Annotated in this window: 107 protein-coding genes and 1 riboswitch; of the genes, 55 read left to right on the plus strand and 52 right to left on the minus strand. The window is 66.4% G+C overall.

The genetic code is table 11. The features are described 5' to 3' along the window. Window positions 1-85: 85 nt before the first annotated feature. From AC1ROX_RS00005 to AC1ROX_RS00015, 3 genes are read right to left on the minus strand one after another with little or no spacing between them, the layout of a single operon-like run. Window positions 86-1,222 (minus strand): C45 family autoproteolytic acyltransferase/hydrolase, encoded by a 1,137-nt coding sequence (locus AC1ROX_RS00005; protein ID WP_493121209.1) that lies wholly within the window; start codon window positions 1,220-1,222, stop codon window positions 86-88. A gap of 9 nt (window positions 1,223-1,231) precedes the next feature. Continuing rightward, a complete protein-coding gene (locus AC1ROX_RS00010; protein WP_493121211.1) occupies window positions 1,232-1,858 on the minus strand; it encodes a thiamine pyrophosphate-dependent enzyme in 627 nt (208 codons plus the stop codon). A 1-nt stretch (window position 1,859) separates the two neighbouring features. Further along, window positions 1,860-2,408 carry a thiamine pyrophosphate-binding protein gene (locus AC1ROX_RS00015; protein WP_493121213.1) on the minus strand — a complete coding sequence of 183 codons (549 nt, stop codon included), beginning with the start codon at window positions 2,406-2,408 and terminating at the stop codon, window positions 1,860-1,862. Between the two features lie 105 nt (window positions 2,409-2,513). Between AC1ROX_RS00015 and AC1ROX_RS00020 the strand changes: the two genes are divergently transcribed. Then, window positions 2,514-3,446 carry a LysR substrate-binding domain-containing protein gene (locus AC1ROX_RS00020; RefSeq protein WP_493121215.1) on the plus strand — a complete coding sequence of 311 codons (933 nt, stop codon included), beginning with the start codon at window positions 2,514-2,516 and terminating at the stop codon, window positions 3,444-3,446. Here the strand turns inward: AC1ROX_RS00020 and hemJ are convergent. From hemJ to hemE, 3 genes are read right to left on the minus strand one after another with little or no spacing between them, the layout of a single operon-like run. Then, window positions 3,433-3,858, minus strand: coding sequence for a protoporphyrinogen oxidase HemJ (gene hemJ, locus AC1ROX_RS00025; protein WP_493121217.1), 426 nt, complete (start codon window positions 3,856-3,858; stop codon window positions 3,433-3,435). The two genes, AC1ROX_RS00020 and hemJ, sit on opposite strands and share 14 nt — an antisense overlap. After that, window positions 3,848-4,786, minus strand: a complete 939-nt coding sequence (gene hemH, locus AC1ROX_RS00030; RefSeq protein WP_493121219.1) for a ferrochelatase — start codon at window positions 4,784-4,786, stop codon at window positions 3,848-3,850. Before hemH ends, hemJ begins: the two co-directional genes overlap by 11 nt. 1 nt (window position 4,787) lies before the next feature. Next, window positions 4,788-5,825, minus strand: a complete 1,038-nt coding sequence (gene hemE, locus AC1ROX_RS00035; RefSeq protein ID WP_493121221.1) for a uroporphyrinogen decarboxylase — start codon at window positions 5,823-5,825, stop codon at window positions 4,788-4,790. A 323-nt stretch (window positions 5,826-6,148) separates the two neighbouring features. Between hemE and AC1ROX_RS00040 the strand changes: the two genes are divergently transcribed. Genes AC1ROX_RS00040 through AC1ROX_RS00050 form a run of 3 tightly spaced genes read left to right on the plus strand, consistent with a single transcriptional unit; the run spans window position 6,149 to window position 8,420 of the window. Further along, window positions 6,149-6,982 carry a pyruvate, water dikinase regulatory protein gene (locus AC1ROX_RS00040; RefSeq protein WP_493121223.1) on the plus strand — a complete coding sequence of 278 codons (834 nt, stop codon included), beginning with the start codon at window positions 6,149-6,151 and terminating at the stop codon, window positions 6,980-6,982. 23 nt (window positions 6,983-7,005) lie between these two features. Beyond that, window positions 7,006-7,428 carry a hypothetical protein gene (locus tag AC1ROX_RS00045; RefSeq protein ID WP_493121224.1) on the plus strand — a complete coding sequence of 141 codons (423 nt, stop codon included), beginning with the start codon at window positions 7,006-7,008 and terminating at the stop codon, window positions 7,426-7,428. 23 nt (window positions 7,429-7,451) lie between these two features. Then, window positions 7,452-8,420 carry a Bug family tripartite tricarboxylate transporter substrate binding protein gene (locus tag AC1ROX_RS00050; RefSeq protein ID WP_493121226.1) on the plus strand — a complete coding sequence of 323 codons (969 nt, stop codon included), beginning with the start codon at window positions 7,452-7,454 and terminating at the stop codon, window positions 8,418-8,420. 61 nt (window positions 8,421-8,481) lie between these two features. Here the strand turns inward: AC1ROX_RS00050 and AC1ROX_RS00055 are convergent, their stop codons facing one another. After that, on the minus strand, window positions 8,482-11,274 hold the full coding sequence (locus tag AC1ROX_RS00055) for a [protein-PII] uridylyltransferase (RefSeq protein ID WP_493121228.1): 2,793 nt from the start codon (window positions 11,272-11,274) through the stop codon (window positions 8,482-8,484). A gap of 44 nt (window positions 11,275-11,318) precedes the next feature. Between AC1ROX_RS00055 and AC1ROX_RS00060 the strand changes: the two genes are divergently transcribed. Genes AC1ROX_RS00060 through mnmE form a run of 3 tightly spaced genes read left to right on the plus strand, consistent with a single transcriptional unit; the run spans window position 11,319 to window position 13,899 of the window. Then, on the plus strand, window positions 11,319-12,212 hold the full coding sequence (locus AC1ROX_RS00060; RefSeq protein ID WP_493121230.1) for a sugar ABC transporter substrate-binding protein: 894 nt from the start codon (window positions 11,319-11,321) through the stop codon (window positions 12,210-12,212). Between the two features lie 11 nt (window positions 12,213-12,223). Next, complete coding sequence (locus AC1ROX_RS00065; protein WP_493121231.1) at window positions 12,224-12,559, plus strand: ComEA family DNA-binding protein; 336 nt, start codon at window positions 12,224-12,226, stop codon at window positions 12,557-12,559. Next, on the plus strand, window positions 12,556-13,899 hold the full coding sequence (gene mnmE / locus AC1ROX_RS00070; protein ID WP_493121233.1) for a tRNA uridine-5-carboxymethylaminomethyl(34) synthesis GTPase MnmE: 1,344 nt from the start codon (window positions 12,556-12,558) through the stop codon (window positions 13,897-13,899). The genes AC1ROX_RS00065 and mnmE overlap by 4 nt, the downstream gene beginning before the upstream one ends. A gap of 4 nt (window positions 13,900-13,903) precedes the next feature. Here the strand turns inward: mnmE and AC1ROX_RS00075 are convergent, their stop codons facing one another. The 3 genes from AC1ROX_RS00075 to AC1ROX_RS00085 are packed head-to-tail and all read right to left on the minus strand — an operon-like array spanning window position 13,904 to window position 17,692. Then, window positions 13,904-16,057, minus strand: coding sequence for a molybdopterin cofactor-binding domain-containing protein (locus tag AC1ROX_RS00075; RefSeq protein WP_493121235.1), 2,154 nt, complete (start codon window positions 16,055-16,057; stop codon window positions 13,904-13,906). 1 nt (window position 16,058) lies between these two features. Next, on the minus strand, window positions 16,059-17,057 hold the full coding sequence (locus tag AC1ROX_RS00080; protein ID WP_493121237.1) for an FAD binding domain-containing protein: 999 nt from the start codon (window positions 17,055-17,057) through the stop codon (window positions 16,059-16,061). Then, a complete protein-coding gene (locus AC1ROX_RS00085; RefSeq protein WP_493121239.1) occupies window positions 17,054-17,692 on the minus strand; it encodes a 2Fe-2S iron-sulfur cluster-binding protein in 639 nt (212 codons plus the stop codon). Before AC1ROX_RS00085 ends, AC1ROX_RS00080 begins: the two co-directional genes overlap by 4 nt. A 130-nt stretch (window positions 17,693-17,822) precedes the next feature. On the opposite strand from AC1ROX_RS00085, the gene ligD reads away from it, so the two are divergent. Both ligD and ku read left to right on the plus strand, forming a co-directional pair. Then, window positions 17,823-20,453, plus strand: coding sequence for a DNA ligase D (gene ligD / locus AC1ROX_RS00090; protein WP_493121241.1), 2,631 nt, complete (start codon window positions 17,823-17,825; stop codon window positions 20,451-20,453). A gap of 103 nt (window positions 20,454-20,556) precedes the next feature. Beyond that, complete coding sequence (gene ku / locus AC1ROX_RS00095; protein WP_493121243.1) at window positions 20,557-21,468, plus strand: non-homologous end joining protein Ku; 912 nt, start codon at window positions 20,557-20,559, stop codon at window positions 21,466-21,468. Window positions 21,469-21,549: 81 nt separating this feature from the next. On the opposite strand, the gene AC1ROX_RS00100 is transcribed toward ku, so the two are convergent. The 5 genes from AC1ROX_RS00100 to AC1ROX_RS00120 form a co-directional block, all read right to left on the minus strand. Next, the gene (locus tag AC1ROX_RS00100) at window positions 21,550-22,335 is read right to left on the minus strand and encodes an ABC transporter ATP-binding protein (protein ID WP_493121245.1); all 786 of its coding nucleotides are present in this window, start codon (window positions 22,333-22,335) and stop codon (window positions 21,550-21,552) included. Beyond that, the gene (locus AC1ROX_RS00105; protein ID WP_493121247.1) at window positions 22,332-23,288 is read right to left on the minus strand and encodes a FecCD family ABC transporter permease; all 957 of its coding nucleotides are present in this window, start codon (window positions 23,286-23,288) and stop codon (window positions 22,332-22,334) included. The genes AC1ROX_RS00100 and AC1ROX_RS00105 overlap by 4 nt, the downstream gene beginning before the upstream one ends. Beyond that, window positions 23,285-24,073 (minus strand): ABC transporter substrate-binding protein, encoded by a 789-nt coding sequence (locus AC1ROX_RS00110; RefSeq protein WP_493121249.1) that lies wholly within the window; start codon window positions 24,071-24,073, stop codon window positions 23,285-23,287. The genes AC1ROX_RS00105 and AC1ROX_RS00110 overlap by 4 nt, the downstream gene beginning before the upstream one ends. Window positions 24,074-24,249: 176 nt before the next feature. Further along, window positions 24,250-25,032, minus strand: coding sequence for a carbon-nitrogen hydrolase family protein (locus tag AC1ROX_RS00115; RefSeq protein WP_493121251.1), 783 nt, complete (start codon window positions 25,030-25,032; stop codon window positions 24,250-24,252). Between the two features lie 71 nt (window positions 25,033-25,103). Next, on the minus strand, window positions 25,104-26,939 hold the full coding sequence (locus tag AC1ROX_RS00120; RefSeq protein WP_493121253.1) for a TonB-dependent receptor plug domain-containing protein: 1,836 nt from the start codon (window positions 26,937-26,939) through the stop codon (window positions 25,104-25,106). A 176-nt stretch (window positions 26,940-27,115) separates the two neighbouring features. Then, window positions 27,116-27,317, minus strand: a riboswitch (cobalamin riboswitch). Window positions 27,318-27,441: 124 nt separating this feature from the next. Between AC1ROX_RS00120 and mnmG the strand changes: the two genes are divergently transcribed. The 7 genes from mnmG (at window position 27,442) to rutD (ending at window position 33,679) form a co-directional block, all read left to right on the plus strand. Continuing rightward, the gene (mnmG, locus tag AC1ROX_RS00125) at window positions 27,442-29,301 is read left to right on the plus strand and encodes a tRNA uridine-5-carboxymethylaminomethyl(34) synthesis enzyme MnmG (protein ID WP_493121255.1); all 1,860 of its coding nucleotides are present in this window, start codon (window positions 27,442-27,444) and stop codon (window positions 29,299-29,301) included. A 1-nt stretch (window position 29,302) separates the two neighbouring features. Further along, window positions 29,303-29,944 (plus strand): 16S rRNA (guanine(527)-N(7))-methyltransferase RsmG, encoded by a 642-nt coding sequence (gene rsmG / locus AC1ROX_RS00130; protein ID WP_493121257.1) that lies wholly within the window; start codon window positions 29,303-29,305, stop codon window positions 29,942-29,944. Next, window positions 29,862-30,701 carry a ParA family protein gene (locus AC1ROX_RS00135; RefSeq protein WP_493121259.1) on the plus strand — a complete coding sequence of 280 codons (840 nt, stop codon included), beginning with the start codon at window positions 29,862-29,864 and terminating at the stop codon, window positions 30,699-30,701. The genes rsmG and AC1ROX_RS00135 overlap by 83 nt, the downstream gene beginning before the upstream one ends. Beyond that, window positions 30,698-31,678, plus strand: coding sequence for a ParB/RepB/Spo0J family partition protein (locus AC1ROX_RS00140; protein WP_493121261.1), 981 nt, complete (start codon window positions 30,698-30,700; stop codon window positions 31,676-31,678). Before AC1ROX_RS00135 ends, AC1ROX_RS00140 begins: the two co-directional genes overlap by 4 nt. A gap of 74 nt (window positions 31,679-31,752) precedes the next feature. Continuing rightward, window positions 31,753-32,496 carry a pyrimidine utilization protein B gene (rutB, locus tag AC1ROX_RS00145; RefSeq protein ID WP_493121263.1) on the plus strand — a complete coding sequence of 248 codons (744 nt, stop codon included), beginning with the start codon at window positions 31,753-31,755 and terminating at the stop codon, window positions 32,494-32,496. Window positions 32,497-32,501: 5 nt separating this feature from the next. Further along, window positions 32,502-32,891 (plus strand): pyrimidine utilization protein C, encoded by a 390-nt coding sequence (rutC, locus tag AC1ROX_RS00150; RefSeq protein ID WP_493121265.1) that lies wholly within the window; start codon window positions 32,502-32,504, stop codon window positions 32,889-32,891. After that, the gene (rutD, locus tag AC1ROX_RS00155; RefSeq protein WP_493121267.1) at window positions 32,888-33,679 is read left to right on the plus strand and encodes a pyrimidine utilization protein D; all 792 of its coding nucleotides are present in this window, start codon (window positions 32,888-32,890) and stop codon (window positions 33,677-33,679) included. Before rutC ends, rutD begins: the two co-directional genes overlap by 4 nt. On the opposite strand, the gene AC1ROX_RS00160 is transcribed toward rutD, so the two are convergent. Then, window positions 33,676-34,146 (minus strand): hypothetical protein, encoded by a 471-nt coding sequence (locus tag AC1ROX_RS00160; protein ID WP_493121269.1) that lies wholly within the window; start codon window positions 34,144-34,146, stop codon window positions 33,676-33,678. The two genes, rutD and AC1ROX_RS00160, sit on opposite strands and share 4 nt — an antisense overlap. 215 nt (window positions 34,147-34,361) lie before the next feature. Here AC1ROX_RS00160 and AC1ROX_RS00165 point away from each other — a divergent pair, with 215 nt between their 5' ends. Then, window positions 34,362-35,060 carry an energy transducer TonB gene (locus AC1ROX_RS00165; protein ID WP_493121271.1) on the plus strand — a complete coding sequence of 233 codons (699 nt, stop codon included), beginning with the start codon at window positions 34,362-34,364 and terminating at the stop codon, window positions 35,058-35,060. Here AC1ROX_RS00165 and AC1ROX_RS00170 read toward each other — a convergent pair whose 3' ends face one another. Continuing rightward, a complete protein-coding gene (locus AC1ROX_RS00170) occupies window positions 35,061-36,584 on the minus strand; it encodes a PepSY-associated TM helix domain-containing protein (protein WP_493121273.1) in 1,524 nt (507 codons plus the stop codon). 185 nt (window positions 36,585-36,769) lie between these two features. On the opposite strand from AC1ROX_RS00170, the gene AC1ROX_RS00175 reads away from it, so the two are divergent. After that, complete coding sequence (locus AC1ROX_RS00175; protein WP_493121275.1) at window positions 36,770-37,153, plus strand: encapsulin-associated ferritin-like protein; 384 nt, start codon at window positions 36,770-36,772, stop codon at window positions 37,151-37,153. A gap of 4 nt (window positions 37,154-37,157) precedes the next feature. After that, window positions 37,158-37,973: a family 1 encapsulin nanocompartment shell protein gene (locus AC1ROX_RS00180; RefSeq protein WP_493121277.1), complete on the plus strand. Its 816-nt coding sequence runs from the start codon at window positions 37,158-37,160 to the stop codon at window positions 37,971-37,973. 4 nt (window positions 37,974-37,977) lie between these two features. Here the strand turns inward: AC1ROX_RS00180 and holA are convergent, their stop codons facing one another. From holA to AC1ROX_RS00200, 4 genes are all read right to left on the minus strand, one after another. After that, on the minus strand, window positions 37,978-39,021 hold the full coding sequence (gene holA, locus AC1ROX_RS00185; protein WP_493121279.1) for a DNA polymerase III subunit delta: 1,044 nt from the start codon (window positions 39,019-39,021) through the stop codon (window positions 37,978-37,980). Further along, window positions 39,018-39,176, minus strand: coding sequence for a hypothetical protein (locus AC1ROX_RS00190; RefSeq protein ID WP_493121281.1), 159 nt, complete (start codon window positions 39,174-39,176; stop codon window positions 39,018-39,020). Before AC1ROX_RS00190 ends, holA begins: the two co-directional genes overlap by 4 nt. Before the next feature lie 31 nt (window positions 39,177-39,207). After that, on the minus strand, window positions 39,208-41,802 hold the full coding sequence (gene leuS, locus AC1ROX_RS00195) for a leucine--tRNA ligase (RefSeq protein ID WP_493121282.1): 2,595 nt from the start codon (window positions 41,800-41,802) through the stop codon (window positions 39,208-39,210). Between the two features lie 102 nt (window positions 41,803-41,904). Continuing rightward, on the minus strand, window positions 41,905-42,381 hold the full coding sequence (locus tag AC1ROX_RS00200) for a DUF3576 domain-containing protein (protein ID WP_493121284.1): 477 nt from the start codon (window positions 42,379-42,381) through the stop codon (window positions 41,905-41,907). Window positions 42,382-42,922: 541 nt separating this feature from the next. On the opposite strand from AC1ROX_RS00200, the gene AC1ROX_RS00205 reads away from it, so the two are divergent. Continuing rightward, the gene (locus tag AC1ROX_RS00205; protein WP_493121286.1) at window positions 42,923-44,290 is read left to right on the plus strand and encodes a porin; all 1,368 of its coding nucleotides are present in this window, start codon (window positions 42,923-42,925) and stop codon (window positions 44,288-44,290) included. Window positions 44,291-44,378: 88 nt separating this feature from the next. On the opposite strand, the gene AC1ROX_RS00210 is transcribed toward AC1ROX_RS00205, so the two are convergent. From AC1ROX_RS00210 to AC1ROX_RS00225, 4 genes are read right to left on the minus strand one after another with little or no spacing between them, the layout of a single operon-like run. Beyond that, on the minus strand, window positions 44,379-45,146 hold the full coding sequence (locus tag AC1ROX_RS00210; RefSeq protein WP_493121288.1) for a methyltransferase domain-containing protein: 768 nt from the start codon (window positions 45,144-45,146) through the stop codon (window positions 44,379-44,381). Then, a complete protein-coding gene (locus tag AC1ROX_RS00215) occupies window positions 45,146-45,820 on the minus strand; it encodes a LutC/YkgG family protein (protein ID WP_493121290.1) in 675 nt (224 codons plus the stop codon). The genes AC1ROX_RS00210 and AC1ROX_RS00215 overlap by 1 nt, the downstream gene beginning before the upstream one ends. Continuing rightward, window positions 45,817-47,235, minus strand: coding sequence for a LutB/LldF family L-lactate oxidation iron-sulfur protein (locus AC1ROX_RS00220; RefSeq protein ID WP_493121292.1), 1,419 nt, complete (start codon window positions 47,233-47,235; stop codon window positions 45,817-45,819). Before AC1ROX_RS00220 ends, AC1ROX_RS00215 begins: the two co-directional genes overlap by 4 nt. Beyond that, window positions 47,235-48,026: a (Fe-S)-binding protein gene (locus tag AC1ROX_RS00225; protein WP_493121294.1), complete on the minus strand. Its 792-nt coding sequence runs from the start codon at window positions 48,024-48,026 to the stop codon at window positions 47,235-47,237. The genes AC1ROX_RS00220 and AC1ROX_RS00225 overlap by 1 nt, the downstream gene beginning before the upstream one ends. A gap of 62 nt (window positions 48,027-48,088) precedes the next feature. On the opposite strand from AC1ROX_RS00225, the gene AC1ROX_RS00230 reads away from it, so the two are divergent. Further along, window positions 48,089-48,880, plus strand: a complete 792-nt coding sequence (locus AC1ROX_RS00230) for a DUF6675 family protein (protein WP_493121296.1) — start codon at window positions 48,089-48,091, stop codon at window positions 48,878-48,880. 6 nt (window positions 48,881-48,886) lie between these two features. On the opposite strand, the gene mltA is transcribed toward AC1ROX_RS00230, so the two are convergent. From mltA to AC1ROX_RS00255, 5 genes are all read right to left on the minus strand, one after another. Beyond that, window positions 48,887-49,987 (minus strand): murein transglycosylase A, encoded by a 1,101-nt coding sequence (mltA, locus tag AC1ROX_RS00235; RefSeq protein WP_493121298.1) that lies wholly within the window; start codon window positions 49,985-49,987, stop codon window positions 48,887-48,889. A gap of 18 nt (window positions 49,988-50,005) precedes the next feature. Continuing rightward, on the minus strand, window positions 50,006-50,731 hold the full coding sequence (locus tag AC1ROX_RS00240; protein ID WP_493121300.1) for a Tim44/TimA family putative adaptor protein: 726 nt from the start codon (window positions 50,729-50,731) through the stop codon (window positions 50,006-50,008). Between the two features lie 90 nt (window positions 50,732-50,821). After that, window positions 50,822-52,174 carry an adenylate/guanylate cyclase domain-containing protein gene (locus AC1ROX_RS00245; protein WP_493121302.1) on the minus strand — a complete coding sequence of 451 codons (1,353 nt, stop codon included), beginning with the start codon at window positions 52,172-52,174 and terminating at the stop codon, window positions 50,822-50,824. Then, the gene (locus AC1ROX_RS00250) at window positions 52,174-53,010 is read right to left on the minus strand and encodes a class I SAM-dependent methyltransferase (RefSeq protein ID WP_493121304.1); all 837 of its coding nucleotides are present in this window, start codon (window positions 53,008-53,010) and stop codon (window positions 52,174-52,176) included. The genes AC1ROX_RS00245 and AC1ROX_RS00250 overlap by 1 nt, the downstream gene beginning before the upstream one ends. Window positions 53,011-53,020: 10 nt before the next feature. Beyond that, complete coding sequence (locus AC1ROX_RS00255; RefSeq protein ID WP_493121306.1) at window positions 53,021-53,836, minus strand: MBL fold metallo-hydrolase; 816 nt, start codon at window positions 53,834-53,836, stop codon at window positions 53,021-53,023. A gap of 232 nt (window positions 53,837-54,068) precedes the next feature. Here AC1ROX_RS00255 and hspQ point away from each other — a divergent pair, with 232 nt between their 5' ends. Continuing rightward, window positions 54,069-54,440 (plus strand): heat shock protein HspQ, encoded by a 372-nt coding sequence (gene hspQ / locus AC1ROX_RS00260; protein WP_493121308.1) that lies wholly within the window; start codon window positions 54,069-54,071, stop codon window positions 54,438-54,440. Window position 54,441: 1 nt separating this feature from the next. On the opposite strand, the gene AC1ROX_RS00265 is transcribed toward hspQ, so the two are convergent. The 6 genes from AC1ROX_RS00265 to AC1ROX_RS00290 all read right to left on the minus strand — a co-directional run bounded on the left by AC1ROX_RS00265 (window position 54,442) and on the right by AC1ROX_RS00290 (window position 60,571). Beyond that, window positions 54,442-55,104, minus strand: coding sequence for a cysteine hydrolase family protein (locus AC1ROX_RS00265; protein ID WP_493121310.1), 663 nt, complete (start codon window positions 55,102-55,104; stop codon window positions 54,442-54,444). Between the two features lie 133 nt (window positions 55,105-55,237). Further along, entirely contained in the window at window positions 55,238-56,695 is a 1,458-nt protein-coding gene (locus AC1ROX_RS00270; RefSeq protein ID WP_493122493.1) for an ABC transporter ATP-binding protein, read from the minus strand. Window positions 56,696-56,742: 47 nt separating this feature from the next. Next, complete coding sequence (gene biuH / locus AC1ROX_RS00275; protein ID WP_493121312.1) at window positions 56,743-57,426, minus strand: biuret amidohydrolase; 684 nt, start codon at window positions 57,424-57,426, stop codon at window positions 56,743-56,745. 8 nt (window positions 57,427-57,434) lie between these two features. Further along, window positions 57,435-58,361 (minus strand): ABC transporter permease, encoded by a 927-nt coding sequence (locus tag AC1ROX_RS00280; RefSeq protein ID WP_493121314.1) that lies wholly within the window; start codon window positions 58,359-58,361, stop codon window positions 57,435-57,437. A 2-nt stretch (window positions 58,362-58,363) separates the two neighbouring features. Further along, window positions 58,364-59,431 (minus strand): ABC transporter permease, encoded by a 1,068-nt coding sequence (locus AC1ROX_RS00285; RefSeq protein ID WP_493121316.1) that lies wholly within the window; start codon window positions 59,429-59,431, stop codon window positions 58,364-58,366. Between the two features lie 27 nt (window positions 59,432-59,458). Beyond that, entirely contained in the window at window positions 59,459-60,571 is a 1,113-nt protein-coding gene (locus tag AC1ROX_RS00290) for a BMP family ABC transporter substrate-binding protein (RefSeq protein ID WP_493121317.1), read from the minus strand. Window positions 60,572-60,785: 214 nt separating this feature from the next. Here AC1ROX_RS00290 and AC1ROX_RS00295 point away from each other — a divergent pair, with 214 nt between their 5' ends. Next, entirely contained in the window at window positions 60,786-61,445 is a 660-nt protein-coding gene (locus AC1ROX_RS00295; protein WP_493121319.1) for a GntR family transcriptional regulator, read from the plus strand. Window positions 61,446-61,517: 72 nt separating this feature from the next. Here the strand turns inward: AC1ROX_RS00295 and AC1ROX_RS00300 are convergent, their stop codons facing one another. Genes AC1ROX_RS00300 through rph form a run of 4 tightly spaced genes read right to left on the minus strand, consistent with a single transcriptional unit; the run spans window position 61,518 to window position 64,850 of the window. Continuing rightward, a complete protein-coding gene (locus tag AC1ROX_RS00300) occupies window positions 61,518-62,369 on the minus strand; it encodes a transporter substrate-binding domain-containing protein (protein WP_493121321.1) in 852 nt (283 codons plus the stop codon). Continuing rightward, entirely contained in the window at window positions 62,366-63,520 is a 1,155-nt protein-coding gene (gene hemW / locus AC1ROX_RS00305) for a radical SAM family heme chaperone HemW (RefSeq protein ID WP_493121323.1), read from the minus strand. The genes AC1ROX_RS00300 and hemW overlap by 4 nt, the downstream gene beginning before the upstream one ends. Next, window positions 63,517-64,131 (minus strand): RdgB/HAM1 family non-canonical purine NTP pyrophosphatase, encoded by a 615-nt coding sequence (gene rdgB, locus AC1ROX_RS00310; RefSeq protein WP_493121325.1) that lies wholly within the window; start codon window positions 64,129-64,131, stop codon window positions 63,517-63,519. Before rdgB ends, hemW begins: the two co-directional genes overlap by 4 nt. Then, window positions 64,131-64,850, minus strand: a complete 720-nt coding sequence (gene rph, locus AC1ROX_RS00315) for a ribonuclease PH (protein WP_493121327.1) — start codon at window positions 64,848-64,850, stop codon at window positions 64,131-64,133. Before rph ends, rdgB begins: the two co-directional genes overlap by 1 nt. Before the next feature lie 124 nt (window positions 64,851-64,974). Here rph and hrcA point away from each other — a divergent pair, with 124 nt between their 5' ends. Beyond that, window positions 64,975-66,078 carry a heat-inducible transcriptional repressor HrcA gene (hrcA, locus tag AC1ROX_RS00320; protein ID WP_493121329.1) on the plus strand — a complete coding sequence of 368 codons (1,104 nt, stop codon included), beginning with the start codon at window positions 64,975-64,977 and terminating at the stop codon, window positions 66,076-66,078. Between the two features lie 109 nt (window positions 66,079-66,187). Here hrcA and AC1ROX_RS00325 read toward each other — a convergent pair whose 3' ends face one another. Genes AC1ROX_RS00325 through AC1ROX_RS00355 form a run of 7 tightly spaced genes read right to left on the minus strand, consistent with a single transcriptional unit; the run spans window position 66,188 to window position 72,743 of the window. After that, entirely contained in the window at window positions 66,188-66,799 is a 612-nt protein-coding gene (locus AC1ROX_RS00325) for a L,D-transpeptidase family protein (RefSeq protein ID WP_493121331.1), read from the minus strand. Window positions 66,800-66,855: 56 nt separating this feature from the next. After that, entirely contained in the window at window positions 66,856-67,701 is an 846-nt protein-coding gene (locus tag AC1ROX_RS00330) for an ABC transporter permease (RefSeq protein ID WP_493121332.1), read from the minus strand. A gap of 16 nt (window positions 67,702-67,717) precedes the next feature. Then, window positions 67,718-68,689, minus strand: a complete 972-nt coding sequence (locus AC1ROX_RS00335) for an ABC transporter permease (protein ID WP_493121334.1) — start codon at window positions 68,687-68,689, stop codon at window positions 67,718-67,720. Window positions 68,690-68,692: 3 nt separating this feature from the next. After that, the gene (locus AC1ROX_RS00340) at window positions 68,693-70,312 is read right to left on the minus strand and encodes an ABC transporter substrate-binding protein (RefSeq protein WP_493121336.1); all 1,620 of its coding nucleotides are present in this window, start codon (window positions 70,310-70,312) and stop codon (window positions 68,693-68,695) included. A gap of 34 nt (window positions 70,313-70,346) precedes the next feature. Continuing rightward, a complete protein-coding gene (locus AC1ROX_RS00345) occupies window positions 70,347-71,351 on the minus strand; it encodes an ABC transporter ATP-binding protein (protein WP_493121338.1) in 1,005 nt (334 codons plus the stop codon). Continuing rightward, a complete protein-coding gene (locus AC1ROX_RS00350) occupies window positions 71,341-72,321 on the minus strand; it encodes an ABC transporter ATP-binding protein (protein WP_493121340.1) in 981 nt (326 codons plus the stop codon). Before AC1ROX_RS00350 ends, AC1ROX_RS00345 begins: the two co-directional genes overlap by 11 nt. A gap of 32 nt (window positions 72,322-72,353) precedes the next feature. Beyond that, window positions 72,354-72,743: a VOC family protein gene (locus AC1ROX_RS00355; protein ID WP_493121342.1), complete on the minus strand. Its 390-nt coding sequence runs from the start codon at window positions 72,741-72,743 to the stop codon at window positions 72,354-72,356. 85 nt (window positions 72,744-72,828) lie between these two features. Here AC1ROX_RS00355 and AC1ROX_RS00360 point away from each other — a divergent pair, with 85 nt between their 5' ends. Together AC1ROX_RS00360 and AC1ROX_RS00365 are read left to right on the plus strand one after the other, a co-directional pair. Next, entirely contained in the window at window positions 72,829-73,533 is a 705-nt protein-coding gene (locus tag AC1ROX_RS00360) for a GntR family transcriptional regulator (RefSeq protein ID WP_493121344.1), read from the plus strand. Window positions 73,534-73,582: 49 nt separating this feature from the next. Then, window positions 73,583-74,284: a fumarylacetoacetate hydrolase family protein gene (locus AC1ROX_RS00365; protein ID WP_493121347.1), complete on the plus strand. Its 702-nt coding sequence runs from the start codon at window positions 73,583-73,585 to the stop codon at window positions 74,282-74,284. Window positions 74,285-74,419: 135 nt separating this feature from the next. Here AC1ROX_RS00365 and ypfJ read toward each other — a convergent pair whose 3' ends face one another. Further along, window positions 74,420-75,367 carry a KPN_02809 family neutral zinc metallopeptidase gene (gene ypfJ / locus AC1ROX_RS00370; RefSeq protein ID WP_493121349.1) on the minus strand — a complete coding sequence of 316 codons (948 nt, stop codon included), beginning with the start codon at window positions 75,365-75,367 and terminating at the stop codon, window positions 74,420-74,422. 65 nt (window positions 75,368-75,432) lie between these two features. On the opposite strand from ypfJ, the gene AC1ROX_RS00375 reads away from it, so the two are divergent. Further along, window positions 75,433-76,254 carry an exodeoxyribonuclease III gene (locus AC1ROX_RS00375; RefSeq protein ID WP_493121351.1) on the plus strand — a complete coding sequence of 274 codons (822 nt, stop codon included), beginning with the start codon at window positions 75,433-75,435 and terminating at the stop codon, window positions 76,252-76,254. Between the two features lie 12 nt (window positions 76,255-76,266). Then, window positions 76,267-76,509 (plus strand): GlsB/YeaQ/YmgE family stress response membrane protein, encoded by a 243-nt coding sequence (locus AC1ROX_RS00380; RefSeq protein ID WP_493121353.1) that lies wholly within the window; start codon window positions 76,267-76,269, stop codon window positions 76,507-76,509. Here AC1ROX_RS00380 and AC1ROX_RS00385 read toward each other — a convergent pair. From AC1ROX_RS00385 to AC1ROX_RS00395, 3 genes are read right to left on the minus strand one after another with little or no spacing between them, the layout of a single operon-like run. After that, window positions 76,506-76,994, minus strand: coding sequence for a class I SAM-dependent methyltransferase (locus tag AC1ROX_RS00385; RefSeq protein WP_493121355.1), 489 nt, complete (start codon window positions 76,992-76,994; stop codon window positions 76,506-76,508). The two genes, AC1ROX_RS00380 and AC1ROX_RS00385, sit on opposite strands and share 4 nt — an antisense overlap. Window positions 76,995-77,034: 40 nt before the next feature. Continuing rightward, a complete protein-coding gene (locus AC1ROX_RS00390; RefSeq protein WP_493121357.1) occupies window positions 77,035-77,484 on the minus strand; it encodes a cyclic nucleotide-binding domain-containing protein in 450 nt (149 codons plus the stop codon). Between the two features lie 18 nt (window positions 77,485-77,502). After that, window positions 77,503-80,223, minus strand: a complete 2,721-nt coding sequence (locus tag AC1ROX_RS00395; protein WP_493121359.1) for an ABC transporter transmembrane domain-containing protein — start codon at window positions 80,221-80,223, stop codon at window positions 77,503-77,505. A gap of 179 nt (window positions 80,224-80,402) precedes the next feature. Between AC1ROX_RS00395 and AC1ROX_RS00400 the strand changes: the two genes are divergently transcribed. From AC1ROX_RS00400 to AC1ROX_RS00530, 27 genes are all read left to right on the plus strand, one after another. Continuing rightward, on the plus strand, window positions 80,403-81,680 hold the full coding sequence (locus tag AC1ROX_RS00400) for a glycosyltransferase family protein (RefSeq protein ID WP_493121361.1): 1,278 nt from the start codon (window positions 80,403-80,405) through the stop codon (window positions 81,678-81,680). 13 nt (window positions 81,681-81,693) lie between these two features. Beyond that, window positions 81,694-82,968 (plus strand): glycosyltransferase, encoded by a 1,275-nt coding sequence (locus AC1ROX_RS00405; protein ID WP_493121363.1) that lies wholly within the window; start codon window positions 81,694-81,696, stop codon window positions 82,966-82,968. A 2-nt stretch (window positions 82,969-82,970) separates the two neighbouring features. Next, complete coding sequence (locus AC1ROX_RS00410) at window positions 82,971-84,086, plus strand: glycosyltransferase family 4 protein (protein WP_493121365.1); 1,116 nt, start codon at window positions 82,971-82,973, stop codon at window positions 84,084-84,086. Then, window positions 84,083-84,670 carry a histidine phosphatase family protein gene (locus AC1ROX_RS00415; protein ID WP_493121367.1) on the plus strand — a complete coding sequence of 196 codons (588 nt, stop codon included), beginning with the start codon at window positions 84,083-84,085 and terminating at the stop codon, window positions 84,668-84,670. The genes AC1ROX_RS00410 and AC1ROX_RS00415 overlap by 4 nt, the downstream gene beginning before the upstream one ends. After that, on the plus strand, window positions 84,667-85,812 hold the full coding sequence (locus AC1ROX_RS00420; RefSeq protein ID WP_493121369.1) for a glycosyltransferase family protein: 1,146 nt from the start codon (window positions 84,667-84,669) through the stop codon (window positions 85,810-85,812). Before AC1ROX_RS00415 ends, AC1ROX_RS00420 begins: the two co-directional genes overlap by 4 nt. Further along, window positions 85,809-86,576 carry a polysaccharide deacetylase family protein gene (locus AC1ROX_RS00425; protein WP_493121371.1) on the plus strand — a complete coding sequence of 256 codons (768 nt, stop codon included), beginning with the start codon at window positions 85,809-85,811 and terminating at the stop codon, window positions 86,574-86,576. Before AC1ROX_RS00420 ends, AC1ROX_RS00425 begins: the two co-directional genes overlap by 4 nt. Before the next feature lie 12 nt (window positions 86,577-86,588). Further along, window positions 86,589-87,095: a hypothetical protein gene (locus AC1ROX_RS00430; protein ID WP_493121373.1), complete on the plus strand. Its 507-nt coding sequence runs from the start codon at window positions 86,589-86,591 to the stop codon at window positions 87,093-87,095. Next, on the plus strand, window positions 87,092-89,059 hold the full coding sequence (locus AC1ROX_RS00435) for an ABC transporter ATP-binding protein (RefSeq protein WP_493121375.1): 1,968 nt from the start codon (window positions 87,092-87,094) through the stop codon (window positions 89,057-89,059). The genes AC1ROX_RS00430 and AC1ROX_RS00435 overlap by 4 nt, the downstream gene beginning before the upstream one ends. A gap of 1 nt (window position 89,060) precedes the next feature. Further along, entirely contained in the window at window positions 89,061-90,056 is a 996-nt protein-coding gene (locus AC1ROX_RS00440; RefSeq protein WP_493121377.1) for an ABC transporter permease, read from the plus strand. Window positions 90,057-90,063: 7 nt separating this feature from the next. Next, on the plus strand, window positions 90,064-91,254 hold the full coding sequence (locus tag AC1ROX_RS00445) for an ABC transporter permease (RefSeq protein WP_493121379.1): 1,191 nt from the start codon (window positions 90,064-90,066) through the stop codon (window positions 91,252-91,254). A gap of 438 nt (window positions 91,255-91,692) precedes the next feature. Further along, a complete protein-coding gene (gene ccmA, locus AC1ROX_RS00450; protein WP_493121381.1) occupies window positions 91,693-92,334 on the plus strand; it encodes a heme ABC exporter ATP-binding protein CcmA in 642 nt (213 codons plus the stop codon). After that, window positions 92,331-92,996 (plus strand): heme exporter protein CcmB, encoded by a 666-nt coding sequence (ccmB, locus tag AC1ROX_RS00455; protein ID WP_493121383.1) that lies wholly within the window; start codon window positions 92,331-92,333, stop codon window positions 92,994-92,996. Before ccmA ends, ccmB begins: the two co-directional genes overlap by 4 nt. A 5-nt stretch (window positions 92,997-93,001) precedes the next feature. Further along, window positions 93,002-93,730, plus strand: a complete 729-nt coding sequence (locus tag AC1ROX_RS00460; RefSeq protein WP_493121385.1) for a heme ABC transporter permease — start codon at window positions 93,002-93,004, stop codon at window positions 93,728-93,730. Continuing rightward, window positions 93,727-93,867 carry a heme exporter protein CcmD gene (gene ccmD, locus AC1ROX_RS00465; protein ID WP_493121387.1) on the plus strand — a complete coding sequence of 47 codons (141 nt, stop codon included), beginning with the start codon at window positions 93,727-93,729 and terminating at the stop codon, window positions 93,865-93,867. Before AC1ROX_RS00460 ends, ccmD begins: the two co-directional genes overlap by 4 nt. Beyond that, window positions 93,864-94,298 (plus strand): cytochrome c maturation protein CcmE, encoded by a 435-nt coding sequence (gene ccmE, locus AC1ROX_RS00470; protein WP_493121389.1) that lies wholly within the window; start codon window positions 93,864-93,866, stop codon window positions 94,296-94,298. The genes ccmD and ccmE overlap by 4 nt, the downstream gene beginning before the upstream one ends. Before the next feature lie 157 nt (window positions 94,299-94,455). Continuing rightward, window positions 94,456-96,417 carry a heme lyase CcmF/NrfE family subunit gene (locus AC1ROX_RS00475; protein WP_493121391.1) on the plus strand — a complete coding sequence of 654 codons (1,962 nt, stop codon included), beginning with the start codon at window positions 94,456-94,458 and terminating at the stop codon, window positions 96,415-96,417. Between the two features lies 1 nt (window position 96,418). Beyond that, the gene (locus AC1ROX_RS00480) at window positions 96,419-96,958 is read left to right on the plus strand and encodes a DsbE family thiol:disulfide interchange protein (RefSeq protein WP_493121393.1); all 540 of its coding nucleotides are present in this window, start codon (window positions 96,419-96,421) and stop codon (window positions 96,956-96,958) included. An 86-nt stretch (window positions 96,959-97,044) separates the two neighbouring features. After that, complete coding sequence (locus AC1ROX_RS00485) at window positions 97,045-97,509, plus strand: cytochrome c-type biogenesis protein (protein WP_493122495.1); 465 nt, start codon at window positions 97,045-97,047, stop codon at window positions 97,507-97,509. 5 nt (window positions 97,510-97,514) lie between these two features. Then, window positions 97,515-98,792 (plus strand): c-type cytochrome biogenesis protein CcmI, encoded by a 1,278-nt coding sequence (gene ccmI / locus AC1ROX_RS00490; protein ID WP_493121395.1) that lies wholly within the window; start codon window positions 97,515-97,517, stop codon window positions 98,790-98,792. A 114-nt stretch (window positions 98,793-98,906) separates the two neighbouring features. Beyond that, on the plus strand, window positions 98,907-99,152 hold the full coding sequence (locus AC1ROX_RS00495) for a hypothetical protein (RefSeq protein WP_493121396.1): 246 nt from the start codon (window positions 98,907-98,909) through the stop codon (window positions 99,150-99,152). A 17-nt stretch (window positions 99,153-99,169) separates the two neighbouring features. Then, window positions 99,170-100,936, plus strand: coding sequence for an N-6 DNA methylase (locus AC1ROX_RS00500; RefSeq protein WP_493121398.1), 1,767 nt, complete (start codon window positions 99,170-99,172; stop codon window positions 100,934-100,936). Next, on the plus strand, window positions 100,926-103,028 hold the full coding sequence (locus tag AC1ROX_RS00505) for a type I restriction-modification system subunit M (protein ID WP_493121400.1): 2,103 nt from the start codon (window positions 100,926-100,928) through the stop codon (window positions 103,026-103,028). The genes AC1ROX_RS00500 and AC1ROX_RS00505 overlap by 11 nt, the downstream gene beginning before the upstream one ends. Further along, on the plus strand, window positions 103,025-104,158 hold the full coding sequence (locus AC1ROX_RS00510) for a restriction endonuclease subunit S (RefSeq protein WP_493121402.1): 1,134 nt from the start codon (window positions 103,025-103,027) through the stop codon (window positions 104,156-104,158). Before AC1ROX_RS00505 ends, AC1ROX_RS00510 begins: the two co-directional genes overlap by 4 nt. A gap of 24 nt (window positions 104,159-104,182) precedes the next feature. Next, complete coding sequence (locus AC1ROX_RS00515) at window positions 104,183-107,611, plus strand: type I restriction endonuclease subunit R (protein ID WP_493121403.1); 3,429 nt, start codon at window positions 104,183-104,185, stop codon at window positions 107,609-107,611. An 89-nt stretch (window positions 107,612-107,700) separates the two neighbouring features. Further along, the gene (locus tag AC1ROX_RS00520; protein WP_493121405.1) at window positions 107,701-108,123 is read left to right on the plus strand and encodes a nuclear transport factor 2 family protein; all 423 of its coding nucleotides are present in this window, start codon (window positions 107,701-107,703) and stop codon (window positions 108,121-108,123) included. Between the two features lie 80 nt (window positions 108,124-108,203). Beyond that, a complete protein-coding gene (locus AC1ROX_RS00525) occupies window positions 108,204-108,482 on the plus strand; it encodes a DUF4160 domain-containing protein (RefSeq protein WP_493121406.1) in 279 nt (92 codons plus the stop codon). Window positions 108,483-108,493: 11 nt separating this feature from the next. After that, the gene (locus AC1ROX_RS00530; protein WP_493121408.1) at window positions 108,494-108,922 is read left to right on the plus strand and encodes a DUF2442 domain-containing protein; all 429 of its coding nucleotides are present in this window, start codon (window positions 108,494-108,496) and stop codon (window positions 108,920-108,922) included. 223 nt (window positions 108,923-109,145) lie between these two features. Here AC1ROX_RS00530 and ahpF read toward each other — a convergent pair whose 3' ends face one another. Next, on the minus strand, window positions 109,146-110,726 hold the full coding sequence (ahpF, locus tag AC1ROX_RS00535) for an alkyl hydroperoxide reductase subunit F (protein ID WP_493121410.1): 1,581 nt from the start codon (window positions 110,724-110,726) through the stop codon (window positions 109,146-109,148). Window positions 110,727-110,811 lie beyond the last annotated feature (85 nt).

Here is a 110,811-nt window from a genome sequence, read left to right on the forward strand (position 1 = left end):
CCGGATGGCCATCCGGGCCCACACGCTTCTTGCGAAGCGCTCAAAACCTACCGGATTTTGCTAAGACGAGGATGACAGGTGTTGATTACTCAGCCGCCTGCTTCTGCGCGAGGCGGTCCGGCGTCAGCGTGTAGGTCGTGAACTGGCGGTTCAGCGCCGGCATCGGGCAGGCTTCGAGATGGCCCTCGGCCGGGCGCATCAGGATCATTGCCGTGGTCGCCGTCATGACGCCGCGCGTGTTCATCCGCGGCGGGCGGCAGACCGAATGGGGCGTGCCCCAATCGTCGAAGAAGGCCTTCCGGAAATCCTCCAGGGTGAGGCTGCCGCGTTTGAGCGAGAGCTGGTCGCGCACCCTCTTGTCGCGATAGATCGAGTCCGGCGTCTCGGCGAGGCCGGTATCCTTCACCTTGGCGCGCGCCGAGTCGGCGATCCAGTGATTGGCATGGACGTAGAGGCCGCGGTCGGGCGCGATCCAGAAGGTCTCGTCGGGCGCGCATTCGAAGCCGAAGGCCTCGCCATCGCAGTGGCTGACGGCCATGTGGTTGGAGCCGGGCTTGGGCGTCGAGACGATGGTCTGCACCGCCAGAGCGAGATGGGACGCCTCCAGCACCTTTCGGCGGATGAACGGCAGCGGCACGCCCTGCCCGCGCTGGTAGTCGCGGTCGCATTCCAGCGCATTGGCCGTGAGACCGATGCCGGCCGAGTTGAGGCCCGAACGGGCAAGCCCGCCCGCTTCGGTGAAGGTCAGGATGTCGGGCCCATCATCGCGGCGAATGCGCAGCACCACGCCGGTCTCGGCGCATTCGGCGCGCCAGTCCCAGTTCTGGCCGTGCAGCAACACGCCGTCGGCGCTGGCATCGGGCAGCGCGAGCGCGGCCGTGCAGCCGTCAGGGAAATGCCGGGAGGCCTGCTGCTTGCGCGCCGCCACCACCATCTCGGTACGGGCGTTCATCAGCACGACGGCGGCGAAGGGCTCGTTCGCGCCCTCGGCGATGCCGCGCATCTCCTCGGTGTAGGTCGGATCGAACTTGTCGATCAGCGGCACCATCGCTTCGGCGCGCTGCTCAAGCTCCTTCCAGTCGACGCCCGACTTGAGCAGCGACTCGGCGTACATCCTGGCGCCGCGCTTCAAGCGATCCGCGGCCGCCTTGCCATGGATCCGACCGCGCTCCCGGGGACCGCCGGACAGATCGATCAGCGGGAAGGGAGCGTAGTCGGTCATGGGAGCCTCTTAAGGGTGACCCAGCAGGGCCTGACGGAAGCGGTCCTTGAGATGCGCGCCGTCCTGCGGCGGCATCACGAACTCCAGCTTTTCTACCATGACCTTCACGAGCCGGAACACCGGACCCTTCTTGGTCCGGACGTCCTTCACGAGGTCTGCGACCTCGCTCGACTCGCGCACCGTCGTGGCGTCGGCGATGCCGCAGCCGCGCGCGATCATGGCGAGGTCGGTGCCGGCGCCGGACTCGGTCGGGCCGTTGTTGCGCGGGCTGGTGTGCGTGGCCTGGTTGCCGGTCTCGCCGAACTTCTCGTTGTCGAGCACGACGATCGCCAGGTTCTCCGGCATCTGCGTCGCCACGGTGGCGAGCGAACCGAGGCTCATCAGCATGTCGCCGTCGCCGGTGATGACCAGCACGCGCTTGGTGGGCTGCGCCATGGCGAGGCCCAGGCCCATGCCGACCGGCGCGCCCATCGAGCCCCAGAGCGGCATGTTGAGCGGACGGTCGCCGGCGGCGGTGATGTCCCAGTTCGACGAGCCGAGGCCTGCGATGACCAGCAGGTCGTCGCCGGCATTCTCGAGGAGTTGCTTGACCAGCGGGCGGCGCTGGAGAGTTGCGCCTGACTTGTTGGGGCTCATCCTACTTCTTCCCGAAATTCTTGATGCCGATCAGCTTCTGGCGCAGCAGCACGGCGACGGCCTGGCCGCCGTTGAAGGCCGAGCGCGCGGCGGCGTCGACGGTGGTCTTCACCTCATCGGCCGTCTCGACCGAATAGAGCAGCACGCCCATCGCCTCGAGCACCTTCGGCGTGCCCTGGCCCATCGGATACTGCCAGGAATTGAACTCGCCCCAGTCGCCGCGCATCGTGATCAGGGTCAGGAATGGGAAGCGCAGCGTCTTGGGCATGCCCATCAGGTTGATGGTGTTGCCGACGCCCGAGCTCTGCATCAGCAGCACCGAGCGCTGGCCGCCCAGCCACGCCCCGGCGGCGAGCGGGATGCCCTCCTCCTCGGTCGTGAGCGCCAGGGTGCGGATCGAGTTCGACTTCTGGCAGGCCTCGATCAGCCGTCCATGGCCGGCGTCGGGCACGTGATAAACCTGCTTCACGTCATGGTCCTGCAGGACCTCGAAAATCTGGTCGCGCCAATCAACTTTGGTCGAGGCAGGCTGCGTCGGTGCGGCGGTCATGTTTCTCCCAATCCGGCTCAAGGTCGGCCGGCACATTAGCTATAACGCCAGCGAAACTGGACGACTGTTGGGAATGAACAGATATAACGATATTGTATGGCTTCCATGGAGCTGTCCCAACTTCGCACCCTGATCCACGTCGCCGATCTCGGCAGCCTGAGCAAGGCGGCCGACCGGATAGGCATCGCCCAGCCCGCCCTCAGCCGCCAGATCCGGATGCTGGAGGAAGAGCTGTCAGTCCGCCTCTTCACCCGCCATGGCCGCGGCATGGTCCTCACCGACAAGGGTCGGGAGATCCTCGAGCACGCGACGAGGGTCATGGCCGAGCTGGAGGAGATCCGCGCCACCGCCGCCGACCTCGACGCGCCGTTGAAGGGCCGAATCGCCATCGGCTTTCCGCCGACGGTGGCCGACATCCTCTCGCTGCCCCTGGTCGCCGCCTTCGGAAAGACCCACCCGCAGGTCGAGCTGCGGCTCGTCGGCGCCTATACCGGCCACCTGATCGACTGGCTGCACCGCGGCGAGATCGACGTTGCCATCCTCTACGATCCGCACGTCGCTCGATCGCTGCGCACCGAGCCGTTGCTGCTCGAGGAGCTGTTCCTGATCGGACCGCCCGGGTCGGGCCTTTCCGGCGAACACCCGATCCCGTTCAGAGACCTCGATGGCAAGCGCGTCCTGCTGCCCAGCACGCGCCACGGCCTCAGGACGATCGTCGAACAGTGCGCTCTTGAGGCCGGCATCGCGCTGCACATCGCCGTCGAAGCCGATTCCTACGCGACCCTGAAAGACCTGGTCCGTCACGGCCACGGCTGGACGATCCTGCCGCTCTCGCCCATCCACGACGACATCGCGACAGGCCGGCTAGTGGCGGCGCCGCTCACGGACCCGGCGCCGGTCAGGCAACTGGTCCTGTCCTATCCGGCCGACCGGCCGGTCTCGCGCCTCACGCGCTTTGCCGGCGACACGATCGCCGACATCGTCGCCGACCAGGTCGAGCGGAAGATATGGCCGGGACAATTGCTCAGAAAGGCTTGAGCACCACGAGGACGACGATGGCGATCATCAGCAGGGTCGGGACCTCGTTCCACCAGCGATAATAGTTGGCCGGCCGGATGTTCTGGTCGGCCGCGAACTCCTTGCGCCAGCGTCCGTACAGGTGGTGAACCACGGTGAGGACGCAGACCAGCGCGAACTTCGCGTGCCACCAGCCGGCGTGCCACCACTCGCCCTGCCAGGCGAGCAGAAGGCCGAAGACCCAGGTCCCGATCATCGCCGGGTTCATGATGCCGCGCAGCAGGCGGCGTTCCATGGTCTTGAAGGTCTCGCTCTGCACCGACCCCTTCTCGGCATCGGCGTGATAGACGAACAGGCGCGGCAGGTAGAGCAGCCCCGCCATCCAGGAAATGACCGAGATGATGTGCAGTGCCTTCAGGCTCTCATAGAGCATCGCGCACCAGCCGGGCGAGGCCCTCGATGAACTTCGGATGCGTGCCGACGGTCGGCACGCGAATGTAGGCCGGCACGCCCGCTTCCTTTGCCAGCTCGCGATAGTCGATGTCGAGCTCGACCAAGGTTTCGGAATGTTCCGACACGAAGCTCAGCGGATAGAGCACGATCGCTTTCCTGTCCGTCGCCGCGCGCTTGATCTCTTCCTCGGTCGGCGGACCGATCCATTTCAAAGGGCCGACGCGGCTCTGGTAACACACGGTCCAGTCGACGGCGCCGAGCCTGTCGGCGATGGCTTTCGCCGTCTGCTCGACATGCCGCTGGTAGGGATCGCCCTTCTTCACGATCTTCTCGGGCAGACCGTGCGCGGAGAACAGCACACGCACCGGCTGGTTGCCGGCTTCGGCCAATCCCTGCCTGACCAGGTCGACCGAGGCCTCGATGAAGCCCGGCTCGACAGGATATTCCTTCACCTCGACCGTCGGCACATTGAACGGCGCGGCTTTCTTCCAAGCCTCGAACGACGAGCCGGTCGTCGTGGTCGAGAATTGCGGATAGAGCGGCAGGAGCACGATGCGGTCGGGCTTGAAGCGGGCAACCGAAGCCACGACGGCCTCCGTCATCGGATGCCAATAGCGCATGCAGACATAGCCGCGCCATTCGTCCTGGTTGCCCTTGCCGAGCTCTTCCTCGAGCGCCCGCGCCTGCGCCTCGGTCTGGCCGAGGATGGGCGAGCCGCCGCCGATCTTCTCGTAGATGCCCCGGGCCTTCGGCGTCCGCCGATGGGCGATGAACCGTGCCAGCGGCAGCCGCAGCCACGACGGCAAACCAATGATCGCGGGATCGCTGAACAGGTTGCGCAGGAACGGCTGCACCGCCTCGAGCGAATCGGGTCCGCCGAGATTGAACAGGATGATGGCGACTTTCACGTCAGCTCGGCTTCCAATTGCGCACGATCTCGACGAGCCGAGCGACATGGTCGGGCGGGGTCTGCGGCACCACGCCATGGCCGAGATTGAACACGTAGGAGCCGTGGCCGAGCTTGTCGAGGATGCGCGTCGCCTCGCGTTCCATCGCCTCGCCGCCGGCCACCAGCATGATCGGGTCGAGATTGCCCTGCACGCAGATATGCGGCTGCACTTCCTTCGCGGCCCAGTGCGCGCCGATGCCGGTATCCAGCGACAAAGCGCTGAACGTCTCGGGCAGGCGATACATCAGCGCCGCCGGACCGACGGCGCGCGGAAAGGCGATGATCGGCACATGCGGATGACGCTCGCGCAGGCCCTTGGCGATGCGCACCATCGGATCGAGCGACCAGTGGAAGAGCTGTTCTTCCGGCAGCACGCCCGCCCAGGAATCGAAGAGCTGCACGGCATCGACGCCGGCATCGACCTGGTGGCCGAGATGATCGACCACCGCCTCGATGAGGAGATCGATCAGCAGCTTGAAGGATTCGGGATGGGCGTAGGCCCATTTCTTCACCTTGGCGAAATCCCTGCTGCCGCTGCCTTCGATCATGTAGCAGGCGAGCGTGAAAGGCGCGCCGGCGAAGCCCAGCAGCGCGGTGTCCTTCGGCAGCTCGGCGCGTGTCCGCCGGATCGCTTCGTAGACCGGCGCCAGATGCTCCTGCAGGCGAGCCCGCGACAGGCGGCCGAACTGCGAGGGATCGGTCAGCGCTTCGAGCTTCGGTCCCTCGCCTTCTGCGAACCAGACCTTCTGCCCGAGCGCATCGGGCACCACGAGGATGTCCGAGAAGATGATTGCGGCATCGAGCCCGAACCGCCGGATCGGCTGCAACGTCACTTCGACGGCCTTGTCGGGCGTGTAGCAGAATTCGAGGAACGACTTGGTCGTCGCCCGCACGGCGCGATACTCCGGCAGGTAACGTCCGGCCTGGCGCATCAGCCAGACCGGTGGCGTCGGATGCCTCGTTCCGGCCAGTGTCTCCAGGAATTTTCCGCCGCTCACACTCTGTCCCTCATGCTTCCTTCTACTCTATTCATAATAGGTAGTAGCAGTAGTAGAGCCTGTGGCATGTGGGGATGCGCCCTATTGGCCATCGGTCCCCAGGGGCCTGTGGATCGGAAAACAGCGATTCCACGCGGCTGCCGGACCTGATTCCCGACTCGCAGGTCATTCGTCCCGACCTGTCCGCAGGGGAAGATAAATTGGACGGGCCGGGCGAGTCGTGACCCGAATCCGCGGCCATTGGATCGATGCTCCGCTTGTCCCCGAAATCCCCGCCGTAATCCCGCGTTTCTCCCGGCACCCCTGTGGGGTAATAATGATTCGTGGCCAACCGGAATTTTCACGTCCATCTCGTGTCCGATTCGACCGGCGAGACCGTGTCGAGCGTGGCGCGCGCCTGTCTCGTCCAGTACGAGGGCATCTTCGTCCAGGAGCATGTCTGGTCGCTGGTGCGGTCGCCGGCACAGATGGAAAAAGTGATGCAGGCGGTCGAGCGCGACCGCGGTCCCGTCCTCTATACGCTGGTCGATCCCGAGCTGCGCGACGTGGTGCGCGATCATTGCCGGCGCCTGCAGTTGCCTTGCGTCGGCGTGCTCGACCAGGCGATGAGCGTGCTGGCGGTGCATTTCCATTCCAAGAGCGAGCAGTGGCCGGGCCGCCAGCATCAGCTCGACGAGGGTTATTTCGACCGTATCGACGCCATGCATTATACGCTGGCGCACGATGACGGGCAGTCGATGCACGATCTCGACGATGCCGACGTGATCCTGGTCGGGCCGTCGCGCACCTCGAAGACACCGACCTGTGTATATTTGGCCAATCGCGGCGTTCGCGCGGCCAACGTGCCCCTGGTGCCGCAGGTGCCGACGCCTACTGAGCTCGAGGAGGCCAAGCGGCCGCTGATCGTCGGGCTGATCACCGATCCCGAGCGGCTGGTCCAGATCCGGGTCAACCGGCTCCGGCTCATGCAGCAGGACACCGAGACCGAATATACCGACATGGATACGGTGCAGAGCGAGATCCAGGAAGCGCGCCGCCTCTATGCCCGCCGCAAGTGGGCGACCATCGACGTGACCCGCCGCTCGATCGAGGAAACCGCGGCGGCGATCCTGCAGATGCTGGCCACGCGCCGCGAGCAGAGACTTCAGACGACCTAGGAACACTGAAGCAGGAGGCGACCATGAAGGCAGCCTTTGGTGCGTTGAGTTTGGTTCTTTCGGGTACGGCGGCGGTCGTGCTGCCGGCGTTGGCCGCCAACGGCATCGACGTGACGCGCGGCAGCGATTCCAACGTCTATGGCAATTGCGTGCCGAGCCTGGTCGTCGAGAACAAGTCGGGCGAGACGATCGACTATCTCCAGGTCGATGTCGTCCTGGCGCTGCGTGACGGCCGCCAGCGCACGGTCGAGCTGCAATCGGCCTATCGCGAGGGCGCCCCGGCTCCCATCGCGCCGGGTGCCAGCGCGACGCTGCGCCAGCATCTGGACACGTCCCGGGCCCTGGGGGTGCCGTGTGGGGAGGTAGCCGAAAGGCGGGTTTCCCGGACGATTTGTGAGACGGCTCATGGCATGGCGTGTGCATCTTCGGTTAGTGTGCAACCTTAGGCATTCTCTCCGAGGCAATTTCCATGAATCTCCGTCGTAGGACCGTGCTGGGCGCCGTGGGCGCATCGCTTATTGCTGCGCCGGCCCTCGCTCAGGACTATCCGAACAAGCCGCTGAAGATGATCGTGCCCTACCCGCCGGGCGGCGGCACGGACGGGCTCGGCCGCATCACGGCGCAATTCCTGTCGGAGAAGCTCGGCCAGCAGATCGTCATCCAGAATATCGGCGGCGCCTCCAGCACCATCGGCTCCGACACGGTCCGCCGTGCCGAGCCCGACGGCTACACGATCCTGTTCAACGCCAGCCTGTTCGTGCTGGGCAAGACGGTGGTCCCCTCCTGCCCCTACGACCCGCAGACGGATTTCCGCGCCATCGCCCAGGCGGGCGAGGCACCGCTGGTGCTGCTCGCCAACAACAACGTGCCGGGCAACGATTACGCGGCGGTCATGGCGGCCGTGAAAGCGGATCCCAAGAAGTTCTTCGTGGCGATCTCCTCCGGCGGTTCGGCGGGACACATCGCGACGCTGGCCTGGCTGAAGCGCATCGGGATCCCGCTGGACCAGATCCTCTACAAGGGCACCGCGCCGGCCAACACCGACCTGATGTCGGGCAGCGTCCAGTTCTTCATGGATCCCTGGACGGCGCTGCTGCCGCTCGCCACATCCGGCCGCGCCAAGGGCCTGTTCGTGACCTCGAAGGAGCGCACGGCGCTCGCGCCCAACATCCCGACGAGCGACGAGGTCGGTCTGAAGGATTTCAACCTGAGCTCCTGGTACGGCGTCTGGGCGCCCAAGGACACGCCCGACGCGGTCGTGAACAAGCTCGCCGCCGGCATGGCCGAGGTCTCGAAGGACAAGGGCTTCATCGAGAAGACCACCTCCCTCGGCATCGTGCCCACGGCGCGCGGCCCCAAGGACTTCGCGGCCTTCATCAAGCAGGAGATCGAGACCAACACGGCCCTGCTGAAGGAAGCCAACTTCAAGCCGGAGTGAGGCTGGGGGCGCGCCACTCCAGTGGCGCGTCTTTCTTATTCCAAGACGATGATCGCGCCACTCATTCAGCCGCCTTCGGCACCGGGTCGAAGCGGGAGTCGAAGTCGCGGATGGCGGCTTCGACGGTCGACGCGATCTGCTTCAGCTTGTCGGCGTGCACGACCTTCAGGCCGAACAGGTCCTTCACGTAAAAGACGTCGACCGCGCGCTCGCCGTAGGTCGTGACGTGCGCGGTGGCGATCTGCAGGTTGAGGCGCGTCAGTGCGCGCGTGACGACGTGCAGGAAGCCCGGCCGGTCGCGACCGTTGACCTCGATCACGGTAAAGGTGTCGGACGCGTTGTTGTCGATCAACACCCGCGGCTCGACCCTGAAGACGCGGTCGCGCTTGGGCCATGCGGCTCGCTGGCTGTCGAGTTCGCGCTGGATGTCGAGACGATTGGACAGCGAAAGCTCGACCCGGGCGGCCAGGCGTGCCAGCCGCTGCGGCCCGTCGAATGGCTTGCCCTCGAGGTCCTGGATCCAGAACGTATCGAGCGCCATGCCGTTGGCCAGGGTGAAGATCTTGGCGTCGACGATGTTGGCGCCGCTGATCGCCATGGCGCCGGCGAGACGCGCGAACAGGCCGTGCGTGTCGAGCGTGTAGATCGTGACCTCGGTGACCGAGCGCTCCTCGTCGACCCGATGCTCTATGGCGAGCGGTTGCTTGCCGCGCTCGGCACCGCGCACCAGCTCGGCCTGGCGCACCAGCGTCTCGATCGGAAAGGACAGCCAGTAGGAGGCGTAGCCGCGCGCGAAATGCGCCTCCTTGTCAGCCTCGCTCCAGCCCGGCAGGCGCTTCGCGATCTCGCTTTGGATATGCTTGATGCGCTCGGCGCGGCCGCCCATCAGCGTGCCGCCCGACAGGACCTGCTCCGTCGCATTGTAGAGCTGGCGCAGAAGGGCTGCCTTCCAGTTGTTCCAGACGTTCGGTCCGACCGCGCGGATGTCGCAAACGGTGAGGACAAGCAGCAGGCGCAGCCGCTCGGGCGACTGGATCAGCGCGGCGAACGTCTCGATGGTCTTGGGATCCATCAGGTCGCGCTGGAACGACGTAGCCGACATGGCGAGGTGATAGCGCACCAGCCACGCCACGGTTTCCGTCTCGGCGGCGCTCAGCCCGAGACGCGGTCCGAGCTGCATCGCCACGTCCGCACCCAGGATGGAATGATCGCCGCCGCGGCCCTTGGCGATGTCGTGCAGCAGCACCGCGAGATAGAGCACCGGCCGCGACACGATCTTGTGCACCACGTCGGCCGACATCGGATGGTCTTCCTTGAGCACGCCCGACTCGATCTTCGAGAGGATGCCGATGGCGCGGATCGTGTGCTCGTCGACCGTGTAGGTGTGATACATGTCGTGCTGCGTCTGCGCGACGACCCTGCCGAAATCCGGCACGAAGCGGCCGAACACGCCGGCCTCGTTGAGACGCCGCAATGTCGTCTCCGGATCGTGACGCGACGTCAGCATCTCCATGAACAGGCGATTGGCTTCCGCGTCGTTGCGAAGCTTGTCGACCAGCCGGATGTTCTGCGTGATCAGCCGCAGGGTCGCGGGATGGATGTCGAGGTCGTTCTCCTGCGCCACGTGGAAGAGACGCAGGATCGCCACCGGATCCTTGGTGAAGGAGTCGGGCGAGGCAACGGCCAGGCGTTCACCGTCGAGGCGGAAGCCTTCCAGCTCGCGCGGCCGCAGGCTCTGCCACAGCGCGGCGAGCTTGGGCTTGCGCCGCCGGCTGTCCTCGAGGGCGGCCACGAAGATGCGCGTCAGGTCGCCCACTGTCTTGGCGTGGAGATAATAGTGCTTGGTGAAGCGCTCGACGCCGCGGCTGCCCGGGCGGTCCTGGTAGCCGAGACGCGCCGCGATCTCGCGCTGAAGATCGAACGACAGGCGATCGTCGGCGCGGCCGGTCAGGTAGTGGATGTGGCAGCGCACGGTGGAGAAGAAGCGTTCGGCCCGCTCGAAATGCCGCGCCTCCTCTTTCGTCAACACGCCCTTGGCGACCAGCTCACCGGGCTCGCTCACGCGATAGAGATACTTGGCGATCCAGAACAGCAGGTGCAGGTCGCGCAACCCGCCCTTGCCTTCCTTGACGTTGGGCTCGACGACGTAGCGCGAATCGCCCATGCGCTGGTGGCGCTGGTCGCGCTCCGCCAGCTTGGCGTCGACGAAGTCGCGGCCGTCGCCGGTATAGAATTTCTGCGCGAAGCCGCGCTGCAGCTCGTCGAACAGCGCGCGGTCGCCCCACAGGTAGCGCGCTTCCAGCAGCGCCGTGCGGATGGTCTGGTCGCGCTCGGCGTAGCGCAGGCTCTCCTCGACGGTGCGGGTCGCGTGGCCGACCTTGAGGCCCAGGTCCCACAGGAGATAGAGCATGAACTCGACGATCTGCTCGCCGCGCGGCGTCTGTTTGTAGGGACGCAGGAACAGGAGATCGATGTCGGACAGCGGCGCCAGCTCGCCGCGGCCATAGCCGCCGGTCGCGACCACACCCAGACGCTCGGCGGCGCTGGGATTGCCCGCCGGATAGGCATGCTGGTCGGCGAAGTCGAACAGGACCCGGATGATCTGGTCCATCAGATAGGAGGTCGCGATCAGCACCGCCGGCCCGTCATTCTTGAGCGGACCCGGCTCCTCGAAGCGGCGGCGGATCTCGGCCCGGCCCTTGGTCAGCGCATCGCGCAGCAGGGCGAGCACCGGCGGGCGCGGTGGCTCGCCACCCTCCGGCAGGTCCTCGACCAGGCGGGCGAAGGCTTCCTCGAGGGTGCGGCGGCGCACGATGGCGCGGCGGTCGGGGATCTCGTCGTAGGGTTGGGCCATGGCGGGCGCATACTACAGGGCGTCGATGGCCTAAAGTAGGGTCCATGGCCCCGTCTTTCACCCTCGCCGTTTTCACAAAGAACCGGGTAAATCCCGCCTATGACGCGGCCCGGCTGGCCGTCGACCGGGTCGCGGCCGAGGCCGGCGCCCGCACCGTGCACTATGTGCCCGCGACGCCCGATCATGTCGGCGAGCAGAAGGCGCTGGTGGCCGAGGCACTGTCGGCCCGTCCCGATGCCGTCCTGTTCAATCCGACCGACGATGTCGCGATGGAGGCGGACGTGGCACGCATCGCCGCGGCCGGCATCCCGGTGGCGGTGTTCATCAACCGGATGACGGTCCCGGTCCTGACCTTCGTCGGCTCCGACGATGTCCGGGTAGGCGAGACGATCGCCCGTGCCCTGTTCCAGGGGCTGGGCGGCAGCGGAAAGGTCGTGGCGCTGGACGGCACGCCGGGCGCCCGCACCGCGCGCGACCGGACCGAGGGGCTGCAGCGGGCGCTGGCGGCCTATCCGGGCATCGAACGGCTGGGCTCCAGGGTCGGCTATCTCCAGGAAGCGCCGGCACGGACCGCGATGGAAGAGCTGCTGGAGGTCCATCCACAGATCGACGGTGTCTGGACGGCCAACGACGTCATGGCCTTCGGGGCGCTGAAGGCGCTGAAGGAGGCCGGTCGGACCGCGACCGTGGTCGGCATCAACGGCCTGCCGGCCGCGATCGGGCACATCGAGCACGGCACCATGCTGGCCAGCGTCGATTTCAGCGCTTTCAACATCGCGGCCATTGCGGCCCAGGCCGTGCTGCGGCACCTCGCGGGTCAGCCCGTGCCATCCGAGATCATGGTGCCGGCCGAACTGATCGACCGCTCGAACTGCCATCGCTGGAAGGTGCCGTTCGACCAGCGTCCCATCCCGGCCTGGGACGATTTCGTGCGATAGTAATCACCATCATGTCGTTCAAAGCATTCCTCGCGACAATGGCGATTCTGCTGAGCGCCGGCGCGGTCCATGCCCAGGGCGCGCGCCCCGCGCCGGCAGCGCCTGCTTCCAGCCTGATCGATCTCAACAGCGCCAGCCGCGACGATCTCATGTCGCTCGACGGGATCGGCGAGGTGCGGGCCGACGCGATCATCCGGGCGCGGCCCTTCAAGGCCAAGACCGAGCTGGTCGAGCGCCGCCTGATTCCCGAAGCGCTCTACGAGAAGATCGCCGACAAGGTGATGGCCCGTCCGCCGCCGGCCGCCCCGCCGGCGCGTCCTGCCCAGCCCGCACCGAAGCGGACGTGAACGAAGCGACCATCTATGCGCTGGGCACGCCGACGCCCACGCGCGCCCATCCCGGCGCGCTCGCGGTCGTCCGGCTGAGCGGTCCGCGCGCGGGCGACGTTTTGGTGGCGCTTACTCGAAAGCCGTTGCCAACGCCGCGCCGCATGGCCTTGCGCACCCTGTTCGATCCCGCGACCGGCGAAGCCTTCGACAAGGGCCTGGTCGTGTGGTTCGCGGCACCCAACACCGAGACCGGCGAGCCGATGGTGGAGTTGCACCTGCATGGCGGGCGCGCCGTCGTCGGGGCGGCGCTCGAAGCCATCGCCCATCTGGGCTTCTGCCGCCTGGCCGAACCCGGCGAATTCACGCGACGCGCCTTCGAGCACGGCAAGCTCGACCTCACCGAAGCCGAGGGCATTGCCGACCTCGTGGCGGCCGAGACGGCAGCGCAGCGCCGGCAGGCGCTGCAGCAGATGGAGGGCGGGCTTCACCGGCTGTACGAGGACTGGCGCGGCAAGGGTCTGCGGGCGCTCGCTCACCTTGAAGCAGCGATTGATTTTCCCGACGAGGATCTGCCCGAGGGATTGGCCGACGAGGTGCGCCTCGCCATCGCCGGGCTGCGGGCCGGGATCGCGGCCCATCTAAAGGATCGCCGCGGCGAGCGACTGCGCGATGGATTGTCGATTGCCATCATCGGGCCACCCAATGCGGGCAAGTCCTCGCTGCTCAATCTCCTCGCCCGGCGCGAGGCGGCGATCGTGTCGGAAACCGCCGGCACGACGCGCGACGTGATCGAGGTCCATCTCGATCTCGGCGGCTGGCCTGTCGTGCTGGCCGACACGGCAGGCCTGCGCGAATCGCGCGATGCAATCGAACAGGAAGGCGTGCGCCGCGCACGAGCACGAGCGGCGGCGGCCGACCTGCGTGTGCTGGTGCTCGATGCGTCGGGTGATTGGCGCGCGGAAATGCAAGCGATCACCGGTGCGACCGAGCGGTGGGACAGCGCACGTGACATCGTCGTGGTGAACAAGACGGATCTCGCTTCCGTCGACGATCGGGAAGTCGTTTCTCTGTCGACCAAAGGCGGTGTTGGCCTGCCTGAATTACTGAGGCGCCTGGAGCTGTCGGCAGAGGCATCGATGGACGAAGGCGCCGGCGCGCCGCCGCTGACACGGGCACGACATCGCGAGGCGCTGATGGAGTGTCAAGCCTCGCTCGAACGAGCGCTTGTCGCTCCGGAAGTCGCGCTGGCGGCCGAAGACCTTCGTCTTGCAATGCGCGCCATCGGCCGCATCACCGGCACCGTGCGCCTCGACGAACTGCTCGACGTCATCTTCCGCGACTTCTGCATCGGCAAGTGACCGCCTAGCCGCCGCGCTTCGTTCCACCCGGCAGTTGCGCTTCCGAGGCGGCGACGCGCGGGAGGCCGGGCAGGATCTTGTCGACGGTGATCGGATAGTCGCGCACCCGCACGCCGCAGGCATTGTAGACGGCGTTGGCCACGGACGCACCGGCGCCGCAGATGCCCAACTCGCCGACGCCCTTGGCGCCGAGGGCGTTGGCCTTGTCGTCGTACTCTTCGAGGATCACCGCTTCGACGTCCGGCACGTCGGCATGGACGGGCAGGTGATAGTGCACGAGGTCGTTGGTGACGAAGGCGCCGTAGCGCAGGTCGAGCACCGCGTCCTCGTGCAGTGCCGAGGAGACGCCCCAGATCATGCCGCCGATCAGCTGCGAGCGCGCCGTCTTGGCGTTGAGGATGCGGCCGGCGGTGAACACGCCCAGCATCCGCCGCAACCGGATTTCACCGGTGACGCTGTCGACGCCGACCTCGGCAAAGTGGGCGCCGTAGGAGTACTGAGAGTATTTCTTGTACTCCTCGCCCGGCTTCACGCTGCCGGTGGCGCTCAGCCCCTGCGCGCCCTCGCCGGCATCGAGCCTGGCCTTGAGCTTGCGGCAGGCATCGAGCAGCGCCGCGCCGCAGCTCGCCGCGCCGAACGAGCCGCCGGAGCCCGGCGTGTCGGGGAAGGAGCTGTGGCCCAGGCGGACATCGACCCTGGAGACCGGGATGCCCAGCGTCTCGGCCGCTATCTGCGCGAAGATCGTGTAGGAGCCGGTGCCGATATCGGTCATGTCCATTTCGACGACGGCGCGATCGGCGCTTTCCATAGTAATCCGCGCTTCGGCCGGCCGGAGATAGTTGGCCCGCATCGCCGAGGCCATGCCCATGCCGACCAGCCATCTGCCGTCGCGCACGCGGCCGGGCTGCGCCTGCCGCTTGTCCCAGCCGAAACGCCTGGCGCCTTCCTGCAGGCAGGGTACAAGCTGGCGCGTCGAGAAGGGCACCTTCTTCTCGGGATCCTCCTTCGGCTCGTTCCGGATGCGCAACTCGACCGGATCGATCTTCAGCCGCTCGGCCAGCTCGTCCATCGCCTGTTCGAGCGCCAGCATGCCGATCGCCTCGCCGGGCGCGCGCATCGCATGAGCTGACGGCAGGTCGAGCGCGGCGATGCGCTGGGACGTGAAGCGGTTCGGGGCGGCATAGAGCGCGCGGGTCGTCATCACGATCGGCTCGGAATACTCGTCCGAGCGCGCACTCTGCGCGTGCGATTCGTGGGCGATGGCGGTCAGCGTACCATCCTGCTCGGCGCCCAGCCGGACCTTCTGGATCGAGGCCGGACGATGCGGCGTCGCATGGAACATCTGCTGGCGGGTCAGCACGATGCTGACGGGTCGCTTGAGCTCGCGCGCCGCCAGGGCGGACAGGACGATCTCGGGTGTCAGGGTCAGCTTGCCGCCGAAGCCGCCACCGATGTACTCGGCGATCACCTCGACCTTTTCCTTCGGCACGCGCAGGGTCGCCGCCAGCGACTTGTGCGCATTGTCCACGAGCTGCACGGCGCAATGGATGGTGAGCTTGTCGCCGGTCCACTCCGCCACGGCGGCATGTGGCTCGATCATGCTGTGCGACTGGTAGGGCGTCGTGTAGGTCGCCTCGATTTTTACCGGGGCGCGCGCGAAGGCTGCATTCGCGTCGCCCAACTTGCTGTCGCTCGACTCGGGCCCCTTGCCCTTCTTCGGATCGTAGGCCTGCGGACGCGCCGCCTCGAGGTCGTAAGTGCCAGCCTCGCGCTTGTAGGAGACGAGGATCGCCTCGCCCGCCGCACGCGCCGCCTCGCGGGTGCGGGCCACGACCAGCGCGATCGGCTGGCCGAAATTGCGGATCTTCGCGTCGCTGAGCTGCGGGCTTATCCGCGCAGTTCGGTCCTCGCTCTTGGCCGGCGGCATCGGTGCCTGCTTCGGCGCGTTCTCGTGCGTCATCACCAGCAGCACGCCCGGCATCTTGCGCGCGGCGACGGAATCGATGGTGGCGATCTCGCCGCGACCGATGGTGGCGGGCACGATGTAGCCGTAGGCGAGACGATCAGCGCCGTGGTCGGCGCTGTAGACCGCGGCGCCCGTGACCTTGGCGCGGCCATCGATACGGTCGATCGGCTGGCCGATGATATTGTCCGGCATGTCAGCCTCCCGCCTTTGCCAGTTCGCCCAATGCGCCGGCGACGGTGCGCCGCGCGAGGTCGATCTTGAACTCGTTGTGCTTGCGGCCGATCGCGCCCTTTACCGAGGCCGCCGCCGCCGCATCGAAAGCTTCATCGCCCGCCGTTGCGCCGACCAGCGTCGTCTCCGCTTCGCGCGCAGGCCACGGCTTGTGCGCGACGCCGCCCAGCACCAGCCGGGCTTCGCGCACCTTGCCGTCGGCAATGTCGAGGACCGCCGCCACCGACACGAGCGCAAAGGCGAAGGACGCGCGGTCACGCACCTTGCGATAGAGCTGACGACCCTGCGGCGGCGGGGGAAGAACGATCGAGGTGATGAGCTCGCCGGCACCGAGCGTCGTGTCGTTCTCCGGCGATGTGCCCGGCAGTCGGTGCAGGTCGGAGACTGGCACCTTGCGTGTCGCGCCTTCGGCCGTCTTGACCTCGACCTCGGCATGGAGTGCCGTCATGGCGACGGCCATGTCGGAGGGATGGACGGCGATGCACGATTCCTTGCCATCCTCGGCGACGCCCAGCACCGCGTGCATGCGGTTGTAGCCCAGAAGGGCGGAGCAACCGCTGCCCGGCGCGCGTTTGTTGCAGGGCTTCGAGACGTCGTAGAAATACGGGCAGCGCGTGCGCTGCAGGAGATTGCCGGCCGTGGTCGCCTGGTTGCGCAACTGGGCCGAGGCGCCGTTCAGCAGGGCAAACGACAGCATTGGATAGCGCTGCCGTACACGACCATCCGCTGCGAGCGTGGCGTTGCTCACCAGCGCACCGATAGCGAGGCCGCCCTCCGGCGTCTCGGTCACGCTGTTCAAGGGCAGACGCGATACGTCGACCAGATGACGCGGGCGCTCGACATCGACCTTCATCAGATCGAGCAGATTGGTACCACCGGCGATGAAGCGCGCACCCTGCTCGCCGGCGGCGCGGACCGCAGCCGCAACATCGTCCGGCCGCTCGTAAGTGAAGGCCCTCATGTCGAGCCTCCTTTCGCTTCCATGATCGCCGCCACAATGTTGGGATAGGCCGAGCAGCGGCAGATATTGCCGCTCATGCGCTCGCGAACCTCGTCGGACGTGACGTCCGATGCGGCGGTGATGTCGGCGCTCACGGCCGACGGCATGCCGTCCTTGAACTCGGCCAGCATGCCGACCGCCGAGCAGATCTGGCCCGGCGTGCAGTAGCCGCACTGGAAGCCATCATGTTTCACGAAGGCGGCCTGCATGGGGTGCAGCTCCTGGCCGCGTGCCAGCCCCTCGATGGTGACGATACGGTCGCCGTCGCGCTGCGCCGCCAGGGACATGCACGCGTTCATGCGCATGCCGTTCACCAGCACGGTGCAGGCGCCGCACTGGCCGTGGTCACAGCCCTTCTTGGTGCCGGTCAATTCGAGATGGTCGCGCAACGCGTCGAGCAGGGTCGTGCGCGGATCGACCGAAAGTTCGCGGGGCTGGTCGTTGACCGTCAACCGCACCTTCAGGGTGGCGCCTGAAGGCGGGGTGGTGTCGCGAGCCCCGGCGGGCTGGGCGGCGAGGTCGCGACCGAGCGTGGCGGTGAGGATGGTGGCCATGCCCAGCACGCGGCGGCTGATGTGGGGAGGGATATCGGTCATGCCGAGTCGAACGGCGATCCGGCCCAAGGCGTTGCAACGACTCGAATAAAGCCACGTTCAGGTCACGGTATAGTTTGTGAAATTATAGAGGCGTACCGTGCGGAAACCCTCGCGCGCGCCAAGGTGATTCATGCGGAAGGACAGCCTCGCTCCCTATCGCGCAAAACGCGACTTCAGCCTGACGGAGGAGCCGTCGGGCAAGGCCTCCGTCCCCAAATCCCAGCAGTTGCGGTTCGTCATCCAGCGCCACGACGCGACTCGGCTGCATTACGATTTCCGGCTCGAGCTCGACGGCACCTTCAAGTCGTGGGCCGTGACCAAGGGCCCCTCGCTCGATCCCACGGTCAAGCGCCTGGCCGTCGAGGTCGAGGACCATCCGCTCGATTACGGCGATTTCGAAGGCATTATTCCCGAAGGGCAGTATGGCGGCGGCACGGTCCAGCTCTGGGACCGCGGCTACTGGATACCCGAAGGCGATCCCCATGACGGGCTGAAACGCGGCGACCTCAAGTTCACCCTGGTGGGTGAACGGCTGGAGGGAAGCTGGGTGCTGGTCCGCATGAAGTGGGACCGGCGGGGCGGTGGCGGCAAACGCACCAACTGGCTGCTGATCAAGCATCGCGACGCGGCCGCGCACGAGGGCGATGACGACAAGATCCTGAAGGATCCCAAGTCGATCGCCTCGGGTCGCACCCTGAAGGAGATCGCGCTCGGTACCGGCAAGGCGCCCAAGCCCTTCATGACCGGCAAGAAGCGCGGTGCCGATGCCGTCTGGCAGAGCAACCGCAAGGATGGTGGTGAAGACGCTGCGCCCAAGAAGAGCAAAGCCAAGGCGAAGAAAGTCTCTTCGATGCCGAAGTTCGTCGAGCCGCAGCTCGCCAAGCTGGTCGAGCGCGCCCCGGCAGCCGAGGGCTGGGCGCACGAGGTGAAGTTCGACGGCTACCGCCTGCAGCTGCGCGTCGAGGACGGCGACGCCCGTCTGCGCACGCGCAAGGGTCTCGACTGGACGGAGAAGTTCGCGGCGATCGCAAAGCAGGCGAAGAAGCTGCCGGACTGCATCCTCGACGGCGAGGCGGTGGCGCTCGACAAGCACGGCGCGCCAGACTTCGCGGCGCTGCAGGCGGCGCTCTCCGAGGGCCAATCGGAGAAACTGATCTTCTTCGCCTTCGATCTTCTGTTCCTGGAGGGCGAGGATCTGCGGCCGTTGCCGCTGTCGGAACGCAAGGAGCGTCTCAAGGGATTGCTTGAGGAATTTCCGGAGAAGGCCGGCCTGCGTTACGTCGATCATTTCGTGACGGCGGGCGATGCCGTGCTGCAATCGGCCTGCCGCATGCATCTCGAAGGCATCGTCTCCAAGGAACTCAATGCGCCCTACAAGTCGGGACGCGGGGGAAGCTGGACCAAGGCCAAGTGCCGCGCCGGGCACGAGGTGATCATCGGCGGCTGGACCAGCGAGGGCCGCCGCCTGCGCTCGCTGCTGGCCGGTGTCCATCGCGGCGAGGGCAAGAGCCGGAAGCTCGTCTATGTCGGGCGGGTCGGCACCGGTTTCGGCGAGAGCGTGATGCGCTCCCTGGTGCCGAAGCTGCGCGCGGTCGAGAGCAAGACCAGCCCGTTTGCCGCCGGCGCGAGCCCGCCCAAGGAAGCCAACATGCATTGGGCCAAGCCCGACCTGGTGGCCGAGATCGAGTTCGCCGGCTGGACCGGCGCGGGCAATGTGCGTCAGGCTGCCTTCAAGGGATTGCGCGGCGACAAGCCGGCCGAGGAGGTCGTGGCGGAAGTGGCCGCGAAGCCGGAGAAGGTCGAGATGACGAAGCCCACGCCGCGCAAGACCACGAAGAGCAAGGCGGCGTCGACACCGTCGGGGCCGGCGATCGTGATGGGCGTATCGATCTCCCATCCCGACAAGCCGCTGTGGCCCGACGAGAAGCCGCCCGTCACCAAGATCGAGCTGGCGCAATACTACGAGGCGATCGGCGACTGGATGATCGACCACATCGCCGGACGCCCCTGCTCCATCGTGCGCACGCCCGACGGGATTGACGGCAAGCAGAAATTCTTCCAGCGGCATGCCATGGCGGGGTCGTCACACCTTCTCTCCGAGGTGAAGGTCGATGGCGACAAGAAGCCTTACTTGCAGATCGATCGTGTCGAGGGGCTGGCTGCCGTGGCGCAGATGGGCGCGACCGAGGTGCATCCGTGGAACTGCCAGCCCGGCAATCCCGAGCTGCCGGGCCGGCTGGTCTTCGATCTCGATCCCGCGCCCGACGTGAAGTTCGCGGCGGTGATCGCCGGCGCCAAGGAGATCGCCGCGCGCGTGAAGAAGCTCGGCCTCGTGCCCTTCTGTAAGACCACCGGCGGCAAGGGCCTGCATGTCGTGGTGCCGCTGACCGACGACAGGAAGAGCCCGGACTGGGATACGGCGAAAACCTTCGCCCGAGAGATTTGCCGACGGGTCGCCGAGGACGAGCCCGATCGCTATGTGATCAACATGGCGAAGAAGGAACGGACCGGCCGCATCTTCCTCGATTACCTGCGCAACGACCGCACCGCGACCGCGGTCGCGCCTTTGTCCTCGCGCGCGCGTCCCGGCGCCACCGTGTCGATGCCGATCGAATGGACGCAGGTGAAGGCGGGCCTCGATCCGATGAAATACACCGTGCGTACCGCGCCGGCGCTGCTGAAGCGCAGCAAGCCGTGGAAGGACTATGCGAAGTCCGCCCGTCCGCTGCGCGCCGCCATCGAGAAACTCGTTAAATCCTGAAACCCCACCCGTGTCATCCCGAGCGCAGCGAGGGATCCTTCCTCTTCGATCGCTTAAGGATCCCTCGCTGCGCTCGGGATGACAACACCGCCGGAGCAACAACATGGCCAAGCAGAAAGCGATGCGACCGACCTGGGAGGGCCATCTGCGCCTGTCGCTGGTGACGTGCCCGGTGTCGCTCTACACGGCGACGGAGCGGACCGCCGACATTCATTTCAACATGATCAACCCCAAGACCAACAACCGCATCCGCATGCAGACGGTCGATGCCGGTACCGGCAAGCCGGTGGATCGCGCCGATCTGGTGCGAGGCTTCGAAGTCTCGAAGAACAAGTATGTGTTGCTGGAGAAAGAAGAGCTCGATGCGGTGCGACTGGAGTCGACGCGCATCCTCGACATCGAGGAGTTCGTCGATGCTTCCGAGATCGATCGCATCTACTGGGATGAGCCCTATTACCTCGCGCCGTCGGGCAAGACCGGCATCGAAGCCTATGCAGTGATTCGCGCCGCCATGGAGAAGCAGAAGAAGGTCGCTCTCGGTCGCGTCGTCATGCACCAGCGCGAACGCATCTGCGCCCTGGAGCCGCGTGACAAGGGCATCCTGCTGACCACCCTGCGCACCCACGACGAGATACGCGCGACGTCGGAAGTGTTCGACCGCAGCCTTCCCAAGCCCAACGCGCAGATGCTGCAGATCGCCGAGAAGATCATCGAGCAGCAGGACGCGAAGTTCGATCCGACGCGGTTCAAGGATCGTTACGAGGACGCGTTGCGCGAATTGATCGCGAAGAAGAAGAAGGGCCAGCCTGTCGTCTCCGAAGCGCCCGAGGCAGACGATGAAAAGGTCGTCGATCTCATGGAGGCGCTGAAGAAGAGCCTGAAAGGTGGCGGAGGTCTCTCACGCGACAAGGCCGACCGCTTCCTCGAAGCGCATGGGCGGAGCAAGGCGAAGCCCAAGGCAAAAGCCAAGACGAAGACCCGCCGCAAGACCGCATCACGCAAGCGCGCGGCTTGAGTCATTGGAGCGCGCAACTCCAGTTGCGCTCATATTTTTTTCGACAACCCATGAGCGCAACTGGAGTTGCGCGCTCCATTGCTACCGCTGTTTCTCCCACGCCACCGGCTGCGGCACGCCGTCGACTGTGATGTGGCGGAAGGTGACGCCGTAGGCGGCGTCGATCACCCCGGCCGCGAGAGCCATTTCAGGCGGACCGTCGGCGGCGACCTTGTGGTTGGAGAGCACCACGATGCGATCGGCGAAGCGGGCGGCCAATCCGAGATCGTGCAGGATCACGATCACGCAGGCGCCGCGGGCGGCTTCGGCGCGCAGGATCGTCATGGTCTCCAGCGCATAGGCTGGGTCGAGGCTGGCGACCGGTTCGTCGGCGAGGAAGATTGGCGCTTCGGTCGCGAGCGCGCGCGCCATCATCATGCGGGCCCGCTCGCCCTGGGACATGGTGTCGATGGGCCGGTCGGCCAGGCGCAGCCCGTCGACCCGCTTGAGCGCGCGCTGCACGGCTTCGGCATCCGAGGTCTTCATCGGCCGGCTGAGATCGGCGCCGTGCGGCAGGCGGCCGAGGGCGACCAAGTCACGCGCGCGCAACGGCCAGTAGGCCGAGGCGGCCTGCGGCAGGTAGGCGATGCTCCAGGCGCGGATGGCGGGGCCGAGCGAGGCGAGCGCCTGGCCGCGCAATTCGACCTGCCCGGCGGTGGGCGTATCGAGGCCCGCGAGATGGCGCAGGAGCGTCGTCTTGCCCGCCCCGTTGGGTCCGACGATGGCGGTGACCTGATGGGCCTCGAAGGCGAGATCGATGCCGTCGAGGATAACGGCATGGTCGCGGCGGCTCACGAGACCGCGGACGGCGATGGCGGTCCTGCTCATGTGGCGAGCCAGGCGGCGTGCGCCTTGCGCACCGCGCGCACTAGGAACGGCGCGCCGACCAGCGAGGTGAAGACGCCGAGCTGCAGTTCGGACGCCGTCGGCAGCAGGCGCACGACGATGTCGGCGCCCAGCACCAGCGCGGCGCCGACCAGCATCGAGGGGAGCAGCGTGCCGCCGGGACGGAAGCCGACGCGTGCGCGAACGAGATGCGGGGCGATCAGGCCGACGAAGCCGATGACACCCGCGACCGACGTGGCCGCGCCCACCATCAGGCCGACGCCGAGGGTAAGACGCAGGCCGAGCGACCTCGTGTCGGCGCCCAGGCTGCGCGCCGTGTCCTCACCCAGCGACAATGCATCGAGCCAGCGGCCGGCGCCCAGGACAATGACCGCGCCCAGGATCATGAAGGGCGCGGCGATGGCGAGGTAGCGCAGGTCTCGGTCGACGATCGAGCCGGCCAGCCAGAGCGAGATCTCCTGGTAGGCGAAGGGGTTGGGCGACAGCGCGAGGACGAGAGAAATCAACGCCGCGGCGATGGCGTTGATCGCCACGCCCATCAGCAGCAGCGACACGGTCCCCGTGCCCGACCGCACCGCGCCCATCAGCAGGGCGACGGCAATCGCGGCCCCGGCAATGCCCGCCAGCGGCAGGGCCAGCGCGAACATGGCTGCGAGCCCGCTGTAGAACGCACAGACGGCGGCAAAGCCGGCGCAGGCCGACACGCCGATCACGCCGGGCTCGGCCAGCGGATTGCGCAGCCAGCCCTGCAGCACCCCGCCGCTGAGGCCCAGCACGCCGCCGATCAGCACGCCCAGGGTGGCGCGCGGCACGCGCAGCTCCCACACGATGGCCCAGCCGACATCGTTGCCCAGCCGCCACGGCCACCAGGCCGGACCGACCGCCAGCGACAGGAGATAGAGCGCCGCGACCAGCAGGAGGAGCCAGCGGTTCATCGCCTTGCCTCTGCGAGGCGTCGCATCACCTCGAAATTGTCCGGCCCGGCGCAGATCGAATATTTGGTCGGCACCGACGCGAGCTTCGCCTTGCCCGCCAGCGCGAGCAGCGCGTGATGGCCGACGAATTCGGTGGCGCGCGCGGGATTGTCGTTGGCGGTGCCGTCGAACACCAGCAGGTCGGGCTCGCCCGCGAGCACGGCTTCGAGCGACAGGCGGCCGAAGGAGCCGATGCCGAGATCGGCGGCGAGGTTGCGATAGCCGGAGAGACGCAGCAGCTCGTCCATCAGGCTGTCCTTCCCCGAGGTGCCGTGATTGGCCTCGAGATAGACCGCGGTGCCCAGCGGCGCGCCCGTCCAGGCGAGCTGGCGGCGCTGCTCGCGCATGCCGGCGACCAGGGTGCGGCCGACTTCCTCGCGACCGAGTGCGGCCGACATCTGTTCGATGACGGTCTCGGCCTGCTCGATCGACGTGGCCCAGGGCAGTTCAAGAACGCGCACCTCGGCGCCGCGCAGCAGGCGCTTGAGGGTGGCATGCGAGCCCTGGCCGAGGATCACGAGATCGGGCCGCAGGGTCAGGATGGATTCGAAGGAGTCGCGCACCGATGGGAGGGCGGCGGCGCGGTCGGCCAGCGCGGAGAGGCGCCGGTCCTGCGACAGGTAGCTCACGCCCACGAGCTGGCCCGGTGCCGCAAGGCGTATCGCCATCTGGTCGAGGCAGAGATTGAGCGTGACCACGCGGTGTGGCGCCTGCGCGGCTGCGGGGACCGTTGAGAGCAGGAGCATGAACCACATGAGAGTGCGTACGAGACTTCTAAACCCCCCGTCGTCTCGACCGGAGCGCGCAGCGCGGAGTGGAGAGACCTTCTCTCGACGATTTGCCGGCATTTTGTTGAGAGAAGGTCTCTCCACTCCGCACCTTCGGTGCTCCGGTCGAGACGACGGGTTCATTTTAACAGGCATCATCTCACGACGCGCCAGTTGGTGAGGCGACGCGTGCCGGCCGTCCACTCGACGAGCGCGATCCCCGGCTCGGGTGACGCATGCGAGAAGGCGATTGCACCGTCGACGGCGGCGACCGACTGGGCCGCGTCGAAGTCGAGGACGTCCTTGCCGGTGCGATTGCAGACAAGGACGGGCCGGCCGGTCGTCGCGGAGGTGCGCTCCCATTCGCCGTTTGGTCCGTGATGGCCCGGCGCCCAGGCGGCCGAGGACAGGAGCAGGTCGACGCCTTGGGCCGCGGTCTCGTCGACCAGGCGGGTCGAATACATGTCGGCGCAGACGAAGAAGCCGACCCGGCCAATGCCGTCGACCGCCAGCACCGTGGGTCGATCGCCGGGCGTCGACCAGGATTCCGAACCCATCCGCAGCGCGTTGATCTTGCGGTGCTGACCGGCGACCGATCCGCCCGGCGCGAACAGGACCATGCTGTTGAACAGCGCGCCCTTCTCCGGCACGGCCTCCGGGGTGCCGAGCACAAGCGATGCCCCGGTCTCCCTTGCGAGCGCGCCGGCCCAGGCGAACAGCGCGGGCTGCCCGCGCTCGATCCAGTCGGTGCCCACGAGGTCGCGAAAGCCGTAGCCGCTCACGGCAAGCTCCGGCGTCACGATCAGCCGCGCACCGTTCGCTGCGGCTTGGCGCACGGCTTGTTCGAGGGCACGCTTGTTGGCCTCGATCTTCCCGGGCCGGGGTGCGAGGTGAAGCAGGGCAATCGTGGCAGTCGAGGCGGCGGTCGCGGAGGTCACGGTAGCGAAAGCTACGCCACCGGCGAAGACTTGCAGCAAGTTTCGCCGGTGGTGCTGATGGGTCGTGCGCCTCAGAAGCGGGCCTTCACGCCGAAGAAGGCCTGGAAGTACGGCGCCTGGAAGCCTTCGGGCTCCTCGTACACGCGGTTCAGGACATTCTCGGCACGGGCGAAGAGCTGGACCGACTTGATCACGTCGTACTGGGCCGTGATGCGGACCAGGGTATAGGGCGACGGGTTCATGATCGCGCCGGTGATGGCGTTGGCGTCGTTGCGGCTGCTGACCTGCAGCACGCCGATGCCGAACAGGGTGTTCTCCCACGGCCGGAACTCGGCGCGGACGTTGAAGACGTCGCCGGGGCGGCGCAGCAGCGGCTGGTTGGCGTCGACGTTGCGCGCGATCAGGTAGGTGTAGTCGAAGTAGAAGTCGAACCACTTCACCGGGCTGATCTGCACCGACATCTCGAAGCCCTCGGTCTGGGCGTTCTGGACGTTCTGCATCAGGGCAAAGGTCGGCGGCGCGCACTGGATGAGGTTCGAGTAGGTGTTGAAGAAGTAGGTGATGCCGGCCTTCACCTTGCGGTCGAACAGGCCCTGCTCCACGCCGACTTCATAGCCGCGGCTGTATTCCGGCTGGAGTTGGGGGTTGCCGCCGCAGAAGGGTCCCGGACCGAACATTTCGATCAGCGCCGGTGCCTTGAAGGCCGTGCCGTACGACGCCTTGATCTTGGTGTCGGTCGGCGCCCACAGGTAGGACGCGCCGGCCCGCCAGGTGCCGACGGTGCCGAACATGTCGTTCATGTCGACACGGCCGCCGACGTTGAGGTTGAAACCCTCGAACGGGTTGAGTCGCAGCTGGCCGTAGATGCCGGTCTGGGACATCGTTCCCCAGCTCTGCGTGAACGGCGTGAACGGACCAATCGTATTCGTGTAGGACCACTGCCGGTCGTAATCGATACCGCCGATGACCTCGACCTGGTCGATGATCTTCACCAGGTTCTTGAAATCGGCCTGCAGGCGGCGGCCGTTGAACCAGCTGTCGGTGTTGAACGGGAACGGGTTCTGCAGGCTGGCATAGTCGAGATCGTGCCGCGTGATGGTGCTGTAGTTCACGCCGATGACGGGCTTCCAGCGCCCGTCGAAATACGAGCCTTCGAGCTCGGCGCGCGTGTAGAACTGCGAGGTGTAGGTGTTGGCGTTGGGATCTTCCTGTCCGACCTGGTCGTAGTTCACCTTGGCGTCGATGTAGCGGCCGTACCAGTTGAACTGGGTGTTCTCGTTGATCTCGTAGCCGAGGCGCGCGGCGAGCGTGATGTTGCGATAGGGATCGATATCGACGAAGCCGCCGTTCGGCGTGAACCGGGCCGGCACCGGCGTATCGTTCGGGCTGAACGTGCTGGCGAAGGTCAGGTTGTAATTGAATTTACCTTCGCTACCGCGGACATAGGCGCCGCTGTTGCTTGTCAGCCGCGTGCCGAGTTCGGTGAAGGCCGCGCCGTTCATCGGACCCTTGCCGGCCTTGGTCACCATGTTGATGACGCCGCCCATCGCCTGGCTGCCGTACATCGTGCTCATCGGGCCGCGCACGACTTCGATGCGGTCGAGGTTCTCGGTGAGGAAGTTGCCGAAGTCGACCGCGCCGTTGCCGCTCGAGGGATCGCTGACGTTGACGCCGTCGATCAGCACCAGAACGTGATTGGAATTGGAGCCGCGCACGAAGACCGAGGTCTGTGTGCCGACGCCGCCGGACTGCTGCACGGAGACGCCGGGGATGGTCCTCAGCACCTCGGCGGCATTGCGAAGCTGCCGGCGCTGCATCTCTTCCTGCATGACGACGGTGTAGCTGGCTGTGACTTTGTTCGGGTCGGTCGGGAAGCGATCGGCCGTCACGACCGTCGTGGGCATCATGGCGTCCGGTTCGGTCTGGGCGTGGGCCGCCAGGGGCGCCAAGGCAGACGATAGCAAGAAAAGGCCAGACAGGATTCTCTGGATCGGCGTCATCGACGGATCTCCCCAAAACAGAACACGCACAAGGCGCGTCACCGCTCGGTTGACCGTCCCGTTGGATTGTCCCGTCCATCGGAAGAGCGACGCTATCGCCGGCAGGTCTTCTGGCTCGCGGGTCGCAGCTCCTGCCCGTCTTCCCAGACTCATTGGTCCAGTGACGCTGGGGCAGTCGCTCGCCGCTTACAGCTGCGGGTACAGCTGCCGATTAGCCCCCGAAGGAGCGACACGGCATTCCCTGTTAGCCTCCGGTTAAGGAGGACCGTCGATGCACACTCGTTAGGCAACGGGGCGCCGTCCGTCAAGAATTTGGCGATCCTGTGGCTGCGATGGGCGGGCCCTGTGGCAGGCGTGCTACAGCGGAGCGGACTCGACCGGCGCAGGCTGGAAGCGTAAATGGCCCGCCATGCGGGCTTCTTCATATGATGTCATCGTGGTCGGTGGCGGCCATGCCGGCTGCGAAGCCGCAGCCGCGTCAGCGCGCCTTGGTGCGCGCACCCTGCTTTTAACCCACCGGGTCGAGACGATTGGCGAGATGTCGTGCAATCCGGCGATCGGCGGGCTCGGCAAGGGCCATCTGGTCCGCGAGATCGACGCGCTGGACGGGATCATGGGCCGGGCGATCGACCGCGGCGGCATCCAGTTCCGGACACTCAACCTCTCCAAGGGCCCGGCGGTACGCGGACCGCGCGCTCAGGCCGACCGGAAGCTTTACCGTCAGGCCATCCAGGCGTTGCTGGCGGAACAGGCGAATCTTGAGATCCGCGCCGACGCGGTTGCAGATATTATTATTGATACAACTGGCACGTGTGCGGGCGTTGTCACCGAGTCGGGCGCCGAGATCGGTGCCGGCCGTGTGATTCTGACCACGGGCACGTTCCTGCGCGGCCTGATTCATATGGGTGAGACAAAGATCCCGGCCGGCCGTGTGCGCGGCGATGGGGTCGAGGAGCCGTCGACGGCTCTTGCGCAAACGTTGAACCGGCTCGGGTTCAAGCTCGGCCGTCTCAAGACCGGGACGCCGGCGCGGCTCGACGGCCGCACGATCGACTATGCCGCGCTTGAGCAGCAGGACGGCGATGATCCGCCCCGCCCGTTCTCGTACCTGACGGACCGTATCACCACGCCGCAGGTCCCTTGTCACATCACGACGACCACAGCGGCGACGCACGAGATCATTCGCGCCAACCTTCACCGGGCGCCGATGTACTCGGGCCAGATCGAGAGTGTCGGGCCGCGCTACTGCCCCTCGATCGAGGACAAGGTCGTCCGGTTCGGCCAGCGCGACCGGCATCAGATCTTTCTGGAGCCCGAGGGGTTGGACGATTTCACCGTCTATCCCAACGGCATCTCGACCTCGCTCCCGAAGGACGTTCAGCTGGCGATGCTTCAGACCATTCCGGGGCTGGAGCGGACCGAGATGCTGCGGCCGGGTTACGCCATCGAGTACGACCATATCGATCCGCGGGAGCTGAACGCGACCCTGGAGACGCGCCGTGTGCCGGGTCTTTATATGGCCGGGCAGATCAACGGCACGACGGGGTACGAGGAAGCGGCCGCACAGGGTCTGATCGCCGGACTGAATGCAGCGCTGGCAAAGCCGTTCGTGGTCGACCGTGCCGATGGATACATCGGTGTCCTGATCGACGACCTCGTCTCCCTTGGGGTGACCGAGCCCTACCGGATGTTCACGTCGCGCGCGGAGTATCGGCTCTGGCTCCGCGCCGACAATGCCGACCAGCGTCTGACGCCGCGGGGCGTGGAGATCGGTTGCGTCGGGGCCGAGCGGATGGCGATGTTTCACGTGAAACATCAGTCGCTGGAAGCGGCTCGGGTTCTGGCCGCTGGTTTGAAGATCAGTCCTTCTGCCTTGGCCAAGCGTGGCATTGCCATCAATCAGGACGGTGTCGCCCGGTCGGCCCTGGATCTCTTGGCCTACCCCGAGATCGATTGGACCCGGCTCACCGGCCTCTGGCCGGAACTCGGAACCGTATCGGCCGAGGTCGCGGAACAGTTGACCATCGATTCCCGGTACGAGGGGTACCTCAGCCGCCAGCGGGGCGACATCGCCGCCTATCGCCGGGACGAGGCTTTGGCCCTACCTGGCGATCTGGACTACGGCGCCATCGGTAGCCTCTCGACGGAGGTCCGGCAGAAACTTGAGGCCAACCGGCCGGCCACCTTAGGTCAGGCCGCGAGAATCTCGGGAGTCACGCCGGCCGCATTGGTGGCCCTCCTGAAACACGTCCGACGTCGGGCGGCCTGATATGGCAGACCTGCTGGACGATGTTTCACGTGAAACACGCCGTCAGTTGGAAATCCTCGTCGAGACCCTGGAGAAATGGCAGAAGGCCATCAATCTGGTGGGAAAGACGACTTTGGACGGGGCGTGGAAGCGGCACATCCTCGATTCGGCCCAAGTGGTTCCCCTTATACCTGCCGAGGCGAAAGCGCTGGCCGATCTGGGAAGTGGCGGCGGATTCCCGGGGCTCGTCATCGCGGCGATGCGGCCAGATCTCGATGTTACCCTGATCGAATCCGATGCCCGGAAAGCGGCCTTCCTGGGGGAAGCCGGCCGCAAGATGGGGCTGGCGAAACAGCCGAAGCTTGTCATCAAGCGGATCGAGATGGCGCCCCCGGCAAATGCCGAGGTCGTCACCGCCCGGGCGCTGGCACCGCTAGCCCAGTTGCTGGAATGGTCCGACCGCCACAGGATGGATACCGCTATTTGTCTTTTCCACAAGGGGAAGGACTGGCAGGCCGAGGTGGACGAGGCCAAGAAGAAGTGGGACTTTTCCCCGGAAGCATTTGCGAGCGTAACCGACCGTGACGCCGTCCTCCTCAGAATCGGCCCCTATTCCGCCGCCGCAGATCTTCGCGATCGCCAACCAGAAGGGCGGCGTCGGTAAGACGACGACGGCGATCAACCTTGCCACGGCCCTGGCGGCCGTCGGCGAGAAGGTCCTTTTGATAGACCTTGATCCCCAAGGGAATGCCTCGACGGGCCTGGGCGTAGGCAGGAATGAGCGCTCACCCGGTTCGTACGAATTCCTGTTGGGCCTCAACCCGATGGATGCGTCGGTGCGTGCCACCCAGATCCCCGGCCTGGACATCATGCCGGCGGCGGGCCAGCTGGCCGGCGCCGAGATCGAGCTGATCGACCTGGAGCGCCGCGAGCATCGGCTGACCGATTCTCTGGCCGCTCCCGGCAATGACGCCCGCCAGCGCTGGACGATCGTCCTGATCGATTGCCCGCCCTCGCTCGGTCTCGTCACCCTGAACGCGCTGGTTGCGGTCGACGCCGTGCTGGTCCCGCTGCAAGCGGAGTTCCTGGCGCTCGAGGGCATTGGCGCGCTGGGCAACACGATCGAGCGGGTCAAGAAGAGACTCAACCCCAAGTTGCGCATCTTCGGAGTGGTCCTGACCATGGTCGACCGCCGCATGACCTTGAGCCAGCAGGTCGTGGCCGACGTGCGTGCGCATTACGGCGAGCTGGTCTTTGGCACAACCATCCCGCGCAACGTCCGCATCGCTGAAGCGCCCTCGCACGGCATGCCCGTGCTGATCTACGACAATGCCTGCGCCGGATCGCAGGCCTACATCCTGCTGGCGAGCGAGTTCATCCGCCGCCGGCGCACCGCCGCAGAACAGGCAGTTGTCCCATGAGCCAAGCACCCAAGCCGCGCGGCCTCGGCCGCGGCCTCTCCGCCCTGCTGGGGGACGACGAAGTCGCCTCGGCCGTGACGTCCGCCGCACCCGCTGCGTCGCCGCTACCGCCGGCGGTTGTACAGGCCGCGCCGACCGAAACTGAAAGCGCGCGTCCCTCGCCCGGCAAGCTGCCGCCGCTCACCCTGCCGATCGGCCAGCTCAGGCCCGGCAAGATGCAGCCGCGCACCAGCTTCGAGGGCATCGAGATGCTGGTCGAGTCGGTCAAGGAATACGGTCTTCTGCAACCCATCCTTGTACGTCCCCTGCGCGATGCCGCCGACAGCTACGAGATCATCGCCGGCGAACGGCGCTGGCGGGCGGCGCAAAAGGCCCAACTTCACGACGTACCCGTCGTCATCCGCACCATCGACGACCAGGATGCCCTGCAGATCGGCCTGGTCGAGAACCTGCAGCGTTCCGACCTCACGCCTATCGACGAGGCGCAGGGCTACCGGCGCCTGATCGACGAATACAGCCACACCCAAGAGGAGATCGCGCGCATGATGGGCCGAAGCCGGCCCCATGTCGCCAATACGATCCGCCTGCTCGACCTGCCGGCGGCGGTCCAGGACATGGTCCGCGAGGGCGAGCTCTCTGCGGGTCAGGCCCGTACACTGATCGGTGTACCTGACCCGCTCGCGATGGCGAAACGCGCCGTGTCCGAGAAGCTGACGGTGCGCGATCTCGAACGCCTCGCCGGCGATACGAAGAAGCCATCCAAGGTAGCTGGTGGCGCCAAGGCGAAGAGCGGGGCCGCGAGCGGCGGCGGACCGAAGAGCGCCGATACGCGGGCGTTGGAGAAGCGCCTCGAGGAGGCGCTCGGACTCAAGGTCGACCTCGCCCTGCGCGGCCTTGGCGAGCAGAGCGTCCTCACGCTCGAGATTCGCGACTTCGACCAGCTCGACACGGTCGTCGACAAGCTCACGCGGCGCTAGCACCCGCCCGATCTGGTCAGGTTCTTGCTGGCCTCTCCCGGAGCGGCCCCACGGCACCGGGAGATTTTGAGAGCATGACAAAGCCCGTCAGTTACTTTTCGCCCGACGATCCCGACGCACGCCTGCTCGAGGCGCGGCCGGAGCCGATGCTGATCAAGCCGTCGGAAACCGCGCTGATCATCGTCGACATGCAGAACGCCTATGCCTCGCCCGGCGGCTATCTCGACCTCGCGGGCTTCGACATTTCGGGCGCTGCGCCCGCCATCGAGAAGATCCGCGAGGCCGCCGCGGCGGCGCGCGCCGCCGGCATTCCCGTGATCTATTTCCAGAACGGCTGGGATCCCGACTATGTCGAAGCGGGCGGGCCGGGCTCGCCCAACTGGCACAAGTCGAATGCGATGAAGACGATGCGCGCCAAGCCGGAGCTGTACGGCAAGCTGCTGGCCAAGGGCGGCTGGGACTACGAGCTGGTCGAGGCGCTGCCGCCGCAAAAGGGCGACATCGTCATCTCCAAGCCGCGCTACAGCGCCTTCTACAACACCAACCTCGACAGTGTGCTGCGCGCCCGCGGCATACGCTCGCTGGTCTTTACCGGCGTCGCCACCAATGTCTGCGTGGAGTCGACTCTGCGCGACGGTTTCTTCCTCGAATATTTCGGCATCGTCCTGCACGACGCGACGCATCATGCCGGGCCCGACTACATCCAGAAGGCGTCGCTGTTCAACATCGAGAGCTTCTTCGGCTGGGTGTCATCGGTCGATGCGTTCCGCACCGCTCTGCAGGCCAATGCGTCTCCTGCTCTCAAGACGGAAGGATAAGACCGATGCCCATGAAGCCCGTGATCCCGCCCGGCACCGGCAAGACCCTGGCACCTTATTCGCCGGGCGTCGTGGCCGACGGCATCGTCTACGTTTCCGGCACGCTGCCGCTCGATGCCGAGACGAACGTCGTGCACGTCGGCGATCCGACGGCGCAGACGCATCATGTGCTGGAGACCATTCAGTCGGTGATCGAAGCCGCCGGCGGGACGATGGCCGACGTCACCTTCAACTCGATCTTCCTCACCGACTGGGCGCACTACGCCGCGATCAACGCGGTCTATGCGCAGTATTTCCCGGGCGACAAGCCGGCGCGCTACTGCATCCAGTGCGGCCTGGTTAAGAAGGACGCGCTGATCGAGATCGCCACCGTCGCGCATATCGGCAAGACGTGACCTTCGACGTTCACGCTTGCGAGCGGCCGGATGCCGAGACCGTATTGCTCTCGTCAGGCCTTGGCGGTGCGGCCGGCTACTGGGCGCCTCAACTCGCGGTCCTTACGACGCGCTATCGCGTCATCACCTACGATCAGCGCGGCACCGGACGCGCCCGCGCGACCCAGCTTCCAGCGGGCTATGCCATCTCCGACATGGCCGACGAGGTCCTAGAGATTCTCGATGCGACATCGACGAAGAGCTGTCACTTCGTCGGCCACGCGCTGGGCGGTCTCGCCGGCATCGACCTCGCTCTGCGCCATCCGGATCGCGTGCGTTCGCTGACTGTCATCAACGGATGGGCGACGGCCGATGCTCATACGCGGCGCTGCTTCGAGATTCGCGTCGCGTTGCTGAAGGGCGCCGGGCCCGAAGCCTATGTCCGCGCCCAGCCGATCTTCCTCTATCCCGCAACCTGGCTGGCGGCGAATGCCGAGCGCATGGTGGCGGAGGACGCCCATGCGCTGTCGGGCTTTCAAGGGAGCAACAACCTGCTGCGCCGCATCGAGGCGCTGTTGCGCTTCGACGCGACGCCGCATCTCGACGCGCTGCGATTGCCCATTCTCCTGTCGGCCGCGCGCGACGATATCCTGGTGCCCTGCAGCCAGTCCGAGGCGTTGGCCGCACGACTGTCCGACGCCACACTCGACGTGGCGCCCTATGGCGGCCACGGACTCAACGTCACCGAGCCCGCCGCCTTCAACGCCCTGTTGCTGGGATTTCTCGATCGACAGTCCGCGTCGACCTAGCTGCCCGATGCGATGGCGCGATTGCCGCCGGTGACGCCGGCGCGGCCCTGATCGGCCGACACCTCGGTCGCCTTGCAGCGCGGATTGAGCGGCAGCCCAGGCCACACATCGACTTCGAGATAGCGCGTCTCGCCCGGCGCCAGGTTGACGACGGCCGCCTGGGCCGGCGTCTGCGTCATCGGTGCGTAGCTGGGTGCGCTGCAGGTGATCACGTGCTGGCCGGGCGCGACCTCCACACGTATCCAGGTCTTGTCCGCCAGCGAGCCGATCGGCTGCTGATTGTCGGCAAGCGAGAAGGCGACCTCGGATCCCAGCAGGGAGCTTCGGTAAAGATAGAGAACGGCTTGACCCGGCGCCGGCGGATCGAAGCGCTTGCCCTCGGCGTCCGCCGCGGGACCGGCCATCGGCACGGAGGCGCATCCGGCGAGCAGGATCGAGGCGGTCAGCAGGTAACCCAGAGCGCGCACTTTTTCCTCCGTCGGATGTTCGGGGTAACAGGAACGCTTCGGGAAACCCGTCGTTGCGCCCGGATCGCTACTCGCACGCTGAGCTCACACTTCAGTTATTGATAATTATTCTCAATTAACCTAGCGTCGCAGACCTGAATGCGGAAGCCGCCGCCCGTTGAACGAGGGCGTGTGCGTTGGCTTTCAACGAAATCCTCCGTTGGTCCGGAAGTTTCGTGCTGGTGCTTTCGGCGCACTCGGCTTTGTTTGCGCTCGCTGTCGAGCCGCCGCCGCCCTCCCCGCCGACCCCGAGCGCCGAGCCGCCGGCTGCCATCCTGCTGGAACTGTCCCCGCTTGCGCCGGTGGCGGAGCCCGATGCCCTTCCCGTTCCCGACCTCAGCGAGATGATCCCCGAGCCGGAGCCACCGCCGCCCGTCGAGCTGCTGCCGCCTGCCCTGGCGTCGGTGACGGTACACCAACCCTCGCCCACGACGTCGACACGCCCTCAAACCCAGAAGAAGCCGCCCGACAAAAAGCCGGAGAAGCCACCACGCGAAGCGAAAGCCGCGCCGTCGCCCTCCTCCGATGAGGTTCCTGCCACCGCCGCGCCCACCTTGGGCATGTCCATGGACCGGCAGTCGGCTGCGCTCCCGACCTGGAAGTCCCAGCTCCTTCGCCATCTCGAAAAGCACAAGCGCTATCCACCGGACGAGCAACGCCATCGGCGAGAGGGCGTCACCTACGTTCTCTTCACGATGACCCGCGATGGAAGGATCCTGAACGCCCGCATCGAGCGCAGCGCCGGCAACGCCGCTCTCGACCGTGAGGGCCTGGAACTGCTGACGCGTGCCGAACCTCTGCCGCCTTTGCCGCAGGATCAGCCCGGCGAGACGCTGAGACTGGTCATACCGGTCCAGTTCTCGATGCGTCGGTGATCAGGTCAGCCTGATCCGCACGCCGCTTCCGCCACCGGATATGACCCGGCGCCGGAGCCGATGAGCGGCAAGCGCCGCCAATCCTGCGCCGAGCAATAACAGCAGATCCATGCCGGCGATGGCGTGCAGATGCGGCTGGGCAAGGCTGCGGCCGAGATGGTGCCCCGTCGTCAACCAGTTGAGCGCGACGGCGGAGACCGCAAACGCGGCGATCGCCCAGCATTGTTCGAGCCAGGCCCTGCCCGGCCGCAGCCAGGCATGGGCGAAGGTCGCGAGCCAGACGAGATAGAAGGTCCAGACCTCGAGGGCGGCACGCTCCTGCCCGAGCCATGTCGCATCGAGCGGCAGCAACCTGTTCGCGATGAAGAAGGCGAGCGTCGCGATGACGATGCCGGTCACCGAGCCAATGGCGAGGCCCTCGACCACGCGCACACCGCGCAGTCCCAACTGAGCGTGCTTCCTGCGTCGCGATTCCAGCCAGAACAGATAGCCCGTCGCGATCAGCAGGCAGCCCGTCAACCCCAGCCCGAAGTAGACCCAGCGCAAGGTCCAGTGGCGGAACTGGATGAAATGCAGGCCGGAGATGAAGCGCTGCGCGGTCAGGACCGGCGCGATCGAGGAGGCATACAGGAGTTCGCCGGTTGCGGAGTCGAAGAACAGGGCGTCGAGGATCATCGTGACCTGGTCGTCGAAAGCCCGGCGTATCTCGACGTAGGAATTGGCATCGCCCGGATGCCAGACCCGCAGGAAATAAGGCCTCCCGCCATCCCATCGGCGCGAGGCCTCCGCCAGCAGGCCATCCAGCGATACCGGCGCGGCAGCGGGTGCATTCGCTTTCGGGCGGCTGAAGTTTCCGAACGCTTCCTGGTTGAAGGCCCGCCGGTCGCCGCCATAGGCGAAATCCGTCGTCGCGGGAAAGTAGATGGAGAAGAAGATGATCAGGCCCGACAGGGTGATCATGAAATGAAAGGGCAGACCCAGGACACCGGCGACATTGTGGAGATCGAGCAGGAGCCGGCGCGGCTTCTTGTTGGCGCGGAACGTGAAGAATTCCGCGAAGATCTTGCGGTGGATCACCACGCCCGACACGCAAAGCGCCATCATGAACATCGCCGCGAGCCCGACGATCCAGTAGCCCAGCGACCAGAGGCTGATGTGGAGACTGTAGTGGAACGGGAAGATGAACCTGGTGCCGGCCAGCGTCCCGTCCTCGGGGAGCAGCGCCATGGTCGCCGGATCGGCGTTGCGCCGCATGAACGGTCCGCGGGCGCTGCGATAGCCGATTCGAATCATCGGCTCCCGCTCGGTCGGGAAGAAGATGAACCACTGAACCGCGCCGCCGACGAGGGGCTGCAGTTCGCGTGCAAGGCCATCGGCTGCGACGGGCCGGGACCCGTCCACGCGCGCCATCGGCTTCATCCAGAGGTCGATCTCGCGATCGAAGACCGACAAGGTGCCCATCCAGAAGATGGCGAACAACAGCCCGCCCAGGATCACGCCTGCCCATGTGTGCAGCCAGTTCATGGACGCTCGAAACGTCGGCTCCATGTCAGCTTACCGCCCAATATGCACACGTCCGCAAAGACCGCTCCCGGCACCGTCCTAGATAAGACGATTGGCAGGGCCGGTTTTCTCTACCCGCAGGCGGTTTTTTCGCTCGGTCCCCTAACCCGGAGGAACTTCCGCGTGCGCCATGCGTTGTCGCGCGCATGTCCAGTGAAACGCTACACGAAGACCCGGCCAAGCTTGGCCCCGAGGTCATCGATCGCCATCGCGCGATCGTCTCGCTCATGGAAGAGCTGGAGGCCGTCGACTGGTACGACCAGCGCGCCAAGGCCACCGCCAACACCGAATTGCGATCCATCCTCGAGCACAATCGCGACGAGGAGAAGGAACACGCCGCGATGGCCCTCGAATGGTTGCGGCGCAACGATCCGAAACTCGACGAGCATCTCCGGACGTTCCTGTTCAAGGAAGGCCCGATCACCGAGATCGAGGCCACCATGATCAAGGGCGGCGGTGAAGCCGAGTCGGCCTCTGAATCGGACGGCAGCCTCGGGATCGGCAGCCTGCGCAAGAAGTCGAGCCGGTGACACTATGAAGAACCATTTGTTTCGCGACCGCGCACCCATCACCGAAGCCGGCTGGGAAGAGATCGAGAAGGAAGCCAAGCGCACGCTGAGCGCGCTGCTGGCCGCGCGTCGTGTCGTCGATTTCCGGGGGCCTCTGGGTTGGGGCGCGTCCGATGTCGAGCTGGGCCGCGCCGATCCGATCGCATCGCCCCCCGGTGGCAGCAACGTGCGGGCGCTCCTGCGCCGCATTCAGCCGCTGGTCGAATTGCGCATTCCCTTCGAGGTGACCCGCGCCGAGCTCGACGCGATCGATCGCGGCGCGCGCGATCCCGACCTCGATTCGGTGACGGCAGCGGCGCGCGAGATCGCCATCGCCGAGGACCGCGCCATCTTCCACGGCTACAAGGCCGCCCAGATTACCGGCATCTGCGAGGCGCAGAAAGGTCAGTCGGTGGCGCTGGGCACCAGCCACGCCGACTATCCCGATGCCGTCGCCGCGGCGCTGAAGAAGCTGCGCGACGAAGGTGTCGACGGCCCGTTCGCCGTCGTGCTGAGTGAGCAGCTCTACAAGGATCTCCAGGCGCGCACCGACGGCGGCTATCCGATCCTGAGCCACGTGCAGCGCCTGATCGACGGCGACGTCTATGCCGCGCCCGGCCTCGACGGCGGCCTTGTGATCTCATTGCGCGGCGGCGACTTCGAGCTGACGGTCGGCCAGGATTTCTCGATCGGCTATCTCGAACACGACACCGAACGCGTGCGCCTCTACATCGAGGAAAGCTTCACCTTCCTCGTCCTGTCGCCACAGGCGGCCATTCCGCTCGTTCCGACCGGCAAGTAGAAGCCTAACGCCGCGCCTTTGACGAACGCGCGGCCTGGCTCAGGCGGAGACAGAGGCGACGCGCAATCGCCTCGTCAGGCAAGCCGGTGCGCTTGCATTCGATCTCGGCTTCCAGGATCGTCGATAATGCCGCGCTGAGGCGCGGCAACGGCCACGTCCGCAGATGCCGCTCGAAGCGCTGGCGCACCGGACCGCCGCGCGGCAGGCCGCGCGCCTTGAACATCGCCCCTTCGAGATTGCCGCCCTTGGCGGCGTGTCCAGATACGAGATGAAGCTGGTCGGCATGGCGCTGCAGCGAGCGCACGAGCTGCACCGGATTGCCGCCCTCGGCGAAGACGCGGTCGAGCGCGCGATCGAGCGCCACCAGCTCACCGTCGAAGGTCGCGGCGATCACGTCGTCGATGCCGATCGAGGCCGTGTCGCCCAGCACGGCCATCGCATCTTCCAGGGTGATGGTCTTGCCGGCGTCGGTGCCCTTGTAGAGCAGCAGCTTGTCGATCTCGCCGCGTGTCTGGCCGCGATCGCCGCCCAGCCGTTCGACGATCCATTCCAGCGCGTCCGGGTCGACGTTCATGCCCTGGGCGCGCGCCGAACTCTCGACGAGGCCTTCGAGTGCCGCCTCGTTGTCCATGTAGCAGGGCATGGCGGCCAGCGTCGCCTCGGTTTCGGCGAGGGTGCGGAGGTTGGAGCGCGGCGTCAGGTTGCCGGCCTCGACGATGATCAGCGCATCGCCGGCGACCGCCTCGACCAGGTTCTCGAGCGCGGCGACGGATTCCTCGCCGGCCGGCCGTACGCGGATCACGCGGCGGCCGCCCATCATCGACAGGGCGCCGAACTCGTCGGCCAGCCGCGCCGGATCCTGCTTCAGCGCGTCGCCCGAGATGTCGACGACGCGGAACGGATCCTTGAGGTCCTCGCAGATCGACTTGGCGAGCGCCACGGCACGCTCGGCGACCAGCCCGTCGTCATTGCCGTAGATGACCACGGCCCGGACCTTGGGGTCCGGCTTCTTCAGGAAGGCTTCGACCTGGCGGGCCTCGATCTTCACGCAGGCTTGCTCTCGTCCTCGGGCGTTTCACCGCCCTCGCTCAGCTTGGCGCGCTCGCGGGCAACACGCTTGGCTTCGGCCTTCTCGGCGACCTTGATGGCCTTGAGACGTTCGCGTTCGCGGCGTTCGAAGTCGTAGTTCGGCTTGCGTGCCATGTTGTCCGGCCTTCCTGGGTTTTGGGGAACCCTAAACCACGACGTTGACGATACGGTTCGGCACGACGATTACCCGCTTGGGCGTCTTGCCGTCGAGGCCGCGCACGAGTTCGGGCAGCGCCAGGGCCGCGGCTTCCGCCGCGTCCTTGGGTGCGTCCTTGGCGAGCGCGATGGTGCCGCGCAGCTTGCCGTTCAACTGCACCGCGACGGTGACCGTGTCGTCGACCAGCAGCGCGTCCTCGGGAAGCGGCCACGGCGCGTCGGCCAGCAGGCTCTTGTGGCCGAGCGAATGCCAGAGTTCTTCCGCGAGATGCGGCGTCATCGGGCCGATCAGGCGCACGAAGATCTCCAGCGCCTCGCGCAGTGCCCAGCGCGTCGAGTCGTCCTTGGCCTCGACCGAATCGATCGTGTTGGCCAACTCGTAGAGACGAGCGACGGCCTTGTTGAAGTGGAAGGCCTCGATGTCGGCCGAGAGGCCGGCGATCGACTTGTGCGCGGCGCGGCGCAGCGCGACGGCCGCGTCCGAGAAGGTCGCGGGCTTCGGCGTGCCGATCGCCGGCAGCACCTCGATCGCCTCCGAGGCGATGCGGAACAGGCGCTGCTGGAAACGCCAGGCGCCGGTGACGCCGGCCTCGGTCCATTCGAGGTCGCGCTCGGGCGGACTGTCGGACAGCATGAACCAGCGCGCGGTGTCGGCGCCGTAGTCGCGGATGATCTCGTCCGGGTCGACGACATTCTTCTTCGACTTGGACATCTTCTCCGAGCGGCCGACCTCGACCGGGCTCTTGTCGGAGAGGCGGACGACCTTGCCGCCGTCGCGCGCAATTTCCTCGGGCGTCAGCCAGGTCCCGTCGCTCGCGCGATAGGTCTCATGGCAGACCATGCCCTGGGTGAAGAGACCGTCGAACGGCTCGTCGCGGCTGGTCATCTGCACTTCTCGCATCGCGCGCGTCCAGAAGCGCGAATAGAGCAGGTGCAGGATCGCGTGCTCGACGCCGCCGATATATTGATCGACCGGCATCCAGTACTGGTTCTCCTCGCGATCGAACGGCGCCGTCTCGAGCTGCGGCGACGTAAAGCGATCGAAGTACCAGCTCGAATCGATGAAGGTGTCGAACGTGTCGGTCTCGCGCCGTCCCTTGCCGCCGCAGGTCGGGCAATCGACATGCTTCCAGGTCGGGTGGCGGTCGAGCGGATTGCCGGGACGATCGAACGTCACGTCATCCGGCAGCTTCACCGGCAGGTCCTTCTCCGGCACCGGCACGACGCCGCACTTTTCGCAATGGATCGCCGGGATCGGGCAGCCCCAATAGCGCTGGCGCGAGACCAGCCAGTCGCGCAGGCGATACTGCGTCGTGCCCTTGCCGACGCCCATCTCCTCCAGGCGCGCGATCACCTTGGCCTTCGCGTCCTCGACGCCCAGCCCATCGAGGAACTCGGAGTTCACGATGACGCCGTCCTCGACATAGGGCGCGGCGGCGATGTCGAGCGTCTTGCCATCGGCCGGCGCCACGACCTGGAGGATCGGCAGGCCGTACTTGGTCGCGAACTCATGGTCGCGCTCGTCGTGGCCCGGACAGCCGAAGATCGCGCCCGTGCCGTATTCCATCAGCACGAAGTTGGCGGCGAAGACCGGCACGGTCTTGCCCGGCATCAGCGGATGCTTCGCCAGCAGCGGCAGCTTGTAGCCCTGCTTCTCGGCGGTCTCGACCTCGGCGGCCGCGGTGCCGGTCTTGCGGCATTCGGCAACGAAGTGCTGCAGGCCGGGATCGCTCGCGGCGAGGCCCTGGACCAGCGGATGCTCGGCCGACAGCGCCATGAACGAGGCGCCGAACAGCGTGTCGGGACGCGTCGTGAAGATCTCGAGCTTGCCGTGATCGGCGCCCGAAGCGTCGGTCAGTTCCCAGAAGACGCGCGCGCCGCGGCTCTTGCCGATCCAGTTCGCCTGCATCAGGCGCACCTTCTCGGGCCAGCGGTCGAGCGTGTCGAGGCGGCTCAGCAGCTCGTCGGCGAAGTGCGTGATCTTGAGGTTCCACTGGGTGAGCTTGCGGCGCTCGACCGGCGCGCCGGTGCGCCAGCCCTTGCCCTCGATCACCTGCTCGTTGGCGAGCACCGTGTTGTCGACGGGATCCCAGTTGACCCAGGCCTCCTTGCGGTAGGCGAGACCGGCCTTCCAGAAGTCGAGGAACATCTTCTGCTGGTGGCGGTAGTAGGTCGGGTCGCAGGTCGCCAGCTCGCGGCTCCAGTCGAGGGACAGGCCCATCGACTTCAGCTGCTTCTTCATCGTGGCGATGTTCTCGTAGGTCCACTTCTTGGGATGGACCTTCTTCTCCATGGCGGCGTTCTCGGCCGGCAGGCCGAACGCGTCCCAGCCCATCGGATGCAGGACGTTGAAGCCCTTGGCGCGCTTGTAGCGGGCGATCACGTCGCCCTGCGTGTAGTTGCGCACGTGGCCCATGTGGATGCGCCCCGATGGATAGGGGAACATCTCGAGCACATAGTATTTCGGCCGCGCTCTATCCATCGCGGCCTTGAAGGTCTGGCGATCTTCCCAGACCTTCTGCCACTTGCTCTCGGTTTCGGTGAAATTGTAGCGCACGGTGGGTGCGGCTTGCGTCGACGACACGGAGATCTTCCCGAAAAAGGGTGTTCCCAGAAAAGACTGAGGCCGCAGCGGATGCCCGCTGCGGCCTCTCACGTCAAGCTTTTGACAGAGAGGAGAGCCGTCTCAGGACCCGCCGGCGATGCGAAGCTGGCGGGCGCGCGTGAGGATCGCGTTCTCGATGTCGATGTTGGTGCGCGGGTCGACCTGGGCGTCGACCCAGTTGCCGCCCTTGGGGCTGGTCTGTTGTTTGAAGACCGAGACACGCACGCCGTCGGCCCGCAGTTCGCGGTCGAGGATGGTGACCTGCACCTTCATGCGCTCGTTGGGCGTCTCCGACGGGGTGTACCAGTCGGTGATGATGACGCCGCCGAACGGATCGGCCGAGACCAGCGGGATGAAATTGATGGTGTCGAGCGACGCCCGCCACAGATAGGCGTTCACCGCCACGCCGGTGCCGGTGTCGTCCTTCTTGTCGCTCTTGGAGCCGAACAGGCCGCCGGGCCCGAACAGGCTGCCGGTCTCCTGGGTGCGGCCGCCGATGCCCTGGTTGAGGTCGCGCTTGCTGCGGTCGCCCGAGGGACCGCTCGCCGTCTCCCTCACGCCCGTACCCCCTTCGCTGCAGCCCGCAAGGGCAAGGCCAAAGGCAATGAAACCGGCAAGAAGGATGCGAGGGCGGATCAAATCTACAATCTTGTCCATGTCGGCGACCCTATTACACGGCGCGCGTGCCGTCGCAAATTTGGTTGGACTGCTCGTCGCCTTTCAAGCAGCTCCGGAAGCGGCGAAACCATATTCGGCACCTGGATTGATTACAAGAGTCTCGCGAGCAGGGGCACAAAGTCCTTAACAGAAACTATTATATCTTTATGAAAGTATCTCTTAAAGACTGATTAGGCTGAATCCCGCCGGATAATGTCGCGCGGGCCAAGAATGAATTGTGAATATGGGGTGCCAAATTGTGACAAAGGCGCCACACGTACGCAGAGAATGCAGCGGCGGGGCGACCATTTCTTGACCCTTCTTTTGGCGATGTGGTCTATTCCCATCGTCGAATTGGTGCGCCGTGAAAGCATTCTGGCGCACCTAATCGAGCAGGCCTTTGTCTAGGTTACGTACCAGTCTCTGAGCAATGAGAGGGAGAATGATGAAAAAGCTTCTATTGGGCTCGACCGCCTTGGTCGTCGGTGGGCTCGTGGCCGCTCCGGCCATGGCCGCTGACCCGATCAAGATCGGTGTGGGCGGTTACTACACCTTCTACGCGATCGCCGGTGGCATCGACTCGACCTACGCGACCAACGGCACTTGGACGCAGTACAAGGGTCTGAACCTGATCCAGGAAGGCGAAATCCACTTCATCGGTCAGACGAAGCTCGACAACGGCACGTCCGTCGGCGTGCACGTCGAACTCGAAGCCTGGAACGCCGCGCAGACCACGCCGAACGCCGCTGGTGCGGTGACCAACGGCGCCGCCTCTCAGTGGATCGACGAAGCCTTCCTGTTCGCCTTCGGCGACTGGGGCCGCATCGAACTGGGTTCGCGCGACCCCGCCACCTACCGCATGTACTATGGTATGCCGTCCGCCCTGATCGGCTTCGGCGCCATTCAGCACAACACCAACTTCACGTGGGCCAACGCCTCGGTCATCGCCAACAACAAGGCCTTCTTCAAGGTCACGGCGCAGACCAACGCAGCCCAGGTGCAGGACGGCAACCGTATCAACTACTTCACGCCCCGCTTCCAGGGCCTGCAGATCGGTATCGGTTACGCTCCGAAGTGGACCCCGGCCGGTACCGGCCCCGCGACGCTGGGCGCTGGCTTCTGCGGCTATAACAACGCCACGTCCGTCAACAACTGCCCGACCGCCGACTACTCCTACCAGGATCTGATCGACGTCGGCGCCAACTACCTGAACAAGTTCGGTGACGTCACCGTCGCTCTGTACGGCGCGTTCTTCTACGCCTCGTTCGTGCCCGGTAACCAGCCGTTCGCCGCTGCTGCCAACATGACGACCGGTGCCAACCTGACGTCGTGGAAGAACTGGGTTGTCGGCGCGCAGTTGGGCTTCAAGGGCTTCACGCTCGGCGGCTCGATCGGTATCGACAACAACGGTCTCGGCTCGAACTACTACACCGGCGGCAACAACGACACCCGCTACTACTCGGCAGGCCTCATGTACGAGACCGGCCCGTGGCAGCTGTCGGCTGGCTGGATGGGCGCCCGCAACAACAACGGCAACGGCTCTCAGACCGTTGGCGCGATTGCTCCGGGTACGAACCTGCAGACCCTGAACACCCCGGCCAGCACGTCCGCGGCGTTCTCGCAGAACCAGACCGGCGCCCTGCGCTTCGGTCAGGAGTCGGTCGACAAGTTCGAGATCGGCATCAACTACGCGCTTGGGCCGGGCGTGAAGGTCACCGGCGGTGGTCTGTATTACAACGCTACGGGTCCGAGCAATGCCGTCGCTGGCAACAGCTGGGGTCTGCTGCTCGGTATGGATCTGCGCTTCTAGTCGCAGGACAAACCGGAAATCGGAGAGAGCGGGCGAAAGCCCGCTCTTTTCTTTTGTGCGCCTGTTTTGTGCGTAGGGTTGCGTGTCGCTACTTGGAAGCGCGACGGCCCACCAGGTTGACGAACAGGCCGGGCAGGTAGGTCCGCGACACCGGCAGGCGCTCGGTCGCCTGGCGCGCCAGCACGGCGCGATTGTCCTCGTGGTCGAGGACGAGCTGGAAGAGGCCCTGTTCCACGGCGCCGGCGCGCGGATCGAGTTCAGGCTTGCCATCGCGCTCGACGCGATAGGCGACGTCGAGGCCGACATCGCCGCCGCTGTAGAACGACGAGGCGATCTCGAGCTGCCCGAACAGCAGCATCAGCCCGCGTGCCGAGAAGCGCCAGTAATCGTCGGGTGCGGCATGGAAGGCCTGCGACCAGGCGGCCGCCACATAGGCCAGCCCGCCGGGCCGCAGCGCCCGCTCGATGTTGCGCGCCGCGCGCGCGGGATGGCGCGTATGCTCCAGTACGTGGCAGCAGATCGCGAGGTCGAACGGCTCCTCGCCGAGCTTGCCTTTCAGCGTTCGCGGATCGCTGCAGATGTCGGCGACGCAGTCGACATTGCTGCCCTCGACGAGGTCGAGGCCGACGAAGCGCGCCTTGGTGCCGAAGCGCCTGGCGACGAGCTTGCGCCAGTTGCGTACGTTGCGGTCGGCCACGAGGGTACGCGATCCCACCTGCAGGACGCGGGGCGAGCGCTTGCCGACAGTCTGGGCCACCCGGTCCAGCAGCAGTTCGATTTCACGCGTCACGCTCGTGCCGACAACACGGAGTTCACCGGGGCGCAGCTCACCGGGGGTGGCTCCGCCGGCAGCCATCAGTCGTGCACCACCAGGATGTGCATGCGGCGCGGCCCGTGGGCGCCCAGTTCCATCGCCTGCTCGATGTCGCCGGTGCGCGACGGGCCGGTGATGGTGTTGACGGTGCGCGGCATCAGGTTTTTGCCGTAGCGTGCGCGCAGGCGGCCCCAGACATCCTCGTAGCCGCCCACGATGTCGCTCTCGCGCAGCACCACCACATGGGTGTCCGGCAACAGATTCAGCGACACCGGATGGTCGGGTCCGGACGCCATCACGACCGTGCCGGTCTCGGCGATGCCGGCAAAGGCGCCGGTGACCGAAACCTGGTCGCTGCCTTCGCCGCGGCCGCGCCGGATCGAAAGCATCTTCTGGCTCGCCCAGTCATAGCCTTCGAGGAGCGGCGAGGGCGCCATCGCGACGGTCGCCGGCAGGTTGTTGCGCGCGAGATATGAAGTCACTTCACCCGGCACGTCCGCTGCGTCCACCCTCGCCACGGTGGCGTTGAGGGTCTCGGCCCACTGGCAGAACAGCGCGACCTTCTCGGGCTGCGGCAACTGTGCGCGCGCCACCGAAGGTCCGCGCGGCGGCGCGGCGAGACGTGCATCGACGGCGTCACGGGCCTCGCCGGTCAGCTCACCACGGCGCAGAGAGCGGCGGATGTTGCCAAGAATCTGAGTGCGCGCGTCGCTCATGCCTTCCTCTTGGCCCAACGTGCGTGGAAGGTGCCGCCGGGCTGCGGTGCGGGGAAGTCGCGGAAGCGCGTCCAGCCACCGGCCAGCGGCAACGCTTGGTAGCGACCGTCGGCGCGGCCGAACAGCGCCAGCACGCGGTTGGCGATGCCGGTCAACCGCCGGTAGAGCGCGGGCCGGCGGGCGACGAAGCTCCACAAAGCGAGGCCCTGGCGGACGGCCTTGGGTGTCAGGTGCTTCTCGAACTCGCGTTCGCGCCAGTGGCGCATCAGCTTCGGCAGTGGGATGCGTACCGGGCAGACGCTCTCGCAGCGGCCGCAGAAGGTCGACGCATTGGGCAGGTTGCTTGCTTCCTCGACGCCCACGAGCTGCGGCGTCAGCACCGCGCCCATCGGACCGGGATAGACCCAGCCATAGGCGTGACCGCCGACGGCGCCGTAGACCGGGCAATGGTTCATGCAGGCGCCGCAGCGGATGCAGCGCAGGATGTCCTGCATCTCGGTGCCGAGCACCGAAGAGCGACCGTTGTCGAGCAGCACCACATGATACTGCTCGGGCCCGTCGAGATCCTCGCGCTTCTTCGGTCCGGTGTTCAAGGTCGTATAGGCCGAGGATTCCTGGCCGGTCGCCGAGCGTGCCAGCACGCGCAGCAGCACCGCCGCGTCCTCCAGCGTGGGGATCACCTTCTCGATGCTGGCCAGCACGATGTGCATCCTGGGCAGCGTGTTGGAGAGGTCGGCATTGCCTTCGTTGGTCACCAGCATCGACGAGCCGGTCTCGGCCACCAGGAAGTTGGCGCCGGTCAGCCCGACATCGGCATCGAGGAACTTTTGCCGGAGCACGTAGCGCGCCTCGGCGACGAGATCGTTACGCTCGGTCAGCCGCTTGTTGAAACCGAGCTTGGCGTGATGCTCCAGGAAGGTGTCGGCGACCTGGTCCTTGGTGAGATGGACGGCCGGCGCGATAATGTGGCTGGGCGGCTCGTTGCGCAGCTGGATGATGTACTCGCCGAGATCGGTCTCGATCGGCGCGATGCCCAGCGCCTCGAGATGCTCGTTGAGCGCGATCTCCTCGGCCACCATCGACTTCGATTTGGCGACGGTCTTAGCGTTCACGCTCTGGCAGAGCTCGGCGATGATGCGGCGCGCGTCGGCGGCCGTCGGCGCCCAATGCACCTTGCCGCCCAGCCCGACCACCTTGCGCTCGAATTCCTCGAGATAGAAATCGAGATGGGCCAGCGTGTGGTTCTTGATATCGCGCGCGCGGTCGCGCAGCGCCTCGAACTCGGGCAGGCGTTCGGCCGCCTGCCGGCGGCGCTCGGAGAAGCCGACCTTCAGCATGGCCAGCGAATCCTGCAGGTTGGGATCGGCCAGTGCGTGGCCGACATTCTCCTTGAAGGCGTGAGCGGTCGATTCCATCAGCCGCGCTCCGGTTCGCCGATCGCCGGCAGGTCGCCCATCCCGGCCAGCACTTCCGCGACGTGGCGCACCCGAACGGGGCTGCCTTCGCGTTGCAGCTTGCCCGCCATGTTCATCAGGCAGCCGAGATCGCCGGCCAGCAGCGTGTCCGCGCCGGTGGTGGCGATGTCGGCCGACTTCTCGCCGACCATGGCATTGGAGATTTCGGGATACTTCACGCAGAACGTGCCGCCGAAGCCGCAACAGATTTCAGGGGTCTTCATCTCGCGGATCTTCAGTCCCTGCACGGTGCCCAGAAGACCGCGCGGCTGTTCCTTGACGCCGAGTTCGCGCAGGCCCGAACAGGAATCGTGATAGGTGACGGCGCCGTCGTAGCGCGCGGCGACTTTCTTCACGCCCAGCACGTCGACCAAGAACGACATGAGCTCGAAGCTGCGGCCCGCGAGATTCTCCGCGCGCGCCTTCATGGCGGGATCGTCGTCGAACAGTCCGGGATAATGATGCGACAGCATCCCGCCGCAGGAGCCCGAGGGCGCCACGACCGCGTCGTAGCCCTCGAAGGCGTCGATGACCTGGGCCGCGATGGCGCGGGTCGTGGCGCGGTCGCCGGAATTGTAGGCCGGCTGGCCGCAACAGACCTGGAGCGGCGGCACGTCGACGGTGCAGCCGGCCTCCTCGAGGAGCTTCACCGCCGCGAAGCCGACCAACGGCCGGAACAGGTCGACGAGACAGGTGACGAAGAGCGCGACGCGGCGCGGGCGGGTGGCGGGAATGGCTGGCGAGCTGGACACGCAGCGACCATGGCAGCGGCTAAATTGGCGTGCAAGATGGTCGGGCAACGATTGCACCGGCCATGCCGTTGCCGGGCATGTTCCGCCGCTCGCTTCTTCTGTCGGCCCTTTCCGGATCGGTGCTGATCCCGGCGCCTGGCCGCGCCGCGGCACCCTCCCTGGTGCCGCCCTGCGGAGGCGCCCCATCGCCCGCCTATCCCGCCCCAGGGCAGCCGCCAGTCGCCCAAGTCTGGACGGAGGCCGACCTCAAGAGCCTTGGTTGGCAGCCGCCGGGCTGCCTGCCTTGGGCGCCCGTCCGGACACGGCTGGTCGCCGCCCTGGCTGGTCAGGTCCAGTCGGCCGTTTCCGCTGACCAACTCGCAGCCCGGCTGACCCGGATGTCGGCTCTGCCGTCGATCCGATACTGGTCGACCACCGACAAGGCGTGGAAGCCGCTGGCCTCACAGGCGGGGATGCTGGCGGGCGTCGACGGAGGACCCGCGCCCGATCCCACGCCCAGCGATCTGCAGGCCGGCCGCACCTTCCATTATTTCGAGACAGGCCGGGCCGGTCGGACGGTCCATCGTCTCTCCGTGGTCGAGCGTCGCCCCGACCGCATCGTGCTGGCGACGGAAAACGTGACAGCGATGAAGATCGCCATCGTCACCGCCTTCGAACCCGGCGCGCTGCAGTCCGCCTTCTTCCTGGAGCGACAGAGCGGCGGCGGCTGGGGCTATTACCAGGTGATGCGCGCGACCGAGGGCGCCAGCAGCCTGGCGCTGGGCAAGGACGCGTCCTACCTCAACCGTCTGGCGGCGCTCTATCGGCACACGGCCGGCATTCCGACCGACCAGGAACCGCCGCTGGCGCGCTGAGTCCGCTCAGCTCTTGTTGGGAACGAGAACGATGGCGCGGCCTTCGCTGTTCATGCGGCCGGCCCAGTCGGCGGCCTGCGCGCCGCCCCCGTAGAACACGTCGCCGCGCGCCGGGCCCTTGATGGCCGCACCCGTATCCTGCCCGATCATCAGGCGGCGATAGGACTCGGTGGCGCCGGGCTTGCGGTAGACGGGGCGGCGCGTGTCGATCCAGACCGGCGTGCCGTAAGGCGTGAACGTCGGGTCGACCGCCATGCTGCGCTGGGCCGTGAGCGGCACGCCCTGGGCGCCGATCGGCGCGGAGGTCTTGGTGTCCTTGAAGAAGATGTAGCGCTCGTTCTTGCGCATCACGTCGCGCGCCTGCTGCGGATTGCGCTTCAGCCAGTCACGGATCGCGGGCCAGGTCGCGTCTTCCTTCTTCATCACGCCCATCTCGACCAGCACGGCGCCGATGGCCGTGTAGGGACGGTTGTTGGACCCGTCGAAACCCAGGGTCATCGTTCCGCCCTCGGCGAGCTGGATGCGACCGCTGCCCTGGACCTGCACCTCGAACAGGCCGACCGGATCCTGCACGTAGGCGATCTCGAGGCCCTTGCCCTTCAACGCACCTGCTTCGATCTCGGCGCGCGTGAAATAGGGCTGGTCGGTGAGATCGGTTGGCTTGCGGTAGACCGGCACGGTGAACAGGCGCGACGGCACCTTGCTGCCGCGCAGCTCGGGCTCGAAATAGCCGGTGAACTTGCCCTGCACCTGGACGATCAGGGGGCGGAAATTCGATTCGAAGAAATTGCGCGCGCCGCGGGCGTCGCCGGCTTTCACTGCGGCGGCCGCCTCACAGATGCGGGCCCATTCGCCGGTGGTGATGGTCTTCTCGCCGCCGTCGGTCGCGATCTTGACGTCGGGGCCGGCGGTCAGCCTGGGACAGGAGCGGCGGAAGGCCGTGAGCGCCTCGGCGTGGCGATCCTCGGCCCAGCCGGCGATCTCGTTGTAGGAGGTCGGCTCCATCGAAACGCGCTGTTGGGGCGCGGAGCCGGGCGTCGAGGCGCAAGCAGAGAGGAGACCGGCGGCCAGCAAGGCCAGGCCACCGGCAAGGAGGCTCCGTCGCATTCCCGCAAACGCCTCCCTTTAGCCTTCGCTCTCGGTCTTCACGAGTTGCCAGTTGGGATCGCCCGACGTCGTGTCGCGCCGGAAGGTCCAAAGGTCGACGACCTTCTGCACTTCGTTGGGATTGCCATCGATGATCTGGCTGTCGGCATTGCGCACGACGTTGATCTGCTCGCTGACGAACCGCACCGTGACCGCGGCGTTCGTGCCCTGCATTTCGGCGGCGGCGATGTCGGACGCCTCGAAGCCGATCAGCGTGGTCTCGGCCTTCTCGTTGCGCTCGATGCGGCCGCGGATGGCAGCCTCGAAGCTTGTGTAGGTCGCGCTGTCGAGCAGCGGCTTCAGCGTTGCGGTGTCGCCCCGCGCGAAGGCCTCGACGATGGCGGTGAAGGCGGCACGCGCGCCGCCGGTGAAACCGATCGGCTCGAAGCTGGAATCTGCGGCGCGAATGGCCGCGACGCCCGCCGTGGCCGTCGGCATGACGGTCGCGCGAATGCCGCCGGGGCCGCTGGTCGGCGAGGATTGGCGCGGCGCCGGCGCATTGGCCGTCGGCAGCGGCACGACATTGTCGTTGCCTTGGGAGGAGTCACCCACGCGCGGTGTTGCCGGCGGAGGGGCGGGCGGCGTGAAAGGATCGCGGGCCGGCGGCTGTTCGTTGCCGGTGCGTTTGCCCAGCACAGACCGCAGCCGCAGGATCAAGAAGACCGCGACCAACCCGATCAGGATGATGTCGTAGTTATTTCCCACGATGGCGCTCCACTGTCCCAAATTACATAGGCCCCGAATGGGGAAAGGGCAAGGCAACCGCCTGCCCACCCCTCAGGCAGACCAGACCACTCAGGCAGACAAGACCACAATGTCGACGGATTCGGTGACGCCGGCGACCTTCCGGTCCTGACGGCGCTCGCGGACCATGGGCGCGCGATAGCCCTGGCGTTCGGCGAGGGCATAGGTGCCGCCATCGGTGAGGGCGCGGGTCCGCTCCTCCTTGTTGTGCTTCTCCAGCTTCGCCGCGAAATTTACCGCGTCACCGATCACCGTGAATTCGAGCCGCTCGCCGTCGCCCACGGCGCCGAACACGACGCGGCCCGACGCAACCGCCAGGCCGATCTCGAGTGGGGCCGCGCCTGCGGCCCGGCGTTCTGCCGCCCAGGAAACTGCAGCCTCTATCACCGCATCGGCGGCGCGGAGCGCGTCCGCCGCGGCCGTTGCGGAAGGCATCACCGCGCCGAACGAGGCCAGGATGCCGTCGCCCAGGAACTTGTCGATGCTGCCGCCGGCCGCCGCGATCAGTGGGCAGATGCGGCCCTGGTAATCCTGCAGGAGCTTCATCACCTCGGCAGGCGGCAGTTCCATCGACAGGCGCGTGAAGCCGCGCAGGTCGACGGTGAGGATGGCCACGTCGCGCAGTTCGCCTTCGCCCGCCTTGACCGACATCGCCGCCCCGCGGATGCGGGCGGCTACGCCGGGATCGAAGAAGCGCGACAGGTCCTGCGCCGCCGTGCTTTCGCTCACCGCCTGCACCAGCAGGTGTCGTGCCCGGGATATGGCGAGCGCCAGCACGAGCGTGGTCAGAAGGATGGCGATGATCTTGTCGACCTCGGCGTGAACCAGCAGCGCATTCGAGGTCATGTACTCGACGAAGTCGTCGGTCGGATTGGCCGGCCCGCCGCGACCGCCCACGGCGTAGAGGATGAGGCCGATCCAGCCGGCGATCGCCGTCAGGCCGGTGAAGATCACGAAGCGCGCCTCGAAGCGCAGTGCCCTGAGCGCGATGAACAGGAACACATAGAGGAGCGTCGGCACCTTCAGATAGAAGACGGCCGGCTGGGCGTACTTGTAATGGAACGAGTAGATCAGCCCCATCAGCAGGAGCATGTCGGCGATCACCGACAGATAGAGCATCCAGGGCCGCAGCAGGCGCGCATAGCCAAGGCCCAGGCGCACCAGGCAGAAGACGCCGTAGATGACCAGCACATCGAGCTCGAAGGAATAATCCTCCTGCACCACGCCGCCCGGCATGGAGCTCGATTCGTAGACCGTGGCGACCAGCACGACGATGACGAGCTGTACCCAGCCGATCAGGATCTCGCTCTGCTCCTGCTGGCGTTCGATCGCCGCGCGCACGCGCTCGGGAAGTTGGGCCGCCTCGCCGCCGCCGAACAACCAGTGGCGCAGGCGGCCGAGCATCAGCGCTTTTCCAGCCAGAGGCTGGCAGGCAGCGCATCCGGCGGTCGCGGCAGGCGCGAGATCACCGAGGCGGCCAGCCGGTCGGCCATCCGCCGCTCCGCCCAGACGCTGGAGAAGAGCGGCTTGAATGCGCCGCTGGTGAGCAGCGGCACCACGCCCTGCTGCTCGTTGTAGGCGCGCCAGCCCCAGATCGCGGGATAGTCGAACGGCAGGAAGATGTCGTGGATATGGACCAGCGCGCCCGACGGCAGCCGCGGCAGCACCCGGTTCAGCAGGATGTCGACGTCGCTGCCGGGCATCAGGATGTGGCTGGAATCGATGAACAGCATGTCGTGCTGCATCAGCCCGTCGAACACCGTGGCCGGCGCCGCCTGCAGGGTCGACGACTTCACGCGCACGCCCGGCAGGTCGGCGATGTCGGCGCGCGGCGCCGGGTCGATGGCCAGGATCTCGCCGACGCCGCCCACCGCCTTCGACAGGACGCGCGTCGAATGGCCGGAGCCGACCTCGATGATGTGGCGCGGCTTGCGCTCGCGCACCAGCGCGTAGGCGACGGCGGCGTCGAGCGAGGGGAACCATGACTGCTCGAACAGCGCCTTGCATTGTTCAAGAGCCTCGGCGCGTGCATCGACGGCATCGAGCACGGAAGCGAACTGCCCGGTATGCTCCTCGAACAGCCGCTCGATCGCGGGATAGGGCGGCTGCGCGCCGGGCGGCGGCAGCAGCGGCGCATAACGGTGCGGGATGAACCAGCCGCGCGGCTTCAGGCCGAGCACGGTCGGTAATCCCAAAGCGAACCGCCGCCAGCGGCCGCGCAGGGTGGACCTGGCACTCATCGGGACATGCTCACGGTGTCAGGGTCAGGCCTTCATGGGCGACGAGGGCGCGCGGCAATCCGCCTGCCGCGATGCCCGGCCGTGCGATGGCCGCGGCCCGCGCCACGCCGTCCATGAAGGCGTCGTCATGGCTGGGATCGTGATGGAAGATGACGAGCGTGCCGACGTCGGCTGCGTTGGCAACCCGGACGCCTTCCTGCCAGGTCGAATGACCCCAGCCGCGATAGCGGGCGTATTCCTCGTCGGTGTAGCTCGAATCGTAGATCATCACGTCGGCGCCGCGGCAGAGCTCGACGATCCTTGCATCGAGCTGGCCTTCGCGATGCTCGGTGTCGGTGATGTAGCAGATCGACTTGCCGAGATGGTTGATGCGGTAACCGGTGGCGCCGTTGGGATGGTTGAGCGGCGCCGTCTGCACGGCGACCGCGCCGCAAGACAGGTCCTCGCCGGCCTTGAATTCGGTGAACGCCACGCTTGCCTGGAAGATGTCGAGCGACACCGGATAGAGCGGCGGCTGCATCAGATGGCCGACGACCTTCTTCAGCGTATAGGGCTCCTCGAGATGACCGGCCCACATGCGCACGGAATTGCGCCGGTCGAACAGCGGCGCAAAGAAGGTGAGGCCGGAAATGTGATCGAGGTGCGTGTGCGTGAAATAGATGTCGATGTCGAGCGGCGCCTGGCGTGCGAGTTCTACGCCCAGCGTGCGAATACCCGTGCCGGCGTCGAAGATCAGCCGGCGGCCGCCGGCGGTGACTTCCAGGCACGACGTGTTGCCGCCATAGCGTGCGTATTCTGCGCCCGGGCACGAGATGGATCCCCGCACGCCCCAGAATCGGACTTTAAGACCGTCGACCAACAAACCCTTCCCGGTAAGTATGGCGCCAGAGTCCACAGGCGGGTGCGTCCCGTCAACCGACGCGCGAGGCTCCATCGTTCTGGCCACGTTCTTGCGTAGCGATCCGGACGGCTGTTTTTCACGTATTCTTGCAGTCGGCGGTCTAGTCCGGCGTCCCGACTGCGTTGCCTGCCGGCCCGTTCGGAGCAATACTTTGCCTATGGACCCTGTCAACCAAGCTTCTGCCCCGGCGCTCGCCGCGCCGCCCCTGCGTTGCGCCAAGTTCGCCATCGGCCAGGTGGTGAAGCACCGCGTCTACCCCTTTCGTGGCGTGATCTTCGACGTCGACCCGGTGTTCGCGAACACCGAGGAGTGGCTGTCGTCGATCCCGGAAGAGGTGCGGCCGCGGCGCGACCAGCCGTTCTACCACCTGCTCGCCGAGAACGCGCAGACCACCTACGTGGCCTATGTGTCGGAGCAGAACCTGCTGGCCGACGATACCGGCAAGCCGGTGTCGCACCCGCAGGTGCCGCAGTTCTTCAAGGAGCTGAAGCGCGGCCACTACGTCTCGCGCGAGCGCGCGCTGCACTAATTCAGCGGAGCGCGGCCGCCACCTGGTCGACGGTGGCGGTCCAGCCGACGATCGCGCCCTGGGCGCGGATCATGTCGAGCGCCGCCTTCTTGAATTCCGGGAAATAGCTTTCGGTCGCATCCTCGGCCAGCAGGCATTCGAAGCCGCGGTCGTTGGCTTCGCGCATGGTCGTCTGCACGCACACTTCGGTGGTGACGCCGGCGAACACGAGATGCGTGATCTTCTTTTCGGCCAGGATGTCGCCGAGCGGCGTCGCGTAGAACGCGCCCTTGCCCGGCTTGTCGAGCACGATCTCGCCGGGCTTCGCCGCCAGCTCCGGCACGATGTCGGCGCCGGGTTCTCCGGCGATCAGGATGCGGCCCATCGTGCCCGGATCGCCGATGCGCATCGACGGCTTGCCGCGCAGCCGCTTGGCCGGCGGGCAATCCGACAGGTCGGGCCTGTGGCATTCGCGGGTATGGATGATCGGAAGCCCAGCGCTACGGAAGGTGTCGAGCAGCCGGCCGACCGTCGGCACGATCGCCGAGAGCAGGCTGACATCGTTGCCCAGGGTCGCGCCGAACCCGCCCGGCTCGATGAAATCGCGCTGCATGTCGATCACGATCAGCGCCAGATGCGCGGGATCGAAGGTGAAGTCGAACGGCTGGGCGGCGATGGTTTTCACGGGCGCACCGTTTGAAATACGAAAGGGGTGTCATCCCGAGCGCAGCGAGGGATCCTTGCGCGGCAGAAGTTAAGGATCCCTCGCTGCGCTCGGGATGACACGAATGCTCGGGTCGGCATCTCGTGCCAATTCATCAATGCCCCGCCATGGCGCGGCCGATCGCGCCGACGTCGGCGGTGGCGGCATCGGTCTGCAGGGCCAGCTTGCCGTCGAACATGACGACGATGCGGTCGGAGAGCTGCAGGATCTCGTCGAGGTCTTCGCTGACCAGCAGCACGGCGGCACCGCGGTTGCGGGCCTGCACGATGCGGGCGCGGATTTCGGCGACGGCGGCGAAGTCGAGGCCGAAGCAGGGATTGGCCACGATCAGCAGGTCGCCCTCGCTCGACAGTTCGCGCGCCAGCACCGCGCGCTGCACGTTGCCGCCCGACAGGCCGCGGATGGCGGCGTCCGGTCCCGGCGTCTTCACCTTGTAGGCCTCGATCAGCTTGCGCGCCGTCTCGCGCATCGGGCTGCGCTTGAGCCAGATGCCGTTGGACGACGAGGGCGGCCGGTCGAAGGAGCGCAGCGCGATGTTCTCGGCCACCGACATGTCGGCGACGCAGGCGTTGCGCAGCGGCTCTTCCGGCAGGCAGGCGACCTTGTGGCGGACCATCTCGGGCCGGGTCGCGGTGTAGACCTCGCCATGCACCAGCATCTTGCCCGCTTCGACATCGCGCTGGCCCGCCAGGGCCTCGACGAGTTCGCGCTGGCCGTTGCCCGACACGCCGGCGACACCCACGATCTCGCCGGCGCGGATGTCGAGCGCCAGTTCCTCGACCGCGAGCTGGCCGACATTGTCGGCGACGCTCAGGCCTTCGAGCCTCAGCACCGCCTTGCCCGGCGCGCGGGCCTCGCGCTCCACGACGGTGCGCGTCTCGCGCCGGCCGACCATCATCTCGGCCATCATGTCGTTGTCGAGTTCGCTCGTCGGCCTGGTGCCGATGAGTTGGCCGCGGCGCAGCACCGTGACGGCGTCGCAATAGGTGTTCACCTCACGGAACTTGTGCGTGATGGTGACGATGGTGATCACCCGATCGTTGGTCAGCTTCTTAAGGGTGGTCAGCACCTCGTCGGCCTCATCCGGCGTCAGCACCGAGGTCGGCTCGTCGAGGATCAGCAGGTTGCGCTTCAGGTAGAGCTGGCGAAGGATCTCGCCCTTCTGCTTCTGCCCGGCCGCGAGGTCGGCGACGGGGGTGTCGATCGGCACCGTGAACGGCGTCGTCTCGAAGAACGATTTCAGCGCGCGACGCTCCGAGGCCCAATCGATCACCGCCGGCAGGTCGCCGCGCGACAGCACGAAGTTCTCCAGCACCGTCATGTTCGGCACCAGCGTGAAGTGCTGGTAGACCATGCCGAGGCCGAGATCGTGGGCCTGGCGCGGATGGGCGATTTCCACCTCGCGCCCGTTCAGCAGGATCTGGCCCTGGTCGGCGGCGTAATAGCCCATGGCGCACTTCACCAGGGTGCTCTTGCCGGCGCCATTCTCGCCCAGCAGCGCATGGAAGGCACCGGCCTCGATCTTCACCGAGACGTCGTCGAGCGCGGCCATTGCGCCGAAGCGCTTGGTGAAGCCGATCAGCTCGAGGGACGGCGCGGTCACGCGATCGCCTTCAGGATCGCGGCCGAGTGGGCGACGGCGCCGAACACGCCGCCCTGCATCTCGACCATCTTCAAGGCCGCGGCGTGATTGCCGAGGTCGGTGGCGCCGGTGCAATCCTCGAGGATCAGGCATTCGAAGCCGCGATCGTTGGCCTCGCGCATCGTGGTGTGGACGCAGACATCGGTGGTGATGCCGGTCAGCACCAGATTGTCGATGGCGCGCGTGCGCAGCATCAGCTCGAGGTCGGTGGCGCAGAACGAGCCCTTGCCGGGCTTATCGATGACCGGTTCGCCGGCGATCGGCGCGAGATCGGGAATGATCTCCCAGCCCGGCTCGCCGCGCACCAGGATGCGGCCGCAGGGACCGGGGTCGCCGATGCCGGCGCCGATCTGCTGTGAGCGCCAGCGCTTGTTGGGCGGCAGGTCGGAGAGATCGGGCCGATGGCCCTCGCGCGTATGGATCACCGTCCAGCCGGCCTTGCGCGCCGCGGCGAGCAGCGCCTTGATCGGCTCGATGGGCGCGCGCGTCAGCGACAGGTCGTAGCCCATCTTGTCGACATAGCCGCCGACGCCGCAGAAGTCGGTCTGCATGTCGATGATGACCAGGGCGGTATTGTCGGCGCGCAGCGCGCCGTTCCATGGCCAGGCATAGGGGCGGGAGTCGATATGGGTCTTGCTCATAGCGGCTCCTACTTGACGGCGCCCAGCTCGCCCGGCGCGCCGCGCAGGCTGCGCGCGGGCGAGCAGGTGGCGATCATCAGGGCGAGGGTGAGGACGTAGGGCGCGGCGCTGAACAGGTAGTAGCCCTGCGTGACGCCGACCGACTGCAAGGCCGGGCTGATCGCGCCGGCCGCACCGAACAGCAGCGAGGCCCACAGGCAGCGGATCGGGTCCCAGCGCGCGAAGATCACCAGCGCCACGGCCATCAGGCCCTGGCCGCTCGAAAGGCCCTCGTTCCAGCTTCCGGGATAGTAGAGCGACAGGAAGGCGCCGCCGATGCCGGCGAAGGCGCCGCCGACCGCCGTCGCCACCAGCCGCACTTGACCCACCGAGGCGCCGATGGCCAATGCGGCGTCGACGCTCTCGCCCGCGAGCCGCACGATCAGGCCCCAGCGCGTGTTCTTCAGCGCCCAGGCCAGCGCGAAGGCGAGCAAAATGCCGACGATGAACAGCGGATTGACCTGCAGCGCCTGCTGCACCTGTGGGATGCTGCTCCACGCCCCGAGGTCCAGCGCGCCGAGATTGGGCGCCTTGGGCTGGATGTAGGGCTTGCCCAGGAAGAAGGCGAGGCCGGTGCCGAACAGCATCAGGCCGATGCCGGTCGCGATGTCGTTGACCTTGGGGAGCTGGCAGAGCCCGGCATGCAGCGCACCCAAGAGGAGGCCGACGCCGGCCGCGACCAGCACGCCGAGCCACGGCGAGCCGCTCAGAAGCGCCGTGCCGTAGGCGCTCATCGCGCCCATCATCAGGGTGCCTTCGAGGCCCAGGTTGATGCGGCCGCTGCGCTCGGTCAGGCATTCGCCGAGGCTCACGAAGATGAAGGGCGTGCTGACGCGGATGGCGCCGGCCAGCATGGCCAGCGGCACGCCCCAGAGTCCGAGATCGCTGCCGTCCATGTTCAGCGTCCCTCCGTGTGCCTGAAGCGCCACAGCCAGTTCCACGAGCGGCCGTACAGCGTTTCGCTCGCCAGGATGCAGACGAAGATGATGCCCTGCAGTACGACCACCGCCGCGTCCGGCAGGTCGAGCCGGCGTTGCAAGAGCCCGCCGCTGGCGCCGATGCCGCCCAGCAGGATGGCGACGGGAATGATCGCCAGCGGATGATGGCGCGCAAGGAAGGAGACCAGGATGCCGGTGAAGCCGTAGCCGACGGCCAGCGACGCGTTGGCTTTGCCGTGCACCGCCGCGACCTCGACCATGCCGGCGAGGCCCGCCGCCGCGCCGCCGGCGGCGCAGGCGATCAGCACGTAGCGGCCGACATTGAGGCCCATCATGCGCGCGGTCTTCGGGTTGCCGCCGATCACCTGCATGGCGAAGCCGAAGGTCGTGAAGCGCTGCACGACGTAGCAGAGCAGGCAGGCCACGATGCCGAAGGCGAGGCCCCAATGCACGTCGCTGCCGCCGATCGTGCCCAGCATGTTGGCGTCGCCGATCGGCGGGGTCGACGGCTTGTTGAGGCTCGTCGGGTCGCGCAGCGGGCCCTCCACGAAATGGTTCATCAGGGCGATTGCGATATAGGTCAGCAGCAGGCTGGAGATCGTCTCGTTGACGCCGCGATACTGGCGCAGGCCGCCGGCCAGCGCGATCCAGGCGCCGCCCACGATCATCGCCGCCGCCGCCATGGTGAGGTGCACGATCAGCGGTCCGGAGCCTGAGAATGCGACGCCGGCCGCCGCCGCGGCGACGCCGCCCAGGACCAGCGCGCCCTCGTTGCCGATGATGATCAGCCCGAGCCGTGCCGGCAGCGCCGTGCACAGCGCCGTCAGGATCAGCGGCGCCGCGCGGGTCAGCGTGTTCTGGAAGGAGAACCAGCTGCCGAACGCGCCCTGGTACATGAGCGCATAGGCCTCGAACGGATCGACGCCGGCATAGAGGATCAGCAGCAGGCCGAAGATCACCGCCGACGCCAGCAGGGCCAGCGCCGAGACGGCGATTCGTTCGAGGGCGGTGCCTATGCCCGTACTCACACTGGGCTCCCAGTACGCGCGGCGCCCTTAGGACGTCGCGCCCAGAACGCCTTCGACCAGGTAGTTCATGCCCTCGAGCTTGGGCTCGGTCTGGGTGTAGGCCGTGCCGCCGTCGATGACGGTGTTGCCCTTGTTGTCCTTCAGCGGGCCCTTGAAGATCGCGAAGCTGCCGTCGATGATTCCCTTCTTCGCTTCCTCGACCTTGGCCTTGGCCGCGTCCGACACGGCCGGACCGAAGGGCGAGTTCTTGACGTAGCCTGCCTTGAGGCCGCCGCGCACGAAGTTGCCCGGAACGCCGCCCTTCTTCATCGTCTCGACGAAGTCGACGTAGATCTTCTCCCATTGCCACTCGGCGCCGGTGAGATAGCCCTTGGGCGCGAGCTTGGCCTGGTTGGTGTGATAGCCACAGGTGTAGATGCCGGCGCGCTCGGCGGTCTCGATCACCACCTTCGGGCTGTCGACATGGCAGGTCACGACATCGACGCCCTGCGCGATCATCGAGTTGGTCGCCTCGGCTTCCTTGACGGGCATCGACCAGTCGCCGGTGAAGATCGCCTGGCAGGTGACCTTGGGATTGACCGAACGCGCACCCAGGGTGAAGGCGTTGATGTTGCGCAGCACCTGGGGGATCGGCTTGGCGGCGACGAAGCCGATCTTGCCGCTCTTGGTGGTCGAGCCGGCGGCGATGCCGCTGAGATACTGGGCCTCGTCGATGTAGCCGAAGTAGCTGCCGGTGTTCATCGGGTTCTTGGCCTGGTTCCACAGGCCGCCGCAGTGGCGGAACTGGACCTTCGGGTACTTGGCGGCCATGCGCAGCATGTGCGGGTCGAAGTAGCCGAACGAGGTCGGGAACAGCAGCGTGGCGCCGTCCATGTTGATCATGCTCTCCATCGATTTCTCGACGGCGACGGTCTCGGGCACCTTCTCTTCCTCGACGACCTTCACGCCGGCCATCTTCTTCAGGACGGCCGCACCCTCGGCATGGGCCTGGTTGTAGCCGTAGTCGTCGCGCGGGCCGACATAGATGAAGCCGACCACCAAGGGCTTCTGCGCCATCGCGCCGCCCGCGAGACCGAGCGCCGCTGCGCTGGCTGCACCACCGAGAAGTGCCCGTCGGCCGATATTGAACTTGTCGATCATGGAACGTCCCCCTTGCTCGCGTGTCCGGGCGTCGCGGCCCGAAGGGAGAACAGCAAGCGGTGTGCCACGCCTCGGAGGCCCTAAAAGCGCGTGAATCCGCGCAGAAATCGCAGTTCGTCAGGTCAAATTGTATGCAATTTTAGTCAAATGCATTCTTTTTGATCATGATTGAGTGCACGATCTGCTTTGGCATCCATCTTGTATGCAAACCGGCATGAGCACCGACACCAACCCGACTCTGGCCGACAAGCTCGCCGCGGCGATCGCCGACGGCATCCTCAACGGCACCTTGCCGCCCGGCGAACGGCTCGATGAGGTGGGCCTGGCCGAACAGCATGGCGTCTCGCGCACCCCGGTCCGCGAGGCGCTGCGCCAGCTTGCGTTGAGCGGCCTGATCGACATGCGCCCGCGCAAGGGCGCGATCGTCTCCAAGGCGACACCCGAGGAGATCGAGAGCCTGTTCGTGGCGATGGCCGAGATCGAGGCGACCTGCGCCCGGCTCGCCGCCATGAGCATGACGCCGATCGAGCGGCGGCGGCTGCAGGCGCGGCACGAATCGATGATGGCGCTGGCCGCGGCGGGCGAGACCGAGGCCTATTCGGATGCCAACGTCGCCTTCCATTCGGCGATCTATGCCGGCGCGCACAATGCGCCGCTGGCCGACTATGCGATGAGCCTGCGCCGCCGCGTCGGCCCGTTCCGCCGCGCCCAGTTCCGCATGGACGGCCGCCTGCTGCGCTCCAACCAGGAACACGACGCCGTCGTCCGCGCCATCCTCTCCGGCGACGCCGCCGGCGCCCACGCCGCGATGATCCACCATGTCAGCCTGGTCGAGGACGCCTTCGAGGCTTTTGCTGCGATCAATGCGGCTTAGTCATTGCAGCGCGCCACTCCAGTGGCGCCTCATGAATCATGATTGCGCCACTGGAGTGGCGCGCTCCATTGATCAGTTCAGTGCGAACGGGAAATACTTCTCGTTGAGCTTCTTGTAGGTGCCGTCGGTCATCATCTCGCCGAAGGCCTTGTTGAGCGCCTCGCGCAGCTTGATGTCTTCCTTGCGCAGGCCCGCGGCGACGCCGACGCCGAGGGTCTGCGTGTCCTTGATGTCCTGGCCGACCAGTTCGCAGCATTTGCCTTCGGGTTTCTGGCTCCACAGCCAGAGCTGCGCCTTGTCGCCGAACACTGCGTCGAGCTCGTCGTTGGCGAGCGCGGTCATCGCTTGCTGGATCGTGTCGTAGCGCTTCAGCTGGGCGGAGCGGCGGAAGCTCTTGTCGGCCCAGTCGGCATGCATGGAATCGCGCTGGATGCCGATGCGCTTGTTGCGCAGCAGAGACGGCGGCCCGTCGAACGGCGCGCCCTTGGCGGCGATGAAAGCGCCGGGCGAGAGATAGTAGCGGCGCGACAGGCCCATGCGCTTGCGCCGCTCGCTGGTCACTTCCATCGACGACATGATGATGTCGAACTTCTTGTCGATCAGGCCGGGGATCAGCTCGTCCCACTTCAGCGCGACGAACTCGCACTCCGCCTTGATGCGCTGGCAGGCCTCCTGCGCCAGCTCCATCTCGAAGCCGGCGGGCATGCCCTTGCGGTCGAGATAGTTGAAGGGCGGGAAAGCCGCCTCGGTGGCGATGGTGATCTTGAAGGCGGGCGGCGTGAACGGCGACTTGGGTCCCGGCTTGGCGGCGGCCGGTGCCGCGGCGGGCTTGGCCGGCGGTTTCTGCGGTTGCGGCTGTGGCTGCTGCGCCGACGCGACGCCCGTCATGGCCAGCAGCGTGAGGAGACCGACCAGCAGCCTCATGCGACCAGCCGCTCCAGCAGGGCGTTGAGCCGCTGGCGTCCTTCGGAGGTGGCGCGCAGATGCGTGGCGTCGATCTCCAGGAAACCCGCGCGGACCAGTGGCGCGAGCCGTGCCTCGTCGAGCGCTTCCACCGGATCGACACCGGCGACGGACGCAAAGGTGGCGCGGTCGATGCCGTCGGCCAGCCTCAGTCCCATCATCAGCGCCTCCTCCACCAGGTCCTGCCCCTCGACCGTCGACGTCTCCGCCGTACCGTGGCCCGTCCGCTCGACCGCTTCCAGCCAGGCTTCCGGACCACTCGACCGCCGGGTTGCCCGCTTGGCAGCTCCCTCGGCGAAGCGGCCGTGCGCGCCCGGTCCGATGCCGACGTAATCCTGATACCGCCAATAGATCAAATTATGGCGGCAAGCAGCTCCCGGCCGCGCGTGGTTGGAAATCTCGTAGGCCGGCAGGCCGGCTTGTTCGAGCCGCGCCTGCGTCTGCTCGAACATGGCGGCCGACGCTTCCTCGTCGGGCAGCACGAAGTTCCCGCGCGCGTGATCGGTGAAGAAGCGCGTCCCGCGCTCGATGGTGAGCTGGTAGAGCGACAGATGCTCGCCGGCCAGAGCGAGCGCCCGCTCCAGCTCCTCGGCCCAGGCCTCCGGCGTCTGGCCGGGCCGCGCGTAGATCAGGTCGAAGGAATAACGCGAGAAGTGGCGGCGTGCGGTGGCCAGTGCCTCAAGCGCCTCGTCGCGCGAATGTTCGCGGCCGAGGAAATTCAAGGAGGCCGCGTCGAGCGCCTGCACGCCCAGCGACACGCGGTTGACGCCGGCTTCGGCCAAAGCGGCGAAGCGGCTGGCCTCGACCGAGGTCGGATTGGCCTCCAGGGTGATTTCGATCTCAGGCGCGCTGTCCCAGAGCTGCTTCGTGCGCGCGATCAACGCGGCGACGGTCTCGGGCTCCATCAGCGAGGGCGTGCCGCCGCCGAAGAACATCGTCTCGACGCGGCGTCCCGGCGCTTCGCGCGCGGCATGTTCCAGCTCGCGCAGCAGCGCCGCCCGCCACCGCGCCTGCTCGACGCCCTCGCGGACATGGCTGTTGAAATCGCAGTAGGGGCACTTCGACTTGCAGAAGGGCCAGTGGACATAGACGCCCAGGGGCGCCGCGCTCATCCGAAACAGGCCTCGACCATCATCCGGAAGGCCCGCCCGCGATGGCTGATGACGTTCTTCTCGGTGTCCGACATCTCCGCCGTCGTGCGCGTGTCACCGACGGGTTGAAAGCAGGGATCGTAGCCGTGACCGCCCGTCCCGCGCGGCGGCCAGACGATCGCGCCGTCGAGCGTGCCGTGGAACAGCTCGACATGCTCGTCGGGCCAGGCCAGCGCCAGCACGCAATGGAAGGTCGCAACGCGCGCCGCGTCGGTCTGCGGCACGCTGCGCGCGGCCAGCTCGTCCTGGATGCGGCGCATGCCGACCATGGCGTCGCGCGTCGGCCCTTCCCAGTCGGCGGTGTAGACGCCGGGCTGGTGACCCAGCGCGTGCACGCTGAGGCCGGAATCGTCGGCCAGCGCCGGCAGGCCGCAGCCGCGCGTCGCCGCCAGCGCCTTCAGCTTGGCGTTGTCCTCGAAGGTCGTGCCGGTCTCGTCGGGCGCCGGCAGGCCGAGATCGGCCGCCGAGACGATCTCGACGCCGAACGGCGCCAGCATGCTGCGGATCTCGCCCGCCTTGCCGCGATTGTGGGTCGCCACAACGAGCTTCGGCAGGACGAAGCGGCGCGCCATCAGTCGAGTCCGACCGCGGCGCGCTGCAGCTTGGTCAGCTCGCCGATGCCCGTCTTGGCGAGCTTCAGCAGGTCGAGGAACTGCGCCTCCGAGAACGGATCCTGCTCGGCCGTGCCCTGGATCTCGACGATGCCGCCGGTCCCCGTCAGCACGAAATTGGCGTCGGCGTCGGCCTTGGAATCCTCCGGATAGTCGAGGTCGAGCACGGGGGTGCCCTGCCAAAGTCCGCATGACACCGCCGCGACCGTGCCCGACAGCGGGCTGGCCGCCAGCTTGCCGTCCTTGACCAGGCGCTCATAGGCGAAATGCAGCGCCACCCAGGCACCGGTGATGCTGGCGGTGCGCGTGCCGCCATCGGCCTGCAGCACGTCGCAGTCGATGTTGATCTGGCGCTCGCCCATGGCCTGCAGGTTCACGACGGCGCGCAGCGAGCGGCCGATCAGGCGCTGGATTTCCTGCGTACGTCCCGACTGCTTGCCGCGCGCGGCCTCACGGTCCGTGCGGGTATGGGTCGAGCGCGGCAGCATGCCGTATTCGGCGGTCACCCAGCCCTTGCCGCTGTTGCGCATCCACGGCGGCACCTTTTCGTCCACCGAGGCCGTGCAGAGCACGTGCGTGTCGCCGAACTTCACCAGGCACGACCCCTCGGCGTGACGGGAAAAGCCGGGTTCGAGCGAAACCGGGCGAAGCTGGTCGGGGGCGCGGCCTGATGGGCGCATTTAAATTACTCCTGAGGGGCGGGCGGGCGGTGTGTACCGCTGGGAAGGGGGCGAATCCAGCCGCCATCCCGCATTCCAGACGGCGTTCATTGACCCTGCGGTCCGCACTACCTACATTTTTTCCATGGCGATCCACCGCATCGGCATGCCCGGGGGCGCCCTTGCCGATACCCCGACAGGACGACAGGCCGCCTCCGTGGCGGAACTGAACGAGCGCGCGCGCGAGGTGCTGCGCCATGTCGTGGAGGGCTATGTCGAGACCGGCGAGCCCGTGGGCTCGCGCGCGCTGACCCGCAAGCTCACCGAGACCCTGTCGCCGGCCACCATCCGCAACATCATGGCAGACCTGCAGGATGCCGGCCTGCTCTATGCGCCGCACACCTCTGCGGGCCGCCTGCCGACCGATGCCGGGCTGAAGCTGTTCGTGAACGGCCTGCTCGAGGTCGGCAATGTCTCCGAGGAGGAGCGCGAATCGATCGAGGCGCGCTGCGCTCCGTCGGGCCGCAGCGTTACCGAGGCGCTGGAGCAGGCGACCGCGATGCTGTCGGGCCTGTCGCGCTGCGCCGGCCTGGTGATGGCGCCCAAGACCGAGCAGCCATTGAAGCATATCGAGTTCGTCAATCTCGGCCCCGGCCGCGCGCTGGTCGTCACGGTGACGCAGTCGGGCCATGTCGAGAACCGCGTGATCGACACGCCCATCGGCATGCCGCCCTCGGCGTTGACCGAGGCGACCAACTATCTCAACGCACGGCTGAGTGGCCGCACCTTCGACGAGGCGCGGCGGCTGATCCTGGAAGACATCAAGCTGAAGCGCGCCGAGCTGAACGACCTCACCGCACGCGTGATCGAATCGGGACTGGCGACCTGGTCCGGCGAGCCGGGCGGCGGCGCGCTGATCGTGCGCGGCCAGGCGCGCCTGCTCGAGGACATCACGGCGATCGAGGACCTGGAGCGGGTGCGGATCCTGTTCGACGCGCTGGAGCGCGGCGAGAGCTTCGTGCGCCTGCTCGAACTCGCCAACACCGCGTCGGGCGTTCAGATCTTCATCGGCGCCGACAATCCGCTGTTCGCCAACACCGGCTGCTCGATGGTGGTCGCCCCGTTCCGCGATTCGCAGGAGCGCATCCTGGGCGCGATCGGCGTGATCGGCCCCACGCGACTCAACTACGCGCGGATCATTCCGCTGGTCGACTACACCGCGCGAGCGATTGGGCGGGTGGTTGGTTAAGGCATCATTGTCATCCCGAGCGTAAGCGAGGGACCTTTGCGCTGAAGCAGTTAAAGGTCCCTCGCTTACGCTCGGGATGACAAATTTGCCTGCAATTGCAGTCAGCGCTTCACCAATCCTTTTCGTCGAAATCCTCGAACTGTTTCAGACGCTCGTCTTCCTCCGAGCGCGGTTGCGCCTCTTCGTTGGCGGCGTGTGAGAGCACGCGCAGGCGGGTGTCGCGGGTGATGAGCGGCAGCAGTTCCAGAAGATCCTCGCGTGAGAAGGCGACGCAACCTTGCGTGCCGGCGTAATCGTCGCGCGCGATGTGGAGGAAGATGGCGCTGCCCCATTCGCCTTCCGGCGGATCGTCGTTGTAGCCGACCACGACGACGAGATCGTAGAGCCCGTCCTCGCGCCACATCTTCTCGGCGCTCCACTCGTTGGGGATGTTGACCAGGCGATTGTAGGTCGGCGAGCGCGGGTCGTCGCACCAGCCGTCATGCTCGCTGATCGGCCGCGCTGGCAGGGCGACCTTGGGCAGGACCACCAGGTCGTTGCGATAATAGATGCGGCGCAGCGGAAACTCGCCGACCGGCGTCGCCGAATCGCCCTCGACCTTGTCTTCGCGCACGCCGCCTGCGCCCACGCAGCAGCGCCAGCGTCGCTCGCCCAGGGTGGCCCAGCCCAGCGCGGTATCGGCCGAATCGGCCTGCACGATCAGCACATTTTCGTCGGTCATGTTCTGGAACTCCGGCGGCCTTCATAGAGGGTTGGACGCCGGGGCGAAAGCGAGGGTCAGGTCCGAAGCCGCGGATTGAGCGCGTCGTTCAGCCCGTCGCCGGTCAGGTTGAGGGCCAGGGTGGTCGCGAACAGAGCGAGGCCCGGAAAGGCCGCCATCCACCAGGCGCGATTGAAGTATTCCTGTGCGTTGTGGAGCATGATGCCCCAGCTCATGGCGTCGGGATCGCCGAGGCCCAGGAAGCTGAGACTGGCCTCGAGCAGGATGGCGCCCGAGATCTGCAGGCTGGCATTGACGATGATCGGCGGCAGCGCGTTGGGCAGGATCTCACGCACGATCAGGTCGAAGTCCGACATGCCGAGCGCCCGGGCGGCATCGACGAACTCGCGCTTGCGCAGGGAGAGGAACTCCGCGCGCAGCAACCGTGCCGTCACCGGCCAGGTCAGGATGCCGATCACGAACACGATGTTCCAGATGCTCGACCCGAACAGCGCGACGACGATAATGGCCAGGAAGAACTGCGGCAGGATCTGGAACATCTCGGTGACGCGCATCAGGATATTGTCGGTGCGGCCGCCGAAATAGCCGGCGATGGCGCCGACCGTGAGGCCGATGGCGTTCGACGTGAGGACGGCGCAGAGGCCCACGATGAGCGACGTGCGCGTGCCCAGGATCATGTTGCTCAGCACGTCGCTGCCCAGGCTGTCGGTGCCGAGAATGTGCCCCGCGCTGGGGGGCTGGAACGCCGGGCCCATGTCCATCATGCCGTAGGGCGCCAGCAGCGGCGCGAAGACCGCGATGGCGACGAACAGCGCCGCGCCGGCCAGCCCGAACAGTGCCGTCTTCTTGCGCCGGAAGCGCATCCAGACCTGGTACGACGGGCGGACTCGTGCGGGCACCATGGCGGCCGGCGCTTCCCTATTGGTAGCGGATGCGGGGATCGAGGAGGGCATAGAGCAGGTCGGTCACGAGGTTGCCGATCGCCACCAGCAGGGAGATGAAGATGAACATCCCCATGAGCAGCGGATAGTCGCGCGCATTGATCGCGTCGAAGGTGAGCCGCCCGAGGCCCGGCCAGGCGAAGACGGTCTCGGTCAGCACGGCGCCGGCGATCAGCGCGCGGAACTCGAGGCCGATCACGGTGACGACCGGCAGCAGCGCGTTGCGCAGCGCGTGCCGGATCATCACCCTGTTCTCGGAGAGGCCCTTGGAACGCGCGACCTTGATGTATTCCTGGCCGACCACCTCGAGCAGGCTGCCGCGCGTCAGGCGCAGGATCAGCGCGAGATTGTAGAGGGTGAGGGTCAGCACCGGCAGGATCATGTGGTGGGCGACGTCGAGCACGTGGTCGAAGCCCGTGTAGCCGGCACGCAGGTTGACCATGCCCTGGATGGGCAGCCAGTCGAGGTAGTAGCCGAAACCCAGGATCAGCAGCTGGCCCAGCCAGAAGACCGGGATGGCGAAGCTCGCCAGCGAGAAGACGGTGATCGTGTTGTCGAGCAGCGAGTTGGGCCGCCGCGCCGACAGGACACCCAGCGTGATGCCGAGCGAGATCGAGAAGACGAGCTGGCTGCCCATCAGCAGCAGGGTCGCCGGCAGCCGGTCGAGGATCAGTTCGAGCACCGGCGTGTTCGACGCGAACGAATAGCCGAGATTGCCGCTCGCGACCTGGCCGAGATAGCGCAGGAGCTGGATGTAGAGCGGCCGGTCGAGCCCCATCTCGGCCGTCATGCGCGCGATCATCTCCTTGTCGGCGCCGGATTCGCCGATGATGTAATCGACCGGATTGCCCGGCGCGAGATGCACGAGCACGAAGACGATGGTCACCGCGCCCAGCAGCAGCGGGACCGTGTAGAGCAGCCTCTGCAGCAGATAGAAGCCGACGGTCATGCGCTACTTGATCCAGCGCGTCTGGTCGAACGGACCGTAGCCTGTCGGATCGCCCGGCAGGCCGGTGAGGTTGGCGTTGAAGGCCACCGGATAATAGCGATCCCACAGCCAGAAATGCGGCAGGTCCTCGGTCAGGATCTTCGTCGCTTCATGGTAGAGCGTGACGCGCTTCTTCTCGTCGAGCTCCTGTCCCGCGGCGGCGAACAATTCGTCGACCTTGGGATTGCAGTAGCCCGAGGCGTTGCGGCCGGGGATCTTCTCGATGCGCTTGCAGATATAGAAAGTCTCCGCGCCGATCGCCGGATCAGGCCCCGTCGCGTAGGTGCCCATGGTGAGATCGAAGTCCCAGTTGCGGAACGCCGAATCGCGCCAGGCCGCCGGGTCCATGCCCATGACCTTGAGGTCGACGCCGATCTTGGCGAAATAGGTGCGCATCAGGCGCGCCACGTTGTTCAGCGGTCCCTCGGATTGCGAGAAGCTGACGCGGAGCGAGAAGCGGTTGCCGTTCGCGCCGCGCGGAAAGCCGGCCTCGTCCAGCATCTTCTCGGCGCGCGCCGGATCGTAGGGATAGGGCCGGCCGTCTGCCGTGTAGAAGATCGGCTGTTCCGACGAGATCGGCCCGGCCGACACCTTGCCGAAGCCGAAGCCCGCCTTGGCCAGCATCTCGTCGCGGTTCATCGCGTAGAACAGCGCCTGGCGCACTTCCTTCTTGTTCAGCGGGGCGTTGCGCGTGTTGATGAAGGCCATGTACTCGCCGGCGATCTGGCGCTTGGCGATGGCAATCTTGATCTTCGGGTTGCCCTTCAGGCGTTCCACCTCGGCGAGCGACATCGAGTAGTAGGGGATGAAATCGATGTCGCCCTTCTCCAGCGCCAGCGCCCGCGCGGCCTCATTGGGAATGACCTGGAACACCAGCCGGTCGAGCAAGGGGCGGTTCTCGAGGTGGAACTTCGGATTGCGCAGGAAGGTGACGTGGCTGCCCTTGCGGTATTCCTGGAAGATGAACGGGCCGGTGCCCACCGGCCTGAGGTTCGCCGGATTCTTCCGCGGGTCCTCGCCGGTGTCGAAGATGTGCTTGGGAATGATCGTCGAGCTGTTGAAGTAGGCCAGCCCGCGCAGCAGCGGCGGATAGGGATACTTCAGCTTGAACACGGCGGTGAGCTTGTCGGTCGCCGTCATCGATTCGACCGCCTCGAACAGGCCCGAGGCGGGGCCGTTGTACTTGCGGTTGACGTTCCAGAGACCCCAGGTCACGTCCTCCGCGGTGAACGGCTTGCCGTCGTGCCAGGTGATGTTGTCGAAGAAGCGGAACGTGTAGGTCAGGCCGTCGGGCGAGATTTCCCACTGCTTCGCGAGATAGGGCTGCACGTTGCCATCGTCATCGAGGCGGACGACCGTGCTGTAGACCTGCCCGCACATGTTGCTCGACGCGATGTCGGTCGTGATCGAGGAGTTGATGACCTCGACGTCGCCGGGAAGTGCCACGACCATGGTGCCGCCCTTCTTGCCGGCCTGCGCATGGGCGCGCGGGACGATGGCCGATGTTGCGCCGGCGCCCACGGCGGCAAGGCCGAACATCGCGAGGATCTGGCGTCTCGAGGCGGGCAGGCGGTGCGACGGCATCGTCATCTCCTCAGATGGGGCAGGACACGGCAGGTCAGTGCGCTGCGGCGGGCGTTGCCGCCGCGAGGGTGAGCGGGAAGTGGCAGGCGACCGCGCGTTCCGGCGCGATCTCCTGCAGCGGTGGCGTTTCGCGGGAGCAGACGTCCTGGCGGTGCGGGCAGCGCGGATGGAAGGCGCAGCCCGACGGTGGACGCAGCGGCGACGGCGGATCGCCCGCGAGGATGATGCGCTTGCTGGCGGCCCCGACGCTGGGTCGCGGCACGGCCGACAGCAGGGCCTCGGTGTAGGGATGCGCGGGGGCGGCAAACAGCTCTGCGGTCGGCGCCAGCTCGACGATGCGGCCGAGATACATCACGCCGACCCGGTCGCTGACGTGACGGACGACGCCCAGATTGTGCGAGATGAAGATGTAGGTGAGGCCGAGGCGCCGCTGCAGCGACACCAGCAGATTGAGGATCTGCGCCTGGATCGAGACGTCGAGCGCCGACACGGCTTCATCGGCCACGATGAACTTGGGATCGAGAGCCAGGGCGCGCGCGATGCCGATGCGCTGGCGCTGGCCGCCGCTGAACTCGTGCGGGAAGCGGTCGTAATGCTCGGGCCGCAGCCCGACCAGCGACAGCAGCTCCTCGACCTTGCGCCGTCGCTCCGCACCCTTGTGCAGGCCATGCACGCGGAAGGCATCGCCGATGATCGCGCCCACGGCCTTGCGCGGATTGAGCGAGGAATAGGGATCCTGGAAGATGATCTGCATGTCGCGGCGCAGGCGGCGCATCGCCGGCTTGCCGAGGGTCAGCAGATCCTGCCCGTCGAACACGATCCGGCCGCCCGTCGGCTCCTCGAGCCGGAGCAGGCAGCGGCCGAGCGTGCTCTTGCCGCAACCTGATTCGCCCACCAGGCCCAAGGTCTCGCCCTTGCGCACGCTGAGGCTCACGCCGTCGACGGCCTTGACCGAATCGTTGGAGCGGTTGAACAGCCGCCCGCGCACGGGAAAGTGCTTCTTCAGCCCTTCGATCGTGAGCAGCGCGTCAGGCGACATGGAGCCAGCACCTCACATCGTGCGTGGTCCCGACGGGGCTGAGCGGCGGCTCTTCGAGGCGGCAGCGCTCATGGACCTTGGGGCAACGATCCTGGAAGGCGCAGCCCACGGGGAGGTCGTGGATGTTCGGCACCATGCCGGCGATGGCCGGCAGCATCCGGTCCGGCGACGGCGGCTCGTCCATGCGCGGGATCGAGGCCATCAGCCCTTCGGTGTAGGGATGCAGCGGCTGTTCGAACAGTGACGCCACGTCGGCATGCTCGACGATCTGGCCGGCGTACATGACCGCCACGCGCTGGGCCATTTCCGCCACGACGCCGAGATCGTGGGTGATCAGCAGGATCGAGATGCCCGAATCGCGCTGCAGGCCGCGCATCAGTTCGAGGATCTGCGCCTGGATGGTGACGTCGAGCGCCGTCGTGGGCTCGTCGGCGATCAGCATGCGCGGCCCGCAGGCGAGCGCGATGGCGATCATCACCCTCTGGCGCATGCCGCCGGAAAGTTCGTGAGGAAACTGGGAGATGCGCCGGCCCGGCTCGGCGATCCCGACCTTCGCCAGCATGTCCGTCGCATAGGCCAGCGCCTCGCGCGGCGGCAGGCCACGATGCAGGCGGACGACCTCGGCAATCTGTTCGCCGATCCGGAGGACGGGATTGAGCGAGGTCATCGGCTCCTGAAAGATCATGGAGATGCGGTTGCCGCGAATGCGGCGCATCTCCTCTTCCCCGGCCGAGGCAAGATCCGTTCCCTCGAAGACGATCCGGCCCTGCACGATGCGGCCGGCCGGCTGCTGGATCAGGCGCAGGATCGACTGCGCCGTCACGCTCTTGCCCGATCCCGATTCGCCGACGAGGCCCAGCGTCTCGCCCCTGCCGATCGACAGGTCCACGCCCCTGACCGACTTCGCGACCTTGTCGTCGACGAAGAAGTAGGTGTGCAGATCCTCGATGTTCAGCAGGACGTCGCTCACGGGCGTCTCGTCGGTCGGATTTACGGGCCGTCCTAGCTGCGGCCGGGTTCGGGCTCGCCGCGCTCGGAGTCGCTCAGCTGCAGGCGCCAGCCGTCGGGATCGCGCAGCAGGGCGTTCTTGCGGCCGGTGGCGCGCGACGGGTGGACGTCCTTGTGGAATTTGATGCCCTTGGAGACGAGGTCGGCGTGGGTCTTGTCGATGTCGATGACCTTGAAGGAGATGTGATTGATGCCGGGATTCTCCTCGGTCATGCACGAGTGAATCTCGAAGATCGGCGAATTCTCGCCCGGCATCTGCAGCTCGGCCGAGCCGCCATGATGGTCGGTCCAGGTCAGAAGCTTGAAGCCAAGCTTTTGATAAAACTCAACAAATTCCTTCACGTCGTTCACGACGAGTTCGATGTGGTCGATGCCGACAATCATGCGTTACTCCCTCGATGTGCGATTGCGCATTGTCGACAATCTATAATTTACCAATTGGTGTCAATCGACTAGTGTGCCGCCCGAAATGACTGCGTTGAAAATCGCCAAGCGGCCTTCCCTCGTCTCGCTCGTCTTCGACGAACTCGAGCGCATGATCATGGACGGCACCCTGAAGCCGGGTGATCCGATCAACGAAAAGGCCCTCAGCGACACCAATGGCCTGAGCCGCGCGCCGATCCGCGAGGCCTGCCGGCGGCTGGAGCAGGCCGGGCTGGTGGAGATCATCACCAACCGCGGCGTCTTCGTGCGCAAGATCTCGCGGCGTTCGGCGGAGGAGCTGTGCGAGATCAAGCTCGTGCTGAACCGCCACATCAACAGGCTGATCCTGGAGCGCATCAAGCCGGCGCAGGTCACGGCGTTGCGTGCGCTCGTGGACAAGATCGAGCAGCAGGCGAGGGTCGGAAACCTGTCGCGCTACTACGCGCTGAACGAGGAATTCCATCACAGCCTGATCGACATCGCGGGCAACGAACGCCTGTCGGAAATCTACAAGGGCCTGAACAAGGAGCTGAACCTGTTCCGCTGGCGCGCCTTCCGCGAGGCGCCGGCGCTGGAGGATTCCATGTCGGCGCACCAGGAGATCATCAACGCGCTGGCCGCCGGCGACGAGGAGACCTTCTGCCGTGTGGTCGAAGAGCATCTCGTCGCGACCAACCGGCGGATCCTGTCGCGGGATCTCGCCGACGATGTGCCGGATACCGCGCCGCGGCGTATCGCGGCCAGCGGCTGACGCGTTCCACGAGTTTCCGGTCCACGCATTTCAATGGGAGAGTGAAGAAATGGCTTATGTCGTTACGCCGCCGGCCACGGTCGGCGTGCCGGTCCACGGTACCGGCGACCTGTTCCCGGTGCGCCGCATCTTCTGCGTCGGCCGCAACTACGCCGCCCACGCGCGCGAGATGGGACACGATCCCGATCGCGAGCCGCCCTTCTTCTTCACCAAGCCGGCCGACGCGATCGTGATCTGCGCCGATCCGAAGAACCCGACCAAGGTCGCCTATCCGCCGGCCACCAAGAACCTGCACCACGAGATGGAGCTGGTCGTTGCGATGAAGTCGGGCGGCGCGAACATCCCGGTCGAGAAGGCGCTGGAGCACGTCTATGGCTACGGCGTCGGCCTCGACATGACGCGCCGTGACCTGCAGAACCAAGCCAAGGACATGGGCCGCCCCTGGGACATGGGCAAGGGCTTCGACCAGTCCGCGCCGATCGGCGAGATCTATCCCGCCGCCACGATCGGCCATCCCGCCAAGGGCACCATCCAGCTCGACGTGAACGGCAAGACCCGCCAGAAGTCGGACCTCAACGCGCTCATCTGGAGCGTCCCCGAGACGATCTCCTACCTGTCGGGCCTCGTCGAACTGGCCACCGGCGACCTGATCTACACCGGCACGCCCGACGGCGTGGCCGCGGTGGTGAAGGGCGACACGCTGTCCGGCTTCGTCGACGGCTGCGGCACGGTGACGTGCGTTTTGGTCTAGTGCTGGGGGCGCGCCACTGCGAGCGGAGTAACCTCCGCTCTTAAGTGGCGCGTTCTTGTCTTTTCTGCACGGCGCGGGCTCTCGCGCTTATGAAAGCGCTGCCGCCCGCCAACAGCTTTAGCTTCGCTAAAGCTGTTAGAGCTGCTGCGCGCGAAAAGTATCGCACTGACGCGGATCGCCGCTGTCCAACCCCTTCCGGAACCAGCGCGCGCGCTGCGCACTGGTGCCGTGCGTAAAGCTATCGGGCACCACACGGCCCTGGCTCTGCTTCTGCAGCGCGTCGTCGCCGATCGCGGTGGCGGCGGCCAGCGCCTGGTCGACGTCCTTGTCGTCGATCATCTTGCCGCCGCGCTGCTTGTCGGCGCGGTTGGCCCAGACGCCGGCGAAGCAGTCGGCCTGCAGCTCGACGCGCACCGACAGCGCGTTGGCGTCGCGCTTGCTCATGCTCTGCTGCATCTGCTGCGCCTTGGCCGAGATGCCGAGCTGGTTCTGCACGTGATGGCCGACCTCGTGGGCGATCACATAGGCCTGCGGGAACTGGCCGGGCGCGCGGAAGCGGCGCGCCAGCTCGTCGAAGAAGCCGAGGTCGAGATAGACCCGCTGGTCGGCCGGGCAATAGAACGGCCCCATCGCCGCCTGGCCGACGCCGCATTGGGTGCGCGTGGCGTCGCGGAACAGCACCAGCTTGGGGTCCTGATACTGGCGGCCCATGCCCTGGAAGATCTCGTGCCAGACATCCTCGGTGCTCTTCAGCACGCGCGAGACGAACTGGGTCTCGGCGTCGCCGGCAGGCGCCTGCGTGCCGGGCGAGCGGCTGGCTGAAGAGGACGGGGGCGCCGGCGTATAGCTCGACGTGCCGCCGCCGCCACCCGCTATGTCGCTCAGGATGGCGCCGGGGTCGGCGCCCATGATCATGGCGATGACGACGAAGGCCACCAAGCCGAAGCCGCCCTTGAACAGGCCGCCGCCGCCGCCGCCCATCGGGATGGGAAAGCCGCCACCACCGAATCCACCCCCGCCGAAGCCGCCGCCGTCGCTGCGGCGATCCTCGATGTTGCTGCTCTGGTCGCCATCCATCTGCATGGCTCGGTCTCCTTGTCGAGATGTCCCCGGCGAGATCGTCTCCGGATCGTCTATACTGCCCGACGATGAGTCTCACCATTGCGACCTGGAACATAAACTCGGTCCGGCTGCGGATCGGAAACGTCGAACGGTACCTGAAGTTGCGCCAGCCCGATGTGCTGTGCCTCCAGGAGACCAAGTGCCCGGACGAGTTCTTCCCGCACGAGGCCTTCGAGCGCATGGGCTACACCCACCGCTTCGTGCAGGGCATGAAGGCCTATAACGGCGTGGCGATCCTGTCGAAGGTGCCGTTCGCCGCCGGGAACATCCACCACCGTTGCGGCAAGGAGGATTGCCGTCACGTCGAGGTCGCGCTCGATGTCGGGGGCGATCCGATCCTGCTCGACAATCTCTACATCCCGGCTGGTGGCGACATTCCCGACCCCGACCTCAACGTGAAGTTCGCGCACAAGCTCGATTTCTATCGCGAGATGGCGGACTGGTATGCCGCGCGCAAGCCCGGCCCGCGCGCGCGCAAGGGCCTGCGCCGCATCACCGTGGGCGACCTCAACGTGGCGCCGCTGGAGCACGATGTGTGGAGCCACAAGCAGCTCCTCAAGATCGTCTCGCACACGCCGGTCGAGGTGGAGCTGTTCGGCAAGCTGCAGGCCTCGCTCGACTGGATCGACGTGCCGCGCAAGTTCGTGCCCGAGAGCGAGAAGCTCTATTCGTGGTGGAGCTACCGCAACAACGACTGGCGCGTCTCCAACCGCGGCCGCCGGCTCGACCATATCCTGGCGAGCCCCGCCCTTGCCGGTGCGATTCGCAGCCACCACATCGACGTCGACCTGCGCGATTGGGAAAAGGCATCGGATCATGTGCCGGTGTCGGCGACGTTCGAGGTCTAGGGGAGAACGGCAATGACGATTTTGTGGATCCTGTTCATCGGCCTGGTGGTCGGTCTGATCGCGCGCTTCCTGACGCCGGGCCCCAACCCGCGCGGCATCATCGTCACCATCGTGATCGGCATCGTGGGCGCCGTGATCGCGACCTATGGCGGCCAGGCCCTCGGCCTCTATCAGGTCGGCGAAGCGGCTGGCTTCTTCGGGTCCGTCCTCGGCGCCGTCGTGCTGCTGGTGCTGTTGCGGCTGATCGGCCGCTAGCTCACGCGATAAAGAAAATACCGGTCCTTCGGCACGCCCGAAGGCTCCGGCAGGCGCTGCCAGCGTGCGACCTCGAGCGGCTGGTTGGCCAGCACATAGCCGCCTGACGCGGCCAGCCGGTCGAGCGCCGGGCCGAGCCATTTGCCCATCGCCATGTTCGCTTCGTGATCGCCGGTGCCGAGATCGGTGTGGATCAGCGCGGCCGTCGGCCCAAGCTTTCGCGCGGCCTCGATGATCGTCTTGTCGGCATCGCCGAGGAACAGCCGGTCGTCGGGCGGCACGCAGTCGGGATGGGCCGCGACCTGGCGTTCGAACACATAGATGTCGCGGCCGGGAAACAGCTCGCGCAGATGATCGTAGGTGCGGCCGTTGCCCAGGCCGACCTCGAGGATCGGACCCGGGACGGCCGCGAGGGCGGGCTTCAGGAAATTCAGGCAGTCGCGCTGCGCCTGCATGCGCGCGATGAAACTGTCGAGACGGCTCATGATGATGCGATTGACTCTTGGGGGCGACTCTACAAACCGCTCAGGCGGCCTTGGTGGCGGCGCGCAGCTTCTGGTTGGTGTCCTCGAGGCGGTGCGCCAGCTCGCGCATGATCTCGATCGCCATCTCCGGGAACTCCGCGACCAGGCGATAGAACATGTCCTTGGTGATCTTGAGCGTGGCGAGCGGCTCCTTGGCCTTGATGGTCGCGGTGCGCGGCACGTCGCACAGGATGGCGATCTCGCCGAAGAAGCTGTTGCGTTTCATCTCGGCGACGGCGATCTGGCCGCTCGGCGTGTCGATCAGCACGTCGGCCGTGCCGCCCAGGATGACGTACATCGTGTCGCCGGGATCGCCCTGGTGGCAGACCTCCTGGCCGATGCCGAAGTTCACCCGCTCGCTGGTGAAGGCCAGCAGCTTCAGCCTCGCCTGCTCGACCTTCGCGAAGATCGGCACGCCCTTCAGAAGCTCTACTTCTTCGTTGAGGTTCATCGTGTCCTCCTCGGTGCGCTAAACCGACGCCATCAGCTCGGTGTAGAGCCCGCCTCTTGCCGCCAGGTCCGACGGCGATCCCTGGGCGACCACGCGGCCACCCTTCATAACGACGATCTGTTCGAACGGCTGCGCCTGGCTCGGCCGGTTGGCGATCCATACGACGCCGCGACTGCCCTCGGATACCTCCGCCAGGATATTGTCGCGAATGCGGTCCTGGGTACGGCCATCGAACATGGCGACCGCCTCGTTGACGACGATGAGCTGCGGCCGCTTCATCAGCGCGCGCGCGATGCCGAGTTTCTGGCGCTGCGTCGCGGGCAGTCGCTTGCCCCCGACGCCGACATTGTACTCCAGGCCGACCTCGATCACCGAATCGCGCAGGCCGAGCTCGTCGAACACCTGGGCGATCAGCGCGCCGATGCGTTCGCCGGCCTGTGCCTGGCCGTAGACCAGGCGGCCGAACAGGACATTGTCCTGCAGGGTGGCGGCGCTGTTGTAGCGCTCGAAATCGTAGAACTCGACGGCGTCGCGCAGGCTGTCCGGCAGGCCGTCGGCGAAGGCGCGGCGGGCGGCGAGGATGCGTTCCTCCATGTCCGTATCGATCAGCCCGAGGCGATGGCGCGCCTCGATGTAACGGAACGGCAGTGTCATCAGCCGGATGCGGTCGGCCTCGGGCACGGCCTCGATGCCCTTGCCGCCGAGGCGCTGCAGCAGCAGGCGGACGTTGGGCAGCTCGTCGGCGGAGATGAAGCTGTACTGCTCGAACAGCGGATTGTCGGGCGACAGGCCGGAGAACAGTTCCACCATCGTTTCGGCGATGGTGAGGCCCATGCGCTGCAGGTCGCGGTCGAGGCCGGTCTTCTGCAGCACCGACATCACGTAGGGATCGGCCGCGAGATTGTCGCCGTCGAACTGCTTGCCGAGCGCGGTGCCGAACAGCAGGTTTTCGGCGACCGAGAGGTTCTGGTTGTAGTGGTCCTTGTTGAAGGGCTCGACTAGGCCGGCATAGCTCGCGTCCTGCAGGTGCTGGTGCAGCGAATGACGGGCCTTCAGGATCTTCTCGGCGAGATCGGGCCGCAGCGCCGCGTCGAGGGTGCCTTGCAAGCCCAGAGAATAGATGTCCTCGTCGAGATCGACCTGCTTCAGCACGCGCACCATGCAGGGCAGCAGATCGGCCGGGCCGGTGGCGCCGGCCAGCTCGTAGTCGACCCAGTCGGCATTGGGGTCGAAGGCCGGATTGCCGGCGCGCTCCGATTCCTGCCAGAAGGTCTCGCGCACGGCCTTTGTCGCCTCGTCGTAGGTCGCCGGCGCCACGGGGCGCAGCTTCAGGCCGAACAGCAGGTTGTCACGCACCGACAGCGGGAAGAGGTAGGTGTCCTGCCCGACATAGGCCAGCCGCGCGCCGATGACGTATTCCGGCAACTGGAAGAAATCCTTGCCGTCGATGCGGACCGAGCCGCTGGCCGGCAGCACCTGGCGCGCCAGCACCTGGCCCAGCACTTCCTTGCCCGAGCCCGAGCCGCCGATCACCGCCACCCGGCCGGTGGTCGGCAGGGTGAGCGAGAGGCTGTCGAGTTGTTTCACGCGACCGTCCTCGGTCACGACGACGCCCGCGATCATCAGCTCCTTGCCGAGCGGCGGCGGCGGCCCGTCGGGGATGGCCTGCAGCTCCGGCGGCATCATGCCCTCGGGCTGGAACTGGTCGATCACCTGCTCGTACTTGATCTGCACGTCCTGGCGCTGCTGGTCCCAGTCGATCAGCTCCTTGATCGGCGACGGCAGGTCCTTGTAGGCGAGCAGCACGCCGACCACCGCGCCGACGTCCATATGGCCCTTGATCGCGAAGTAGCCGCCGATGAGATAGATGGCGAACGGCGTCGCCTGCGACAGGATGTTGTTCCAGAACTTGGCGACGAACTTCTTCTGGTAGAGGTCGAAGCGGATCTTGAAGATGCGGCCGAGCCGCTCGGAAATGTCGGCGCGCTCGTAGTTGGCGGCGCCGTGAATGTGTATCTCGTGGACGCCGTCGGCGGTCTCGGCGATGCGGCCGGCCAGCTGGCGGGCCGAGATCTGGCGCAGGCGGCCCAGCACCAGCACCGGCTTCCGCAAGCGCGGGATGATGGCCATCTGTGCCGCCAGCAGCACGACCACGATGATCCCGAGCAGCCAGTTCTGCATCATGATGAAGATGATGGCCGTGAGCGCCTGGCCGCCCAGGAACATCGGCTGGACGAAGGCGTCGCCGATGAAGCCGCCCAGCGGTTCGACTTCGTCCTTCACCATGGTGGCCAGCTCGGCCTGCTTCACCTTGCGGAAGTGGGCCGGCGGGAAGCGCAGGATGCGGTCGTAGAGCTCGTAGCGCAGGCGGCGCAGCATGCGCTCGCCCATGCGACCCTTCTGGGTGTTGATCGTCTTCTTGAACAGGCCGTTCACGATGACGGCGGCCAGGAAGACGAAGCTCATGACCACGAGGTACTGGAGCTGGTCGACCTGGAAGCCGTCGAAGAAGCGGATGACCCTGCCCGGAAAGACGGCCGAGAGGTCCAATTCCCAGACCAGGAACGGGATGGTCTTGGTGTCCTTGAACGCGTTGCCCTGGATGCCGTTGTTGATGACCGATTTCGGCACCGTCAGCGACATGAAGTAGAAAACCTGGGCCAGGACCACCAGCAGTAGGATCACGATCTGCTCGGGCCGGCTATGCCGCCAGATATAGGAGAAGAGGTTGCGTTCCATGAATCCTGCGTTACCGCAATCCCGCCTCTCCCTATAGGCGATCAGTGCCTTGATTACATTCGATATTTTCCAGATCGCCCTACTGGGGGTGGGGGGTTCGCGGAACCATCGGTCTGTGGCATAGTCCCGGCGTCGTTCACCGGTCGGGGCAGTAGCCGCTTCGGCGAGGGAGAGGCCAAATGCCTGCCAGCACCCGGTCCAAGCGTGTGCTTCTCTACAGCCACGACTCGTTCGGCCTCGGCCATGTGAGCCGCTGCCGCACGATCGCCAACGCCATCGTCGAGGCCGACCATTCGGTGTCGGTGCTGATCATTTCCGGCTCGCCGGTCGTCGGCTCCTACGAGTTCCGCTCCGGCGTCGACTTCGTGCGTATCCCCGGCGTCGTGAAGAGCGACACCGGCGACTACGACTCGGCCAACCTGCGCATGAATGTCGAGCACACGCTCGAGATGCGCACCCGCATCATCCGCGACACCGCCGACATCTTCCGGCCCGACCTTTTCATCGTCGACAAGGAGCCGCTCGGCCTGCGCGGCGAAGTCGGTCCCGCCCTGCGGCTCCTGAAGGAGCGCGGCACGCCCCTGGTCCTCGGCCTGCGTGACGTGATGGACGATCCCGCCCAGCTCGCCAAGGAATGGGAGCGCAAGAATGTCGTGCCGGCGCTGCGTGACCTCTACGACGAGATCTGGGTCTATGGCCTGCCGCAGGTCAACAAGCCGCTGACCGGCATCGATGTGCCGCCCTCGGTGCGCCACAAGATGGTCTACACCGGCTACCTGCGGCGCGAACTGCCGCTGCATGGCGACGTGCCGCACGAGATGGAGGAGATCGACGGTCCCTTCATCCTGGTCACGCCGGGCGGCGGCGGCGACGGCGTCGAGCTGGTCGACTGGGTGCTGAGCGCCTACGAAACCGACTCGAATATCCCTTATGGGGCGGTCATCGTGTTCGGTCCGTTCATGCCGGCCACGGCGCGCGAGGCCTTCAAGGAACGCGCCGCGAAGTTCCCCAACATCCGCACGCTCACCTTCACGAACAATCTCGGCGCCTTGATGCACAAGGCCGCCGGCGTCGTCGCCATGGGCGGCTACAACACGTTCTGCGAAATCCTGTCGTTCGACAAACGGGCGATCATCGTGCCGCGCACCCATCCGCGCCTCGAACAGTTCATCCGCGCCCGCGCCGCCCGCAACATCGGCCTGATCGAGATGCTCGATCCGAACCGCGGCTACGACCCGCAGATGATGGCCACGGCGCTGCGCCAGCTGCCGCAACAGGGCCTGCCGAGCGACGTCGTCGTGCCGGGCCTGCTCGACGGTCTCGGCAGCGTGTGGCGGCTCGTTTCCAAGCAGCTCTCCCATCCGCATCGCGGCCCGGCCTCGCTCGAGGTCGCGGATGCGGGCGGCGAGCTTGCCTCGGCGGACCCGGTGACGTTGCCGGGACGCGTCCGCACCTGATTTCAGTTCGCTGATGCTGCGGAACGACGGGGCAAAAGTCGCGGTCATCCTGAAGGGCTGGCCGCGCCTTTCCGAGACCTTCATCGCCCAGGAGATCGCCGGCCTCGAGGCGCGCGGGGTCTCGCTGGAACTGTGGTCGATGCGCCATCCGACCGACAAGGCGCGCCATCCCGTCCACGATCGCGTCGCGGCCAGGGTCGTCTATCTGCCCGAGTATCTTGAGGACGACCGACGCCGCGTACTATCGGCCTGGCTGAAGGCCCGCCATTTGCCCGGCTACGCCGCGGCGCGCGCCAAGTTCCTCGCCGACTACCGGCGCGATCGCACGGCCAATCGCCTACGGCGCTGGGGCCAGGCGCTGGTGCTGGCGGTCGAATTGCCGGACTCGATCGAGCGGCTCTACGCGCATTTCCTGCACACGCCCGCCTCGGTGACGCGCTATGCCGCGACGATGCGCGGCCTGCCCTGGAGCGTGTCGGCGCACGCCAAGGATATCTGGACCAGCGAGCCCTGGGACGTCAGCGAAAAGCTGGCGGACTGCGCCTGGCTGGTGACCTGCACTAGTGTCGGCCTGCAGCGGCTGAAGGAGCTGGCACCGGACCCAGGCAAGCTGCGCCTCGTCTATCATGGCCTCGACTTCGCTCATCTGCCGCCGCCGCCGCCCGCGCGGCCGCCGCGCGATGGATCTGATCCGGCCGATCCGGTCGTGATCCTCTCGGTCGGCCGCAAGGTCGAGAAGAAGGGTTACGACGACCTGCTGGAGGCGCTGGCGTCGCTGCCGGCCGATCTGCACTGGCGCTTCGAGCATGTCGGTGATGGCGACCTGTCCGATGCGCTGAAGGCGCAGGCCGCGTCGCTCGGCATCGCCGACCGCTGCGTCTGGTGGGGCGGCCAACCACAGAAGGCGGTGTTCGCGGCCCTCGCCAGCGCCGATCTGTTCGTGCTGGCGAGCAAGAGAGCCGCCGACGGCGACCAGGATGGATTGCCCAACGTGCTGATGGAAGCCGCGCACCAGGGGCTGCCGCTGGTGTCGACGCAGGCGGCGGCCATCGGCGAGTTCGTCGAGGATGGGGTGAGCGGCCTGCTCGTGCCGCCGGCCGCGCCGCGTGAGCTGGGCGTCGCGCTCGGCCGCATGATCGCCGATCCGGCGCTGCGGGAGAGGCTGGCGCGCCGCGCCGGCGAGGTCGTGCGCACGCGCTTTTCCTACGAGGCCGGCGTCGAATGGATCGCCTCGGCGCTGCAGGGCCGGCATCGCGAAAGCACCGTCATCGCGCGCGCCGCGGAGTAAGCATGCGCGTGCTGCTGCACACGCCGTTGAAGGCGCCCGACAGTCCTGTGCCTTCGGGCGATCGCGAGATGGCGCGCGGCCTGGTGCGCCTGCTCGACCGTCTCGGCCACAAGGTCCTGATGCCGGCAGCGACCCGCGTCGCGCCGGGCGTGCCGCCGATGGATACCCATCTCGCCCTGGAGCGGCGTGCGCGGGCCCAGGCGGCGCGGCTGATCGCGCGCTGGCGGGCGCTGCCGGCGCATCATCCCGGGCGCTTCGATCTCTGGTTCACCTATCACTGCTACTATCGCAAGCCCGACTGGCTGGGCCCTGTGGTGACGCAGGCGCTGGGTATTCCCTACGTTATCGCTGAAGCCTCGCACGCGCCGCGCCGTGCCCAGGGACCGACGCGCCTCGGCCATCGTGCCGTCGAGCGCGCGCTGGCCGCGGCCGATCTCGTGCTGACCGTCAATCCGCGCGATGTGGCAGGGGTGAAGGCGCGGCTGCGGCCCGGCGCCCGCCAGCTCTGGCTGCCGCCGTTCATCGATGTCGCGCCATTCCGTGTTTCTTCGCGCCGCGATCCTGTCCAGCCGCCCTTGCTGATGAGCGTCGGCATGATGCGCACGCGCGACAAGCTCGAGTCCTATCGTGTGCTGGCCCAGGCCTTCACCCTTCTGAAGGACAAAGCGTGGCGCGCGCTGCTGGTCGGCGACGGTCCCGCGCGCGCCGAGATCGAGGCGCTGATGGCGCCGTTTGGATCCCGCGTGCGTTTTGCCGGTGCGGTACCGCATGCGGACCTTTCGGCGCTGTACGCCTCTGCGGACCTTTACCTTTGGCCCGCAATCAACGAAGCCTACGGCATGGCCTTTCTCGAAGCCCAGGCGGCCGGCTTGCCCGTGGTCGCCGGCTGCACCGGCGGCGTGCCCGCGGTCGTGGCCGATGGCGTCACGGGGTTGCTGACCCCGATCGGCGACGCAGCGGCTTTCGCGGCAGCGGTGACGCGCCTGCTGGAATCACCGGCCGAGCGGGCGCGTCTTGGCACGGCTGCCGCGGCGCGGGTGGCCGCCCATCACGACGAACGCGCTGCCGCCCATGCGCTCGCCTCGGCGCTCGCGACCTTGCCAGGCGCGCGGCGATGAGGGAGGTCTCCTTCGCCCTGCTGCGTCATGCGCCCACCGTCTGGAATGGCGAGGGCCGGCTGCAGGGACTGACCGACACCTGCTTGAGCCCGGAGGGCGAGGCAAAGGCGCGGCAGTGGCGTCTGCCTCCGCCCGCCGATGGCTGGAAGCGGATGAGCAGCCCACTGCAACGGGCGCGCCGCACCGCCGAACTCGTGCAGCCGTCGGTGCCGGTCACCCTCGATTCCAGCCTGCGCGAGATGAGCTTCGGCATCTGGGAAGGCTTTACGGTGAAGGAACTGCGCGCGACCGGCGGCGAGCAGTTTGCGGCGGCGGAAGCGGCGGGCCTCGACTTCCATCCGCCGGGCGGCGAGTCGCCGCGCATGGCGATGACGCGCCTGTCGCACTGGAGTTCGACCCTCACCGAGCCCGTGGTCGCCGTATCACACAAGGCCGCGATCCGCGCGCTGCTGGCGCTGGCGACCGGCTGGAACATGCTGGGCCGGCCGCCGCACAAGCTCGACTGGAGCTGCCTGCATTTCTTCGTGGCCCAGGATGAGGGTCGCGTGTCGATCGAGCGCCTGAACGTGCCGCTCACATCATGACCGCGCGCGTCTTCTTCTATGTGCAGCACCTGCTGGGCATCGGCCATTTACGGCGCGCCGCGACCCTGGCGCGTGCGCTGGCGGCGGGCGGCTTTGACGTACTGCTGGTATCCGGTGGCGCGCCGGTCGACGGGCTGGCGCTGGGCGGCGCCCGGCTGCACCAATTGCCGCCGGTGCGCGCCGCCGATGCGCGGCTGAAGGAACTGGCGCGGCTCGACGGCACGCCGGTCGACGAGGCCTTTCGTGCGACGCGCACGCAGCAACTGCTCGACCTGTTCGAGACCGAGGCGCCCGACATCCTGCTCACCGAGCAGTTCCCTTTCGGCCGCACGCAGCTTCGCTTCGAGCTGATGCCACTGCTCGACGCGGCACAGGACAGGGCCTCGCCGCCCTGGATCGTCTCGTCCATCCGCGACGTGCTGCGCCGCACCGCCTCGCCGGCGAGGGTCGACGAGATGGTCCAGACCTTCGAGGCTTTCGACGCGGTGCTGGTCCATGCCGATCCCGCCCTGGTACAGCTCGACGAGAGTTTCCCGGCCTGGCCCGACATCCAGGCGCGCGCGCTCTATACCGGCTACGTCGCGGACTCCGAGGCGGCGGTTCCCGACATCGCCGTCGGCAAGGGCGAGGTGATCGTGTCGGCCGGCGGCGGCGCCGTCGGCGCGCCCTTGCTGCACGCCGCCGTCGCCGCGCGGCCCTCGAGTGCACTGGCCGATCGCCGGTGGCGTCTTCTGGTCGGACCGAACATGCCGGACGCAGAACGCGCGGCCCTCGCGGCGTCGGCGGGCGAGGGCATCATCGTCGAGCCGGTGCGCGCCGACTTCCCGTCGCTGCTGCGCAACGCGGCGCTGTCGATCTCGCAGGCCGGCTACAACACGGTGGTCGAGACGCTCTGCCTTGGCGACCGTGCCGTGCTGGTGCCATTCGGCACGGCGCGCGAGACCGAGCAGGCCGATCGCGCGCGCGTGCTGGTCGCGCGTGGCATGGTGGCCTCCGTCGCGCCCGACGATGTCACGCCGGCCAGCCTGGTGGCCGCCATCGCGCGCGCCTGCGCGGGTCCCTCGATCCGCAGCTTCCCGCCGGTCGATGCAAGGGGCACCGCCGCCACGGTCGCGGCACTGAAGCAGATGGTATCGCCATGAGCGGGTGGCAGGCGCTTGCCGAAGAGGCCGCACGCTGGCGCGACGCCGGCCGCATCGCCGAACTATGGTGGCGCGACGACGATGCCGTCGATGCCGGCGCCTCGCTCGACCGGCTGCTCGCGATCGCCCGGGACACGTCGACGCCGTTGGCGCTGGCCGTCGTGCCGGCCCACGCAACACCGGCGCTGGCTGCGCGCCTCGCAGATGAGTCGCTCGTCGACGTGCTGCAGCACGGCTATGCCCACACCAATCACGCGATCGCGCCGGAGAAGAAGATCGAGCTCGGCCTGCAGCGGCCCGCCATGCTGACCCTGGGCGAGCTCGGTACCGGTTGGATGGCGCTTGAAACCCTGTTCGGGGCGCGGGCGCTTCCCGTCATGGTGCCGCCCTGGAACCGCATCGCGCCGGTTCTCGTGCCGACCCTGCCGGAGATCGGCTATCGCGGCCTCTCGACCTTCGGACCGCGTGCGCGTGTCCATCCGGTGCGCGGGCTACTGCAGGTCAACACTCATGTCGACCTGATCGACTGGAAAGGCGGCCGCGTCTTCGCGGGTGAAGAGGCGGTCCTGGCCGGACTCGTGGCCGCGCTCGCACATGCACGCACGGGCGGCGGCGGCGAGCCGGTCGGCGTGCTCAGCCATCATCTTGCGATGGACGCCGGGGCGTGGGATTTCCTAAGGTCGTTATGGGAAAGAATGACAAAGCTGGAGAACATCCTCGTACGTCCGGCGCGCGCGCTGTTCGCCCATAATGCCCAGAGCTGAGGGAGGGCGCGGATGAATTCCGCTGATCTGCGCTATCCGCAGCAGACGCTGGTGGCGGACTATATGCGTGCCGCGACGGGCGTGGTGTTGTGCGGTGCACCACTCCTGCTGCTCGACGTCAACCGCTGGCTGGCCGTGCTTCTCCTCGCCGGGTTCGGACTTTTCACGCTCTTTCTGATACGCACGGTCCTGCGTCACCGGACACGCTATGTGCTGGGTCCCGATACGCTGTGCGCCGACGGCCCGATCGGCACGTTGGTGGAATGGAGCCGGCTGGATCGAATGAAGCTCAGTTATTTCTCGACCAAGCGCGACCGCTCGGACGGCTGGATGCAGCTCAGCGTCGGTTCGACAGGCGGCAGGCTCGTAAAGGTCGATTCCGCGCTCGAGGGCTTTCACGATATCGTCGCACGCGCAGCCGAAGCTGCCGAGGCGACCGGTGTGGCGCTGAGCGATGCGACGCGCGCGAACTTGAGGTCCATGGGCATCGTGGTGGTGGGTCAGGAAGAAACGGTATGAAGGATCTGCTGCGCGTCGAGGACCTGACCGTCGAATTCGGCGTACATGAGGGCGTTCTGCGCGCCGTCGACAAGGTGTCGTTCTCCATCCCGCCCGGCGGCACCGTGGCGCTGGTGGGCGAATCGGGCTCGGGCAAGTCGGTCTGCAGCCAGGCGATCATGGGCCTGCTGCCGCGCACCGCCACCATCGCCTCCGGCTCGATCCTGTTCCAGGATCCGAGGGTCAATCAGGGCATCGTCGACATTGCCAAGATCGACCGCTCGGGTCCGGCGATGCGGCGCATCCGCGGCGGCCAGATCTCGATCATCTTCCAGGAGCCGATGACCTCGCTGTCGGCCCTCCATACGGTGGGCGACCAGATCGGCGAGGCGGTCGAACTGCACGGTGCGCAGCCCGGCGGCCCCTTGGGCGGCAAGAACGGCCGCAAGCTCAGCCGCGCCGAGATCGACGGTCTCACGATCGACATGCTGCGCATGGTCGGCTTCCCCGACCCGAAGCGCGCGCTCAGGACCTATCCGTTCGAACTGTCCGGCGGTCTTCGCCAGCGCGCCATGATCGCCATGGCGCTGGTCTGCCGCCCGGCCCTGCTGATCGCCGACGAGCCCACGACCGCGCTCGATGTCACCATCCAGGCCCAGATCCTCCGCCTCATGAAGGACCTGCAGTCCGAGCTGGGCATGGCGCTGCTGATGATCACCCACGATCTCGGCGTCGTCGCCAACGTCGCCGACGACGTGGTGGTCATGTATCGCGGCAAGGTCGTCGAATCGGGCGACCTGCACGACATCTTCCGCGATCCCCAGCATCCCTACCTCAAGGCTCTGCTGCACGCGGTGCCGCGCTTCGACATGGAGCCCGGCGAGCGGCTGCAGCCGATCCGCGAGATCAAGGGCACGACCGGCCATCTGCTGAAGGAGAAGCCGGTCTCGGCGCCGACCTCGACCTTCAATCCCGAGGCGCCGGTCCTCAAGGTGCGCCACGTCACCAAGACCTTCACCATCCGCAAGGCCGATACGCTGATGGAACAGCTGGTGGGCGGCGGCACGACGCGCGCCATCCGCGCCGTCAACGATGTGAGCTTCGACGTCGAGCGTGGCGAGTGCCTGGGCCTGGTGGGCGAATCGGGCTGCGGCAAGACCACGCTCAGCAAGATGCTGATGCGCGGCATCTCGGCCGATTCAGGCCAGGGCGGCCGCGTGATCTTCGACGACTGGGGCCGCAAGATCGACGTGATGAGCCTCGAGGGCGAGGAGCTGAACCGCTTCCGCACCAAGCTGCAGTTCATCTTCCAGGACCCGTTCGGCTCGCTGAACCCGCGCATGACCGTGTTCGACATCCTGGTCGAGCCGCTGGTCATCCATAAGATCGGCGACGATGCCTATCGGCGCGAGATGGTGGCCGAACTGATGGAGATGGTCGGCCTCGACCGCCGGCACCTCAGCCGCTACCCGCACTCCTTCTCCGGCGGCCAGCGCCAGCGCATCGGCATCGCCCGCGCGCTCGCGCTGCGCCCCGACATGGTGATCTGCGACGAGCCGGTCTCGGCGCTCGACGTTTCGATCCAGGCGCAGATCCTGAACCTGCTCAAGGACCTGCAGAAGCAGCTCGGCCTCACCTACCTGTTCATCAGCCACAATCTCGCGGTGGTCGACTACATCGCCGACCGCATCGCCGTGATGTGCGCCGGCCGCCTGGTCGAGCTGGCGCCGGCCGGCGAGCTGTTCAAGAATCCCATGCATCCCTATACCAAGGCGCTTCTCTCGGCCGTGCCGATGCCCGACCCCGACGCCCGCCTCGATCTCGGGGCGCTGATGGAAGGCAAGGCCTCCGATCCCTCGGTCTGGCCCGAACCGTTCCGCGACGACGGCAGGACGCCGCTCCTGTGGACCGAGGTCGAGCCCGGCCACTATGTCCGCATCTCGCGGGCGGCCAATGAACAAGCTGGCGGGCGAGAGGTGGTCTGACATGCTGCAGTTCATTATCCGCCGCATCCTGCTGATGATCCCGACCTTGTTCGTGATCAGTGCGCTCGTCTATTTCATCATCGACCTGCCGCCCGGCGACTGCGTGACCTCGCAGATCGAGGAGCTGCTGGCGCGCGGCGATCCCGATGCCCATGCCCGCGCCGCCGAGCTGCGCGATCTCTACGGCCTCAATCTCCCGCTGTGGCACCGCTATCTCGACTGGGTGGCCGGCATCTTCCGCTGGGACTTCGGTCTTTCCTGCCAGGACACGGTGCCGGTCGCCGACCTGATCAGCGAAAGGATGATGCTGACCATCATCATGGAGACCAGCACGATCGCCTTCATCTGGATCGTGTCGTTCGTCATCGGCGTCTATGCCGCGACGCATCAGTACAGGTGGGGCGACTACGTCGCGTCGTTCATCGGCTTCATCGGCCTGTCGATCCCGAACTTCCTGCTGGCGCTGGTGCTGCTCTATGTCGGCAAGGTCTATTTCGGCCTGTCGATCGGCGGCCTGATGGACCCCGAGTACATCGACAAGCCGCTGAGCTGGGGCAAGGTCCTGTCGGTGCTGCAGCATCTCATCATCCCGGTGATCGTGATCGGCATGTCGGGCACCGCCGGCATGATCCGCCGGCTGCGCGCCAACCTGCTGGACGAGCTGCAGAAACAGTATGTCGTCACCGGCCGAGCCAAGGGCCTGCCGCCGATGAGGCTGCTGGTGAAGTATCCGCTGCGGCATGCCATCAACCCGTTCGTCGCCGACATCGGCGGTCTCTTGCCGGACGTCATCTCGGGCTCGGTCATCGTCTCGGTCGTGCTGTCGCTGCCGACCACCGGCCCGATGCTGCTGAGCGCGCTCAAGACCCAGGACGTGAACCTGGCCGCGACCTTCCTGCTGTTCGTGGCGGTCCTCACCGTCATCGGCATGCTGATCTCGGACCTGGCGCTGGCCGCGCTCGATCCGCGCATCCGCTTCGGCAGCTCGGAAAAGTGAGGGCGCCATGACCGATACGACACCCACTGGCGTCACGCCCGATCCCCGCCGCCGCGCGCCGCACTTCGTCTCGCAGGAGCCGTGGGACCCCTACGTCGCCGACAAGCTGACCGCCGAGCAGGAACGCTACTACATGGCGGGCCAGTGGAAGCTCATGTGGTGGCGCTTCCGCCGCCACAAGCCGGCCGTCGTCTCGCTGGTCTTCCTGCTGCTGATGTACTTCTCGACGCTCGTCAGCGAGTTCATCGCACCCTACGACCTGCACACGCGGCACTCGCGCTACATCTTCGCGGCGCCGCAGTCGGTCCATCTGTTCCACGAGGGCTCCTTCCTCGGGCCGTTCGTCTACGGCCTCAAGATGGAGCGCGACCCGGCGACCCTGCAGCGCGTCTACAGCCCCGACACGACCAAGCCGCAGCCGCTGCGCTTCTTCTGCCTGGGCGAGAGCTACGAGTTCTGGGGCCTGATCGAAGGCAGCTTCCACTTTATCTGTCCGCCCAAGGACGGGACCTTCTTCCTGCTCGGGACCGACCGATTGGGACGGGACATGTTCAGTCGCATCGTCTACGCGGCGCGAATATCCCTCACCATCGGCATCATCGGCATCGCGCTGTCCTTCACGCTCGCCCTGATCCTGGGCGGCCTTGCGGGCTACTACGGCGGCTGGATCGACAGCGTCGTCCAGCGGCTGACCGAGATCATCAAGAGCTTCCCGCACCTGCCGCTGTGGCTGGCGCTCTCCGCCGCGCTGCCGGTCACCTGGTCGCCGCTGCTGGTCTATTTCGGCATCACCATCATCCTGGCGCTGCTCGACTGGCCGGGCCTGGGCCGCGCCGTCCGCTCCAAGCTCCTGTCCCTGCGCGAGGAGGACTACGCGGCCGCCGCCCAGATGATGGGCGCCAAGCCCGCCCGCATCATCGGCCGCCATCTGCTGCCTGGCTTCATGAGCCACTTGATCGCCTCGGCCACCCTGTCGATCCCGTCGATGATCCTGGCCGAGACGGCCTTGTCGTTCCTCGGACTGGGTCTTCGTCCTCCCATCACCTCGTGGGGCGTGCTGTTGAACGAGGCGACGGATATCAATGTCGTGGCGGTGAACTGGTGGCTGATGTTGCCGGTGGTGCCGGTGATTCTCGTGATCCTCGCCTATCAGTTCATGGGCGACGGGATGCGCGACGCTGCAGATCCCTACGCGTAAGCGCGCAGCGCTTACGCGTGGCGGGCGGCAGGGCCTGTAATCAGGCCCGGGAGCCCGCACGGCTCAGAACGGATGAGGGTGGTGCAACACCCTCAAGCCTCTGAAATCCTTATCTATTCTGCACCGAGCCGGCTCTCGGGCCTTAGAAGGCCCTGCCGCCGGCCAGTGCGCCGCGAGCGGCGCACTTCGCTCCTGCAGGCCCTGCCGCTCGCCAATCGGGGAGTTTAGGCCGCTTGCGGCCTAAATTCCCCGATTTTGCCCCATTTGGGTCTAGCGACAGCCACCCGTCCTTTCCATCTTCCTCTTGTATCTCCCCCGAACGTGGTCCCCCCAAAGCCACGTTCTAGCCTCTTCGGAGGCGCTTAGGCCGTCATCTCACCTCCCCCGAGATGGCGGCCTTTTTCTTTGCCTGCGGCCGGCATGCTAGACCGGCGCCCCATGGCGCCCCCGCTTCTCGACGTGAAAGACCTCGCCTGCCGCCGCGGCGGCAGGCTGGTGTTCGACCGCCTGTCCTTCGCGCTGGGCGAGGGCGAATTGCTGGCGCTGACCGGCCGCAACGGCAGCGGCAAGACCAGCCTGCTGCGGGCGCTCGCCGGGCTGACCCCGCCCGACGCCGGCACGATCGCCTGGCAGGGCGCCGACATCGCCGAGGACCGCGAGACCTGGCGCGGGCGCCTCGCCTGGCTCGGCCACCTCGAAGGTCTGAAGGGCGACCTTACGGTGATCGAGAACCTGCTGATCGCCGAGCGGCTGCGCGGCGGCGAGGCGGGCGACCGGCTGGAGGGCGCGCTGCTCGCCTTCGATCTCATCGGGCTTGCCGCACGGGAAGTGCGCACTTTGTCGGCCGGCCAGCGCCGCCGCACCGCCCTCGCCCGCGTGGTCCTCTCGCAGGCCACGCTCTGGCTGCTCGACGAGCCGCTGAACGCGCTCGATGCGCCGGCCCAGGCCGCGTTCCGGACGGCACTCCAGGCCCATCTCGCGCGCGGCGGGCTCGCCATCGCCGCGACCCATGCCGAGCTCGGCATCGACGGCGCGCAGCGGCTCGACCTGCGCGCCGGCGGGCTTAGGGAAGAAGCATGAGCGGCTTCACGACCCTGCTGGTGCGCGACCTGCGCCTGGTGCTGCGGCGGCCGGGCGATGTCGGCGTCGTGCTGGCCTTCTTCGTGGTGGCGACGGTGCTGTTCCCGCTGGGCATCGGCCCCGAGACCAACGTGCTCTCGCGCATCGCGGCCGGCGTCCTGTGGTGCGCCGCGCTGTTCGCCGCGCTGCTGTCGCTGGAGCGGCTGTTCGCCGCCGACTACGAGGACGGCACGCTCGACCTGCTGCTGCTGGCGCCGTGGCCGCTCGAGCTGGCGGCACTGGCCAAGTGCCTGGCTCACTGGATCGTGACCGGCCTGCCGCTCAGCCTGCTCGCGCCGGTGCTGGGCATCGCCTTCGGTCTCGACGGGCCGAGCCTGCTGGCGCTGGGCGCGACCCTGCTGGTCGGCACGCCCACTTTGTCGCTGATCGGCGGGCTCGCGGCCGCACTCACGCTCGGGGCGCGCAAGTCGGGCGCGTTGCTGGCGCTGCTCGCGCTGCCGCTCTGCGTGCCGACGCTCATCTTCGGCGCCGGCGCGATCGAGACCCTGGCGGCGGGCGAGGGCATCGTGACACATGTCGCGATCCTCGCCGCTCTTGCATTGGTCGCCCTGGCCACGACGCCTTGGGCGATTGCCGCAGCCTTGCGGCAAGCCGGCGAATAGGGAGGATGGGGCCGATGGCCGACCTGCATTTTCTCGCCAATCCTGCACGTTTCCGGCGCTTCTCGCAGAGGGTGCTGCCGGGCCTCGGCTTCGCGACGGCGCTGATGATCGCGGTCGGCTTCTACATGGCCTTCTTCGTGGCGCCCGAGGATTACCAGCAGGGCAAGACGGTGCGGATCATGTTCGTGCACGTGCCGTCGGCCTGGCTGTCGATGGCCGGCTACGCGCTGCTGGCGGCGCTCGGCGCCTCGCTGCTGGTGTGGCGGCATCCCTTGGCGGCGCTGATGGCGCGCGCGGCCGCACCCGTGGGCGCGAGCTTCGCGGCGGTGTGCCTGCTGACGGGTTCGCTGTGGGGCCGGCCGATGTGGGGCACCTACTGGGTGTGGGACGCGCGGCTCACCTCGATGCTGCTGCTGTTCTTCCTCTATCTCGGCCACATCGCCTTGAGCCGCGCCTACGATTCGCCCGAGCGCGGCGATCGCGCGGCGGCGATCCTGGCGCTGATCGGCGTGATCAACCTGCCGATCATCAAGTTCTCGGTCGACTGGTGGAACACGCTCCATCAACCGGCATCGATCACGCGGCTCGATGCGCCGGCGATCCACAATTCGATCCTGGTGCCGCTGCTCTGGATGGCGGTCTCCTTGCTGTTCCTGTTCGTGTTCCTGGTGCTGCTGCGCACCGAGACCGAGATCGACCGTCGCCGGCTCGAGAATGCCGAGGCCGCGGCATGAGCAACCATGCGGCCTATATCCTGGGCGCCTATCTCGCGGCGGCCGTGATCCTCGGCGGACTGGTGATCGCGTCGCTCGGCGCGCGCCGGAAGGTGCGACGCGAGCTTGCGGCGCGGGGCCTGGACAGACGCCGATGACCCCGAAGCGCCGCCGCCTTTGGTTGCTGCTGGGATCGCTGGGCACGCTCGGCGTCGCGGCCGCGCTCGTGCTCACGGCGCTCAATGACAATCTCGTCTTCTTCTATTCGCCGACTCAGGTGGCGGAGAAGAGCATCGGTGCGGACCGCCGCTTCCGCCTGGGCGGGCTGGTCGAGCAGGGCAGCGTCGTGAAGGACGGGCAGACCGTGCGGTTCACCGTCACCGATACGAACAAGACGCTGAAGGTTTCCTATCGCGGCATCCTTCCCGATCTGTTTCGCGAAGGTCAGGGCGTGATCGCCGAGGGTTCGATCGGCCCGGACGGAGTCTTCGTGGCGCGCGAGATCCTGGCGAAGCACGACGAGAACTACATGCCGCCGGAGGTCGCCAAGGCGATCAAAGAGTCGGGTCAATGGAAAGACAAGAAGTGAGCATCGCCGTCTACGGTGCAGGGCGGGCGCCTGTGACTCAAAGGTCCCTCGCTGCGCTCGGGATGACAATTTTGTTGAGACTGGCGCAGTGCGTTAATTCAAAAAATGCTGTCATCCCGAGCGCAGCGAGGGACCTTTCGCTTCCCTTGGAGGCGTCGTGATCCCCGAACTCGGACACTTCGCTCTCATCCTCGCGCTGGCTGTCGCGCTGGTTCAGGGCACGTTGCCCTTGATCGGCGCATCCCGTAACGACCTGAGACTGATGACGCTCGGCCGCACGGCCGCGCTCACGCAGGCCTTCCTCGTGCTGCTCGCGTTTGGCGCACTCACGCAGGCCTATGTGACGTCCGACTTCTCCGTCCTCAACGTCGTCGACAACTCGCATTCGGCCAAGCCGCTGCTCTACAAGATCAGCGGCGTGTGGGGGAACCACGAAGGGTCGATGCTGCTCTGGGCGCTGATCCTCGCGCTGTTCGGCGCGGCGGTCGCGATCTTCGGCAACAACCTGCCCGACACGTTGCGCAGCCGCGTGCTGGCGATCCAGGCGCTGATCGGCGTCGGGTTCCTGGCCTTCCTGCTCTTCACCTCGAACCCGTTCGAGCGCGTGTTCCCGGCGCCGCCGGACGGCAACGGGCTCAACCCGCTGCTGCAGGACCCCGGCCTCGCCTTCCACCCGCCGCTTCTCTACCTGGGCTATGTCGGCTTCTCGGTGACCTATGCCTTCGCCGTCGCCGCCTTGCTCGAAGGAAGAGTCGATGCCGCCTGGGCGCGCTGGGTGCGGCCGTGGGCGCTCGCGGCCTGGTGCTTCCTCACGCTCGGCATCGCGCTGGGCTCGTGGTGGGCCTATTACATCCTGGGCTGGGGCGGCTTCTGGTTCTGGGATCCCGTCGAGAACGCCTCGCTGATGCCGTGGCTCGCCGGCACCGCGCTGCTGCACTCGGCCATCGTCGTGGAGAAGCGCGACGCGCTGAAGAGCTGGACGGTGCTGCTGGCGCTGCTGGCCTTCTCGCTGTCGCTGCTCGGCACCTTCCTGGTGCGCTCGGGCGTGCTGACCTCGGTGCATGCCTTCGCGCAGGATCCGGCGCGCGGCCTGTTCATCCTGGCCTTCCTGCTGCTGGTCACCGGCGGCGGCCTGGCGCTCTACGCCTGGCGCGCGCCGCAACTGCAGGGTGGTGGGCTGTTCCAGCCGGTCAGCCGCGAGGGCGCGCTGATCCTGAACAACCTGCTGCTGTGCACCTTGGCGGCGACGGTGCTGCTGGGCACGCTCTATCCGTTGTTCCTCGACCTGCTGACCGGCAACAAGGTCTCGGTCGGCCCGCCGTTCTTCAACGCGACCTTCGTGCCGCTGTGCGCGCCGCTGTTCGCCGCCCTCTGCGTCGGGCCGTTCCTCGGCTGGAAGCGCGCCGAACTGTGGCCCGCCCTCATGAGATTGCGCCTCGCGCTCACCGTGTCGCTGGCGGCGATCCTGGTCGCCATGACGATGATCGACAGCCGCTCGACGCTCGCAGCCTTGGCCTTCGGCTTCGGCGTCTGGCTGATCGTCGGCAGCCTCGCCTCGCTCGGCGACCGCGTCCGCACCGGCACGCTCCGCACCATCCCGCGCTCGACCCTGGGCATGGTGATCAGCCACGCCTCGCTCGGCGTCGTCGTGCTGGGCTCGGTCGCGACCTCGTCGTGGAACACCGAGCTGATGCACACGATGAAGCCCGGCGACAAGGTCGCCTTCGCGGGCTACGCCGTGCAGCTCGAGCGGATGGACGAGGTGCAGGGCCCGAACTACATCGCCGAGCGCGCGACCCTGAACGTCACCGTCGGCGGCAAGCCCTACACGGTGCTGCAGCCCGAGCGGCGTCTCTTCACCGTGCAGCGCCGACAAGTGGCCGAGACCGCGATCCAGACCAACCTGCTGCGCGACTTCTACGCCACGCTGGGCGAGGGCGATCCGCAGCAGGGCTGGGTGATCCGCCTCTATCTCAACCCGCTGGCGCCATGGATCTGGCTGGGCGCGGCGCTGTGCGCGCTGGGCGGCTTCGTCTCGCTGTCGGACCGCCGCCTGCGCATCGGTGCGCCATCGCGCAAGCCCCTCTCTCAAGCGCCGCCCCTGCAGCTGGCCGAATAGCATGCGCCGCCTCCTCTTCATCCTGCCGCTGCTGACGCTCGCGCTGATGGCGGGCTTCTTCGCCTGGTCGCTGACCAGCGGCCGCGACCCCGCCTCGATCGGCTCGGTGGTGGTGGGACGGCCGGCGCCCAGGCTCGACCTGCCGGCGCTGCGCCCGGGCGAACCGCCGCTCACCGACGAATCCTTGCGCACCGGCAAGCCGGTGATCGTGAATTTCTTCGCGAGCTGGTGCACGCCCTGCCTCGCCGAGCATCCGCTGTTCACGCGGCTCAGCGAACGCGAGGGCGCGACCATCATCGGCATCGCGTGGAAGAACAAGCGCGACGACGCGCTGCCTTGGCTGAAGAAGCTCGGCGATCCCTTCAGGCTGGCGGGCCTCGACCTCGACGGCAAGACCGGCCTCGACTGGGGGCTGTCGGGCGTGCCCGAGACCTACCTGATCGACGGCGCCGGCATCGTGCGCCGGCACTATCGCGGCCCGATCACCGAGCGGGATCTGAACGAGACGATCCTGCCATTCCTTAAGGGGGCGGTGAAGTGAGCCCCCGCCCCCTTTGTCATCCCGAGCGCAGCGAGGGACCTTTAGGGCCACAGCAAAGGTCCCTCGGCCTCTGGCCTCGGGATGACATCAAACGCGTGCTTCTGGCGTGCGTCCTAGTGCTCGCGGCTCTCATGAGCCCCGCCCTCGCCGTCGAACCGTCCGAAGTCCTCCCCGACCCCGCGCTCGAATCCCGCGCCCGCGAGATCGGCCGCGCGTTGCGCTGCGTCGTCTGCCAGAACCAGTCGATCGACGATTCCTCGGCCGAGGTGGCGCGCGACATGCGCCGGGCCGTGCGCGAGCGGCTGACCGCCGGCGACGCCGACTCCGACGTCTTCGCCTTCATGGTGGCGCGCTACGGCGACTACGTGCTGCTGAAGCCGCCCTTCAAGGCCGGCACGCTCGTGCTGTGGCTGGGCGCGCCGCTGGTGCTGCTGGTCGCGGGCGGCGCCCTCCTGATCGCCGCGCGCCGCCGCCGCGCGCAGCCCGTCGTCGTGCCAGAACCGCTCGACGAGGAGGAGCGCCGCCGCCTCGACGCGCTCCTCAAGGGCTGACGGCGATGCTGGAATTCCTGCTCGCGCTGCTCACCACCGCGACGGTCGGCGCCCTGCTGTGGCCGCTGCTGGCGCGGCGCCTCGACCGGCACGACCGGCTGCAGGCCGAGCTCGCGATCTACCGAGACCAGCTGGCCGAGCTGGAGCGCGAGCGCGCCGCCGGCAGCCTGCCGCCGTCCGAGGCCGCCGCCGCCCGCACCGAGATCGAGCGCCGCATGCTGGCCGCCGGCGACGCCGCCGCGCAGGCCCGGGCGTCCACGCCCTCCGACGCCTGGCACAAGTGGCTGCCGCCCGCGCTCTCGCTCTTCGTGCCGCTACTGGCGCTCGGCCTCTACCTGCAGACCGGCCGGCCGGGCCTGCCCGCCGCGCCGTTTGCGGACAGGGGCACAGAACGCCCCGCCCCGTCGCAGCAGATCGACGTCGCCGGCCTGCTGGCCGAGGCGCGGGCGCGGCTGAAGGAAAATCCCGACGACCCCGAGGCGCTTGCCGCCCTGGGCGAGGGCCTGACCCTGGAGGCCGGCGGCACCGTGACCCGGCCCGCCGTCGAGGCGCTGCAGCGCGCGCTGAAGGCGCGGCCCGACGATGCGCGCACGCTCTACTATCTCGGCCTGCACGAGGCGCAGAGCGGCGACTCCAGGGCCGCGATCGCGCGCTGGCGCGAGCTCGAGGCGAAGAGCCCGGCCGACGCGCCGTATCTCGGCATGCTGCGCGCCGAGATCGCTCGGGTGGCCCGCGCCGCCGGGATCGAGACGCCGCCCTCACCGACCCAGACCGCGCCCGACTCCACCATGCCGACGCCCAGCCGCGAGCAGCAGGAGGCGATGGCCGCGCTCCCGCCTGAGCAGCGCCAGCAGGCGATCCGCACCATGGTCGAGGGGCTGGCCGCGCGCCTCGCCGACGCGCCGCAGGACCGCGCCGGCTGGCTGCGCCTGGCCAATGCCTGGAAGGTGCTGGGCGAGAACGCCAACGCCGCCGACGCCTATGCCCGCGCCGACACGCTGGCCCCCGTCGACGCGCGCATCCTGGCCGACTGGGCCGAGGCGCATGTCCGCCAGCTCAGCGCGGGCGCCGTCCCCTCGGCCCAGGCCGTTGCCGTGCTGGAGCGGCTGGAGAAGGCCGAGCCGCGCAACGCGCTGGCCCTGTTCTACCTGGGCGTCGCCGCCGAGGCCGCGGGCAACAAGCCGGCGGCGCTGCAGCGCTGGAAGACGCTGCTGGCCCTGCTGCCGGCGGATGCGCCGATCCGGGGGATGCTGGAGGAGAGGATCAAGGCGGCGGGGGGTTAAGTCACGGACAGAGAGAGCTTTGCGGCTAGAGAATTTCCTAAAATGTTTTTAGTCAGTCATTGACTAATTAATCATCCCCCTCTACCTTGCCATTGCCCGCAAATGGAGGTGGCATTGAAGCATAGCAAGCATATCGCCGGGAGAATGAGCCAGAGGGGCATCGGTAAGGCCATGATCGATTTGGCCTTGGCGCACGGCCGCTGCGAGTTGGATGGGTATATTCTTGATAGGCGAGAGGTAGATCGCCGGCTCGATGAGATCCGTCAGGAGCGCAGTCTTCTTCTGAAGGTGCGCGATAAAGGTGGCGTTATCGTTGTCGCAAACGACAACACCCTCATCACCACCTACAACTGCAGCTAAGGATCGACCCCACGCTAATGGATAACCAAGCAGTCTCGGTCCTGATGGATACTGTGCGGCGCATGCCACACCTGCCCATCTTTGCAGCCACGCCACTGGCTCTTATGTTGCTCTGGTCGCAAGTATCGGCCGCCAAACTGAACGGGCTCCCCTCTTTCGAGGACGCCTCCGCCGATTTCACGTCGAAGCAGCCGACCAAGATTGCAAACATCCTATGTCCCGCAATTTCGGCCGAGGTGGCAGCGGCTCTGCAGCGGCTTCAGCCTAGCGAGATCGAGCATCTGCGCCGTGCTGTTGTTGTTGCCCTCGACAACCAAAGCAAAGAGGAGTTCGCGGAGGCCATTCTCCAAGTGTGTGTACCCGATGCCTGGATTCAGGCGAGTACATCAAACCTCCTTCAGCGTGCGCTCGACGCTACAGAGAATTCGAGCGTCTACTGCTCGTTCTCCTATGCGGTCCGTCCCGCTTGGAGTCTGTCAACGTGCTGTGATGTCGACCTGGACGTCGAGTCTCCCGAATTGATGCGCATCTTGACACTCCTTGCATCGGCGTGTCGCCGGCGCCTCACAGTTCGAGCAAACACATTGACTTCCGTCACCAGCGAGGTCCGCACACTCAAGCCAGCCCACGCCCTCATCTTCCCACCCATCGGAATGCGATTGAGCCCGGCATACTCCTCGCCGTTGGCTCTCGATGTTGGAGGTCCTGGACCCATTAGTTCCGAAGCTCTCGGCGCCATCTGGGGAGCTCAACTCGGCCGTGGACGCGCCATTGTCGTCGTTGGCAACGGCTTTCTGTTTCGGACGTCGAGCAAGGACGCTGCAATCAAGCAACGACTAGTCAACAATTACGGCTTGGAAGCGGTCGTCGCCTTGCCCCGCGGTACATTTCCGAGCAGCGCTATCGCCGCGTCAGCGCTTGTCTTCGGCGGAGAGACATACTCGCAATTTCGAAAAGACCATCTACGCTTCATCGACGCGACCGAGGCAGACACAGTCGAGGTTGCACAGCTTATCGATGCCGCAGCGCCGCGTGGTCGCTATAGAGACGCCTCCATTGGAGAAGTTGAAGCTGGCGACTTCAACCTGTTGGTTGATCGTTACATCTTAGATCCCGATACCATAAAGAACCGCGATTTCATCGAGACGCAGACAACCGCCGCTCTCTCCGATCTCGCCGAAATTCGCCGCTCACAAGCACTTCCGCGAAAGTCCGGCAACGAGGAGGGCGTCAGAGTCCGCGAGGCGCTGCTAGCTGATATCGATCATGCTCGGCTTTTCTTGCCTGAGAAGCTAAGCGAAATACCTCGTACGGCTTTCCCAAAGATTGAAGCCTCGATCCTACAGCCCGGCGACATATTGCTTTCCATTAAGGGCACCATTGGAAAGACGGCGCTGGTGACGGACGCACCAATTGCCCAGAGCAAGCCCTTGCCCATTGTGCCGGGGCAGTCTTTCGTAATTATCCGGCTACGCAAGGGCGGCCCTATTCGAGAGCCGGCGGTTCTTGCTACCTATCTCCGAACACCGATTGCACAATCTCTACTTGAAAGAATGGCCGGTGGCACGACTATCTCTAACGTCGCGATGGGCCAATTGAAGAATATGCCGGTTATAATCCCGAGTGCCGAAACTCAGGCAAAGCTCATTGCGCGCTTTGAGGAGTGGGAAGAAATCCAGTTCGAGATGGATCGACAGCGGGAGCTAATGAGCTTCGTAGAGGGAGAACTGTTCGCCCTGGCGACGGGGCGGGGCGGGCAGGAAGGCCAGACAAATGAACACTGATCATCTCAAGGGCATCGAGAAATTCGAGGCCGGCTTGTGGAAGATTGCCGACAATCTGCGGGCGAACTCCAACTTGGCCTCGAACGAATACTTCATGCCCATCCTGGGCTTGATCTTCCTGCGCCATGCCACGAACCGCTTCTATGAGGCGCAGGCGGCGATCGAAGCTGACAAGAAGGCCGGGAAGATGCCGGATCGGCCGCTTGTAGAGGCGGACTTCACGCGCCGCCGCGCACTCAATCTGCCGGAATCAGCACGCTTCGACGTGATTCTGAAGACGCCAAAGGACGGCAACCTTGGTGCGGCACTCACGGCGGCGATGGAAGCGATCGAGGCGGCATTTCCGCCGCTTGCAGGCCAGCTACCCAAGGACTACGGGCGCTTCGAGGGCAGCGTCCTTGAGGAAATGATGCGCATGTTCGACTCCGAGGGCCTGCGCAGCGCCTCGGGCGACGTCTTCGGACGCATCTACGAGTACTTCCTCGCCGAGTTCTCGAAGCAGGGCGCGCATGATGGCGGCGAGTTCTTCACGCCGCCCTCGATCGTCCAGACCATCGTCAACGTGATCGAGCCGGACCATGGGATCATCCTCGACCCTGCCTGCGGCTCGGGCGGCATGTTCGTGCAGTCGAGCCATTTCATCGAGGATGCCGGCCAGGACACGATGAAGCGTGTCACCTTCTACGGCCACGAGAAGAACGAGACGACCGCCAGGCTCGCGCAGATCAATCTCGCGGTGCACGGCCTGCAGGGGACGATCCGGGCCGGCAACGAAGCGATCACCTATTACAAGGACCCGCACGAACTGGTCGGCAAGTGCGACTTCGTGATGGCCAATCCGCCCTTCAACGTGGACGAGGTGGACGCCGAAAAGGTGAAGGGCGACAAGCGCCTGCCGTTCGGCCTGCCGGGCGTGAACAAGGGAAAGAAGGTCTCGAACGCCAACTATCTCTGGATGTCTTATTTCTACAGCTACCTTAACGACAAGGGCCGAGCGGGCGTGGTCATGTCCTCGCAGGCGTCGAGCGCAGGTCGCGACGAAGCAACCGTGCGCCAGAAGCTGGTGGAGACCGGCGCAGTCGATGTGATGATCGATATTCGCGGCAACTTCTTCTACACGCGCACAGTACCTTGCCAGCTCTGGTTTTTCGACCGGGCGAAGGAGAAGAACGCAAGCCGCGCCGACCATGTTCTGATGCTCGATGCGCGGCAGATCTTCCGAAAGGTCTCGCGCTCGGTCTGCGATTTCTCGCCCGAGCAGCAAAAGAACATCGCGGCCGTCGTCTGGCTCTATCGCGGGCAGCAGGACCGCTTCCTGAAGCTGGTCGAAAGCTATCTTGGGGAAGCCGTGGCGCTGGGCACGAAGGCGCAGAAGCCATTGGAGGCTTACGAAGACGCGCTCGGCAAACTTGCCTATCTGCTGAAGCCCTTTGCGACGGCGAAGCGTGAAGGCGATCCGCTGGCCGGGACATGGGACGAACTCACCAGCGCGCAGGCCACCCTAAGCTCGGATATCGAAGCCTTCGGCAAGGAAGCAGAGGAGCAAGCCAAGGCATGGGTCAAGGCGGCACGCGACAATGCCGGGCTGCATGCGGCGCGGGCGGCTTTTCACCCGGTGGCGGATCGCTGCCGCGACCTGACCAAGCAGATCGACCTCGCCGTAAAGCTCTCGGGCCGGGTGATCGACATCGCGGTGAAAGATCTGGCGGCGCGCGATGCCGAAGCCTGGAACAATGCCGACGTGAACAAGGCTCGTAAGGCGCTGGATGAGGCGCGGGCGAGGGCGGTGGAGGCGCTACGGCAGGCGCGATATTTTGTGAAGCAGGCGGAGTGGTTGCAGGAGCGCTTCCCCGAGGCCTGCTTGCGCGATGTCGAGGGGCTGGTGAAGCGTGTCGATCGCGCCACCGTTGCCGCCCATGACTGGAGCCTCACGCCGGGCCGCTATGTCGGCGTCGCGCCGGAAGAAACGGACGAGGATTTCGACTTCGAGGAGGCGCTGCGTTCCATCCATATCGACCTCAAGGGCCTGAACGAAGAAGCGGCGGACCTGGCGGCGCGCATAGCCAAGAACTTCGAGGAGCTAGGCGCGTGACGGCTTTCTATCTCGGCTCGAAACATTGGAAGCCTTCGGTTCTTCAAGATCTTGTGTTTTTGCAGCGTGGCTTTGACATCACGAAGGCTGAACAAAAGGATGGCGACGTTCCGGTTATCTCTTCATCTGGTCTTGGCAGTTGGCACAATGAAGCCATGGTCGAAGGGCCGGGCGTTGTAATTGGCCGCAAGGGTTCTCTGGGTACCGTCCACTTCTCCGAAATCGACTACTGGCCACATGACACAACGCTTTGGAGTAAATCACTCAATGGTAACAATCCGCGATTCGTCTATTACGCACTGAAGTGTCTGGGCCTTGAGCGGTTTAACGTTGGAGGAGCGAACCCGACCCTCAACAGGAACCATATTCACAGCCTTCCGATCTATCTTGCCGATCGAAAGACGCAGGACAACGTCGCCTCGGTGGTCGTTGCCTACGACGATCTGATCGAAAACAACCAGCGGCGGATAGCGCTGTTGGAAGAGGCGGCGCGGATGCTCTACCGCGAATGGTTCGTTCACTTCCGCTTCCCCGGCCACGAACACGTCAAGATCATCGACGGCTTGCCCAAGGGGTGGGCCCGCTTTGCTCTGTCAGACTTGGCAGATTTTGTGAATGGCTATCCATTCAAGCCGTCTGAGCTTAGCGAGGAAGGAGTGCCGATCGTAAAAATCCCCGAACTGAAGTTGGGAGTGACGGACAAGACGCCAAGAAATTCAGGAGAAGAGATACCGAAACGATATCACATCAATGATGGCGATCTGATTTTCTCTTGGTCGGGCACGCTTGCAGTCAACATTTGGTCCGGCGGACCAGCGCTATTGAACCAGCATTTGTTTTTGGTCTTACCGACTGGCCGAGTAAGTGCTGCATTCATGTTGCTTGCATTGCGGGAAGCGCTACCTGCATTTGAAAATCATACCGTTGGTGCGACGATGAAGCATATCAGACGTTCGGCACTTGATCGGGTCTTTGTTTGTTTGCCCGAGAGCACGATGATGTCGGTCGTGGAGGACAATTTCCAACTGATCTACAGGCAATTGACTATCCTCAACCAACAAAACCAAAAACTCGCCCAAGCCCGTGACCTTCTTCTGCCGCGCTTGATGAGCGGGGAGATCGCCGTATGACTCTCGCGAGAAAGGCAGCGTGACATGGCGGTGACGGGCGTCAACAGCGAGGACCGGCTGGTGCAGGCGACCTTCGCCGCCCATCTGAAGGATCGGCTCGGCTGGGAAACCGTCATTGCGTGGAACGAGGAGACCTTCGGGCAGGGCGGCACCTTGGGCCGCGCCAGCACGAGTGAGGCGGTGCTTACCCGCGATCTGCGCGCCGCTCTGCAACGCCTGAACCCCGAACTGCCGCCCACGGCCATCGACGATGCGGTGCGGGCACTCACCGTCCATGATTTCAGCCACTCGATAGTGCAGCACAATCAGGATTTCGCAAGATTGATCCGCAACGGCGTGCCTGTCTCGTGGCGGGACGGGCACGGCCAGCGCTGTGATGCGCATGCTCGCGTGATCGATTTTGACAATGCGCCGGGAGCCAACCGCTTCCTCGCCGTCCGCGAACTGAAGCTTACCGGCCTGCGCACGCCAAATTACAACCGCCGCGCAGATGTTGTTTGTTTCGTCAACGGCCTGCCGCTGGTCTTCATCGAGTTGAAGGCGGTCTACAAGAACATCCGTGCTGGGTTCGATGGTAATCTGCGCGACTACATGGACGAGAACGTCATCGCCCATGCCTTCCACCACAACGCGTTCCTGATCGTGAGCAATGGCCACCGCGCCCGCTACGGCTCGATCACCAGCGCCTGGGATCACTTCGCCGAATGGAAGCGGCAGGAGGAGACCGACAAAGGTAAACTGGACGCCGAGGCTCTGCTCGATGGCATGCTGGCACATGACCGGCTACTCGATATCGTCGAGAACTTCATCCTGTTCGACGAAAGCAAAGCGGGAAAAACGCGTAAAATCGTGGCGCGAAATCATCAGGTTCTTGGTGTCAATCGCGCCGTGGCGTCCGTCGCGCGCCAGGAAGAATTGAAACGCGAGTTCCCGCCCGACAAGCGGCTCCAACATCGCGTCATCGAACTGCCGCTGGAGAGGCGCGCCTCGGCGGTGAAAAAGCGGCTCGCCCTTGCCGAACAGTCTGCAAAGTTTCTTCCCGCGTTGCCCTCGTTCATCCCCGAAGGGCCGATCAATATCATCGAGCGGGCGCACCCGGATCTCGGGCGGCTCGGCGTGTTTTGGCACACGCAGGGCAGTGGGAAGAGCTATTCCATGGCTTTCTTCGCCGAGAAGGTACGCCGCAAGGTGGAGGGCAACTTCACCTTTCTGCTGATGACCGACCGGCAGGATTTAGACAGCCAAATTTACAAGACCTTCGTTGGCTGCAATGTGGTCGAGAAGGATACGCCTCGTGCTGCCTCGGGCGCGGCCCTCGAAAAGCTGCTGAAGGAGAACCATCGCTACATCTTCAGCCTGATTCACAAATTTAATCAGGATGTGGATCCGAAGAAGCCTTACAGCGAGCGCGACGATATCATTGTGATTTCGGACGAGGCGCATCGCACGCAATCGGGCAGGCTCGCCCGCAATATGCGCCTGGCGCTGCCGAACGCGGCCTTCATCGGCTTTACGGGAACGCCGCTCTTCAAGCAGGACGAGATCACCAAGCGCATCTTCGGTGGCTATGTCTCTCAGTATAATTTCAAGCGCTCCGAGGAAGACGGCGCGACCGTCAGGTTGGTCTACCAGAACCGGGGCGAGAAGCTCGGCTTTGTGCACTCGGATCTAAACGAGCGCATGGCCGAAAAGATCGAACAGGCCGAGCTCGATCCGGATCAAGCTGCTCTACTGGATAAGCTGCTGGGTAAGGACTACGAGATCATCACGGCGGATGAGCGCCTCGACAAGATCGCAGCGGATTTCGTTGAGCATTGCGCAACGCGGTGGGAATCCGGGAAGTCCCTGTTCGTCTGCATCGACAAGATCACCTGTGCCCGCATCTTTCAGCGCATTGAGCCTCTTTGGAAGGCGAAGGCCATGGCTGTGCGCTCTGCCTTCGCGGCCAAGCAGGCCGAAGCAGCGGCGGAGATGGATGAAGCGGTTCGCGCCGCCCTTGCCGATCAGGCGGTGAAGCTGGAAAAGCAGGCGAAATGGCTCGATGAAACCATCATCGAAATCATCATCAGCGAGGCGCAGAACGAGGTCGGCGACTTCAAGAAGTGGGATTTCGATATCATCCCGCATCGAGAGCGGATGAAGAAGGGGTTCGAGGTAGCGGGCGGCGAGCGCGTCGATGTCGAGACGGCCTTCAAAGACCCGCAGCACCAGTTCCGGGTGGCCATTGTCTGCGCTATGTGGCTTACCGGCTTTGACGTGGAGTGCCTTTCGACGCTCTACATCGACAAGCCGATGAAGGCGCACACGTTGATGCAGGCCATCGCGCGGGCGAACCGCGTCTATCCCGGCAAGGATCATGGCCTGATCGTTGATTACAATGGCATGCTTAAGAGCTTGCGCGCGGCGCTCGCGCAATATGCCTTGGGCGATGATGACGCGGGTGGAACGGATATCGCCACGCCGATCGAGGAACGAGTACAGGCGCTTATCGAAGCGATCGAGGCCACCGAGGCGCATTTGCGCGCGCTCGGCTTCGATCCGGCAGTCCTGCATGGGGCGAAGGGCTTTGCGCGGATCAAGGGGCTCGCCGATGCGGTTGAAGCCGTCTATTCCAGCGACGAGTCAAAGCGCCGCTTCGAGATCATGGCGCGGGAGGTCTTCAACCGGTTCAAGGCGCTCTTGGTGGAGCAGAGCGCCTGGGTTTATGCTGAACGTCACGACAACATTGAGGCGGTCTACAAGAAGCTCAGCGAGCGGCGCGATACCGCTGATGTAACCGAGTTGCTCAAGGAGCTGCACCGTATCGTAAATGAGGCCATTCGCACGCAGGCACCGGGTGACGATCAGGCCGCAGGGCTGACTTTCGATCTCAGCAGAATCGACCTCGACAAGCTTCGCGACGAGTTCGCGAAGAAGGTGCGGCGGAAGGCTACGGTCCTTCAGGACATCCGCGACATTGTCGAGCAGAAGCTAGCTGACATGCTTGCCCGCAATCCGATGCGAATGGACTATCAACTGAGGTACGATGGCATCATCGCGGACTACAACAGCGAAAAGGATCGCACGACGATCGAAGAGACCTTCAGACGGCTGGTTGAACTGGTGCGAAGCCTTGATGAGGAGCAGGAACGGGCGGCGCGCGAAAGCCTTTCCGACGAGGAGTTGGCCGTGTTCGACTTGCTGAAGCGGGAAGATTTGACCAAGGCCGACCGCGAGCGCGTGAAGCAGGCAAGCCGGGACATGCTAGCCTCGATCAAGACGCGATTGGCCGAACTCGATCGCTTCTGGGAGAAGGAGCAGACCAAGGGCGAAGTCGAGGCGTTCATCCTCGACGAAATCTTTACCAAACTGCCCTCACCACCCTTCACCCCCGAAGAGAAGAAGCTGGTTGCCGACAGCGTGTATGCGCATGTCTGGCAGCAAGCACTGCAAGGAAACTTTGCTCCCGCCTAACAAGAGAGCATCATTACCTCCCAGACAATCGCCGCCTCGCCCGTGCTGGCCTATCTCCCGCGTGGATCAACCATCCGCAGGAGGAAGCCATGTCCCATCCCACCGCCACGCCGGACGCCGTCGTCGAGGCCTACGTCGCCACCTGGAACGAGACCGATCCCTCGCGCCGCCGCGCCGGCCTTGCCGCGGCCTGGACCGAGACGGGGATCTACCGCGATCCGGTGATGGCGAGCGACGGGCCTGCCGGGATCGACGCCATGCTGGCGGGCGTGCAGGCGAAGTTCCCGGGCTTCGTGCTCAAGCGCACCTCGAAGGTCGACGCTCATGGTGGTTCCCTGGGCGGTCCCTCGGGCGGCCCCTCTGGCAGTTCGGGGGGGCTCTATCTGCGCTTCACCTGGTCGCTGGGTCCGGCCGACGGGCCCTCGGTCGTCGAGGGTGTCGATTTCTGCACCCTGGCGTCGGATGGGCGGCTGGCGTCCGTGGTGGGCTTCATCGACAAGATGCCGGGTTGAGATTGCTCGTATAGGTTGCTGTACGTATGAGAATAGCAATCTATCATCCCGTCTGATGGGTTGTTTGAATAACCCGTCAGATGGGTTATCCTCATGCGACCGTCCATCGCGCTGGAAATCTGCGCTTCGTCGTCTTTCTCGACGATCACGGGCCGCCCCATGTCCACGTCTTCTCGGGGCGTGCCGAGGCGAAGATTCTCCTCGGATCGGACGATGGCGGGCCGGAGGGGGACGGGCCGGAGCTGGAGTGGGCGCGCGGCTTCGATCGCGCCGGCCTGCGCCGGGTGCTCGTCGAGGCTGGGCTGAGTCGGGTGAAGCTGCGGGCTGCGTGGCGTCGGGTTCACGGCGCCGAACGATGAGGAAGGTCGAGATGGCGGGTGATCGATCGAAGGCCGAGATGGGTCGCGAGATCGACCGCGCCCTGGCGCGCGGTCGGCGACGCGCCGTGACCGAGCCGCAGGCCGAACGCGCGCACTATGAACGCCGGACCGGCCGGGTCGTGGTCGATCTGACCAATGGCTGCAGCTTCGTCTTTCCGGCGCGGTCGCTGCAGGGGCTGGCGCAGGCGACCGACGCGGAGCTGGCCGACGTCGAGATCCTCGGGGCGGGCCATGGGCTGCACTGGCCCGCGCTCGATGTCGACTTCACCGTGCCCGGCCTGCTGATGGGCGTGTTCGGGACCCGCGCCTGGATGATCTCGGAGCTGGCGCGCCGCGCCGGCCAGACCAAATCCAAGGCCAAGGCGGCCGCCGCGCGCGCCAACGGTCGCAAGGGCGGCCGCCCGCGACGGGTGGCTTAAGCGGGCCGAATAAACGCAATATACGAAATAAACGAAACAACTGAAACGGAGGGGGCCCTCCCCTGCGCGCGACTCAGTCGCATATGAAGTGAAGGTCCCTCCCTGCGTTCGGGATGACAATTCTGTCGGGATCGCCGACCAAGCAAACGGTGTCATCCCGAACGCAGGGAGGGACCTTTCACCTCGCCCCGGGAGCGAGTCCCGGGGTTCTGGTGGCCGGATATCAGGCCGCTTCCTTCACTTCGACCGGCGTGCTGCGGATCAGGTGGTCGAACGCCGACAGCGCGGCCTTCGCGCCCTCGCCCATGGCGATGACGATCTGCTTGTAGGGCACGGTCGTGGCGTCGCCGGCGGCGAAGATGCCGGGGACCGAGGTCTGGCCGCGGGCGTCGATCTCGATCTCGCCGCGCGGGCTGAGCGCGATCGCGCCCTTCAGCCATTCGGTGTTGGGCACCAAGCCGATCTGCACGAAGATGCCCTCGAGCTCGATCGTCTTCTGCTCGCCTGTGGTGCGGTCCTTGTAGGCGAGGCCCGTCACCTTGGCACCGTCGCCGTGCACCTCGGTCGACAGCGCCGAGACGATCACCGTCGCGTTGGGCAGCGAGCGGAGCTTGGCCTGCAGCACCGCGTCGGCGCGCAGCTGGCCGTCGAACTCGATCAGCGTGACGTGGCTCACCAGACCGGCGAGGTCGATCGCCGCCTCGACGCCGGAATTGCCGCCGCCGATCACCGCCACCCGCTTGCCCTTGAACAGCGGGCCGTCGCAGTGCGGGCAGTAGGCCACGCCCTTGTTGCGATACTCGGCTTCGCCGGGGACGTTCATCTGCCGCCAGCGCGCGCCGGGCGAGAGCACGATGGTCTTGGCCTTCAGGGTCGCGCCGTTCTGCAGCTCGACCGTGGCCAGGCCGCCCGGCTGCGTCGCCGGGATCAGCTTGGTGGCGGTCTGCAGGTCCATCACGTCGACCTCGTAGTCCTTCACGTGCGCGGCCAGCTCCGCGGCCATCTTCGGGCCCTCGGTGTGGGAGACCGAGATGAAGTTCTCGATGCCCATCGTGTCCAGCACCTGGCCGCCGAAGCGCTCGGCGGCGATGCCGGTGCGGATGCCTTTTCTTGCGGCATAGATCGCCGCGGCCGCGCCGGCGGGGCCGCCGCCGACCACCAGCACGTCGTAGGGCTTCCTGGCCGCGATCTCCTCGGCCGCGCGTTCGCTGGCGCCGGTGTCGAGCTTGGCCAGGATCTGCTCCAGGCTCATGCGGCCCTGGCCGAACGGTAGGCTGTTCAGGAAGATCGACGGGACGGCCATCACGCCGCGCTTCTCGACCTCGTCCTGGAACAGGGCGCCGTCGATCGCGGTGTGGCGGATGCGCGGGTTCAGCACGCTCATCAGGTTCAGCGCCTGCACCACGTCGGGGCAGTTCTGGCACGAGAGCGAGAAATAGGTCTCGAACGTGTAGTCGCCGTCGAGGCCCTTCACGCGCTCGATCGTCTCCTGCGCCTCCTTGCTCGGGTGGCCGCCGACCTGCAGCAGCGCCAGCACCAGCGAGGTGAATTCATGGCCCATCGGGATGCCGGCGAAGCGCACCGAGATGTCGGTGCCGGCGCGCACGATGGCGAAGGAGGGCTTGCGCATGTCCTCGTCGGCCTCGGCGAAGCTCACCTTGTCCGACAGGCTCGCGATCTCCTGCAGCAGCTCCCGCAGCTCGGCCGACTTCGCTGAGTCGTCGAGCGACGCCACCAGCTCGACCGGCATGGTCAGGCGCTCGAGATAGCCCTTCAACTGCGTCTTGAGGTTGGCGTCCAACATGGGAGGTACTCCTTACTGAAATTGACTCTTGTCATCCCGACCGGAGCGAAGCGGAGTGGAGGGACCTTTGAAGGTCTCTCCACCC

Source organism: Reyranella sp. GW821-FHT14A01 (assembly GCF_058803965.1).

What these genes read in the sequence shown, in the direction of transcription:
- AC1ROX_RS00005 (WP_493121209.1), bottom strand. Translation starts at nt 1,222, where the DNA reads ATGACCGACTACGCTCCCTTCCCGCTGATCGATCTGTCCGGCGGTCCC.
- AC1ROX_RS00010 (WP_493121211.1), bottom strand. Translation starts at nt 1,858, where the DNA reads ATGAGCCCCAACAAGTCAGGCGCAACTCTCCAGCGCCGCCCGCTGGTC.
- AC1ROX_RS00015 (WP_493121213.1), bottom strand. Translation starts at nt 2,408, where the DNA reads ATGACCGCCGCACCGACGCAGCCTGCCTCGACCAAAGTTGATTGGCGC.
- AC1ROX_RS00020 (WP_493121215.1), top strand. Translation starts at nt 2,514, where the DNA reads ATGGAGCTGTCCCAACTTCGCACCCTGATCCACGTCGCCGATCTCGGC.
- hemJ (WP_493121217.1), bottom strand. Translation starts at nt 3,858, where the DNA reads ATGCTCTATGAGAGCCTGAAGGCACTGCACATCATCTCGGTCATTTCC.
- AC1ROX_RS00045 (WP_493121224.1), top strand. Translation starts at nt 7,006, where the DNA reads ATGAAGGCAGCCTTTGGTGCGTTGAGTTTGGTTCTTTCGGGTACGGCG.
- AC1ROX_RS00050 (WP_493121226.1), top strand. Translation starts at nt 7,452, where the DNA reads ATGAATCTCCGTCGTAGGACCGTGCTGGGCGCCGTGGGCGCATCGCTT.
- AC1ROX_RS00055 (WP_493121228.1), bottom strand. Translation starts at nt 11,274, where the DNA reads ATGGCCCAACCCTACGACGAGATCCCCGACCGCCGCGCCATCGTGCGC.
- AC1ROX_RS00060 (WP_493121230.1), top strand. Translation starts at nt 11,319, where the DNA reads ATGGCCCCGTCTTTCACCCTCGCCGTTTTCACAAAGAACCGGGTAAAT.
- AC1ROX_RS00065 (WP_493121231.1), top strand. Translation starts at nt 12,224, where the DNA reads ATGTCGTTCAAAGCATTCCTCGCGACAATGGCGATTCTGCTGAGCGCC.
- AC1ROX_RS00075 (WP_493121235.1), bottom strand. Translation starts at nt 16,057, where the DNA reads ATGCCGGACAATATCATCGGCCAGCCGATCGACCGTATCGATGGCCGC.
- AC1ROX_RS00080 (WP_493121237.1), bottom strand. Translation starts at nt 17,057, where the DNA reads ATGAGGGCCTTCACTTACGAGCGGCCGGACGATGTTGCGGCTGCGGTC.
- AC1ROX_RS00085 (WP_493121239.1), bottom strand. Translation starts at nt 17,692, where the DNA reads ATGACCGATATCCCTCCCCACATCAGCCGCCGCGTGCTGGGCATGGCC.
- ligD (WP_493121241.1), top strand. Translation starts at nt 17,823, where the DNA reads ATGCGGAAGGACAGCCTCGCTCCCTATCGCGCAAAACGCGACTTCAGC.
- ku (WP_493121243.1), top strand. Translation starts at nt 20,557, where the DNA reads ATGGCCAAGCAGAAAGCGATGCGACCGACCTGGGAGGGCCATCTGCGC.
- AC1ROX_RS00100 (WP_493121245.1), bottom strand. Translation starts at nt 22,335, where the DNA reads ATGAGCAGGACCGCCATCGCCGTCCGCGGTCTCGTGAGCCGCCGCGAC.
- AC1ROX_RS00105 (WP_493121247.1), bottom strand. Translation starts at nt 23,288, where the DNA reads ATGAACCGCTGGCTCCTCCTGCTGGTCGCGGCGCTCTATCTCCTGTCG.
- AC1ROX_RS00110 (WP_493121249.1), bottom strand. Translation starts at nt 24,073, where the DNA reads ATGCTCCTGCTCTCAACGGTCCCCGCAGCCGCGCAGGCGCCACACCGC.
- AC1ROX_RS00120 (WP_493121253.1), bottom strand. Translation starts at nt 26,939, where the DNA reads ATGATGCCCACGACGGTCGTGACGGCCGATCGCTTCCCGACCGACCCG.
- mnmG (WP_493121255.1), top strand. Translation starts at nt 27,442, where the DNA reads ATGCGGGCTTCTTCATATGATGTCATCGTGGTCGGTGGCGGCCATGCC.
- rsmG (WP_493121257.1), top strand. Translation starts at nt 29,303, where the DNA reads ATGGCAGACCTGCTGGACGATGTTTCACGTGAAACACGCCGTCAGTTG.
- AC1ROX_RS00140 (WP_493121261.1), top strand. Translation starts at nt 30,698, where the DNA reads ATGAGCCAAGCACCCAAGCCGCGCGGCCTCGGCCGCGGCCTCTCCGCC.
- rutB (WP_493121263.1), top strand. Translation starts at nt 31,753, where the DNA reads ATGACAAAGCCCGTCAGTTACTTTTCGCCCGACGATCCCGACGCACGC.
- rutC (WP_493121265.1), top strand. Translation starts at nt 32,502, where the DNA reads ATGCCCATGAAGCCCGTGATCCCGCCCGGCACCGGCAAGACCCTGGCA.
- AC1ROX_RS00170 (WP_493121273.1), bottom strand. Translation starts at nt 36,584, where the DNA reads ATGAACTGGCTGCACACATGGGCAGGCGTGATCCTGGGCGGGCTGTTG.
- AC1ROX_RS00175 (WP_493121275.1), top strand. Translation starts at nt 36,770, where the DNA reads ATGTCCAGTGAAACGCTACACGAAGACCCGGCCAAGCTTGGCCCCGAG.
- AC1ROX_RS00180 (WP_493121277.1), top strand. Translation starts at nt 37,158, where the DNA reads ATGAAGAACCATTTGTTTCGCGACCGCGCACCCATCACCGAAGCCGGC.
- AC1ROX_RS00190 (WP_493121281.1), bottom strand. Translation starts at nt 39,176, where the DNA reads ATGGCACGCAAGCCGAACTACGACTTCGAACGCCGCGAACGCGAACGT.
- AC1ROX_RS00205 (WP_493121286.1), top strand. Translation starts at nt 42,923, where the DNA reads ATGATGAAAAAGCTTCTATTGGGCTCGACCGCCTTGGTCGTCGGTGGG.
- AC1ROX_RS00210 (WP_493121288.1), bottom strand. Translation starts at nt 45,146, where the DNA reads ATGGCTGCCGGCGGAGCCACCCCCGGTGAGCTGCGCCCCGGTGAACTC.
- AC1ROX_RS00215 (WP_493121290.1), bottom strand. Translation starts at nt 45,820, where the DNA reads ATGAGCGACGCGCGCACTCAGATTCTTGGCAACATCCGCCGCTCTCTG.
- AC1ROX_RS00220 (WP_493121292.1), bottom strand. Translation starts at nt 47,235, where the DNA reads ATGGAATCGACCGCTCACGCCTTCAAGGAGAATGTCGGCCACGCACTG.
- AC1ROX_RS00230 (WP_493121296.1), top strand. Translation starts at nt 48,089, where the DNA reads ATGCCGTTGCCGGGCATGTTCCGCCGCTCGCTTCTTCTGTCGGCCCTT.
- mltA (WP_493121298.1), bottom strand. Translation starts at nt 49,987, where the DNA reads ATGCGACGGAGCCTCCTTGCCGGTGGCCTGGCCTTGCTGGCCGCCGGT.
- AC1ROX_RS00245 (WP_493121302.1), bottom strand. Translation starts at nt 52,174, where the DNA reads ATGCTCGGCCGCCTGCGCCACTGGTTGTTCGGCGGCGGCGAGGCGGCC.
- AC1ROX_RS00250 (WP_493121304.1), bottom strand. Translation starts at nt 53,010, where the DNA reads ATGAGTGCCAGGTCCACCCTGCGCGGCCGCTGGCGGCGGTTCGCTTTG.
- hspQ (WP_493121308.1), top strand. Translation starts at nt 54,069, where the DNA reads ATGGACCCTGTCAACCAAGCTTCTGCCCCGGCGCTCGCCGCGCCGCCC.
- AC1ROX_RS00270 (WP_493122493.1), bottom strand. Translation starts at nt 56,695, where the DNA reads ATGGCCGCGCTCGACGACGTCTCGGTGAAGATCGAGGCCGGTGCCTTC.
- biuH (WP_493121312.1), bottom strand. Translation starts at nt 57,426, where the DNA reads ATGAGCAAGACCCATATCGACTCCCGCCCCTATGCCTGGCCATGGAAC.
- AC1ROX_RS00280 (WP_493121314.1), bottom strand. Translation starts at nt 58,361, where the DNA reads ATGGACGGCAGCGATCTCGGACTCTGGGGCGTGCCGCTGGCCATGCTG.
- AC1ROX_RS00290 (WP_493121317.1), bottom strand. Translation starts at nt 60,571, where the DNA reads ATGATCGACAAGTTCAATATCGGCCGACGGGCACTTCTCGGTGGTGCA.
- AC1ROX_RS00295 (WP_493121319.1), top strand. Translation starts at nt 60,786, where the DNA reads ATGAGCACCGACACCAACCCGACTCTGGCCGACAAGCTCGCCGCGGCG.
- AC1ROX_RS00300 (WP_493121321.1), bottom strand. Translation starts at nt 62,369, where the DNA reads ATGAGGCTGCTGGTCGGTCTCCTCACGCTGCTGGCCATGACGGGCGTC.
- hemW (WP_493121323.1), bottom strand. Translation starts at nt 63,520, where the DNA reads ATGAGCGCGGCGCCCCTGGGCGTCTATGTCCACTGGCCCTTCTGCAAG.
- rdgB (WP_493121325.1), bottom strand. Translation starts at nt 64,131, where the DNA reads ATGGCGCGCCGCTTCGTCCTGCCGAAGCTCGTTGTGGCGACCCACAAT.
- rph (WP_493121327.1), bottom strand. Translation starts at nt 64,850, where the DNA reads ATGCGCCCATCAGGCCGCGCCCCCGACCAGCTTCGCCCGGTTTCGCTC.
- hrcA (WP_493121329.1), top strand. Translation starts at nt 64,975, where the DNA reads ATGGCGATCCACCGCATCGGCATGCCCGGGGGCGCCCTTGCCGATACC.
- AC1ROX_RS00325 (WP_493121331.1), bottom strand. Translation starts at nt 66,799, where the DNA reads ATGACCGACGAAAATGTGCTGATCGTGCAGGCCGATTCGGCCGATACC.
- AC1ROX_RS00330 (WP_493121332.1), bottom strand. Translation starts at nt 67,701, where the DNA reads ATGGTGCCCGCACGAGTCCGCCCGTCGTACCAGGTCTGGATGCGCTTC.
- AC1ROX_RS00335 (WP_493121334.1), bottom strand. Translation starts at nt 68,689, where the DNA reads ATGACCGTCGGCTTCTATCTGCTGCAGAGGCTGCTCTACACGGTCCCG.
- AC1ROX_RS00340 (WP_493121336.1), bottom strand. Translation starts at nt 70,312, where the DNA reads ATGCCGTCGCACCGCCTGCCCGCCTCGAGACGCCAGATCCTCGCGATG.
- AC1ROX_RS00345 (WP_493121338.1), bottom strand. Translation starts at nt 71,351, where the DNA reads ATGTCGCCTGACGCGCTGCTCACGATCGAAGGGCTGAAGAAGCACTTT.
- AC1ROX_RS00355 (WP_493121342.1), bottom strand. Translation starts at nt 72,743, where the DNA reads ATGATTGTCGGCATCGACCACATCGAACTCGTCGTGAACGACGTGAAG.
- AC1ROX_RS00360 (WP_493121344.1), top strand. Translation starts at nt 72,829, where the DNA reads ATGACTGCGTTGAAAATCGCCAAGCGGCCTTCCCTCGTCTCGCTCGTC.
- AC1ROX_RS00365 (WP_493121347.1), top strand. Translation starts at nt 73,583, where the DNA reads ATGGCTTATGTCGTTACGCCGCCGGCCACGGTCGGCGTGCCGGTCCAC.
- ypfJ (WP_493121349.1), bottom strand. Translation starts at nt 75,367, where the DNA reads ATGCAGATGGATGGCGACCAGAGCAGCAACATCGAGGATCGCCGCAGC.
- AC1ROX_RS00375 (WP_493121351.1), top strand. Translation starts at nt 75,433, where the DNA reads ATGAGTCTCACCATTGCGACCTGGAACATAAACTCGGTCCGGCTGCGG.
- AC1ROX_RS00380 (WP_493121353.1), top strand. Translation starts at nt 76,267, where the DNA reads ATGACGATTTTGTGGATCCTGTTCATCGGCCTGGTGGTCGGTCTGATC.
- AC1ROX_RS00385 (WP_493121355.1), bottom strand. Translation starts at nt 76,994, where the DNA reads ATGAGCCGTCTCGACAGTTTCATCGCGCGCATGCAGGCGCAGCGCGAC.
- AC1ROX_RS00390 (WP_493121357.1), bottom strand. Translation starts at nt 77,484, where the DNA reads ATGAACCTCAACGAAGAAGTAGAGCTTCTGAAGGGCGTGCCGATCTTC.
- AC1ROX_RS00395 (WP_493121359.1), bottom strand. Translation starts at nt 80,223, where the DNA reads ATGGAACGCAACCTCTTCTCCTATATCTGGCGGCATAGCCGGCCCGAG.
- AC1ROX_RS00400 (WP_493121361.1), top strand. Translation starts at nt 80,403, where the DNA reads ATGCCTGCCAGCACCCGGTCCAAGCGTGTGCTTCTCTACAGCCACGAC.
- AC1ROX_RS00405 (WP_493121363.1), top strand. Translation starts at nt 81,694, where the DNA reads ATGCTGCGGAACGACGGGGCAAAAGTCGCGGTCATCCTGAAGGGCTGG.
- AC1ROX_RS00410 (WP_493121365.1), top strand. Translation starts at nt 82,971, where the DNA reads ATGCGCGTGCTGCTGCACACGCCGTTGAAGGCGCCCGACAGTCCTGTG.
- AC1ROX_RS00415 (WP_493121367.1), top strand. Translation starts at nt 84,083, where the DNA reads ATGAGGGAGGTCTCCTTCGCCCTGCTGCGTCATGCGCCCACCGTCTGG.
- AC1ROX_RS00420 (WP_493121369.1), top strand. Translation starts at nt 84,667, where the DNA reads ATGACCGCGCGCGTCTTCTTCTATGTGCAGCACCTGCTGGGCATCGGC.
- AC1ROX_RS00425 (WP_493121371.1), top strand. Translation starts at nt 85,809, where the DNA reads ATGAGCGGGTGGCAGGCGCTTGCCGAAGAGGCCGCACGCTGGCGCGAC.
- AC1ROX_RS00430 (WP_493121373.1), top strand. Translation starts at nt 86,589, where the DNA reads ATGAATTCCGCTGATCTGCGCTATCCGCAGCAGACGCTGGTGGCGGAC.
- AC1ROX_RS00435 (WP_493121375.1), top strand. Translation starts at nt 87,092, where the DNA reads ATGAAGGATCTGCTGCGCGTCGAGGACCTGACCGTCGAATTCGGCGTA.
- AC1ROX_RS00440 (WP_493121377.1), top strand. Translation starts at nt 89,061, where the DNA reads ATGCTGCAGTTCATTATCCGCCGCATCCTGCTGATGATCCCGACCTTG.
- AC1ROX_RS00445 (WP_493121379.1), top strand. Translation starts at nt 90,064, where the DNA reads ATGACCGATACGACACCCACTGGCGTCACGCCCGATCCCCGCCGCCGC.
- ccmA (WP_493121381.1), top strand. Translation starts at nt 91,693, where the DNA reads ATGGCGCCCCCGCTTCTCGACGTGAAAGACCTCGCCTGCCGCCGCGGC.
- ccmB (WP_493121383.1), top strand. Translation starts at nt 92,331, where the DNA reads ATGAGCGGCTTCACGACCCTGCTGGTGCGCGACCTGCGCCTGGTGCTG.
- AC1ROX_RS00460 (WP_493121385.1), top strand. Translation starts at nt 93,002, where the DNA reads ATGGGGCCGATGGCCGACCTGCATTTTCTCGCCAATCCTGCACGTTTC.
- ccmD (WP_493121387.1), top strand. Translation starts at nt 93,727, where the DNA reads ATGAGCAACCATGCGGCCTATATCCTGGGCGCCTATCTCGCGGCGGCC.
- ccmE (WP_493121389.1), top strand. Translation starts at nt 93,864, where the DNA reads ATGACCCCGAAGCGCCGCCGCCTTTGGTTGCTGCTGGGATCGCTGGGC.
- AC1ROX_RS00480 (WP_493121393.1), top strand. Translation starts at nt 96,419, where the DNA reads ATGCGCCGCCTCCTCTTCATCCTGCCGCTGCTGACGCTCGCGCTGATG.
- ccmI (WP_493121395.1), top strand. Translation starts at nt 97,515, where the DNA reads ATGCTGGAATTCCTGCTCGCGCTGCTCACCACCGCGACGGTCGGCGCC.
- AC1ROX_RS00500 (WP_493121398.1), top strand. Translation starts at nt 99,170, where the DNA reads ATGGATAACCAAGCAGTCTCGGTCCTGATGGATACTGTGCGGCGCATG.
- AC1ROX_RS00505 (WP_493121400.1), top strand. Translation starts at nt 100,926, where the DNA reads ATGAACACTGATCATCTCAAGGGCATCGAGAAATTCGAGGCCGGCTTG.
- AC1ROX_RS00515 (WP_493121403.1), top strand. Translation starts at nt 104,183, where the DNA reads ATGGCGGTGACGGGCGTCAACAGCGAGGACCGGCTGGTGCAGGCGACC.
- AC1ROX_RS00520 (WP_493121405.1), top strand. Translation starts at nt 107,701, where the DNA reads ATGTCCCATCCCACCGCCACGCCGGACGCCGTCGTCGAGGCCTACGTC.
- AC1ROX_RS00525 (WP_493121406.1), top strand. Translation starts at nt 108,204, where the DNA reads ATGGGTTATCCTCATGCGACCGTCCATCGCGCTGGAAATCTGCGCTTC.
- AC1ROX_RS00530 (WP_493121408.1), top strand. Translation starts at nt 108,494, where the DNA reads ATGGCGGGTGATCGATCGAAGGCCGAGATGGGTCGCGAGATCGACCGC.
- ahpF (WP_493121410.1), bottom strand. Translation starts at nt 110,726, where the DNA reads ATGTTGGACGCCAACCTCAAGACGCAGTTGAAGGGCTATCTCGAGCGC.